The 115,343-nt window shown below is 43.5% G+C and carries 97 protein-coding genes and 2 other annotated features (2 of these 99 running past the window's edge); of the genes, 69 read left to right on the top strand and 28 right to left on the bottom strand.

The window, feature by feature from the left end; translation table 11 throughout:
- Positions 1-797: the 3' portion of an RNA-guided endonuclease TnpB family protein gene (locus tag IGJ26_RS14145; RefSeq protein ID WP_008379437.1), read on the top strand. 202 nt of this gene lie to the left of the window's left edge; 797 of the gene's 999 nt are visible here — the last part of the coding sequence; its start codon lies beyond the left edge, outside the window; the stop codon is at positions 795-797.
- A gap of 146 nt (positions 798-943) precedes the next feature.
- On the opposite strand, the gene IGJ26_RS14140 is transcribed toward IGJ26_RS14145, so the two are convergent.
- Both IGJ26_RS14140 and IGJ26_RS14135 read right to left on the bottom strand, forming a co-directional pair.
- Positions 944-1,774 (bottom strand): NUDIX domain-containing protein, encoded by an 831-nt coding sequence (locus IGJ26_RS14140; RefSeq protein WP_005233702.1) that lies wholly within the window; start codon positions 1,772-1,774, stop codon positions 944-946.
- A 50-nt stretch (positions 1,775-1,824) separates the two neighbouring features.
- A complete protein-coding gene (locus tag IGJ26_RS14135; RefSeq protein WP_034872151.1) occupies positions 1,825-2,100 on the bottom strand; it encodes a hypothetical protein in 276 nt (91 codons plus the stop codon).
- 356 nt (positions 2,101-2,456) lie between these two features.
- Here IGJ26_RS14135 and metG point away from each other — a divergent pair, with 356 nt between their 5' ends.
- The 10 genes from metG to IGJ26_RS14085 all read left to right on the top strand — a co-directional run bounded on the left by metG (position 2,457) and on the right by IGJ26_RS14085 (position 17,537).
- Positions 2,457-4,463: a methionine--tRNA ligase gene (metG, locus tag IGJ26_RS14130; RefSeq protein ID WP_429966541.1), complete on the top strand. Its 2,007-nt coding sequence runs from the start codon at positions 2,457-2,459 to the stop codon at positions 4,461-4,463.
- A gap of 262 nt (positions 4,464-4,725) precedes the next feature.
- Positions 4,726-7,404 carry a cation-translocating P-type ATPase gene (locus IGJ26_RS14125; RefSeq protein ID WP_196043794.1) on the top strand — a complete coding sequence of 893 codons (2,679 nt, stop codon included), beginning with the start codon at positions 4,726-4,728 and terminating at the stop codon, positions 7,402-7,404.
- Between the two features lie 171 nt (positions 7,405-7,575).
- A complete protein-coding gene (locus IGJ26_RS14120) occupies positions 7,576-8,004 on the top strand; it encodes a hypothetical protein (protein WP_005228008.1) in 429 nt (142 codons plus the stop codon).
- 484 nt (positions 8,005-8,488) lie between these two features.
- Positions 8,489-9,991: a ribosomal protection-like ABC-F family protein gene (gene abc-f / locus IGJ26_RS14115; RefSeq protein ID WP_429966542.1), complete on the top strand. Its 1,503-nt coding sequence runs from the start codon at positions 8,489-8,491 to the stop codon at positions 9,989-9,991.
- A 469-nt stretch (positions 9,992-10,460) separates the two neighbouring features.
- Positions 10,461-11,534: an ABC transporter ATP-binding protein gene (locus IGJ26_RS14110; RefSeq protein WP_005233711.1), complete on the top strand. Its 1,074-nt coding sequence runs from the start codon at positions 10,461-10,463 to the stop codon at positions 11,532-11,534.
- The gene (locus tag IGJ26_RS14105; RefSeq protein ID WP_008379450.1) at positions 11,534-12,415 is read left to right on the top strand and encodes a carbohydrate ABC transporter permease; all 882 of its coding nucleotides are present in this window, start codon (positions 11,534-11,536) and stop codon (positions 12,413-12,415) included. The genes IGJ26_RS14110 and IGJ26_RS14105 overlap by 1 nt, the downstream gene beginning before the upstream one ends.
- Before the next feature lie 4 nt (positions 12,416-12,419).
- A complete protein-coding gene (locus tag IGJ26_RS14100; protein WP_005228015.1) occupies positions 12,420-13,238 on the top strand; it encodes a carbohydrate ABC transporter permease in 819 nt (272 codons plus the stop codon).
- Entirely contained in the window at positions 13,222-14,514 is a 1,293-nt protein-coding gene (locus tag IGJ26_RS14095; RefSeq protein WP_008379452.1) for an MBL fold metallo-hydrolase, read from the top strand. Before IGJ26_RS14100 ends, IGJ26_RS14095 begins: the two co-directional genes overlap by 17 nt.
- 16 nt (positions 14,515-14,530) lie before the next feature.
- The gene (locus IGJ26_RS14090; RefSeq protein WP_008379453.1) at positions 14,531-15,814 is read left to right on the top strand and encodes an ABC transporter substrate-binding protein; all 1,284 of its coding nucleotides are present in this window, start codon (positions 14,531-14,533) and stop codon (positions 15,812-15,814) included.
- A gap of 175 nt (positions 15,815-15,989) precedes the next feature.
- Complete coding sequence (locus IGJ26_RS14085; RefSeq protein WP_005228018.1) at positions 15,990-17,537, top strand: bifunctional metallophosphatase/5'-nucleotidase; 1,548 nt, start codon at positions 15,990-15,992, stop codon at positions 17,535-17,537.
- A 43-nt stretch (positions 17,538-17,580) separates the two neighbouring features.
- Here IGJ26_RS14085 and IGJ26_RS14080 read toward each other — a convergent pair whose 3' ends face one another.
- Genes IGJ26_RS14080 through IGJ26_RS14070 form a run of 3 tightly spaced genes read right to left on the bottom strand, consistent with a single transcriptional unit; the run spans position 17,581 to position 19,168 of the window.
- Positions 17,581-17,742: a hypothetical protein gene (locus IGJ26_RS14080; RefSeq protein ID WP_005233739.1), complete on the bottom strand. Its 162-nt coding sequence runs from the start codon at positions 17,740-17,742 to the stop codon at positions 17,581-17,583.
- Positions 17,743-17,775: 33 nt separating this feature from the next.
- Positions 17,776-18,126, bottom strand: a complete 351-nt coding sequence (locus IGJ26_RS14075; protein ID WP_005233740.1) for a hypothetical protein — start codon at positions 18,124-18,126, stop codon at positions 17,776-17,778.
- A gap of 19 nt (positions 18,127-18,145) precedes the next feature.
- Positions 18,146-19,168, bottom strand: coding sequence for a lactonase family protein (locus IGJ26_RS14070; RefSeq protein ID WP_008379454.1), 1,023 nt, complete (start codon positions 19,166-19,168; stop codon positions 18,146-18,148).
- 118 nt (positions 19,169-19,286) lie between these two features.
- Here IGJ26_RS14070 and IGJ26_RS14065 point away from each other — a divergent pair, with 118 nt between their 5' ends.
- From IGJ26_RS14065 to IGJ26_RS14030, 8 genes are all read left to right on the top strand, one after another.
- Positions 19,287-19,640, top strand: a complete 354-nt coding sequence (locus tag IGJ26_RS14065) for a PTS glucitol/sorbitol transporter subunit IIA (RefSeq protein ID WP_008379455.1) — start codon at positions 19,287-19,289, stop codon at positions 19,638-19,640.
- A gap of 15 nt (positions 19,641-19,655) precedes the next feature.
- Complete coding sequence (locus IGJ26_RS14060) at positions 19,656-20,837, top strand: AI-2E family transporter (protein WP_005233743.1); 1,182 nt, start codon at positions 19,656-19,658, stop codon at positions 20,835-20,837.
- 282 nt (positions 20,838-21,119) lie between these two features.
- The gene (locus tag IGJ26_RS14055; protein WP_008379456.1) at positions 21,120-21,701 is read left to right on the top strand and encodes a TetR/AcrR family transcriptional regulator; all 582 of its coding nucleotides are present in this window, start codon (positions 21,120-21,122) and stop codon (positions 21,699-21,701) included.
- A gap of 19 nt (positions 21,702-21,720) precedes the next feature.
- Positions 21,721-22,257 carry a flavodoxin domain-containing protein gene (locus IGJ26_RS14050; protein WP_008379457.1) on the top strand — a complete coding sequence of 179 codons (537 nt, stop codon included), beginning with the start codon at positions 21,721-21,723 and terminating at the stop codon, positions 22,255-22,257.
- A gap of 529 nt (positions 22,258-22,786) precedes the next feature.
- Complete coding sequence (locus IGJ26_RS14045; protein WP_035006796.1) at positions 22,787-23,713, top strand: ROK family protein; 927 nt, start codon at positions 22,787-22,789, stop codon at positions 23,711-23,713.
- Between the two features lie 129 nt (positions 23,714-23,842).
- The gene (locus IGJ26_RS14040; protein ID WP_008379459.1) at positions 23,843-26,110 is read left to right on the top strand and encodes a helix-turn-helix domain-containing protein; all 2,268 of its coding nucleotides are present in this window, start codon (positions 23,843-23,845) and stop codon (positions 26,108-26,110) included.
- 19 nt (positions 26,111-26,129) lie between these two features.
- A complete protein-coding gene (locus IGJ26_RS14035; RefSeq protein WP_429966543.1) occupies positions 26,130-27,431 on the top strand; it encodes a family 20 glycosylhydrolase in 1,302 nt (433 codons plus the stop codon).
- A 150-nt stretch (positions 27,432-27,581) separates the two neighbouring features.
- Positions 27,582-28,082, top strand: coding sequence for a GNAT family N-acetyltransferase (locus IGJ26_RS14030; protein WP_005233764.1), 501 nt, complete (start codon positions 27,582-27,584; stop codon positions 28,080-28,082).
- Between the two features lie 238 nt (positions 28,083-28,320).
- Here the strand turns inward: IGJ26_RS14030 and IGJ26_RS14025 are convergent, their stop codons facing one another.
- The 4 genes from IGJ26_RS14025 to IGJ26_RS14010 are packed head-to-tail and all read right to left on the bottom strand — an operon-like array spanning position 28,321 to position 32,683.
- A complete protein-coding gene (locus tag IGJ26_RS14025) occupies positions 28,321-29,625 on the bottom strand; it encodes an alpha-L-fucosidase (protein ID WP_086372375.1) in 1,305 nt (434 codons plus the stop codon).
- Between the two features lie 25 nt (positions 29,626-29,650).
- Positions 29,651-30,148 (bottom strand): hypothetical protein, encoded by a 498-nt coding sequence (locus IGJ26_RS14020; RefSeq protein WP_008379463.1) that lies wholly within the window; start codon positions 30,146-30,148, stop codon positions 29,651-29,653.
- Between the two features lie 18 nt (positions 30,149-30,166).
- The gene (locus tag IGJ26_RS14015) at positions 30,167-32,038 is read right to left on the bottom strand and encodes a beta-N-acetylhexosaminidase (protein WP_430599699.1); all 1,872 of its coding nucleotides are present in this window, start codon (positions 32,036-32,038) and stop codon (positions 30,167-30,169) included.
- A 15-nt stretch (positions 32,039-32,053) separates the two neighbouring features.
- Positions 32,054-32,683 carry a DUF624 domain-containing protein gene (locus IGJ26_RS14010; RefSeq protein WP_008379469.1) on the bottom strand — a complete coding sequence of 210 codons (630 nt, stop codon included), beginning with the start codon at positions 32,681-32,683 and terminating at the stop codon, positions 32,054-32,056.
- 296 nt (positions 32,684-32,979) lie between these two features.
- On the opposite strand from IGJ26_RS14010, the gene IGJ26_RS14005 reads away from it, so the two are divergent.
- The 7 genes from IGJ26_RS14005 to IGJ26_RS13975 all read left to right on the top strand — a co-directional run bounded on the left by IGJ26_RS14005 (position 32,980) and on the right by IGJ26_RS13975 (position 44,727).
- Complete coding sequence (locus IGJ26_RS14005; RefSeq protein ID WP_008379471.1) at positions 32,980-34,338, top strand: alpha-L-fucosidase; 1,359 nt, start codon at positions 32,980-32,982, stop codon at positions 34,336-34,338.
- Between the two features lie 55 nt (positions 34,339-34,393).
- Positions 34,394-35,347, top strand: coding sequence for an ABC transporter permease (locus tag IGJ26_RS14000; RefSeq protein WP_008379472.1), 954 nt, complete (start codon positions 34,394-34,396; stop codon positions 35,345-35,347).
- A 15-nt stretch (positions 35,348-35,362) separates the two neighbouring features.
- Positions 35,363-36,277 carry a carbohydrate ABC transporter permease gene (locus tag IGJ26_RS13995; RefSeq protein WP_008379474.1) on the top strand — a complete coding sequence of 305 codons (915 nt, stop codon included), beginning with the start codon at positions 35,363-35,365 and terminating at the stop codon, positions 36,275-36,277.
- Between the two features lie 21 nt (positions 36,278-36,298).
- Positions 36,299-37,951, top strand: a complete 1,653-nt coding sequence (locus IGJ26_RS13990) for an extracellular solute-binding protein (protein ID WP_430599698.1) — start codon at positions 36,299-36,301, stop codon at positions 37,949-37,951.
- Positions 37,952-38,035: 84 nt separating this feature from the next.
- Positions 38,036-41,083: an alpha-mannosidase gene (locus IGJ26_RS13985; protein WP_008379479.1), complete on the top strand. Its 3,048-nt coding sequence runs from the start codon at positions 38,036-38,038 to the stop codon at positions 41,081-41,083.
- 6 nt (positions 41,084-41,089) lie between these two features.
- The gene (locus IGJ26_RS13980) at positions 41,090-43,345 is read left to right on the top strand and encodes a glycoside hydrolase family 3 N-terminal domain-containing protein (protein ID WP_035006799.1); all 2,256 of its coding nucleotides are present in this window, start codon (positions 41,090-41,092) and stop codon (positions 43,343-43,345) included.
- Positions 43,342-44,727, top strand: coding sequence for a glycoside hydrolase family 1 protein (locus IGJ26_RS13975; RefSeq protein WP_008379483.1), 1,386 nt, complete (start codon positions 43,342-43,344; stop codon positions 44,725-44,727). The genes IGJ26_RS13980 and IGJ26_RS13975 overlap by 4 nt, the downstream gene beginning before the upstream one ends.
- A gap of 69 nt (positions 44,728-44,796) precedes the next feature.
- Here IGJ26_RS13975 and IGJ26_RS13970 read toward each other — a convergent pair whose 3' ends face one another.
- The gene (locus tag IGJ26_RS13970; RefSeq protein WP_008379484.1) at positions 44,797-45,657 is read right to left on the bottom strand and encodes a MurR/RpiR family transcriptional regulator; all 861 of its coding nucleotides are present in this window, start codon (positions 45,655-45,657) and stop codon (positions 44,797-44,799) included.
- 216 nt (positions 45,658-45,873) lie between these two features.
- Here IGJ26_RS13970 and rpsO point away from each other — a divergent pair, with 216 nt between their 5' ends.
- The 4 genes from rpsO (at position 45,874) to celB (ending at position 51,773) form a co-directional block, all read left to right on the top strand.
- Positions 45,874-46,143 carry a 30S ribosomal protein S15 gene (rpsO, locus tag IGJ26_RS13965; RefSeq protein WP_005228072.1) on the top strand — a complete coding sequence of 90 codons (270 nt, stop codon included), beginning with the start codon at positions 45,874-45,876 and terminating at the stop codon, positions 46,141-46,143.
- Positions 46,144-46,701: 558 nt separating this feature from the next.
- Positions 46,702-48,819 (top strand): polyribonucleotide nucleotidyltransferase, encoded by a 2,118-nt coding sequence (gene pnp / locus IGJ26_RS13960; protein ID WP_142437383.1) that lies wholly within the window; start codon positions 46,702-46,704, stop codon positions 48,817-48,819.
- Between the two features lie 210 nt (positions 48,820-49,029).
- Positions 49,030-50,430 (top strand): glycoside hydrolase family 1 protein, encoded by a 1,401-nt coding sequence (locus tag IGJ26_RS13955; RefSeq protein ID WP_074536709.1) that lies wholly within the window; start codon positions 49,030-49,032, stop codon positions 50,428-50,430.
- A 2-nt stretch (positions 50,431-50,432) separates the two neighbouring features.
- A complete protein-coding gene (gene celB / locus IGJ26_RS13950) occupies positions 50,433-51,773 on the top strand; it encodes a PTS cellobiose transporter subunit IIC (protein ID WP_034872146.1) in 1,341 nt (446 codons plus the stop codon).
- 81 nt (positions 51,774-51,854) lie between these two features.
- Here the strand turns inward: celB and IGJ26_RS13945 are convergent, their stop codons facing one another.
- The 5 genes from IGJ26_RS13945 to mvk all read right to left on the bottom strand — a co-directional run bounded on the left by IGJ26_RS13945 (position 51,855) and on the right by mvk (position 58,151).
- Positions 51,855-53,777, bottom strand: coding sequence for a heavy metal translocating P-type ATPase (locus tag IGJ26_RS13945; RefSeq protein WP_430599696.1), 1,923 nt, complete (start codon positions 53,775-53,777; stop codon positions 51,855-51,857).
- A gap of 294 nt (positions 53,778-54,071) precedes the next feature.
- On the bottom strand, positions 54,072-55,112 hold the full coding sequence (gene fni / locus IGJ26_RS13940; RefSeq protein ID WP_074536710.1) for a type 2 isopentenyl-diphosphate Delta-isomerase: 1,041 nt from the start codon (positions 55,110-55,112) through the stop codon (positions 54,072-54,074).
- The gene (locus IGJ26_RS13935; protein WP_005233792.1) at positions 55,109-56,191 is read right to left on the bottom strand and encodes a phosphomevalonate kinase; all 1,083 of its coding nucleotides are present in this window, start codon (positions 56,189-56,191) and stop codon (positions 55,109-55,111) included. Before IGJ26_RS13935 ends, fni begins: the two co-directional genes overlap by 4 nt.
- A gap of 36 nt (positions 56,192-56,227) precedes the next feature.
- The gene (mvaD, locus tag IGJ26_RS13930) at positions 56,228-57,226 is read right to left on the bottom strand and encodes a diphosphomevalonate decarboxylase (RefSeq protein ID WP_034878304.1); all 999 of its coding nucleotides are present in this window, start codon (positions 57,224-57,226) and stop codon (positions 56,228-56,230) included.
- Positions 57,219-58,151, bottom strand: coding sequence for a mevalonate kinase (mvk, locus tag IGJ26_RS13925; protein ID WP_175445295.1), 933 nt, complete (start codon positions 58,149-58,151; stop codon positions 57,219-57,221). The genes mvaD and mvk overlap by 8 nt, the downstream gene beginning before the upstream one ends.
- 305 nt (positions 58,152-58,456) lie before the next feature.
- Between mvk and IGJ26_RS13920 the strand changes: the two genes are divergently transcribed.
- Positions 58,457-59,101, top strand: a complete 645-nt coding sequence (locus tag IGJ26_RS13920; RefSeq protein ID WP_008379503.1) for a deoxynucleoside kinase — start codon at positions 58,457-58,459, stop codon at positions 59,099-59,101.
- A 90-nt stretch (positions 59,102-59,191) separates the two neighbouring features.
- Entirely contained in the window at positions 59,192-60,097 is a 906-nt protein-coding gene (locus tag IGJ26_RS13915) for a magnesium transporter CorA family protein (protein WP_008379505.1), read from the top strand.
- Here IGJ26_RS13915 and IGJ26_RS13910 read toward each other — a convergent pair.
- Positions 60,094-60,729: a pentapeptide repeat-containing protein gene (locus tag IGJ26_RS13910; protein WP_074536712.1), complete on the bottom strand. Its 636-nt coding sequence runs from the start codon at positions 60,727-60,729 to the stop codon at positions 60,094-60,096. The two genes, IGJ26_RS13915 and IGJ26_RS13910, sit on opposite strands and share 4 nt — an antisense overlap.
- A gap of 332 nt (positions 60,730-61,061) precedes the next feature.
- Between IGJ26_RS13910 and nox the strand changes: the two genes are divergently transcribed.
- From nox to IGJ26_RS13885, 5 genes are all read left to right on the top strand, one after another.
- Positions 61,062-62,396, top strand: coding sequence for a H2O-forming NADH oxidase (gene nox, locus IGJ26_RS13905; RefSeq protein ID WP_061053308.1), 1,335 nt, complete (start codon positions 61,062-61,064; stop codon positions 62,394-62,396).
- A 101-nt stretch (positions 62,397-62,497) separates the two neighbouring features.
- Positions 62,498-62,621: a sequence feature (ribosomal protein L20 leader region), on the top strand.
- A gap of 47 nt (positions 62,622-62,668) precedes the next feature.
- Positions 62,669-63,190, top strand: a complete 522-nt coding sequence (gene infC, locus IGJ26_RS13900) for a translation initiation factor IF-3 (RefSeq protein WP_005228103.1) — start codon at positions 62,669-62,671, stop codon at positions 63,188-63,190.
- Positions 63,191-63,250: 60 nt separating this feature from the next.
- A complete protein-coding gene (gene rpmI, locus IGJ26_RS13895) occupies positions 63,251-63,451 on the top strand; it encodes a 50S ribosomal protein L35 (RefSeq protein ID WP_003128650.1) in 201 nt (66 codons plus the stop codon).
- A 63-nt stretch (positions 63,452-63,514) separates the two neighbouring features.
- Positions 63,515-63,874: a 50S ribosomal protein L20 gene (gene rplT, locus IGJ26_RS13890; protein ID WP_003128653.1), complete on the top strand. Its 360-nt coding sequence runs from the start codon at positions 63,515-63,517 to the stop codon at positions 63,872-63,874.
- Positions 63,875-64,068: 194 nt separating this feature from the next.
- Positions 64,069-65,688: an ABC transporter ATP-binding protein gene (locus IGJ26_RS13885; RefSeq protein ID WP_142968531.1), complete on the top strand. Its 1,620-nt coding sequence runs from the start codon at positions 64,069-64,071 to the stop codon at positions 65,686-65,688.
- Between the two features lie 24 nt (positions 65,689-65,712).
- Here IGJ26_RS13885 and IGJ26_RS13880 read toward each other — a convergent pair whose 3' ends face one another.
- Complete coding sequence (locus tag IGJ26_RS13880; RefSeq protein ID WP_034872143.1) at positions 65,713-66,288, bottom strand: helix-turn-helix transcriptional regulator; 576 nt, start codon at positions 66,286-66,288, stop codon at positions 65,713-65,715.
- 549 nt (positions 66,289-66,837) lie between these two features.
- On the opposite strand from IGJ26_RS13880, the gene IGJ26_RS13875 reads away from it, so the two are divergent.
- The 6 genes from IGJ26_RS13875 to IGJ26_RS13850 all read left to right on the top strand — a co-directional run bounded on the left by IGJ26_RS13875 (position 66,838) and on the right by IGJ26_RS13850 (position 72,511).
- The gene (locus IGJ26_RS13875; RefSeq protein WP_016612887.1) at positions 66,838-67,437 is read left to right on the top strand and encodes an MptD family putative ECF transporter S component; all 600 of its coding nucleotides are present in this window, start codon (positions 66,838-66,840) and stop codon (positions 67,435-67,437) included.
- Complete coding sequence (locus IGJ26_RS13870; protein WP_005233872.1) at positions 67,434-68,135, top strand: energy-coupling factor transporter transmembrane component T; 702 nt, start codon at positions 67,434-67,436, stop codon at positions 68,133-68,135. Before IGJ26_RS13875 ends, IGJ26_RS13870 begins: the two co-directional genes overlap by 4 nt.
- Complete coding sequence (locus tag IGJ26_RS13865) at positions 68,132-69,568, top strand: ABC transporter ATP-binding protein (RefSeq protein ID WP_074536796.1); 1,437 nt, start codon at positions 68,132-68,134, stop codon at positions 69,566-69,568. The genes IGJ26_RS13870 and IGJ26_RS13865 overlap by 4 nt, the downstream gene beginning before the upstream one ends.
- A 141-nt stretch (positions 69,569-69,709) precedes the next feature.
- Positions 69,710-70,417, top strand: a complete 708-nt coding sequence (locus IGJ26_RS13860) for a response regulator transcription factor (RefSeq protein ID WP_074536795.1) — start codon at positions 69,710-69,712, stop codon at positions 70,415-70,417.
- Positions 70,407-71,765: a sensor histidine kinase gene (locus IGJ26_RS13855; RefSeq protein ID WP_074536794.1), complete on the top strand. Its 1,359-nt coding sequence runs from the start codon at positions 70,407-70,409 to the stop codon at positions 71,763-71,765. Before IGJ26_RS13860 ends, IGJ26_RS13855 begins: the two co-directional genes overlap by 11 nt.
- Before the next feature lie 107 nt (positions 71,766-71,872).
- Positions 71,873-72,511 carry a PepSY domain-containing protein gene (locus tag IGJ26_RS13850; protein WP_074536793.1) on the top strand — a complete coding sequence of 213 codons (639 nt, stop codon included), beginning with the start codon at positions 71,873-71,875 and terminating at the stop codon, positions 72,509-72,511.
- Between the two features lie 68 nt (positions 72,512-72,579).
- Here IGJ26_RS13850 and IGJ26_RS13845 read toward each other — a convergent pair whose 3' ends face one another.
- Both IGJ26_RS13845 and IGJ26_RS13840 read right to left on the bottom strand, forming a co-directional pair.
- Positions 72,580-72,750, bottom strand: coding sequence for a hypothetical protein (locus tag IGJ26_RS13845; protein ID WP_008379536.1), 171 nt, complete (start codon positions 72,748-72,750; stop codon positions 72,580-72,582).
- 90 nt (positions 72,751-72,840) lie between these two features.
- Positions 72,841-73,275 carry an acyl-CoA thioesterase gene (locus IGJ26_RS13840; protein WP_008379539.1) on the bottom strand — a complete coding sequence of 145 codons (435 nt, stop codon included), beginning with the start codon at positions 73,273-73,275 and terminating at the stop codon, positions 72,841-72,843.
- Positions 73,276-73,464: 189 nt separating this feature from the next.
- Positions 73,465-73,669: a binding site (T-box leader), on the top strand.
- 574 nt (positions 73,670-74,243) lie between these two features.
- On the opposite strand from IGJ26_RS13840, the gene hisS reads away from it, so the two are divergent.
- From hisS to IGJ26_RS13820, 4 genes are all read left to right on the top strand, one after another.
- Positions 74,244-75,542 carry a histidine--tRNA ligase gene (gene hisS / locus IGJ26_RS13835; RefSeq protein ID WP_034872142.1) on the top strand — a complete coding sequence of 433 codons (1,299 nt, stop codon included), beginning with the start codon at positions 74,244-74,246 and terminating at the stop codon, positions 75,540-75,542.
- Between the two features lie 11 nt (positions 75,543-75,553).
- Complete coding sequence (aspS, locus tag IGJ26_RS13830) at positions 75,554-77,329, top strand: aspartate--tRNA ligase (RefSeq protein WP_008379543.1); 1,776 nt, start codon at positions 75,554-75,556, stop codon at positions 77,327-77,329.
- Between the two features lie 156 nt (positions 77,330-77,485).
- Positions 77,486-78,361, top strand: coding sequence for a YitT family protein (locus IGJ26_RS13825; RefSeq protein WP_005233887.1), 876 nt, complete (start codon positions 77,486-77,488; stop codon positions 78,359-78,361).
- Between the two features lie 198 nt (positions 78,362-78,559).
- Positions 78,560-80,428, top strand: coding sequence for an acyltransferase family protein (locus IGJ26_RS13820; RefSeq protein ID WP_008379546.1), 1,869 nt, complete (start codon positions 78,560-78,562; stop codon positions 80,426-80,428).
- Positions 80,429-80,506: 78 nt separating this feature from the next.
- Here the strand turns inward: IGJ26_RS13820 and dhaL are convergent, their stop codons facing one another.
- The 4 genes from dhaL to IGJ26_RS13800 all read right to left on the bottom strand — a co-directional run bounded on the left by dhaL (position 80,507) and on the right by IGJ26_RS13800 (position 85,035).
- Positions 80,507-81,112 carry a dihydroxyacetone kinase subunit DhaL gene (gene dhaL, locus IGJ26_RS13815; RefSeq protein WP_005233893.1) on the bottom strand — a complete coding sequence of 202 codons (606 nt, stop codon included), beginning with the start codon at positions 81,110-81,112 and terminating at the stop codon, positions 80,507-80,509.
- Between the two features lie 14 nt (positions 81,113-81,126).
- On the bottom strand, positions 81,127-82,110 hold the full coding sequence (gene dhaK / locus IGJ26_RS13810) for a dihydroxyacetone kinase subunit DhaK (RefSeq protein WP_061053301.1): 984 nt from the start codon (positions 82,108-82,110) through the stop codon (positions 81,127-81,129).
- Positions 82,107-82,511 (bottom strand): dihydroxyacetone kinase phosphoryl donor subunit DhaM, encoded by a 405-nt coding sequence (dhaM, locus tag IGJ26_RS13805; RefSeq protein WP_005228160.1) that lies wholly within the window; start codon positions 82,509-82,511, stop codon positions 82,107-82,109. The genes dhaK and dhaM overlap by 4 nt, the downstream gene beginning before the upstream one ends.
- A gap of 199 nt (positions 82,512-82,710) precedes the next feature.
- Positions 82,711-85,035: an HAD-IC family P-type ATPase gene (locus tag IGJ26_RS13800; RefSeq protein WP_074536790.1), complete on the bottom strand. Its 2,325-nt coding sequence runs from the start codon at positions 85,033-85,035 to the stop codon at positions 82,711-82,713.
- 259 nt (positions 85,036-85,294) lie between these two features.
- Between IGJ26_RS13800 and queG the strand changes: the two genes are divergently transcribed.
- A complete protein-coding gene (gene queG, locus IGJ26_RS13795; RefSeq protein WP_034872140.1) occupies positions 85,295-86,470 on the top strand; it encodes a tRNA epoxyqueuosine(34) reductase QueG in 1,176 nt (391 codons plus the stop codon).
- 39 nt (positions 86,471-86,509) lie between these two features.
- Here the strand turns inward: queG and IGJ26_RS13790 are convergent, their stop codons facing one another.
- Positions 86,510-86,866, bottom strand: a complete 357-nt coding sequence (locus IGJ26_RS13790; RefSeq protein WP_074536789.1) for a hypothetical protein — start codon at positions 86,864-86,866, stop codon at positions 86,510-86,512.
- 164 nt (positions 86,867-87,030) lie between these two features.
- On the opposite strand from IGJ26_RS13790, the gene IGJ26_RS13785 reads away from it, so the two are divergent.
- From IGJ26_RS13785 to IGJ26_RS13760, 6 genes are all read left to right on the top strand, one after another.
- Positions 87,031-87,906, top strand: coding sequence for an SPFH domain-containing protein (locus tag IGJ26_RS13785; protein WP_008379560.1), 876 nt, complete (start codon positions 87,031-87,033; stop codon positions 87,904-87,906).
- Positions 87,907-87,909: 3 nt separating this feature from the next.
- Complete coding sequence (locus tag IGJ26_RS13780) at positions 87,910-88,407, top strand: LURP-one-related/scramblase family protein (protein WP_005233908.1); 498 nt, start codon at positions 87,910-87,912, stop codon at positions 88,405-88,407.
- A gap of 19 nt (positions 88,408-88,426) precedes the next feature.
- The gene (gene scrK, locus IGJ26_RS13775; RefSeq protein WP_430599695.1) at positions 88,427-89,299 is read left to right on the top strand and encodes a fructokinase ScrK; all 873 of its coding nucleotides are present in this window, start codon (positions 88,427-88,429) and stop codon (positions 89,297-89,299) included.
- 100 nt (positions 89,300-89,399) lie between these two features.
- Entirely contained in the window at positions 89,400-90,149 is a 750-nt protein-coding gene (locus tag IGJ26_RS13770) for an alpha/beta fold hydrolase (RefSeq protein WP_430599694.1), read from the top strand.
- Positions 90,150-90,256: 107 nt separating this feature from the next.
- The gene (locus tag IGJ26_RS13765; RefSeq protein ID WP_074536787.1) at positions 90,257-91,219 is read left to right on the top strand and encodes a rhodanese-related sulfurtransferase; all 963 of its coding nucleotides are present in this window, start codon (positions 90,257-90,259) and stop codon (positions 91,217-91,219) included.
- Positions 91,220-91,484: 265 nt separating this feature from the next.
- Positions 91,485-92,423, top strand: a complete 939-nt coding sequence (locus tag IGJ26_RS13760) for a 2-dehydropantoate 2-reductase (protein WP_008379573.1) — start codon at positions 91,485-91,487, stop codon at positions 92,421-92,423.
- Positions 92,424-92,530: 107 nt separating this feature from the next.
- Here IGJ26_RS13760 and IGJ26_RS13755 read toward each other — a convergent pair whose 3' ends face one another.
- Positions 92,531-93,319: a PHP domain-containing protein gene (locus IGJ26_RS13755; RefSeq protein WP_074536786.1), complete on the bottom strand. Its 789-nt coding sequence runs from the start codon at positions 93,317-93,319 to the stop codon at positions 92,531-92,533.
- Positions 93,320-93,451: 132 nt separating this feature from the next.
- Here IGJ26_RS13755 and IGJ26_RS13750 point away from each other — a divergent pair, with 132 nt between their 5' ends.
- The 6 genes from IGJ26_RS13750 (at position 93,452) to IGJ26_RS13725 (ending at position 99,143) form a co-directional block, all read left to right on the top strand.
- Positions 93,452-94,318, top strand: a complete 867-nt coding sequence (locus IGJ26_RS13750; RefSeq protein WP_074536785.1) for an AraC family transcriptional regulator — start codon at positions 93,452-93,454, stop codon at positions 94,316-94,318.
- Between the two features lie 234 nt (positions 94,319-94,552).
- Complete coding sequence (locus IGJ26_RS13745) at positions 94,553-95,626, top strand: Gfo/Idh/MocA family protein (RefSeq protein ID WP_005228203.1); 1,074 nt, start codon at positions 94,553-94,555, stop codon at positions 95,624-95,626.
- 30 nt (positions 95,627-95,656) lie between these two features.
- The gene (locus tag IGJ26_RS13740; RefSeq protein ID WP_016612870.1) at positions 95,657-96,409 is read left to right on the top strand and encodes a sugar phosphate isomerase/epimerase family protein; all 753 of its coding nucleotides are present in this window, start codon (positions 95,657-95,659) and stop codon (positions 96,407-96,409) included.
- Positions 96,406-97,125, top strand: coding sequence for a ThuA domain-containing protein (locus tag IGJ26_RS13735; RefSeq protein ID WP_194199220.1), 720 nt, complete (start codon positions 96,406-96,408; stop codon positions 97,123-97,125). Before IGJ26_RS13740 ends, IGJ26_RS13735 begins: the two co-directional genes overlap by 4 nt.
- Positions 97,122-98,090, top strand: a complete 969-nt coding sequence (locus tag IGJ26_RS13730) for a sugar phosphate isomerase/epimerase family protein (RefSeq protein ID WP_008380360.1) — start codon at positions 97,122-97,124, stop codon at positions 98,088-98,090. Before IGJ26_RS13735 ends, IGJ26_RS13730 begins: the two co-directional genes overlap by 4 nt.
- 24 nt (positions 98,091-98,114) lie before the next feature.
- Positions 98,115-99,143 (top strand): Gfo/Idh/MocA family protein, encoded by a 1,029-nt coding sequence (locus IGJ26_RS13725; RefSeq protein WP_008380362.1) that lies wholly within the window; start codon positions 98,115-98,117, stop codon positions 99,141-99,143.
- Between the two features lie 78 nt (positions 99,144-99,221).
- On the opposite strand, the gene IGJ26_RS13720 is transcribed toward IGJ26_RS13725, so the two are convergent.
- Entirely contained in the window at positions 99,222-100,130 is a 909-nt protein-coding gene (locus IGJ26_RS13720) for an ArsR/SmtB family transcription factor (protein ID WP_008380365.1), read from the bottom strand.
- Positions 100,131-100,376: 246 nt separating this feature from the next.
- Between IGJ26_RS13720 and IGJ26_RS13715 the strand changes: the two genes are divergently transcribed.
- The 9 genes from IGJ26_RS13715 to IGJ26_RS13675 all read left to right on the top strand — a co-directional run bounded on the left by IGJ26_RS13715 (position 100,377) and on the right by IGJ26_RS13675 (position 111,487).
- Entirely contained in the window at positions 100,377-101,618 is a 1,242-nt protein-coding gene (locus tag IGJ26_RS13715; RefSeq protein ID WP_061053285.1) for an extracellular solute-binding protein, read from the top strand.
- A gap of 155 nt (positions 101,619-101,773) precedes the next feature.
- On the top strand, positions 101,774-102,649 hold the full coding sequence (locus IGJ26_RS13710) for a carbohydrate ABC transporter permease (RefSeq protein ID WP_016612866.1): 876 nt from the start codon (positions 101,774-101,776) through the stop codon (positions 102,647-102,649).
- A gap of 11 nt (positions 102,650-102,660) precedes the next feature.
- A complete protein-coding gene (locus tag IGJ26_RS13705; RefSeq protein ID WP_042890647.1) occupies positions 102,661-103,494 on the top strand; it encodes a carbohydrate ABC transporter permease in 834 nt (277 codons plus the stop codon).
- Positions 103,495-103,512: 18 nt separating this feature from the next.
- Positions 103,513-105,306, top strand: a complete 1,794-nt coding sequence (locus IGJ26_RS13700; protein ID WP_430599693.1) for a glycoside hydrolase family 2 protein — start codon at positions 103,513-103,515, stop codon at positions 105,304-105,306.
- A 30-nt stretch (positions 105,307-105,336) separates the two neighbouring features.
- Positions 105,337-106,743 carry a glycoside hydrolase family 43 protein gene (locus tag IGJ26_RS13695; protein WP_016612864.1) on the top strand — a complete coding sequence of 469 codons (1,407 nt, stop codon included), beginning with the start codon at positions 105,337-105,339 and terminating at the stop codon, positions 106,741-106,743.
- A gap of 204 nt (positions 106,744-106,947) precedes the next feature.
- Entirely contained in the window at positions 106,948-107,874 is a 927-nt protein-coding gene (locus tag IGJ26_RS13690; protein ID WP_194199221.1) for an alpha/beta hydrolase, read from the top strand.
- Between the two features lie 125 nt (positions 107,875-107,999).
- Complete coding sequence (serC, locus tag IGJ26_RS13685; RefSeq protein WP_005233933.1) at positions 108,000-109,079, top strand: 3-phosphoserine/phosphohydroxythreonine transaminase; 1,080 nt, start codon at positions 108,000-108,002, stop codon at positions 109,077-109,079.
- Positions 109,080-110,264 carry a phosphoglycerate dehydrogenase gene (locus IGJ26_RS13680; RefSeq protein WP_194199222.1) on the top strand — a complete coding sequence of 395 codons (1,185 nt, stop codon included), beginning with the start codon at positions 109,080-109,082 and terminating at the stop codon, positions 110,262-110,264.
- Complete coding sequence (locus IGJ26_RS13675; protein WP_194199223.1) at positions 110,264-111,487, top strand: DUF1015 family protein; 1,224 nt, start codon at positions 110,264-110,266, stop codon at positions 111,485-111,487. Before IGJ26_RS13680 ends, IGJ26_RS13675 begins: the two co-directional genes overlap by 1 nt.
- A 42-nt stretch (positions 111,488-111,529) precedes the next feature.
- Here the strand turns inward: IGJ26_RS13675 and IGJ26_RS13670 are convergent, their stop codons facing one another.
- Both IGJ26_RS13670 and IGJ26_RS13665 read right to left on the bottom strand, forming a co-directional pair.
- Positions 111,530-112,879, bottom strand: coding sequence for an Nramp family divalent metal transporter (locus IGJ26_RS13670; protein ID WP_008380385.1), 1,350 nt, complete (start codon positions 112,877-112,879; stop codon positions 111,530-111,532).
- 156 nt (positions 112,880-113,035) lie between these two features.
- Positions 113,036-115,343 carry the 3' portion of an ABC transporter ATP-binding protein/permease gene (locus IGJ26_RS13665; protein ID WP_008380388.1) on the bottom strand. It continues 35 nt past the right edge of the window, so only the last 2,308 of its 2,343 coding nucleotides appear in the window; the start codon falls outside the window, past its right edge; its stop codon occupies positions 113,036-113,038.

The raw sequence follows: 115,343 nt of genomic DNA, 5'->3' as shown, positions 1-115,343 counted from the left end.
AGACCGATAGTTTGGCATTGGCGAATGCACAAAGGAATCTGGACCGAGCGTTTCGAAATTACTTTCAAAAGCGGGCTGGCTTTCCAAAAATGAAAACCAAAAAAAGTATTTGGCAATCGTATACTACGAATAATCAGCAGCACACCATTTACTTTGAAGAGGATCAAATCAAGCTGCCAAAGCTCAAAACACTGGTTCCAGTAAAAAAGCATCGGGAGATCAAAGGGAAAATCAAATCGGCAACGATCTCAGCGAAAAACAATGAAGAGTTTTATATCTCGATTCTTTGTTTGGAAGAGATCACACCACTCCCGAAACAGCAAGCGTCTATCGCGGTTGTTTATGATCCGCAGCAGCTGATCAAAGCCAACCAATCGGTACCGGTCACTTGTGAGCATGCGATCCAAACAAAACAGAAGCTGACACGAGCAGAACGCAAACTTCAGGTGAAAGCTACGGCGGTCAAACGGAAAAAAATCCTTTTGACTCAGGCACGAAATTATCAGAAGCTAAAAGGAAAAGTCGCTCGCCTCTATCGTTTTCACTGCTGTCAAAAGCGGGAATTCATCGATCAAGTCAGTTATCATCTCGTAAAACAGTACGATACAATCTATTTGGAACAAATTGCTGAAGAAACGGTTCTAAAAGCCGGTCATTACAGCATCAGCGATTGGCATCAGTTTGTTCGCAAAATCCAGTACAAAGCGCAGTGGTACGGCAAAGAACTGCGTTTTGTCACGTTGGACACGCAGGACCAACAGAAGCTAGAGCGGCTCTCAGGCGAAATGAGCAGCTGATCTGCTTGAACTGGAAGGAACGCCAGGGATCGCCTAGGGTATAGAAAAAATCTTTATGATTTTTGTTTCTAGGAACCACGTTCACTAATTATGATTAACCAGCAACCCCCTGCCAAACTATGGTTTAGCAGGGGGTTGTATTTTTTTTACATTTTATCACCTAAAAATGCGTCATTTAAGCGATAGATCTTTGAGGGACGCCCGATGCCAACGGGCTTTTCGCCGACCTCCGTAAAATATTGAAGCATGGATTTTTTAAAGTTGGAATGATCGATCATTTTAAAATCGATCCCTAAAAACTTGGCGAATACTTTACGGGCTTCCGTGATCGTAAAGTCTTTGCCTAACACAAGAAGCACTTGCGGCTCGTGCTCCATCTTATTGGCAACCCGTTTGAAGGCTTTGAGAATGATCGCGCTGTGGTCAAAAGCCAGCGTATCTTTTCCAACAGAGGCACCAGTCACCAGGTCAAGAATGATCTCGATCTCACCGCTGGTCAAATAGATTTGATTGGCTTTTCTTTCCAGAGAAAACCAGCGTACCTGATTCGCATCGTCCCCAGCACTTAAGGGCTCTTCACCAATAAATGCCAAATAGCTGACGGTGATTACCCACCCACGTGGATCACGACCAGGGGTGCTGAAGGTGTGCAGCTGTTCGATGTTTTGTTTGGAGATAGTGACCCCGATCTCTTCTTGGGTCTCACGGATCACACTTTGACCTGTCGATTCATTCGGATTGACGAAGCCCCCCGGCAATGCCCAAGAATTGCGGAAGGGATGGCCTTTTCTTTGGATCAGCGCAATTTTGAGTTGTTCTTCTTCTTTGTTGTAACACATCAACACCATATCGACGGTTACGGAGGGTTTCTCGTATTTCGGCTGATCTTGTGCCTGATACCACGTAAGAAAGTCTGCTTCAGAAGCTTCTTTCTCATAGTAGTGTTTTTCAGCTGATTTTGAGGTAAATTCTTTCATTGGTTTCTCCTGCCTTAGATAAAGTAAGTAACTGAGCGCGATGGTTTTCCTTAACGGAAAAAATAAGGAACGATCAAATTAATGAAAAACAGTGCGAGATAAAGCCAAGAAGACCGAGGGTGTTCTTTGAGTGCTAAATAGCCCCAAAGAGCGATCCATAGCAGAAAAGCTACCCGTAGGATTGCCAGCGCTGTCGCAAAAAGCGCCGCGTAATCATGGCTGTTGAAGTAAGCAAACAAAAAGGGGTAACCTGTGGTTGAAAAGAGCAAGTGCCCCACAGAAAGCGCGGTTAAAAGCAAAAAATGCTGTTTGTTTTTTCGAGTCATAGCGTTCCTTTCTATAAGAGAAGTCTTCCTCATTATAGCAAAAGAAGTACCTGTTAATCAAAGAGAGATAAAACACCTTTATTTCTTATGAGATTCGTTGTCAGGATCAGATTCTTCCCCTAGAACATTGAAGTGAACGGCTATCTGCGCTATGATAACTAGTAGAAAAGAAATACTCAAATCTGCTGGTTTATTTGCTGCGTTTTAAGGACGAAAACGATTCCTTTGCTTCTTTTAGAGCATGAAGAAAGGTCTTATTATGTCCGCTTTTTTGATTAAATTTATAGCATTTTTGGGTTGCGAACTGTATACTACCTAAGTATACACTTTACTAGTGAAAAGGAGGACTTGCGTCCATGGCTGAAAAAGAAACATTCTATATTACGACGCCAATTTATTATCCAAGCGGCAAGCTGCATATCGGGAATTCTTACACGACGATCGCTTGTGATGCGGTAGCACGATACAAACGATTGATGGGCTTTGATGTCTTTTATTTAACGGGTGTCGATGAGCACGGTCAAAAAATCGAGAAAAAAGCAGAAGAACTTGGCGTAGATCCGCAAGAATACGTCGACAAAATGGCAGCTGACGTCAAGAAATTATGGAACACACTAGACATCAGTTATGACAAATTTATCCGTACAACGGATGACTACCATAAAACAGCCGTTCAAAAAATCTTCCAGCAATTGCTTGATCAAGGAGATATCTATCTTGGTGAATATGAAGGCTGGTATTCTGTTTCTGATGAAGAATACTTTACTGAAACGCAATTAGCAGAAGTTTACCGAGATGAAGAGGGCAAAGTCATCGGCGGCAAAGCGCCAAGCGGTCATGAGGTAGAATTGGTGAAGGAATCTTCTTATTTCTTCCGCATGAGCAAATACGCCGATCGTTTGGTTCAATACTATGATGAACATCCAGAGTTCATTCAACCAGAATCACGCAAAAATGAAATGCTGAATAACTTCATCAAACCAGGTTTAGAAGACCTGGCTGTTTCCAGAACGACCTTTAAATGGGGCATTCCTGTCACGGCTAGTCCTGAACACGTGGTGTATGTTTGGATCGATGCGTTATCTAACTATATTACGGCATTAGGCTATGGCTCAGAGGACGATTCCTTGTTCCAAAAATACTGGCCAGCTGACGTGCATATGGTTGGGAAAGAAATCGTGCGTTTCCATACGATCTATTGGCCAATCATGCTGATGGCCTTAGACTTGCCCTTACCGAAAAAAATCTTTGGTCATGGCTGGTTGATGATGAAAGACGGCAAGATGTCGAAATCAAAAGGCAATGTCGTTTATCCAGAAATGTTAGTGGAGCGCTACAGCTTAGATGCGTTGCGTTACTATCTATTACGGGCGGTTCCTTTTGGTAGCGATGGTGTGTTTACACCAGAAGATTTCGTTTCTCGTTTGAACTACGATCTAGCCAACGACTTAGGCAACCTGCTGAATCGGACGATCGCCATGATCAATAAATATTGTGATGGCTTAGTGCCCGATTATGCCTCAAAAGTAACGCCTTTTGATAGCGAGCTGTCAACGACTGCGGCCAATGTGGTTGGTCGTTACCATGAAGCCATGGATAAAATGGAATTCAGTACGGCATTGTCAGAAGTTTGGACATTGATTTCCCGTGCCAACAAATACATTGACGAAACCCAACCATGGGTGTTAGCCAAAGAAGAAGAAAAGCGCGCGGAATTAAACAGTGTGATGGTTCATTTGGCGGAAAGCTTACGCATCGTTGCGATCTTATTGCAACCGGTGATGACAGAAACACCAGCCAACATTTTCCAACAATTAGGACTGGCTTCTGTTGCCATGGATCTGAAAGATTTACGCTTTGGTGAATTTCCAAGTGGCACGAAAGTCGTTGCCAAAGGCACACCGATTTTCCCTCGGTTGGAACTTGAAACAGAAGTAGCCTACATCCAAAAGAAAATGGCTGAAGGGACACAAAGTCCAGAAGAAACAGTCAAATGGAATCCAGAAGAAACCACATTGCAATCAGGCAAAGCCGAGATCAAATACGAAGACTTCGACAAGATCGAATTAAAAGTGGCAGAAGTCGTTGATTGTCAAAAAGTCAAAGGGGCCGACAAGCTGCTACAATTCCGCTTAGCTGCGGGAGATGATCAAGATCGTCAAATTTTATCGGGGATTGCTGAATTTTATCCAGAACCACAAGATTTGATCGGCAAAAAAGTCGTGATCGTTGCCAACTTGAAACCACGGAAAATGCGGGGGCAAGTCAGCCAAGGAATGATCCTTTCTGCAGAAGACAATGATGGTCGTCTGCAAATCGTGGAAGCGCCAAAAGGCATGCCAAACGGCTCGGTCATCGCTTGATTTTTAAGAGAAATTCTTTGTTGAATTTCAGCGAAAATAAAATTGCCAGACCCGAAAAGTTTTTGTATAATGTAGGTTATTGATATGAACATGAGGGAGTAATTGGCGGATTTTATCTGCGGCAGTATCACCATCCTGAAAGAAATTTCTGGTGCTGTCTTAAACAGTGAGACTTATGTATGCTTAGACAGTGCATACATAAGTCTATTTTTTTTCATATCATGTACAATAAAGGAAGAGTAAGTATAAAAGGAGGAGAAACATGTCAGAAGAAAACAAAAAGGAGCAGCTATCGCAGGCGTTTTATGCGCAAGAAGCGCAGCATGTTCTGGAAGAAATGCAAACAGATGCCAATGGATTAACGAACGATGAAGCGCAAAAACGCTTATCTGAGTATGGTCCCAACGAATTAGAAGAAGGCAAAAAGAAATCGATGGCACAAAAATTCTTTGAGCAATTTAAAGATTTGATGATCATCGTTTTGCTAGCGGCGGCAATTATCTCAGCAGTCGTTTCCCATGAAGTCGTGGACTCAATTATTATTTTAGCAGTTGTCATTATCAACGCGATCATGGGTGTTGTTCAAGAGGCAAAGGCAGAGCAGGCCATCGAAGCACTAAGAGAAATGTCCACACCAAATGCCAATGTCCTGCGTAATGGTCATACCGTTACCATCAAGAGCGATGAATTGGTTCCGGGGGATATTGTCCTATTAGAAGCTGGCGATGTCGTACCGGCAGATTTACGCCTCTTAGAAGCAAGTTCGTTAAAAATTGAAGAAGCCGCTTTGACCGGTGAATCCGTACCAGTCGAAAAAGAATTGACTGTCATCGAAGGGACGGATGTCGGGATCGGCGATCGCGTCAATATGGCCTATTCAAACAGTAATGTGACCTATGGCCGCGGAAAAGGGGTCGTGGTCAATACAGGAATGGGAACCGAAGTTGGGAAAATCGCTGGCATGCTAGCTAGCGCCCAAGAAACCGAAACACCATTGAAACGTAACTTAAATGAACTAGGAAAATTCCTGACGATCGCCATCATTATCATTGCAGTGATCATGTTCTTTGTTGGAACGATCTTTAACAATACGTCATGGGTCGACATGCTATTGACTTCGATCTCATTAGCAGTAGCGGCGATCCCAGAAGGGCTGCCAGCGATCGTAACGATCATCTTAGCCTTAGGTACGCAAGTAATGGCGAAACGAAATGCAGTGATCCGTAAATTACCAGCGGTTGAAACCCTTGGGGCAACCGATATTATCGCTTCTGATAAAACTGGTACTTTGACGTTGAATCAAATGACCGTGGAAAAATTGTATGTCAATAGCAAACAACATTCTGCTTCAGAAGATATTCCGTTAGACAACATGGCATTAAAAGTCATGAACTTTGCCAATGATACAAAATTTGGTGAAGAAGGCAACTTGATCGGTGATCCGACCGAGACCGCATTGGTGCAATTCGGGATGGATCAAGGATTCCATGTGCGGGATCTCGTCAATCAAGAACCACGGGTAGCGGATCTGCCCTTTGATTCTGACCGAAAACTTATGAGTACGATCCACCAACAAGAAGACGGCCGCTATTTAGTTGCTGTCAAAGGTGCACCGGATGTCTTACTAGGCAGAACCTCAAAAGTACTATTGGATGGCCAAGAGCTACCAATGACGAATGAAGAAAAAGAAAAAATCTTATTCAACAATACCGATATGGCAAAACAAGCGCTGCGGGTATTGGGAATGGCCTACAAATACGTAGATCAAGTGCCAGAAAACTTAGAATCAGAAATCGTCGAAAATGATTTGGTCTTTGCTGGCTTAGTCGGAATGATTGACCCAGAACGAGCAGAAGCAGCCGATGCGGTACGTTTAGCCAAAGAAGCTGGGATTCGTCCAATCATGATCACCGGAGACCACCGGGATACAGCTGAAGCCATTGCGGGACGTTTAGGGATCATCAAACCGGGCGATGATGATGCTGTCTTGACCGGCGCTGAACTCAATAAAATGAGCGAAGAAGAGTTTGCCCAAAAGGTAGCCCACTATTCAGTCTATGCGCGGGTATCGCCGGAACATAAAGTCCGCATCGTCAAAGCTTGGCAGCAAGAAGGCAAAGTCGTTGCCATGACTGGTGACGGGGTCAATGATGCACCATCCTTGAAACAAGCAGATATTGGGGTAGGTATGGGGATTACGGGTACCGAAGTTTCTAAAGGTGCTTCCGATATGGTCCTAGCAGATGACAACTTTGCTACGATCGTCGTAGCAGTGGAAGAAGGACGTAAAGTCTTCTCCAATATTCAAAAAGCGATTCAATACTTGCTAGCCGCTAACCTAGGGGAAGTTTTGACCTTGTTCTTAGCAACCTTGTGGGGTTGGGACTCGCTATTGCCGATCCACTTGCTTTGGATCAACCTAGTAACCGATACCTTCCCAGCAATTGCCTTAGGAATGGAGCCTGCTGAAAAAGATCTAATGAAACATGCACCGCGGGGACGCAGTTCCAACTTCTTCTCCGGTGGTGTGATGAGCAGTATCATCTACCAAGGGATCTTAGAAGCAGCAACCGTGCTGTTCGTTTATTGGTCAGCGATCCAATGGCCCGTTCACAATACGTACGATGCGATCCATGCCGATGCCTTAACGATGGCCTTTGCCACGTTAGGATTGATGCAATTGTTCCATGCATTCAACGTCAAATCGATCCATCAGTCGCTCTTTAAAGTAGGAGCATTTAGAAACAAAGCCTTCAACTGGGCGATCCTACTTTCCTTTGCATTGATGCTAGTGATCTTCATTGTGCCAGGATTGAATGATATCTTCCGTGTCGCACACCTTGACTTGTATCAATGGGGCATCGTTTTAGGCGCCTCCTTTGCGATCATTCCAGTCGTTGAGATCGTCAAAGCGATCCAACGAGCAATGGGACGCAAATAAGCCAAAAATAAACAGAAAAACAACGAATGGTCTGCTGTCCTTCTCCATGGGCAGCAGGCCTTTTTTTGCTGGCTTATTTTCGATAAACCCTATGGCTGTTTCTTGACCTTTTCATTTGCAGCAAGAAACGGTAAAATAGAAGATAATAACAAAGAAAGTAGGGGACCCACTGTGCGACCAAACTTAGGTTTTTATGTACAAACAATCAACGATCTTGTCAAAGAAACAGAAGCAATCGGGGAGAAAATGAATCCCAATTATGAAGAGATCCGCAAAGCGATCGACGAGAAGAAAGAAGCAGAGGTAACACCTGAGCGGCTAGCTGAGATTACCAGAATTTTTAAAGAAGGCACGGACAAATACCGCTTGATGCTTGAAAAAATCAGCAAATTGCGTCCACCAGCGAATGTGATGGGGATCCATAAAAAATTCGAGCGAGCGTATATGAAATATGTTGCCGGCTGTGATGAGATGATTTTGAGTCTGGATAACAAAATCGACCAAGAAGCCTTTGATGCAGCTGAAGCTAAGCAAGATGAAGCAACGGACGAAATTTCTTTTGCTATCCAACGGATGACCGCTTTATTGTTAAAAAAATGATAAACATTCAAGTTAAACAAGAGTTATTCAATTTAACTGTTATGTTTTTCACATGTAAAGTTTTTTTATCGGAGGTATAATGAATTCACAACCAACAACCTTTTTATTTTTCATTTTACTCCTTTTGCCATCAGGACTAACCAACCTGATGGTTTTTTTTGTTTTTTAATGAAGTGTTTCCATCAAAAGCGGGGATAGTTTGTGAACAAAATATAAAGTTGAAATAGCAAGGAATAGCAAGCTTGCGCTTTTTTGTCGATCAATGCTATACTTAGGGCACTATTAAACGAAATGAGGGATCCTCCATTGAAAAATTAACCAATTTGTTGAAAGCTGCATGAAACTGTTCCTCCAAGGGGATAGTCTGCAGATTTTCAGGATTGGTTGACTTTTTCAATGGGGGATCTTTTTGTGTACCTCTAAAAACTGATTCTGAAAATAGCTTTAGTCTACTCTATTCCGTGAATAGAGACGAGGTATATTTATGTCGAATATCAGTATTAATCATTTAACTTTTGGCTTTGATAGCCAGGAACGGTTGCTTTTTGAGGATGCCAACTTGAACCTTGATACTCAATGGAAATTAGGGTTGATTGGCAGAAATGGTCGCGGCAAAACGACCTTGCTGCGTTTGCTGCTCAATGAATTGCCGTATAGCGGCTCGATTACCCATGAGCAGCAATTCGTTTATTTTCCCTTAACCGTCGCTGACGATCAGCAACTGACGCTTTTTGTTTTACAAGAATCAGGTGAATTTGAGCAGTGGCGTTTGGAACGAGAATTGAACCTGCTGCAACTTGATCCAGAAGTTCTTTGGCGGCCCTTTGCCACTTTATCTGGCGGCGAGCAAACGAAAGTTCTATTGGCGCGTTTGTTCGTTGATGAAGAGAATTTTGCTTTGATCGATGAGCCAACCAACCATTTGGATGTGACCGCTCGCCAACATGTTGCCCGCTATTTGCAGCAAAAAACCGGGTTTATCGTTGTGAGCCATGATCGACAGTTTGTCGATGAAGTCGTCGATCATGTATTGGCGATCGAAAAAAGCCGCTTGGTGTTGTACAAAGGGAATTATTCAGTTTATGAACTGCAAAAGCAGCAAAAAGATGCCTATGAGCAAGAACAAAACAGCAAGTTGAAAAAAGAAATCGGTCGTTTGAAGCAGACGGCAGCCGAGAAAGCGGAGTGGTCCCGAGGACGCGAACGGGACAAATTAGGGTCGCCGACCAAAAAAGGCAGTGGGGCAATCTATGATACGGGGGCGATCGGTGCCCGAGCGGCACGGACCATGAAGCGCTCGAAAGCGATCGTTAAACGGATGGAAGATCAAATTCAAGACAAGTCTGCGTTGTTAAAAGACATTGAGTGGATCGATCCTCTGAAAATGACCCCGCTTGTTAGCCATCATGACGTGTTGCTGGAAGCAGAGCATTTTCAGCTCGGCTATGAGCAGCCTTTGTTTAAACCGCTGACGTTTGCGATCCGTCAAAAAGAGCGCTTGGGGATTCAAGGGGCCAACGGATCTGGCAAGTCCAGTTTGATTGCGAGTATTTTAGGTACTTTCGATGGACAGCAGACAGGGACAATCAAAACAGCCCACGGGATCACTATTAGTTACGTCCGGCAAAATTATGAGGACAACCGTGGGATGCTGACAGAGTTTGCCCAAGAACATGGCTTGAATTATCAAGATCTGCTAAATAATTTGAAAAAACTTGGCTTGGAAAGAGCTGTTTTTCAAACGCCGATCCAGCAAATGAGCATGGGGCAGCGTAAACGCGTGGAACTAGCCAAATCATTAGCAACACCAGCAGAATTGTTTATCTGGGATGAACCGCTGAATTATTTGGATGTCTTCAATCAGAAGCAATTAGAGGAAGTAATCCATTTGGTGGAGCCTTCTATGCTGATCATTGAACACGACCGTTATTTTCTTGAGCAAGTCTCAACGAAATTGCTGACGTTGACGATCGATGAAGTCGAATAACTGAAGGGGAAAAAGGACGATTGTTTTCTTTGGGAAAACCGTCCTTTTTTGTTATTTTAATCGGAGAGATACTGACGATTTTAGTAAGTATTTAATAAGGGTGCTTTTGATAAAAAAACTGTGTAAAAATAGTGTTATTATACACAGGTATGTATATTTGATAAAATTCATTCATTTTTTCATGAAAATTTTCGAAAAATGACGAAATGTTCGGGATTAGCGGGTAGAATTCCCTTTGAATCACTCATCGTTTTCTCATTGTTTGGTAAATTAATTAAAAATTCTTTCATAATTCCCATTGGTTTTTACAAAACATTTACAATAATAGTATCGAATAAAAACATTCGTTTGTTATGATTAAAATCGAATTTCTTTGAGCGTTTGACCGAAACATCAAGAGTTCGTTTTTTTTGTGACTTGAAATGCCAGTCAACTATTCGGAGGAAAAAGAGAAAATGGAGGGGCAGTTTTGATAGAAGTAGTCGGGTTGAAGAAGGTTTTTGATAATAAGTTCGAAGCCTTGAAAGCAGTAGATTTTACAATAGAAAAAGGCGATTTGGTTTGTTTGTTGGGACCTAGTGGTTGCGGGAAATCGACGATATTGAATTTGATCGCGGGGTTGTTAAGTCCCACCGATGGTGATATCCGCTTTAATGGTACTTCCGTTGTTAAGACGGAGCCGAAAGACCGCAATATCGGGTTTGTTTTTCAGAACTATGCCCTTTATCCCCATATGACTGTGTTAGAAAATGTCATGTTTCCCTTGACAGTCGGAGAGAAAAAAATCAAGAAAAACGAAGCACAGAAAATTGCTGAAAAGTTCATGAAGCTGACCAATATTGAAGAATTAAGTCAGAAAAAACCAGGAACCCTTTCCGGTGGACAACAGCAACGGGTCGCCATTACTCGTGCTTTGGTGCAAAGTCCAGAAGTGTTACTGCTGGATGAACCATTGAGTAACTTAGATGCCCGTTTGCGCTTGAAGATCCGTGAAGAAATTCGTCGGTTAGTCAAAGAAGTAGGAATCACTACGATCTTCGTGACTCATGACCAAGAAGAAGCTCTTTCTATCAGTGATAAGATTATTTTGATGAATGAAGGGATCATTCAACAAAATGATGATCCGCAAAACCTTTACTTAGAACCAAACAATCTTTTCGTAGCGAAATTCATTGGTAATCCAATCATCAACATCTTGCCAGTAGAAGTCAAAGAGGGACAAATGATCCATCCAGCATTCACGATCCCAGTTGACCGCTTTACCGACATTCGCTTCAAGAAACCATTGACAGACGGCCAATATACGTTAGGTATTCGTCCAGAAGATGTGCTGACCACCTTACAAACGGGGTTGTTCCAAACAGAAATCAAGAGTGTGGAGCTGATCGGACGAGAACGAATCTTGAACTTTGATCTGGCTGCTAAACATATGAAATCGATCGTTAGTATTGAAGAGATCATTGAAGAAGGCGCGCAAGTGTCATTTGATTTTCATTACAAAAAAGCCTTTATCTTTGATGAAAAAGGAGAGCGGGTCTACTAATGTTCAAAAAAAATTATAACCCTGAGAATCAACCAAAGGCGTGGCTGTTTTTACTGCCTTCATTGGTCATTATTTTCTTATTCAGTGTGTATCCGCTGTTTCGTTCTTTCATCATGAGTTTCCAAAAAGGAACCTTGATTAACCAACAGTATGCTGGGCTTGAGAACTATCAAAGGGTTTTAACGGACCCCGTATTCTTTCGAGCACTGCAAAACACAGCACTGTTTGCTTTTGCGGTCGTGCCGATCTCGCTGATTCTCTCATTAGCGATTGCTTGGATCATTTTTGAAAAAGTCAAATACAAAAGTTTTTTTGAAACGATCTTCTTTATGCCCTATGTCACAAGTACGATTGCGATCGGGATCGTGTTTCGTTACTTTTTCAATGGCTCTTACGGGATCATTAATTATCTGCTAGGTCTTGTCGGCATTGCGCCAGTCAACTGGCTAGATAACGTCAACATGAGTATGACGACCTTGATCATCTTCGGCGTTTGGACGAGCCTCGCCTTCAACATTATTATCTTGTTGGCAGGAATGCGCAACATCGACAAAGAACATTATAAAATCGCAAAAATGTTTGGCGCTACCGATGGCGAAATTTTTCGGAAAATCACCTTTCCGCAGTTGATCCCGACCTTTGCTTTCTTGTTGACGGTCAATCTGATCAGTGCCTTTAAAGTTTATACCCAAGTATATGCTTTGTTTGGCGGCCAGCCAGGGATCGCTCGTAGTGCCACGACAGCAGTCTTTTATATCTACGACAAATTCCATATCGCCGGACGTCCGGGGATTGCAATGGCGGCAACCGTGATCTTGTTTATCATTATTTTGCTCGTCACCTTTATCCAAAATAAACTTTTGAAGAAAGTGGGCGAATAAACGAATGAAAAAAATTGTCACGATTGTTTCGATGCTGTTTTTAGCAATTTTAGCAGTGATCACGCTGTTTCCCTTTGTCTATATGATTTTAGCTGGGCTAATGACCTACAGTGAAGCAACCAGTATTCCACCGACGATCATGCCAGAGTCCTTCCAATGGAGCAACTACGGGGAAGTCTTTACCCGAGCACCGTTTTTACGCTACTTCTTCAATACGGTCTTTGTTTCAGCGGTCACTACCATAGCGACGCTGATCACGGCAATTTTAGCTGCTTTTGCATTAACGAGTCTTGAATTCAAATACAAGCGTCTCGTGATTGGTTTGATGATCTCCTTACTGATGGTTCCTTATGAATCCATCATCTTTACCAATTACAATACGATTGCTCGAATGGGCTTATTGAATACGTATAGTGCCTTGATCATTCCGTTTCTGACCAGTATTTTTTACATCTATTATTTAAACGGTTATTTACAAAGTATTTCTAATACCTTTTATAAGGCAGCCAAAATTGACGGTGCCAGCGACCTAGCTTATATCCGCCGAATTTTGATCCCCATGTCTAAACCAGCCTTGGTGACAGTCGGGATTCTGACGTTCATCTCTAGCTGGAATTCTTTCTTATGGCCGTTGTTAGTGACGAATGAGAAAAAATACCGTCTCTTAAATAATGGATTGGCTGCCTTTACCACAGAAAGCGGCAGTGACGTTCATTTACAAATGGCGGCAGCGACCTTGACCGTCATTCCAATTCTGATCATTTACTTGATCTTTAGAAAAGAAATTATCAAAGGAGTGGCTAAAGATGGCATCAAAGGATAAAACAACGATCACCTTCCATAGCGGAATTTTAACGATTGGAGGAACCGTCATCGAAGTTGCGTACAAAGATGCCCATATCTTTTTTGATTTCGGTTCGGAGTATCATCCAGAAACACCCTTACCAGATGAAGAATTACAAACGTTAGTTGCGCATCGCTGGATACCAGAACTGAAAAATGTCTACGATCCACGCTTAGACTACACGTACCAAGGAAGCGAAACGAAAGAATACCAAGAAACAGCAGTTTTTCTTTCCCACGCCCATCTGGATCATTCCAAGATGATCAACTTTTTAGACCCAAATATTCCTATGTACACCTTGAAGGAAACCAAAGCGATCCTCGAAGTGTTGAATCAAAAAGGGGACTTCTTGCTGCCCGTTCCTCATGAGGAAAAAAGCTTTGTCCGAGAATTGATCGGCTTAGAACCCCATGATGTGATTCGGATCGGGGAAATCGAAGTCGAGATCATTCCAGTCGATCATGATGCGTACGGTGCGGCGGCCTTGTTAATTCGCACGCCGGATCATTTTATCGCTTATACCGGTGATTTGCGTTTGCATGGCTATCATCCAGAGCGTACCAAAGAATTCTGTCAATTAGCCAAACACACGGATCTATTGATGATGGAAGGGGTCAGCATCAGCTTCCCAGAAAGAGAACCGGACCCCAAAGCGATCACGGTGGAAAGTGAAACAGAATTGATTGAGACCTTCGTGCGTTTGGTCAAAGAAAATCCCCAACGACAAATTACCTTCAATGGCTATCCAGCCAATGTTGAGCGCTTTATGGCGCTTGTTGAAGCCGCGCCGCGGACGGTTGTTTTAGAGGCGACGCAAGCTGCTTTGTTGAAAGAAATTTTCAATAAAGATGTACCGTTCTATACGATCGATGATCAAGTACCAGCGACTCTCGATCCAGCCTTCGCCATTTCTTATCAGGCATTATGTGCCGACACGAGCCAGTACCTTTGGCAAGTAGTCGCGCATTTTGAAAACTTGCAAACAGGTGGATTGTATATTCACAGTGATGCGCAGCCGTTAGGCGATTTTGATCCAGCTTATCAAGTCTTTTTGGATCAACTGGCAGCACTGGAGATCGAATTTGTCCGTTTGCCAAACTCGGGACATGCGAAACCAGCTGATTTAGATCAGATCATTGCATGGATCGAGCCCCAACGATTGGTTCCAATCCATACGCTGAAACCAGAAAATCTGGTGAATCCGTATGGTGAAAGAATATTGCCGCAACGCGGTGAAAAAATTATTTTAGAGTGATAGAGGAGAGGAAAAAATGAAAACAAAGAAACTTGCATTTGCAGCAGCTGCAGCCGCGACATTGGTATTAGGGGCTTGTGGAAACAACAACGATTCATCTGGTTCTACCGAAAGTGATGAAATCGTTACAGAACTAAGCGATGATACGACTGTCACCTTTTGGCATGCAATGAATGGCGCGCAAGAAGAATCATTGACGAAATTGACGGAGCAATTCATGGACGAAAATCCAAACATCAAGATCGAATTGCAAAACCAATCCAGCTACTCTGATCTACAAGCAAAGGTGAATTCAACCTTGCCTTCACCAAAAGATCTACCAACTATCACCCAAGCATATCCTGGTTGGTTATGGAATGCTGCCCAAGATGACATGTTGGTTGATCTTGGCGAATACATCAACGATGATACTATCGGTTGGGGTGACCAAGAAGAGATCCGCAGTGCCCTTTTAGAAGGCGCGCAGATCGACGGCGTGCAATACGGGATTCCTTTCAACAAATCAACAGAAATGCTGTTCTACAATGCAGACATGTTAGACGAGTATGGTATTGACGTACCGACAAACCTTGAAGAATTAAAAGAAGCTTCTCAAGAAATCTATGAAAAATCAAACGGTGAAGTAGTAGGTGCTGGTTTTGACTCATTAAACAACTACTACGCCATCGCAATGAAAAACCAAGGTGTTGATTTTGACAAAGACTTGCAACTAGACAGCGATGAATCAAAAGAAGTCATCAACTACTACCTGGATGGTGTCAAAGAGGGCTACTTCCGAATCGCTGGTTCTGATCAATACTTGTCTGGACCATTTGCCAACGAGCAAGTCGCAATGTATGTCGGCTCAATCGCAGGGGAAGGTTTTGTTAAAAAAGATACCGAAGGCAAATTTGAATATGACGTAGCAGCTCGTCCAGAACCAATCAACTTGCAACAAGGAACTGACTTGTACATGTTCAACAGCGCAACACCAGAGCAACGCACCGCTGCTTTTGAATACATGAAATACTTAACTTCTCCAGAAGCGCAAAAAACATGGGCGATCGATACCGGCTACATGCCAGTTGTTGAATCTGTTTTGGAAAGCGATGAATACAAAAACAATCCTGAAACAAAAGTAGCTGCCAAATTAGAAGATGCAACCAAAGAATTGTTCTCGATCCCAGTGATTGAAAATGCTGATCCTGCTTACAATGAAATGCGCTCAATCATGGAAAACATTTTGTCTAATACAGATCAAGATGTCGATCAATTGATTGAAAACGCAAAACCACAATTAGAAGATGCTTGGAACCAATAATTCTGAATTTCTTCGTCAAAATAGGGTATAATCAGGGAAACACCTGAGATGAAACACCAAAGGGTTTGTATCATAAGGTTTGAAGACGCAAGGAAGCAGAATTTGCTGGCTTTCGAGGGTTTTCGACTTATGCGCATGCCCTTTTGGTGTATTGAGGGGAAAAGGAGTCTTTTGAATGAAAATCACGTTTTTAGAAACGAGCGATATGCATGGCTATGTCTATCCAACCAATTTTGCCGATGACACGGAACAAGGATTCGGCGTGGCAAAAGTTGCCACCAAAATGAAAGAACTGCGCCAAGCAGCCACCGGACCGGTCGTAACGATCGAAAATGGCGACTTTATCCAAGGCTCGCCCTTAAGCTATTACATTGCCAAAAGCCAGCACTCCGTTGCCGCATTGACCGCTGTCGTCAACCACCTAGACGTTGATGTTCATGTCTTAGGCAATCATGAGTTCAACTACGGTCTGCCTTATTTGCAAGAAGCGATCGCCAGCTACCAAACACCAGTACTGGCAGCGAATATTTTAAATGAAGCGGGAGAACCATTTTTTGGACAAGCCTACACCATCATTGAAAAAGAAGGGGTCAAGATCGCGATCTTAGGAATGGTGACGCCCTATATTCCTCACTGGGAACAGCCTGCGACGATTCGCGGGATGCAGTTTGTCAGCATCGTTGAGACAGCGAAAAACTATGTACCTTACTTACGAGAACAAGCCGATATTGTTGTTGTCAGTTATCATGGCGGCTTCGAGCGTGATTTAGTCACTGGGGAACCGACTGAATTATTGACCGGCGAAAATGAGGGCTATCAATTATTGCAGGAAGTCTCAGGAATCGATGCCTTCTTCACAGGACACCAACATCGTGAGATCGCCACAAAAATCAATGGTGTCCCTGTTGTGCAGCCCGGTTATCGTGGAAGCTTTATCGGCGCCATCGAATTGACGGTTGAAAAAAATCAGACAGGGGTTCATGTCACAAACAGTACGGCTGCGTTGATCCCTGTTGCGGATGCTGTCCCAGATCAAGAGACGTTGGCTTTGTTAGCACCCATCGAAGAAGAGTTACAAACATGGCTAGATCAGCCGTTAGGCAAAGTCAGTGGGGATATGCGAATCACCGATCCGATGGGGGCACGCTTGAAAGAGCATCCTTATATTGAATTCATCAATCGTGTTCAGATGGCTGCCAGTGGCGCCAAAATTTCTGGCACTGCTCTTTTCAACAATGAAGGCAAAGGCTTTGGCGCAACCATCACGATGCGGGATGTGATTACCAATTATATTTACCCAAATACGTTAGCTGTAGTCAAAATAACAGGTGCCGAATTAAAAGCTGCTTTAGAACAAACGGCGGATTATTTAGCCGTTGTTGACGGTCAGATCGTTTTCAATCCTGCTTTTATTGAACCAAAACCGCAATATTATAACTACGATATGTATGAAGGCATCGAGTATACGATCGATCTTAGTCAACCCGTTGGTCAACGAATCACCCGTTTGGACTTTGAAGAAAAAGCCATTGCGATGGACCAAGAATTAGAGATCGTCATCAACCAATACCGTGCCGTGGGCGGTGGCAACTACGCCATGTTTTCTGCCGAAAAAATCGTTCGTGAGATTCAAGTCGATATGACGGAACTGATTGCTGACTATTTGAAACAGCATCCTCAGATCGAAGCCACGACGAATCAAAACTTTCTAGTGACGTTATAATAGCAAAACAGCCTGCGATGAATGAATCATCGCAGGCTGTTTCTTAATTTTCTACATTACGTACATAGTCATCAAAGTATTTTACCAAATCCGCTTTGACTTGTTGATAGTCTTCTTCGGAATAGTCTTTGTCTTCTAGTTTTGCTTCGAAAAATGGCATGGCCAATTCTTCTCGTAAACGATCCAACACTTGTTCTTGGTTCATAACGTCACCTTTTTCACTTTTGATTTGATTTCATCATAACAAATGAAATGAGGCTGTCAATGCTTCGTAAGTGTCTTTCATTTTTTCTAAACGATTTTTTAAAGAAACAAAATCATCGTCATCATGAAAAAGGACTTGTTTTAATTCAAAATAATAGATCTCAAAAGCATCAAAGAAAGCAATGACTTCCGCTGTTTGCAGCTCTTTGGCAGTATCGCAGCGAATATAGGCTTTTTCAGCGATCGCATACGTTTCCGCAGTCGTTAATAGGACCAATGATTCATTGTATTTGCGGCTCGTCACTAGTTCAAAGGTTGATTGACATTTATTGTAGATATTAGAAAAATCTTTGAGCACGAGTTCCTTCGGTGTTTTATCAAACATGGGGGAATCCTCCAAAACTTTATTTTTTGAATAAGACGCAGACACATTCTGGTGCGTAGATGTCTTTTTCTAAGACAGTCAATTTGCCAGTGGCTTCATCGCGTTTGTATAACGTTAGGTTATCAGAATTTTGGTTGGCACAAACCAGATAATCGTTTGTCGGGTCCAAATCGAAATCGCGAGGGAAGTCGCCTTCTGTTGAGATTGATTGAACAAAAGCCAGGCCAGCGCCTTCATCGGTTACTTCAAAAACAGCGATTGAATTATGGCCGCGATTTGAGCTGTAAACAAAACGTCCATCGTTCGAGATACGTACCGCAGCGCCACTGTTGAAATCCGTAAAGTCCGCAGGGATCGTTGGCACCTTTTGGATTTTCTCAAAACTGCCATCTGCTTGATTGTAGCGTAAAACAGTCAATGAGCTGTCTAATTCGCCCACTAAGTAAGCGTATTGGTTATTTGGATGGAAGACTAAGTGACGAGGACCAGTTCCGTCTTCTGCCACATAGACAGCTACTTCTGTCAGTTTGCCATCTTCTGAAATATCATAAGTATAGACCCGGTCTGTTCCAAGGTCACAAACTGCTAAACGTTGGTCTGGTGTTAAGTCAGTATAGTGGACATGAGGTTTGTCTTGGTTTTCATGAGAGCCGACGGGTTCATCATGGTAGATGCTGTCCGTTGCTTCGATGCTGCCATCCTCTAGAATTTTATAAACATTCACTTCACCTTTATGGTAGTTGGCACCATATAAAAGCTGACGGGTTTCATCAACTGCTACATAGCAAAGGGGTGCGCCTTCTTCCGTTGCGGTATTCAGCAAGGTAAAGTCTGGGGTATAAGCAGCGGCGCCGCCGTTGCCAGCTACTTCTGTGACGCTGTAAACTGCTTCTTTTTTACTGCGGGCAAGATAAGTCGGACTTTTTTCTTCCGCGCATAAGGTCAAATCGGTCAGTGTTCCTTTTTCCGTATCTAAAGCGATCGAATAGATCCCTTTACTTTCGCGACGAGTGTACGTACCTAAATAAATCGTTTGCAACATAAAAAAACCTCCTAATAGTTTCATTCCTATTTAATTCTACCATAGAATGCGGTTTTGGGCGGGTAGAAAAACTCTTTATGTTATAATAAACGAGAAGATAGAAAGGGGAGTTTGTCATATGAAAAAAGGGACGATCAAAGAAATTGGTCCACAGGCGATCGATTCGCAAGAAAGAATGATCATCTTCTTTGGGGAAGAAGCGACCGATACATTGCGAGAATATTCAGTCATCCAAACGATTCCTGATTCGCAAGAGTTAGTCGTAAAGAAAGAGGATCAGATTACTTTTGGTGATCAGACCTATCAAGTCCAATATGTAGGAACGGTGGCTAACCAAATCCTGCAAACGATCCAGCATGTGACCTTTGTCTTTGACGAAGTGCCGGCTGAAGAACCGCTTTCAAGTGCGATTTATTTAACGCCAACTGTTTTGCCGAACCTAGAAGTCGGCATGCAAGTGACGTACAACTAGGAGGCAAAGAATGTCATGAAAGAAACGCAGAAAAAGCCGCATTCCTGGTTTTGGAAATGGTTTTTAAACAATCAAGCAGTGACCAGCTTGCTGGTCATTTTATTGATTCTCTTAATTTTGCTGCTCTTCACGAAAGTTTCATATTTGTTTGAGCCTGTCTGGCAATTTTTAGCCATCGTCGGATTGCCAATCATTTTGGCGGGGATCTTGTATTACTTGATGAATCCCACTGTTGACTATTTGGAGCGCAAAGGAATCAAACGAATTTACAGTATTTTTGGTCTTTTTGTTTTGGTGGTTGGTCTGATTGTCTGGGGGGTGGTGGTCATCATTCCTAAGATCCAAGAGCAATCCATGAGTTTTGCGGATAATCTGCCGGGGTATTTGACGATTATTGAGAATAAGGTGAATGAAATCTTGTCTGATCCAATCTTCTCGCAAGTCCAAGATCAGATCGAAGCTTCCAATGAGAAGTTGATTTCTTCTCTGACGGATATCGTCCAAAATCTTTCCCGCAGTACGATTCAAAATCTAGGTAGTTTCTTCGGGGCCGTTGCGACGATCGTTTTAGCGGTCATTACCATGCCGTTTATTTTGTTCTACCTACTGAAAGATGGCCGCAAACTAGCCCCTTATTTTGTCAAATTTTTACCAACCAAAATGCGCCAGCCGTCACTGATCGTTTTAAAAGAAATGAATGACCAGGTATCCTCCTATATTCGGGGACAGCTGACAGTGGCGTTTGCGGTCGCAGTGATGTTTATGATCGGCTTTAGTATTATTGGCTTAGATTATGCCATCACACTGGGGATTGCAGCTGGCTTTTTAAATTTGATCCCTTATTTAGGATCTTTTTTGGCCATGATTCCAGCGGTCTTTTTAGGAATTGTTGGTGGGCCGGTATTGCTGATCCAAGTCCTGATCGTCTTTGTCATTGAGCAGACCATTGAAGGACGCTTGATCTCACCGTTAGTTTTAGGAAACGAATTGTCGATCCATCCTGTCACGATTCTTTTAGTCCTCTTGACTTCAGGAAAACTATTTGGTCTTGTTGGGGTCATTTTAGGGATTCCTGTCTATGCGGCTGCCAAGGTGATCATTACCCATGTGTTTGAATGGTATACGCGGGTTTCCTCCTTGTATGAAGAGGAAGAACCAATCCTCGAAGCACCACCAGAGGACACCCCAGAAGTTTAGCAGCTTCGAGTGCAAAAGAGTCCATACGTATTATCAACGGTACAGCCTTTTTCTGTGGGCTGTACCTTTTTTGTGCGGATAAAAGAGCCAGCAATCACTGGGAAGTAATGCAAGATTTACAACCTATGAACGATGATTTGGGAGAAACCGACAGCTCTTTATTCAATAGAAAGAGTGAGGGAGTAGTGTCTTGGATCCGATTGACTTCGCAGGAACAAAAGAATATAATCGAGTTATATAAATCGTTTATATAATGTGACTTGTGCTTAAGGAGGGTCTTGGATGCCAAAACAACGAATAACAAAGGAAATGGTGGTTGATGCCGCTTTTGAGATTGCTCGAAAAGGCGGTATGGAGCAAGTGATTGTCAAAAATATTGCGGAAAGGTTAGGCTGTTCAGTCCAGCCCATTTATAGTTATTGCACCAATATGGAAGGACTGCGGACAGAAGTAGAGCAGAGAGCACGGCAATTTTTACAAGAGTTTTTAGAAGCCCATAGTGACTCCCAGGATCTGTTTCGCAGCACCGGACACGCATATTTGCAATTGGCGAAAGAAGAACCCCAAATTTTGAGAATTTTTGTCTTACAAAAAAGAGCGAATGTTTCGTCATTAGAAGAGCTGTATCAGTTGGAGACGAATCCTCAAGTAGCCCAAAGGATTGCCGCCGATTTGAATATTAGCATAGAAACCGCCAAACAGCTGCACTTGCATATGCTCATTTACACGATCGGAATCGGTACGATTTTCGCAGTAACGACACCTGGTATTCCACTAGATGAAATCTATGCACAACAGGAAAAAGCTTACGAGATGTTTTTGAAACAGGCAATAGATGGCGCAAAAAGTAGGTCGCAGTCCTAACTGCAGGGAGGAATTCCTCATGAAAAATGGCATTATTGTTTATCAATCGAAATACGGCGCTGTCAAAAAGTATGTCCACTGGCTTCAAGAAGCAACAGGTTTTCCCTGCCTAGAAACCCCAAAAGCCAAAATAGCTGAAGTAATGGATTATGACACAATTATCTTCTGTGGGGGAATCTATGCTTCGGGTATTGCTGGACTGTCCTTTTTAAAAAAGAATAGCAATCAGCTAAAAGGCAAAGAGATACTCATCTTTTGTGCGGGAGCTTCTGTTCCTGAAAAAGTGGTAGTGAAAAAACTCAGAGAACAGAATCTCACGGGTCCGCTAAAGGACATCCCCTTTTTTTACGGAAGAGGACAATGGCAGGAAAGCAAAATGAACTTTTTCGATCGAACCTTAGTGAAAATGTTAAGAAAAGCGGCCGCTAAAAAAGAGCCACACACCTATGACCCACAGACGAAGGTACTCATGGAAGCCAATGGACAAGATTGCGATTGGACGGATAAAAAATACTTGGTTCCGTTGGTGGATTATTTGGAGCAGGAATTGTATTGAACGAGCACAAGCGCTTTATTGAGGTTTTATGAATCAAATGAGCAATAAGTGACCAGAGTGTAAGAACAGAACAAAATTAGTTTACTGCGAATAGATTTTTTGTTGTGACACCAAGAGTCTGCAACTAAGTTCTTAAAATTGTTTGATCTATTCCTAAAATTCAATGAGTAAGTAGAATGCCGATCACGCATGAGAGGATGTCTTATGCGTGACGGTTTTTTAGTTTATAGCTTATCTTAATAGAAAAAACGGGAGTAGCTGATTCCTTTGTTTATAAAATTCTCAGACATTGTATCTAATAGTTCTATTTTTTAGCTTTGCATGATGAACATTTTTGTGAAGCTGAACGTTAAACCAGGTCTTTCAAGTGCTAAAAAAAAGGCAGAGAAGCTATCTCTGTATGTACAATGTATATTCTTTCTAAATGCAAGATATCTTTCGTTGCGGGCTTTTTTATGGCTTGGACGGATTTGACATATTGTTGCAAGAAATACATATGGTCGCTGAAAACATTGGTTGCGTATACTGAATGCAAGACAAAAGAAAACCTTGCGAGGTCAAGAAAATGTGGATTTTAGCAATTGATATTGGCGGTACTGCTATTAAATGTGGGTTAGTGAATAGTCAAGGGGAACGCAGACAATTGACTCAATTTCCTATGAACAAGGAATATTCCACAGTCACGCAACGTATATGTCGACAGATCGATGCATTCTATGCAGCAGCATTTGATGGCATCGCTATTAGCTCAACGGGACTGGTTGATCCACAAAGCCAAGAAATCGGGATGACATCACCTTTATATGAAGGATTTGGTAAAAGACTGGTTAAACATTTGCGCAGTACATACCAATGTCCAGTTGCTGCCGAAAATGATGGCAACTGTGCGCTATTGGCAGAAAAATGGTTGGGTCACGCTCAAAATTGTGCGTCCTTTGCGACAATTGTCCTAGGTACATCCGTTGGCGGTGGCTTGATGATCGATCATCAATTGATTCGCGGCAAACACTTACTAGCAGGAGAGTTTGGTTATCTGCTTTTTCCGACCGAAAGGAAGGATTGGGAACTTTGGAGCATCGCAGGGTCAACCAGAACATTAGTAGAGAAAACAGCAAAACGTATCGGAGACCCAACAATCAATGGCCAGCGTATTGATACACTGGTTCAAGAACAAGATCCGCGATGTCTGCCAGTAGTAGCTGATTTTGTCGATAAACTGGCGGCGGCTTGCTATAGCCTGCAATATATGATTGATCCGGAAATCATCTTGATTGGCGGTGGAATCAGTGCGAGCCGTTTCTTGGTCCCACATGTAAACGCACGATTAGCTATGATTGCTGAGCAGATTCCTAGTACTGTTATCGTGCCAAACATTTGTGCCTGTCGTTTCGGCAATGAATCTAATTTATTGGGCGCTTGTTATAACTGGTTAAGAAAATACAAGCCTGATAGCTGACTTGTAAAAAAGCATTGTTTTTTATTAAAATAAAGCGTATTTTATTAGAGTATCATACATTCTTTTCTCCTAAATAAGTACCGATAAATGAAAGCGTTTTTGAGCTTTCGAAATAACAGAGAATAGGTGATGCAAATGGGAAAGTACACGGAACTGAATCGTCAAAAACTATTTAGGGGAATCATTCGTGCCATCAGCTCTTATTTAATCGTGTTTTTAGTGCCTTTTTTAGCCGTGTCATGGATTTGGTATGATACATCTGTCAAAAGTATCAATGAACAAGTGATGCTGACCGCTAGAAATCAATTGATTCAGTTGAAATATTCTTTAGAAAATACGTTTATTCAATTGAATTATCTGACGCAAAAAATGACCAATGATCATGTTGTCTCATTGAAATATTTGCAGCATCCTTACTTGACCAAAGAAGCAAGAGAGGCCATGCAAACGTACAAAATCACCAACGACTTAGTCGAAGAAGTCTATTTATATTATAAAGAGTCCCCAGCAACCTTGTATTCAACCGTAGGATCATTCTCTTTTGACACATTTTTGAAAAAAGTACTGCCGAAAAATGAAATGGGCCAGGAACAGTTAGCCGCACAATTGGATTCCTCAGCGCCTACATTGTTGACATTAGAAGGCGCCGGTGAGGAGCAGCGATATTCCCGTTTCTTTTATATCGTTCCCATTCAAAGTGAAGAGATGACTGTCTATGGCTCAGCGATCTATGAAATCAAAGAGAACAATTTGAAGAGAATTCTTGATCTCAGCAATAACGATGGGATCAGTAACACCTATATTATCAATGATGAGTACCAGTTATTAGCCAGTACCACCAATGATGAGTTAGCGCGCTTTTTAAATCATCCCGAACGCATGAAAAAAGGCATTCAAACAGGACGAATGCGGTTTGAACAATCAACGTATTTTGTTCAAGCGATTGCCAATAATGAATTGAATATTTCAGTGGTAGCCGTTGCTAATCCGAATCAAGCGCTGGCATCGGTCAACCGTGTACAAGAGCAGTTCGTCCTAGTATTTATCGCCATATTATTTACGGGTATCACTGCAGTCGTGATGCTTGGGTTACGTAGTTATCGCCCAATTCGCAAAATCGAAAATCTGGTTCAGGAGTTTCATCGGGACCCCAAAATGACCCTTCATTCGATGGATGATGTCCATAATACCTTGGCGGCATTTTTGGTTGAGCACCAAGAACTGCATCAGGAAGTCCGCCTGCAAACACCTCATGCCAGAGAGCAAGTGCTGCGCAAATTAATGAGCGGACGTTTTCGGTCCGAGCAAGAACTGGCTTTGCTTTTAGAAGCGGTTCATGTCTGCTTTCCTAAGTCAAATTACTTTGTGATCGCCATCGATACGAAAACTGTGGATTCCAAAGCCAAGCAAGGAGATAAAAAATTTCTGATCGATTATATCGAGGAAATCAAAGAGGCGGATTATACGGCATATGCGACGGAAATTTTATCCAAAGAAATGTTAGCCTTGACCGTAGGGTTTGTTGATGGCAAAGAACAACAAGAAATTGTGGATGCCATTGCGGAAAAAATTACCCATGCGATCTCCCTAACACCCACAATGGGTGTCGGTATGACGGTCGATCAACTAACCGCCATCAATGAATCCTATATCGAAGGGTTGGCAGCACTGGAAAATCAAGGGAGTCAAGGCAAGCAAATCAGCTACTATGCGGAGCTTTCCAAAGAGACCAATCATTTGCCAATCAATTACCCAGATAATCAAAAATTAAAATTGATCCAAGCCTTGAATCAAGGAAATATTGAGATTGCCAGTGAAACGATCCAGCGGTTGATCGAAGAAGGCGAGAGTAAACAGACTTCGCCTCGTGTCCAAAAAATGTATGGCTACTACTTGTTGAATACGATCGCGCAAGTCGGCGGTGAATTGGTGGGGGCAGAAGTACTGCATACCGCTTCTGAAAGTGCTGATTTCAACAGCTTGAATCAATTGCAGTCTGCCTTGTTAACGATTGCCCAGCAGATTTGCACGAAGGTGCAGAAACAGCCGCTGGATGACGAGTCGGAAATGAATGAGAAAATCTTCAGTTTTATCCAAGAAAATTACCATTCCTCACAGCTCTCCTTGGAATCGGTGGCAGAGGAGGTTGGTGTTTCTGTCTCTTATGTCAGCCGTTTTGTAAAAAAAGAAAGCGGCAAAACCTTCTCCAAATATATTCAAGAACTAAGACTGAAAAAAATCAAAGAGGAACTGATTGAAACAGATTTGCCAATCAAAGAAATTATTCGCAACAATGGGTATTATGATGTTTCCAATTATACGAGAAAGTTCCGAAAAATAGTGGGTGTGACACCAGGGCAATACCGTGAAATGAACCAAAAAATGAGAAATTATTGAAAGTATGGGGGAAAATGAGATGAACAAACAAGTTGATTTGACAAAAGTTCAGCAACGAGCAGCCGTCTTTTTTGAGGAAATAGGTTGGCAGTCGGCGAAAGATCCGTTACCGAAAATAGTGATCGATCCGCAGCTGGATGCTGATTTTCGATTTGAAAACCAAACAATCAGTGTGTCCTCGCCAGAACATGCCTTTTACGCGTTAACCAAATATGGCCGAGATCAGGCGACGGGTCAATTAGCACAGAAAAGCTATATAGCAGCGCTTAAAGAACGCTGTCTGATGATCGATATCGGGCGCAAATTTTATTCGCTTGCTGATTTGAAAGCAATCGTCCGCAGCATGGCTTGCTTCCAATTCACGCATCTGCAACTTCATTTTTCGGAAAACGAAGGCTTTCGGATTGAATCCCAGCAATTTCCAGAAATTGTTTCGGAAGAATGTTTGACCAAGCAAGAAATTCGTGAATTGATTGCGTATGCTCAAAACCATGAAATTGCCATTATCCCTGATTTTGATTCTCCTGGTCATTTGCGTCAAGTCCTAGCACAAAAACCTCAATGGCAATTGCCGACAGCAGATGGCACTCGTGATGATCGAGCACTGAACATTTTGGATTCAGAAGCGATAGCCTTTATTCAGGAAGTTTATCGAGAATATGCGCAACTGTTTGAAGACAGCACCTATTTTCACATCGGGGCCGATGAGTTTATTGATTTTGACCAGTTAGAAAACTTTCCACAAATGATCGAAGCTGCCCGCGAGCGCTATGGGGAAAAAGCCAGCGGAATCGAAGTCTTTATTGATTATGTCAATGAGCTGGCGGCCTTTGTTGAAAGTCTCGGCTTTGTTGTGCGGGTCTGGAATGATGGTTTTTACCGCTTGAATCGCCAAGAGCAGACAACGTTGACGGAGAATTGTCAAATCTCCTATTGGACCCGTTGGAACCAGAATATGGCGCCGGCGGATGTCTTTTTTGAAAAGGGCTATACCATGATCAATCACAATGATAATTTTTTCTATTATGTCTTAGGAGAAGCGGCAGGGTATACCTACCCAACTTACGAAAAAATCAGCAATGAATTCCAGTTGACGACGTTTGCCAATGGACAACAAGTTGCACAGGAACAGCTTGCCCAAACACAGGCGATCGCTTTATCCGTCTGGGCGGATGTACCTGAGGCTCAGACTAGTCGTGAAGTGATCCAAGCGATTTTTTGGCTCCAAGCGGCCATTAGCCAAAAAGTTTATAATGAGCCAAATCGACCAAAAGAGACATTTCGAAAGCTTTATGATGGGTGGGAAGCGACACTCAGCTGATTGTTAGAGGAATTGGGTGAAAGGGCACATCGCTGACAATCCCTGTTGTTTTCTTTATGATGAATAAGTTTAGCGACAAGTGAAACAAAAGCCAATAGTATTTTGATAAAATGAACGTAACTCCGAGTGAGGGGAGAAATGGAGCAATAAGTGATCATAGACATTCAACCGTTGAAGAAAAAAGATATCCTTGAAATGGATCAAATGTTTTTAAAGCAAGGGTGGCCTTCTCGCCAGCAGCTCTTGATGGAGTATTTAAACGAGCAAGAAGCGGGGGAGAGATACATTTTGCTTGCCAAAATAAACAACAAAACTGCCGGGTATTTGACATTGGTCCCTCTAGCAAAGCACGGACCATTTAAAGGCTTGTACCCAGAAATTGTGGATTTTAATGTTTTTGAATCTTATCAAAAACAAGGGGTAGGCAGTCAGCTTTTAAAAGCAGCCGAAGAAAAGGCACGAGAAATAGCTGCCGTGGTGACATTAGGGGTAGGTTTACACAATGGTTATGGATCGGCCCAGAGACTGTATGTAAAACAAGGCTATATTCCAGATGGATCTGGTGTTTGGTTCAATAATCAGAATTGTGCGATGAATGTGCCTTGTTGTAACAATGACGATCTTGTTCTTTATTTGTCTAAGGAACTTTGACCTTCCCGTGGTAAGTACCTTTAAAAAAGGATTAATCCCGCAGCTTGTTTGCATGTTCTCATCACCTGTTCAACAAGCTAGCTCGCTACTTTCGTATAAGCGAATTTGGGGAGTTTTTGAAAAAATAGCCATAAAAAATGACTAGAAACGATCAGTTTCTAGTCATTTTTTTGTAAAGAAAGTAAGGACAATGTTTTTGTATCAATAAAATATTCATTTAGTACAGTGCAATAGGCGCTTATATTTCTTTTAAAGTGATTTCGACCACTGGTACCAACACATCTGGGGAGCAGACGGGTAAGCTGAGAACAAGGTCCTCTTTGTTGATGATGGCTTCCGTTGACGTGAGAACTTCCTCGGGATCAAATCCTCGATAAAACAACTCGGAGCCATCATGTAAGAAACGGATATGCTTCACGCATCCTGCAAGTCCCGGAAGATGCAAGGATTTGTAGGGGTAGGAGAAGAGGTGCAAGTAAAGTTTATTCCCGTTTTGGGTGTAACGACTGTCAATAGGCGGTTGAAAAGTGCTGGCACCACAGCCGATAATCGCTTGCTGATGATAATGCATCCATGAACCGATGGCTTCTAAATGGCCGCGAGTTGGTAAGTTGATTTCTCCACGAGCATTCGGGCCGATATTTAAGAGAAAGTTCCCATCTTTTGCTACTGTGTCAATCAGCATTTTGGTCATCATTTCACTGGATTTCCAGTGCTGAGCATCACGATCATAGCCCCACGTTTCGTACATCGTTTGGCACGCTTCCCATATTAAAGGCAATCCATTCGCTTCTAATGGTTTGTCTGGTTGGAATTGCTCAGGGGTGGTAATCCCGCGGCCCAAATCCAAACGATCATTCAGTAACATCTCCGGCTGTAGACTTCGGCAAATTTCTTCGATTCGCTTACTATCCCAATCGGCTGCACCCTTGCCTTTTGACCAGCCCCAATCTCGATGGCTATAAGGAAAATCAAACCACATATAATCGATGGTTCCATAATTGGTCAATAGTTCGGTGACTTGACCAGCCAAAAAATCTTGATAACGGCGCATGTCCCGCTGGTCATTGGCTTGACGGGCTTGAATAGTCTCTCGTTGCGGATGCAGGCCGTCGAGCGTGAAATCTGGATGATACCAATCGATCAGCGAATGATACAGTCCGACCTTAATGCCGACCTTGCGAAATGCCGGCAGCAGTTCTGCTAAGAGGTCTCGCTTGAATGGGGTGTTGGTTACTTTGTAGTCGCTGAGCGCGGTGTCCCAAAGGGCAAAGCCTTCATGATGTTTCGTCGTGAAGACCATGTATTGAAAACCGGCCTTCTTTGCGGTTTGAGCCCATTCCTCCGCGTTGAAAAGATCAGGATCAAACTGAGAAAAATAGTTCTCGCGATAGGTGGTGGGTTCAATTTTTTCTGTCGTCATAAACCATTCGTGTCGAGCGCCAATACTGAATAGGCCGAAATGGATGAATAAGCCAAACCGATCATGGAGGAACCAGTTTGGATCAGGGTAGTTGGCAGGCCAATTCTTATACGTTCTCATTAAAAATCACTCCTTTTTCACTCACTTAAAGAAATTCTGTATTCGTCATGACTGTTTCTTGAATTTTCCAGCCATCTGCTTCCTTAACGAAAGTATGGTAAGCCTCTGTGATGTGATCACGGTAGGAAGAATCTTTTGGGCTGATCGTTTTCTGCTGCGCCGCGACCAGCATGGATCCTGTCTCTTGTTTAACGACTTCAAAAGAAAGCAGCGTGTGCTGCAGCTGTTCTTCTGCAAAAAAAGCAGCCAATTCTTGGCTCGTCTCTGCTCGCGCCGCTGCCACGAGCGTGGCGGCATAAGCTGTCGCATCTTGGTCAGAGGCTGCTTGTAAATTTTCTTTCAGCACTGCCAAACAAGCCTCCGCCGCTGCTTGATTTGTAATATTACCTGTCATCTCCAGTTTTTCTGAAGGTTGGGCATGAACTGGAGCAGAAGAATCGGTTGTTAGAAAATAGAGAAAGAATAGGCTAACAACAGCCAGCAAACTCACGATGATGGTTCGGCGCAGCAAGGATGTTTTCATAATTTCTCACTCCTTCTTTTAAACATCAGAAATTTTCCCCGCACTATAGATTCCATGAAATAAATTGCGACCCACAGAAGTGTTGCCGCTGAAAGGGGTCACCATTGGTAAGGACGGTTGAGCCAATTCTTCCAAAGTATCGAGCTCCCCGTCCAAGAAGGCAGTAAGCCGCCAGAGTGTCGTGTCGCAGCGCATCAGCAAGGCGCCGTAGCGCAGATCGATACTCTCAAAACCGAAAGGTCGATTCCAGTCAAACCAGACTTTACGATGGGCTTCATAAAGGGATTGCAAGGCGGATTTATAGACACTGAGCTCATCGACTGCTTGGCGCAATTCCGTGAAGTCCTTGCTTTTATAGGCACTGGTGATTTGGTCGGTAATACAAGCTTTTTGTGCCAAAACATCAGCCAGCTGCTGATAAAAGGCAAACATCGTTTGTGTGTCCCGTGTTGATTTCACAGCTGCCAACTCTTGAGCCAATGTTTGATAGTGGGATGCTAAAGAAAGATCGGTTAAGTTTTCCTGATACAAACCATACAGCAAGTCTTGGTAGAGCAGTAGCTTGCTGGGGTTTTCTCCGTGAGGATTGTTTTCTGGTACACCTGCAGTTTGATCAAAACGATCAAGCAGCAAGAAATCGCTACTAACTGACTCGTGAAAGAGCTGGAATTTTTCATTTAATTTCTCTAACGAAAGGTCGTTTCCAAACTGCGCTTCACTGAAATATTGCAAACCTAATAGCGCAGCAATCAGCGGTGTTTCGGCTCCGTCGTCGCCCCAAAGTGTGGCATAAACTTCCTGAACATCGTTTTCTTTGGCGGCTTGCAAGGCATGACGCATGGTGGCGAAACTCTTGCCATAGTTCGGCGCCAAACCGTTCCAAGTCCAGATACCTCCAGCAAAGGCGATCGGCTGTTTTAATTCCCGATGTTTCGCAAACATTCGCTGATAAGAGGCATGATCATGGTGGTAATAATCCCAGTAAACCATTTTGACAGCAGGAAGGTCAGCAAACAATTCTGTGGGAAAACACACGTCTGGATCGTAATAATCACCAGTAGGTGCACCGATCCTAAAAAACATATCGCTCCACATCATCGGCTTAAAACCCACTTTTTGACAAAGCGCAGCTACCCGCTGCAGATGTTCGGCCATAATCGAGAAACGGTCTTTTAAACCGTGCAATACCAAATATCTTCCTTTCCCCAATTGGTGTGCTTCATCCATGCCAATGTGTAGCTGATCCGTCGAAAAACACGAACGGATCGAACAGATCGCTGCTTCCAAAAAGGTATATGTTTCTTCTTCTCCCACCAGTAAAATATCTTCCGTGTCCCGAATGTTTTTAGCAAATCCCCATTTTAAGGGATTCGTTAAGTGTGCCAATGTTTGAATCGCCGGAATCAAAGTTACACCTATAGCTTGCGCGTAGCTATCAAGCTTCTTTAACTCACCTTGTGTATAACGGCCTCGTAAATGACCAAAATAAGGATACTCTGGAATTTCATAAGTGTCTTCCATATAAAGCGTGAGACGATTAAGCCCCATCTTGCTTGTCAATAGAATAAAGCGTTGCAGTTTTTCAACGGTCATTACTGCATTGCGGGACAGATCGATCATTGGTCCAATTGCTTCAAAATGCGGCTGTTCTTCTAAGACATAGACTGGGCGGTCTTCATGCACCCATAAAGTTAATGCCCGAAATAAATGGGCCTTTTCTTGATAGTAAATGATTGTTGCTAGCGGACCGTGGCAAATTTTCAGAGAACCGGGCCGTTGAATCAGCTGTAATGGATGCCCTTGCGGTGATTCTCGCAACGCTAGTTCCGGTAGTATGTTACTAAAAAAATCATCAAGATTTTCATTACTTTGGATAAAAATGTCTTTCATTACGAACGTCCCTTCTTAAGTTTCTTTTATCAGCAATGATTCTGAACGTTGGATCGCTTGAAAAGAGAACCAACTATTTGGAAAAAGGAAAAAAGGAACAAAGCCGATGACTAATAAAATCGGTAAAAAAGTCAAAATGATTGTAGTTACTAAGATTCCCAAAATCATCGCAATCGTTTGGGGAATACTGATAACCATCAATAATACCGCTTGTTTAAAATAGTGAAGAAGGGTCAAGTCATAACGCAAATACACTGGCAGCAGATACAAGCTGATCAAAAGGGCACTGATAAACAACAGCAGCAAAAAAAAGTGAATCAAGCTATTTTGGATAAAGGTACTAGAGATGCGCAATTCTAGCCATAAGAAAAGCAGCAAACTCGCTTGCATGGCTCCTAATTGATTGGCGCGACGGAAATTTTTTTTCACGACAGTTCTGAACCAAGGCTTCAAAGCCGCTGGGCGTTCCTTTTTTTGGAAACTGTTGAAAAAAGCTTGGATAATCGTAGCGGTGGCAGGGAAAATGCCTAAAAATATCCCATATCGAAATACCCAATAAAACCAAAGAAACTGCAATTTTAGGCAATGGAGGAGCCATTCACCGACTTGATAGGAAACATGATAAAGACCATTGGATTGTTTCATAAAATCCTCACTTTCTTACGGATAACCATTTTGTATCCGCTTTAATTGTTGTCCTTATCGTACCATTGATCCATGGATAATGGGCATGGATGAAAAAATCACACATCCCATACAGGAAAAACACAGCAAATATGTTTGACCCGCTTTATTTCTCCTCACGTTTTTATGGAAGGAAGCTTTCTTCATTACAAATTTTGCAAACGCTCTTGCTTGGTTTAACACAGTGAAAAAAGTTACATATTGTTAGATGGACTTTTTTTCGCTTACATTTAGAGCAAAGAAAGGAGTGCAAATGTATGACAAAAATTCGCGGCGATATTGAAGAAGCCAAGGAGAGAGAGCAAGCAGCGTGGGTCCCGGAAACAGAAATGCTCAAGCAGCGTCTGGAATGGTTTCAAGACTTGAAATTCGGAGTAATCTTCCATTATGGGCTGTATGCTGAAGCGGGGATCGTTGAATCATGGCAATTATCTGAAAAAGATGAATGGGCTAGAGAAAACCAGCCCTATCGAGAAACTATCGAAGCACTGCGTTTGGATTATTGGCAGTTGATTAATCAATTTGAGCCGAAGAAGCTGGATACCCGTAAATGGGCCAAGATCTGTAAGAAGGCGGGATTTAAGTACTGTTTATTCACAACAAAGCATCATGATGGGTTTTCGATGTTTAACACAATGGAGTCAGAGTTTAAAATCGGCGGGAAATTAAGTCCCTTTAAACGCGACATTTTACAAGAAGTGTTTACGGCGTTTCAAGAAGCAGGGATTGCAACAGGAGCCTACTATTCTAAAGCTGACTGGTATTCTCCTTTTTACTGGTTGGATGATGATACCGTCAAAGGCCGTCATGCCAGCTATGACACCCACCTTCACCCAGAAATCTGGGCGCGCTATGTGTCATTTGTGCATCGTCAGATTGTAGAGATTACTTCCAATTACGGAAAAGTCGATTTTCTTTGGCTAGATGCCGGTTGGTGCGGGCAAGGAAAAGAAGACCTACAAATGGATCGTTTAGCTGAGATTGCACGTGAGAAACAGCCGGAATTGATCATCGTTGATCGAATGATGGGTGGCCGTCATGAAAACTATGTGACACCAGAACGCAAAATTCCTGCATTAGCAGAAATTCCTAAAAAAGTTTGGGAAAGCAATATCCCGATTGGGAATGATTGGGGATATGTGCCGAATGATACCTTCAAGAGCAGCCAAGAACTGCTGGAAACCTTGATTGAGGTAGTCAGCAAAGGGGGAAATTTGATTTTAGGTGTCGGCCCAACACCTGATGGCGAATTTACATTCGAAGAGACCCAACGCTTAGAAGAAATCGGCAATTGGTTGGCGCTATATGGTGAAGGTATCTATGAAACGCGGGCGAACCCAATAGCTTGGCCAAATGAATGGCATTTGACCTATCAAAAAGAGGGCAAGGCTCATTTTGCATTTCGCAGTATCGCTGCAGGCGCTTGCGAACAGATTCCTTTAACAGAGATTGGCGCAACTGAAGAAGACGAGCTAATTGATCTAGCCACTAAAAAAGCGTTACCATTCTATAAAAACGCTACCGAACCGTACCTCTTATGGTCGGATATCAGTCAGCCGAACGTTGGGGCAGTTGGGATTCGCGTTTCGACACATAGGGAAAAAAATACACATTGATTTGAAAGCGAATACAATTCATGATAAGGCTAACACCAAGCAAGGAGGAGGAAGAATGGAAACAGCGCCAATCAGACAAACCGTTTCAGTACCTAAAACAAAGAAACAAGATATAAAAATGAAGATCAAGAAAAATCGGCAATTGTACTTGTTTGTGTTGCCAGCATTTTTGATTATTTTGATTTTCTCTTATGGACCGATGTATGGAATCATTATTGCATTCAAGGATTATATGCCTTCATTAGGGATTTTGGGAAGTCCTTGGGTTGGATTTAAACATTTTCAACGTTTCTTCGATTCCTATTATTTTTGGGAACTCATCAAAAATACTTTAGGAATCAGTATCTATTCATTGGTTGTCGGTTTTCCGCTGCCGATCATCCTGGCATTGGCTTTGAATGAGATCAAAGACGGCCCGTTTAAAAAGATTACCCAAACAGTCACCTATGCCCCAAACTTTATTGCTGTGGTGGTCATGGTTGGTATGGTCATTGCTTTCTTATCTCCCTCAACAGGGATCATCAATCACCTATTAGAATTTTTGGGTTTCGAGCGGATCAGCTTTATGACCAATCCTCGTTGGTTTAAAACGATTTATGTCCTGTCCGGAGTTTGGCAAGGAACGGGATGGGGGTCTGTGATTTATCTGGCAGCTCTATCTGGAGTCGATACGCAACTGCACGAAGCGGCAACGATCGATGGCGCTTCTCGTCTGCAACGCGTTTGGTATATCAATATTCCAACGATCATGCCCACGATGGTGATCTTATTGATCATGAGCTTCGGCAGCTTGATGTCAGTTGGGTTTGAAAAAATCATCTTGATGCAGAATCCTTTGAACATGCAATCCTCGAATGTGATTGCGACCTTTGTTTACCAGCAAGGGCTGTTAGATGCGCAGTACAGTTTTGCTGCGGCAGTCGGCCTATTTAACTCATTGATCAATTCAGTTTTGTTGATCGTAGTCAATCATATTGCCAAACGTTTAAGCAATTCTAGTCTATTGTAGGAGGGAGGACCAAAAGTGAAAACAACTTCTTTAATAAAAGATACCCGTGCTGATAAAATCTTTTTGATCTTTGTTTATGTGTTTTTAGCAATTTCATTGCTGATCGTTTTATATCCGCTGATCTATATCGTCAGCGCTTCGATCTCAAATCCGCATCTGGTAAACTCAGGTGAAATGTGGCTTTTACCAAAAGGAATCACCTTCGAAGGCTATCGAACATTATTGGGCAACAGCAGTATCTGGCGTGGCTATTTGAACACGATCTACTATACAGTGTTAGGAACATCGATCAATCTCTTGGTAACCTTGCCTTGTGCCTATGCGTTATCGCGAGAAGATTTTTATGGGCGACGGGCCTTCACCAATTTTATGCTGGTTACCATGTTCCTGTCTGGTGGCTTGATTCCCAGCTATTTGCTGATTCGCAGCTTAGGTATGCTGAATACCGTTTGGGCACTGGTGATTCCAGGGGCCGTCTCGGTTTACAATGTGGTTGTCACACGAACGTTTTTTCAATCCACAATTCCGCGAGAGATGGAAGAAGCAGCGATTGTGGATGGTTGTTCCGATTTTCGTCTATTCATGCAGATCGTTTTACCATTATCAACGCCGATCATTGCGGTAATGGCTTTGTTCTATGGCGTCGGACATTGGAACAGCTTCTTTAACGCATTGATCTATCTTTCTGATCGATCGATGTACCCGCTGCAGATGATTTTAAGAGAAATTTTGATTCTTCAAGATATGTCTTCAAATACCGTCAGCAATGTGACTTCAGAAATGGCGAACATGCTATATAGCAAACAGCAACTCGCTCAAGTCATCAAGTACGGTGTCATGATCGTTTCTTCGTTACCGGTAATCATCGTCTATCCGTTCTTACAAAAGTATTTTGTCAAGGGCATGATGGTCGGTTCAATTAAAGGATAAAAAAATCAAAGGAGGAAGAAAATGGGATTAAAAAAGAAACTTTTAGGAATGGCGGGTGTCGCTTTATGCAGTACCCTCGTCTTGGGTGCCTGCGGCAATTCTTCAGATGAGGGAACTGGAGAAAAGAAAGAGGTTGCTATCAATCATGACAGCCAATTTCCAATCATCAAAGAAGGCGAAGAGCTGACCTTGAATATCATGGCACCAGGTGTGGGAATGGCCGAGTGGGAAGACATGCCGACGCTACAGGATTACCAAGAAAAAACCGGTATCAAACTGACTTATACGACACCGCCATCGGCTGACTTTAGTACGAAACTGAACTTAGCCTTTGCTTCCGGCGACTTGCCGGATATCGTTTACGGTGCTGGTTCGCAAGCACTGACTGCTTCGATGGAGATCGATTACGGTTCACAAGGGATTTTACTTCCCTTAGAGGAGTATATCACGCCAGAAATCATGCCAAATCTTTATGCACTGACGCAAGAAGATCCTTCTATTTTAAAATCGATCACCACGCCAGATGGGCACATTTACTCCTTACCAATGATCTCTCGGAATGCGACTTCAATCTGGTGGCAAGGCCCGATGTGGTACAACGGCACGTGGCTAGATAATTTAGGTGTATCAGAACTGCCGAAAACCACAGAGGAACTGCAAGAATTGTTGACGCGTTTCAAAGACGAAGATCCTAACGGAAATGGTCAAGCAGACGAGATTCCATTGACGGATGTCGATATGAACTCGACACGTGTTTGGTTGATGGCCGCCTTTGGCTTACGGACTCGCGGGATTCAAGTGGACGATGATGTGGTCTCCTACACACCGACATCAGAAAACTACAAAGCATTCTTGGAATACATGAATACACTTTACGATGAAGGCTTGCTGGATAAAGAAGTTTATGGACAGTCAGATGAGCAGAAAAAAGCGAAGGGTGAAAACAATCAACTAGGGCTTTTTGCCTACTATTTCAGCTTCTTTACTACTGGTCGCAGTGAGGCAGAGGCGATGAACGATCCGATGTTCCAACCGTTGACCTCTGAATGGGCACCAGAAGCCAAGATTCCTGGCAGTCCACGAATCTCTCGGGGAACTTTTGCATTGACCAATGTCAATCCTTCCCCAGAAGCTTCCATGCGTTGGGTGGATTACTTCTATTCGGAAGAAGGCACAAAATATATTGAACAAGGGCCAGAAGGTGTTCTTTGGGAGTACCAAGAAAATGCGGATGGCGAAAAAGTCCGGGTTTATGTGGATGGCATTGATACAGACAACACGGAAGACGAACGCGGCAAAATCACGCCGGCATATGGATTGACTACACCAAACATTGTCATTGATACAACAGGTGAATACCATATCCGCAAAACGGCTGATGAAGAACCAGATACTCGTTTTAGTGATTGGGTTGCACAAGAAACGGCAGAAAAGATGGAAGACATCGCTGAAGTACCATTCCCGCTACTGTATTTAACGATTGAAGAAAATGACAAAGTAGCAGCCACTGCCACTGATTTGACAACTTATGTAGAACAAATGGAAGCGAAGTTTATCACAGGTGTCGAGCCATTAGACAAGTGGGACGATTATGTGAAAACGATCGAAGCAATGGGCATTGACGAATATGTCGAAGTCTATCAAACGGCCTATGACCGCTGGAAAGCAAACTAATATCATACGATAAGAGAAACGGGTCGAGACAATCAATCTCCACCCGTTTTTTTTCAAAAAATAGATAGAGGAGTCAAAAGAAAAATGAGAGTTATGCAGCCTTACGAGTTTGAACGCATCCGAAAAATTTTCTACAAATTAAAACAGTACCGTGTACGCTATCAACAGCCAATAGACCCGCTTTTTTTAAAACAAGAGGATTGGGTACCGTATGAGCAAGGGAGTTATTTCGGAGAAAAAAACACCTATTATCAGCTGAAAGGCAGCTTTCAAGTTCCCAATGATTGGGTAGGGAATCCTTGTGTCTTACAAGTCTATTCAAGCCTCTCAGAGTGGGACAACACCACCAATCCCCAAATCAAAATTTATTTGGACGATACCTATGTCCAAGCTATCGATGTCAATCATCGAGAGGTCACTTTGGCTGAAGGATATCAACAAAAAGCAGTCAAACTGAAGATTGATCTGTTCTCGGGCCGTTCCGATAAACCATTCCCACTGCATATCAACTTATTGGCATTGGATCCTGTCGTCAATGAACTCTGGTTTGATTTTTATACGCTGTTTGATAGTTGGCGTGCCATTCGTGCCTTTGGCGGTGACGAAGCATTTTATCAACAAGTCCTTGGTCAAGTCGCCAATGTCTTGGATTTTCGTACGCCCTACTCAGCGGCATTCTATGAAAGTCTCGCAAAAGCAAAGCAGCTGCTTGCGTCATGTTACTTACCAGCGCATACACCAAAACAAAAAGTGACGGCTGTCGGCCATACCCACATCGATCTGGCGTGGCTTTGGACGGCACAGCAAGCAATTGAAAAAGGTGAGCGCAGTTTCCAGACGGTCTTGAAATTGATGGAGGAGTATCCAGATTACACGTTTTTTCAAAGCCAACCACAACTGTATCTCTCCATGAAAACACATTATCCTGAACTTTACGCTGCAATCAAAGAAAAAGTTCGAGAAGGAAGATGGGAAGTTGACGGGGCGATGTGGGTGGAAGCAGATTGCAATTTGACTTCAGGGGAATCGCTGGTTCGTCAGATCCTTTATGGCAAACGGTTTATGAAAGAGGAATTTCAAGTCGATAGCCGCATCTTATGGCTACCGGATGTCTTTGGTTATTCAGCCGCCTTGCCGCAAATTTTACGCAAAACAAATACGCCCTACTTTATGACGACGAAGCTGTCATGGAACCAGTTCAATCAAATTCCTTATGATTCCTTCTATTGGCAAGGAATTGATGGCAGCCGCGTTTTGACGCATTTTATTACCACCATCAGTGAAGGATACAGTCCAAGAGATTATTATACGACGTATAATGGATTGCTAGATCCGTATACGATTAAGGGGAGTTTTGAACGTTATCAGCAAAAAGATCAGCACGACGAAATTTTGATTGCCTATGGGTACGGTGACGGTGGCGGAGGCCCGACGAAAGAGATGCTAGAAGTCCAGAAACGGCTGCAAAAGACACTGCCAGATATGCCGACGATTACTGGCAATCATGTGGGGGGCTTTTTTGATCGACTGGCAGATTCTTTTAAGGAAAAACCTGGCCCGGTCTGGTACGGCGAATTGTACTTTGAATACCATCGTGGAACACTGACTTCGATTGGCAAAAACAAGAAGGCCAATCGCCAAGGAGAATTTTTCTTACAGACGATTGAAAAACTTTATAGTATTTGTGCAATCAATCGTTATCCGCAAGCTGAATTAGAACAACTTTGGAAACAGCTGCTATTTAATCAATTCCATGACATTCTGCCGGGAAGCTCGATCAAAGAAGTTTATGATCAGACGGATCAAGAGTATCAACAGCTCTTTGATAAAGGCTGCAAGCTGATCGAAACTTTGTTTCCAGCGGTGCAAGCAGCCGAAGCTACGTCATGGCATGTCTTTAATCCGCTGGGACAAGAGCGGACGGGTCTGGTCTATTTAGACGATCAGACAGGGATCAAAGAAGCTTACCTGACTCAGCGGACCTATGATGACCGGCTCTTAGTCAAAATTCCCGCCATGGCTGGATTGAGCTGCAAAACACTGACCCCTGTCTCAGCTGTGCCTCAATCAAAGCAAGTGGCAATGCGGCTGGAGGAATCGTTTGAAACGGTTGATTTTAAAGTGATTTTTGACGAACACTTTGACATCATCTCTTTATTTGACAAACGGCAGCAGCGAGAAATCGTGCCAAAAGGCGAGCGGTTGAATCAGTTAGTGGCTTACGAAGATCTGCCAATGGATTATGATGCGTGGGACATTGATATTTATTACCAGAAGAAGCCTTATCCTGTGAAGCAAGTTCTCTCAGCTGAGGTTGTTGAGCAAGGGGAGATTCGCGATACCTTGAAGATCAAACGTCAGTTTGAAGATTCTTTTATTACGCAATGGCTGCATTTTTACCATGGCACGGGAAGAATCGATTTTGAAACAGCGGTTGATTGGCACCAGCATCAACTGCTGTTAAAGGCATTGATGCCGATTGATGTTAACACATTGGAAGCAACGTTTGATATTCAATTCGGGCAGGTAAAACGACCTGTGCATCAAAACACGACATGGGACCAAGCACGTTTTGAGAGCTGTGGTCAAAAATGGGTTGATCTCTCAGAAGGAAATTATGGGGTTAGTATTTTGACAGATTCGAAATATGGGTTCAATACGGATTATCAAAAGATCGGGCTTTCTTTGATCAAATCGCCGATCGATCCGTATCCAGAAGCGGATCAAGGCTTTCATGAGTTTACCTACTCCTTGTACGCCCACGAAGGGACTTGGCAAGACGCGCAAACGATGGAAGAAGCTTTGGCATTGAATGTTCCCGTTCTAACCGTTCCAAGTGTGCCACAACTATCAGCAGAAGCTTTTCTAGCAGTCGATCAAAAGAATGTCTTGCTGGATACGGTGAAAAAAGCCGAAGATGAAGAGGCACTGATCGTGCGGTTGTATGAATATCACAATCAAACCACCGCCTGTCAATTGCGTTGCCAAAAAAGAATCAAAAAAGCGGTTTTAACGAATCTTTTGGAAGAAACCGTCGCTGAACTGCCGGTCGAGCCGCTGGATGCCCAAAGCATCACAATCCATTTCCAGCCTTTTGAGATCCAGACCATCATGCTTTATTTAGAAGACTAAATAGAAATGGAGAAGCATATGATTGAGACACTTTTACGGCAAATGACGTTGAAAGAAAAAATCGGCCAGCTGAATCAGCGTCTGTATGGTTGGGAAGTTTATGAAAAAACTAACGGAAAAATTATGTTGACTGAAACCTTTAAAAAAGAAGTAGCTCGTTTTGGCAGTCTTGGCTGGATTTACGGCGTGTTTCGAGCTGATCCTTGGTCAGGTAGAAATCAGCAAACAGGCCTGACGACCACGGAGTCCTATGAGCTGTCCCTTATGATTCAAACTTATTTGCAGGAGCACACTCGGCTGGGGATTCCGGCCCTTCTCAGTGAAGAGTGTCCTCACGGGCACCAAGGTTTAGAAGCGACGACGTTTCCGGTCAATTTTAGTGTTGGTTCTAGTTGGAATCCAGAGCTGTATCAAGCGGCCCAAACTATCACTGCTCAAGAGATTCGGGCAAAAGGAGCCCATGTTGGCTTGGTTTCCGCATTGGACATTGCTAGAGATCCGCGTTGGGGGCGAACTGAAGAATGTTTCAGTGAAGATCCGTTTTTAACCAGCAGCTTTACCAAAGCGGCCGTCAGAGGATTACAAGGATCAAAAACAACGATAGAAAAGCAGAACGTTTTAGCGGTATTGAAGCACTTTGCTGCCCAAGGTGCAGGAATGGGGGGACACAATGCAGGGCCAGTGGCAATCGGTGATCGGGAATTCCGCGAGATCCATCTGCCACCAATGAAAGCAGGGATTGCTGCTGGGGCCTTGGGGTGTATGGCTGCATACAATGATCTAGATGGTGTTCCTTGCCATGCTAATGCTTATTTGTTACAAGAGGTTTTACGAGAAGAAAGTGGCTTTACGGGAATTGTGATGGCCGATGGGTGCGGGCTGGATCGGATTGCTGACTGGCTGGGGAGCCGCCCGCAAGCGGCCGCCAAATCCTTGACCAGCGGTGTGGATGTTAGTTTATGGGATGAAGTTTTCCCAGTGTTAGAAGAAGCTGTCCTTGAGGGGCTGATTGCGGAAACGGCGATCGATGATGCAGTCCGCCGTGTGCTTCTTTTGAAAGAAAAACTTGGCTTGTTTAAAGAAGCAACGCCCCATGTTTCATTGCCCCGTAAAGAAAAGGCGCAACAAGTTGCCTTGAAATTGGCGGAAGAATCGATTGTTTTACTAGAGAACAATGGCATTTTGCCTTTGAAGAAAACGCGACAAAAGATTGCCGTCATCGGTCCTCACGTTAAACAGCTCTATCATCAGCTGGGGGATTATACGCCATTCAAGGAAGAAACAACATGTACGACCCTTTGGGAAGGTTTGACCAGTTTAAGTACGCATCAAGCTGACTTCTTCTACGAGAAAGGCTGCGAAATCTCTAGTGGCACACTGGCTCAACGAAGGCAAGCCTGTCAGATTGCAGAAACAGCGGATGTCATCTTAGTGACGATCGGCGGCTCCAGTGCCCGTGATTTCACAACGGATTTTGACAAAAACGGTGCCGCCTTAAGGGGATCTCAGGAAATGACCAGTGGAGAAAATATCGACTTGGCTACCCTCGATTTGCCGCAATGCCAGTTGGATTTACTGTTTGCGTTGAAGAAGAGTAAAAAGCCGCTGATTGGGATCGTGATTTCCGGTCGACCGCATTGCTTAGCTCCTTTGCAAGACTTGTTCGATGGGGTGCTTTACGCTGGCTATCCCGGCCAATATGGAGGGGAAGCGATTGCTCGGATTCTTTTTGGTGAAGCGGTACCTAGTGGGAAATTAGCAGTTTCTATTCCTGATACAGTTGGACAACTGCCTGTCTGTTATAATTATCGAAACACAGCGTTTCAAAAAGACTACCTCGATCAAAAAGGCGCACCAGTATATTCTTTTGGTTATGGTCTTAGTTATGCCTCTTTTATTTGCAGCTCGGTTTCGGCTGAATATGCAGGGGAAGGCATTATCGTCAGTGGCACACTTGAAAATCATTCTACTGTGTCTGGTAAAGAAGTGGTCCAATGCTATCTAAAAGAGTATACAAAAGCATATGTGCCGAGGAAAAAAGTCTTATGCGGCTTTCAAAAAGTATGGGTGCCTAGTCAAGGACAAGCAACTTTTCAACTCGTGATCGGTGAAGCATCATTGCAGCAGCTGGCAATTTCCTTGGAAGAAACAACATCGTTTTGTCTGGAAGTCGAAACAGCAGGTCAGCAGTATCGATTTGTATTTCAACGGTCCAACCCTGACCGCACGTGGCAGGTAATTCAGAAAGGAGCAAAAGAATGATTCACTTTCCAAAAAACTTTTTATGGGGAGCGGCCGCGTCAGCACCGCAAACCGAGGGGGCCGCAGTGGTTGACGGCAAAAGTCCCTCTACATGGGACAAATGGTTTGAGTTGGAGCCGTCACGCTTTTACGATGGTGTCGGACCAAGCGACACCTCAAATACCTACTATCAATACCGGGAAGACGTAGCAAACATGAAGGCCATGAACTTGAATTCCTATCGGACATCGATTGCATGGACCCGCTTATTACCAGATGGAAAAACATTGAATCAGACGGCAGTCCGGTTTTATCGGGCATATTTTCAGGAAATGCTGGATCAAGGCATCGAACCGATCATTAATTTGTTTCATTTTGACATGCCTTGGTGGCTGATGGAAAAAGGAGGCTGGGAGGCGCGGGAATCCGTGGACCATTTTGCATTTTATGCAAAAACTGCTTTTGAACAATTTGGCGATTTAGTGAAAAAATGGGCGACCTTTAATGAACCATTGGTGCATATTGAATGTGGGTATTACGGAGATGCTCATTGGCCGCAAGCGCGTGATTTCAAGCGGGCAATTCAAGTAGGTTATCATACCTTGTTAGCCCATGCGAAGGCAGTTGCCGAGTTTCGTAAAATCGCACTTCCTGATGGAGAAATCTGTATCATCTTGAATTTGTCACCTGTTTATCCAAAAAGTCAAGAAGCGGCTGATCGAGAAGCCGCTGAATGGGCAGATCTCTTGTATATTCGCAGTTTTTTGGACAGTGTCGTTTATGGACAATTTCCTGAAAAGCTAACGAGCTTATTCAAGGAGCATCAATTGTCCCCTGAATATGAAGCAACAGATGAGGAAATTTTTCGCGAAAATACCGTAGATTTTATTGGTTGCAATTATTATCAACCGTTGCGGATCCAAGCACCACTTCCGCAGAAGGCAGCATCCGGTCCCTTTGAGCCACGTCAGTTATTTCGTGGGTACGATTGGCCAGAGAAAAAAATCAATCCTCATCGCGGCTGGGAAATCTATCCAGAAGGGATTTACGATATCGCGATGCGTCTAAAGAATGACTATCAAAACATGCCATGGTTTGTTTCCGAAAATGGCATGGGGGTATCTGAGGAAGAACGGTTCATGGACGCCACGGGGCAGGTCAATGATACGTATCGGATCGCCTTTGTTGAAGACCATTTGCGTCAGCTGCATCATGCAATCGAAGACGGGTCTCCTTGTTTCGGTTACCATATGTGGACCTTTATGGATTGCTGGAGCTGGTTGAATGCATATAAAAACCGTTATGGGTTTTATCGAGTGGATTTGAAAAATGGCTTCAAGCGTTATCCCAAAGCGTCCAGTTTTTGGTTGGCAGAAGTAGCTGCCAAGAATGCCCTTGATTGATCAAAGTGTCCTTAGAAGAAAAAATACCGCAGGAAAACTTTCCTGCGGACTTCTTTGGCTATGAATATTTTATAAATACTTCTCACGAAAATCGGCAATGGCTTGGCGTGAGGCATAGATATTGCGTGCCAGCTTTTCATTCTTGCTTAAAAAGACATAGAAAAGGACATCGACCGCCAATAGGTGGGCGATAATCGAATTCGTAGCAGCACTACGTTGGTTGGCTTCTTTGGAACGGGACACTTGCAGGGGAACATCCGCCAACTTTGTTAACGGATTACTGCCAAATCGGGTGAGTGACAGAATCGGGACGCCAAGATTTTTAACGATTTCTGCTAAGTGAACCATCTCAGGCGTGTGTCCACTGTTGGAAATGACCCAGAGGAGACTTTTTTTCTCGTTTTTGACGAGTTGCGGCAACAAGAGATTGTAGTCATTTTCAAACACGACGATTTTGCCTAAACGGGTCCATTTTTGTTGGATATCTTGTGCGATCAATGAAGAAGCACCGATCCCGCAGACAAAGATTCGCTCACGAGTCGCGATCAGTTCAGCGGCAGCCAACATCAGCTGTTCTTCTAACAATTGGGCCGTCTCATTCATAGTCACCTGTGCATTGTGGCTTAATTTAGATGTGATGGCATGAAAGGGCTCATTTAATTCAACATCGGCATAGCCCAAGTTTTCATTGGCATTTTGGCGCAAGCCGGATTCCGCAGATAATTGTATTTTTAAATCTGTCAAACTAGCAAAGCCGGTTTTTTTCGCAAAGCGTACGACAGTCGGTGCACTGATCCCAGTGGCTTCTGCTAATTGACTCGCAGTCATCGACGGCACTTTTTCAGGATTGGCCTCCATGAATGCGAAGAGTTTCTTCTCAGAAAGCGATAATTCATTTTTCATGCTCTCGATTCGGGAAAGAACGCTCATCCTTACACTTCCTTTAGATAGAGTAGTATCCTAAGTATAACATAAGTTTTGGAGGAGCTTTCAAAAGAAACGAAAAGAATAGGTAGATAAACTTGCTTTTTTCCTTAGAATCAAGTAAAGTAATTACGTGTGAAAAGCACAGTACCTGTTACTTGGTTTAACGAATCACCAACGTTTTACTCAGTCGCAGGGGAAAAAGAAAAAGAGGTGAAAAACATGGCAATTTCAAAAGAACGCAAAAACGAAATCATCAACAAATTTGCACGTCATGAAGGAGATACTGGTTCTCCAGAAGTTCAAATCGCTGTTTTAACAGAAGAAATCAACCATTTGAACGAACATGCACGTATGCACAAAAAAGACCACCATTCATACCGTGGGTTGATGAAAAAAGTTGGACATCGTCGTAACTTATTAGCTTACCTACGTCAAAAAGACGTACAACGTTACCGCGAATTAATCCAAGCTTTAGGATTACGTCGTTAATCAAACAAAGAAAAGTGAGGTTCAACCCGAATCTCACTTTTTTGCTATGAATCACTGCGACTGAGCGGCGCAAGCCGCACAGAGCAGATGATGAATAGTACTAGGCGAGGGAAACGAGCGTAGTGACCAAGCAGCGGAATCACTGCGACTGAGCGGCGCAAGCCGCACAGAGCAGATGATGAATAGTACTAGGCGAGGGAAACGAGCGTAGTGACCAAGCAGCGGAATCACTGCGACTGGGCGGCGCAAGCCGCACAGAGCAGATGATGAAACCTACTAGGCGAGGAAAACGAGCGTAGTGACCAAGCAGCGGAATCACTGCGACTGCAGTGTCGGCTAAAACAGCTGATGCAGTCTGACAGGTAAGCTCGAGCCATCTAAAAAGTGAAACACCGAAAGAGCGGCCTTTTGACTGGTGAATCAAAAAGCGCAGCCAAAAAGAATTTTGGGTCCTTGTAAGCAGCATCCTACTAACCAAATGAAAGCAGCGGAACGACATTCCGACTTTTTCATTTGTTTAGTAGTGACTTGCTGGGATCCGATGAAAAGGAGCAGAACATGACAGAAAAACAAGTATTCAAAACAACTTGGGGCGGCCGCCCATTAGAAGTAGAAGTTGGCCAATTAGCCAAACAAGCAAACGGAGCTGTATTGGTTCGTTATGGCGATACGGTTGTCCTAAGTGCAGCGGTTGCATCTAAGGAAGCAAAAGATACCGACTTTTTCCCATTAACAATCAATTACGAAGAAAAAATGTATGCCGTAGGGAAAGTACCTGGTGGCTTTATCAAACGGGAAGGACGTCCAAGTACGGAAGCAACCTTGACTGCCCGCTTGATTGACCGTCCGATCCGTCCAATGTTTGCGGAAGGTTTCCGTAACGAAGTACAAGTAACAAACATCGTAATGAGTGTTGAACAAGATTGTACGCCAGCAATGGCGGCAATGTTAGGTTCTTCTTTAGCATTGTCTATTTCAGATATCCCGTTTGACGGACCGATCGCTGGTGTTGATGTTGGTCGGGTCAATGGTGAGTACGTCTTGAATCCAACAGTAGAACAAGCAGAACAAACTGATATCGAATTGACAGTAGCTGGAACGAAAAAAGCTATCAACATGGTTGAATCAGGCGCGAAGGAAGTTTCTGAAGAAGACATGTTAGGTGCGTTATTATTCGGTTTTGATGCTATCAAAGAATTGGTTGCCTTCCAAGAAGAAGTTGTCGCAGCTGTGGGCAAACCAAAAATGGAAGTCAAATTGTTACAAGTAGATGCTGACTTGAAAAAAGAAATCTTCGACGGCTACTACCAAACAATGAAAACTGCTGTTATGACTGAAGAAAAATTGGCTCGTGAAGACGAGATCGATAAAGTCAAAGACACAGTGAAAGAAGTGTATGCAGAAAAATTTGCTGGACATGAAGAGGAAGCACAATTCTTGAAAGAAGTGAAACAAATCGCGGAAGATCTTGAAAAAGATGTGGTTCGCGAATTGATCACCATCGACAAGATTCGTCCGGATGGCCGTCAATTAGACGAAATCCGTCCATTGGCATCAGAAGTTGGCTTATTGCCACGTGTTCATGGTTCTGGTCTATTTACTCGGGGACAAACCCAAGCATTGTCTGCTTGTACATTAGCACCTTTAGGCGAACACCAAATCATTGATGGATTAGGGGTTGAAGAATCAAAACGATTCATCCACCATTACAACTTCCCTCAATTTTCTGTTGGTTCGACTGGTCGTGCCGGCTCACCAGGACGTCGTGAAATCGGTCATGGTGCATTAGGCGAACGTGCCTTAGCACAAGTGATTCCTGATGAAACAGACTTCCCTTACACAATCCGTCTCGTTGCAGAAGTATTAGAATCAAATGGTTCTTCTTCTCAAGCAAGTATCTGTGCAGGAACCTTAGCATTGATGGATGCAGGGGTGCCAATCAAAGCACCAGTTGCAGGTATCGCAATGGGACTTGTATCTGATGGTGAAAACTACACGATCTTAACTGATATTCAAGGCTTAGAAGATCACCTTGGCGATATGGACTTTAAAGTTGCTGGAACCAAAGATGGGATCACTGCGTTACAAATGGATATCAAGATCCAAGGAATCACTGAACAAATCTTGACAGAAGCATTAAGTCAAGCGAAAAAAGCACGGATGGAAATCTTAAATGAATTGACATCAACATTGGCTGCTCCTCGTGAAGAGTTAAGCCAATACGCACCGAAGATCGAAATGATCCAAATCGATCCTGCGAAGATCAAAGATGTAATCGGTAAAGGCGGCGACACCATCAATGGCATCATTGATGAAACTGGCGTGAAAATCGATATTGATCAAGACGGAAAAGTTTCGATTGCTTCTGCTGATGCAGAAATGATCCAAAAAGCTATCAAGATCATTGAAGAATTGACGAAAGAAGTAAAAGTTGGCGAAGTGTACCTTGGGAAAGTTGTCCGTGTTGAAAAATTCGGTGCGTTTGTCAACTTGATCAAAGGCAAAGACGGCTTAGTTCACATTTCACAACTTGCGAACGAACGGGTCAACAAAGTAGAAGACGTTGTCAAAGAAGGCGACGAAATCTTAGTGAAGGTCACAGAAATCGACAAACAAGGCCGTGTGAACCTTTCAAGAAAAGCACTATTGAACGAAGATAAAGCAGAGCAAAAATAAGCTGCTACTTCTAAATCATAAGCAAAGTCTAGGAAACTGGACTTTGCTTTTTTTGTGTCTAAGTAGCACATCTTCAAAAGGGTCTTACTTGACAGGAGTTATTTTTTGCGTTACCGCGAAAAATAAGAGATAATTCAGAATATTGTCTTTGCCATGCAAGCAATAATTCTAAGATGTTAAACGCATCTTATTTAGGATAAGGAGTACGATATGAAACAAACATTTCCAACTGATTTTTTATGGGGAGCATCGATTTCCGCTCACCAAACCGAAGGAGCGTATCAAACCGATGGCAAGGGACTGAGTGTCCAAGATACTCGTCCAAGAGACAACCACAAGATCGCGGATTTTACTGTGGCTGTCGACCATTACCACCAGTACAAAGAGGATATCGCCTTGTTAGCAGAAATGGGGATCAAAATTTTCCGCTTTTCGATCGCTTGGTCGCGAATTTTTCCAGAAGGGCGCGGTACTATTAATCAAAAAGGCTTGGATCATTACAGCGATGTCATTGATGAATTGCTGAAACACGGCATTCAGCCCTTTGTAACGTTGAACCATTTTGACTTGCCGCAAGCATTGGAAGACGAAGGCGGCTGGACAAAACGCAGCACCGTTGAGGCATTTGCCGCATACGCCAAAACGCTGTTTACAGCCTATGGGGATCGAGTGACGCACTGGCTGACGATCAATGAACCAAATATCATGCTGTTGGTGGATCAAAAAATATTAGGGAAAAAGATTCCATTATCAGAAAAATACCAGCAATTTCATCACCTGATGATCGCTGAAAAATATGCTTTCGAAGCGTGTCATGAAATCGTACCGAATGGCAAAATCGGACCGGTGCCGAATATTTCGTTGGTCTATGCGGCGACTAGTCGACCAGAAGACAACCAAGCGGCGCTGTATTTCAACAGTGTCCGGAACTGGGCGTACCTTGATTTCGCCTGCTTCGGTCGTTACAATACGGTCTTTCAAGATTATTTGAACCAAAATGGGCTCACGATTGACTTTGGTCCGGAGGATAAGGCGTTGATGGAACGGGCTAAGCCTGACTTTGTCGCGATGAACTTCTACACCACAGTGACAGTGGAGCAGCCGACGGAAGCTGGGGACATGAAGAACGGTATCAGCGATCAGCAAAGTGAAGACATTATGGAGCGTGGTTTTTACAAAGGGTTCACCAATACGTTCTTGAAGAAAAATGCCTTCAATTGGACCATCGATCCCTTGGGGCTGAAAACGACGTTGCAAACACTTTATGATCGTTACCACTTACCGATCATCATTACCGAAAACGGCTTAGGGGCCGAAGACCATCTAGAAGCAGATGGCACGGTTCATGATCCGTACCGCATCGACTATTTATCGCAGCATATCAGCCAATGCTTAGCCGCGATCAATGCTGGGGTGGATCTGATCGGATACAGTCCGTGGTCTGCCATTGATTTGATCAGTGTACATGAGGGGATTCGAAAACGGTATGGCTTCATTTACGTGGATCGCAATGATGCACAGGAAAAAGAACAAAAACGAGTGAGAAAAGACAGCTTTTATTGGTATCAAAAGCTGATTGAAGAAGGGGCGATCCCTTCGTTGGAGGAGTAACGATGACAAGTGTTTTTACCTTTTTAGAAACGCGTTTGATGCCGCCTTTGAATAAGTTGGCGAATTTACGCTTTATTCGCGCAATCATGCAAGCAGGGATCATTACGGTCCCTTTTACGATCGTCGGATCGATTTTTTTAATCATCAATAATTTACCACAAATCATTCCACCACTGGCTGGCTTTTTTGAACAAACGATTTTACGATTTTCACCACTTTATAGTGTCGTAACTACCATGTCTGTTGGCTCGATTGCTGTTTTTTATTGTTTAGCAACAGGGTATTATTTAACTGAGATTTATCATAAAGAAGAGCATTTGACTATGAGCAGTTTTGTAGGGGCGTTATTAAGTTTGTTTGCCTTTTTAATGACGATCGTCCAAGTCGATATCACAGATGGTGCGGCACAATTGCTGCAGTCAGAAAGCGAAACCGCCATTGTTTATAATGGGGTCGCTTTAGGCGGTTGGATCACTCGCTTCAGTGGAGTAGGGATCTTCATCGGGATTATCACTGCAGTACTTGCTACGTCAGTCTATCGTTTTTGTGTAAAAAGAAAGATCACCATCCAGATGCCTGAAGGAGTTCCCGATGGAGTCAGCAAAGCATTTGCGTCATTGATCCCAGCGATTTTGATTGCCTTTTTGATGGTGGCGATCAATGGAGTACTGGCGGTTTTCCACACGGATCTTCACGGATTGCTATCCAAACCATTTGAATTCGTGAAGGAGTTGACGGGTTCTTGGTTAGGAATCATCGTGATTATGCTCCTTATCCACCTCTTATGGGCAGTGGGGGTTCATGGGACGGCAGTTATTAAAAATAGTTTCATCAATCCCATCCTATTGGTGGCTCTAACTGAAAATATCGATGGTGCCAATAATATTTTTGCTGGGGATTTTGTGAACATGTATATTTTTATGGGCGGCGCAGGAAGTACGCTTGGATTGGTTTTATTGATGCTGTTTGTGGCAAAATCACAACAGCTCAAAGTCTTAGGAAAAGCAGCGATCTTACCGGGGCTTTTTAACATCAATGAACCAGTGATCTTCGGGGCACCGATCGTCTACAATCCGTATTTGATCATCCCCTTTATCGTAACACCTTTGATCAACGTGACGATTGCTTACTTTGCTAGCTCGTTTGGCTTTGTCGATAAAGTCATTACGGGAATTCCCTGGATTTCACCGGTGGGCATAGGGGCGTTTTTAGGAACCGGCGGTGATTTCCGAGCCATCCTGATCGCTTTGATCAACTTAGGGGTTTCCATTCTCTGCTATTATCCATTCTTTAAGATGTACGATGGCAAACTCTACACGGAACAACTTGCCAATCAAGCATAAGTAGAAAAAACAGCAAAACGCCCGTTGATGGACTTCTAGTGAAGTGCCAACAATGAGCGTTTTTGCTAGTGCAAATAGTGGTCACGTATGCAAAGACTGTTGATACAAGACACAATCATCGCAATCTTTGCGGGTTGGTTTGGCTTGCTGGGGTGTTTCTTTGTGTAATGGCAAAAGCATACGCAATCCGTTTAAGATAACTAAGATCGTGCTTCCTTCATGACCCACGACCCCTAGAGGTAGCGTGAGAAATTCAAGGAAGTTTGAAGCGATCAGCAACAAGATGACACTGATAGAAAAGACGATGTTTTGTTTGATGATCCGCTGTAATTTCTTAGCCAAACGGTGACTGTCGACCAAGCGCAGCAAATCATTTTTCATCAAGACGATGTCCGCCACATCCATTGCGACGTCGGTTCCTTCGCCCATAGCGATCCCTACACTTGCGGTCGCTAAGGCGGGGGCATCATTGATCCCATCACCGACCATCGCATTGATTTGGTAGGTTTCTTTCATTTCTTTGATCCGAGTGGTTTTCTCATCAGGCAGGCAATCACTTTCGTAGTCAGACAAGCCGATTTCTGCTGCGATCACTTTAGCAGTACCTAAATGATCACCCGTCAGCATCGTCGTGTGAATTCCTTGCTTATTGAAGTAGGCAAGACTCTCACGAGCTTCAGGACGGGGCTGATCCAATAGTGCTAAATACCCTGCTAATACACGGTCTCGATTGATATAAATCAAGGTTTTTCCGGCTGCTTTCAATTCTTGGATGCGGGTTTGTTCACTGACAGCAACAGAGGTTAGATCGACTTCTTTTCCAATCGTCCAATGGGCAGCTTGGTAAGTGGTGGCTAGACCGACCCCCGCTTGTTCTTCCACTGCTAATTCCAATGGTCTTTCATCGTGGAAATACGCCAAGATCGCTTCAGCCAATGGGTGATTTGATTGTTTTTCTATCCCAACAATCAGTTGGGGAATAAACGGTTCATCCAACAACAGATGAACATCAGTGACAGCAGGTTTGCCTCGAGTCAGCGTTCCGGTTTTGTCAAAAGCGATCGCTTTGACATTGGCAAAGGCATCCAAGGCTTGTCCGCCTTTGCATAAAACGCCCAAACGAGCAGCGTGAGAAATGGCTGCTAACGTCGCAGGAGTAGCAGAGGCGACTAAGGCACAAGGGGAGGCCACTACTAGTAAGACCATGCCACGATAAAAACTTTCTTGGAACCCCCAATTCGTGAAAAACGTACACAAAACGATCATTAGTGGGACGGCGATCAGGACGATCGGCACATAGATCCGTTCGATTTTTTCGATCAGGGTCGCCGTTTGACTTGGCATTTGCTGCGCTTCTTCCACCAATTGAATGATTTTTGCAAAGCGGGTGTTTTCACTCGTTTGAGTAACTTCAATGTACAATGGCTGCCCAAGGTTGATGGTTCCCCCAAAGACTTCACTGCCTAAACGTTTCTCGACAGGAATGGATTCGCCACTGATGGCCGCCTCATCGACACTGCTGGTTCCTTGGATCACGATACCGTCGATCGGGATCGCACTGCCTTTTGCCACCATAATCGTATCTTTTAACTGAAGGGCTTCGACTGGTACTTCGACGAGCTCCCCAGATTCAATCATTTTTAAGGCAGTCGTTGGTTGCAGTGCCATTAATGAACTAATTTCTCGCGTACTTTTGTTGGTCGTATATTCCTCAAGGGCACCGCTCAAACAAAAGATAAAGGTCAGCATCGCCCCTTCAAACCAATGCCCAATGATACAGGCACCAATGGCGGCTAACGCCATCAGTAGATCGACGTTCAACCGTTTGTCGTGCACCAATTCTTGCGTGCCTTCCCAGGTTTGTTTCCAACCCCCGGCAAGAATCGCTAACAGATAAGGGACAAAGCTATAAGGAATGGAAAAAGATGCCATAAGAAAGCCAGTTGCCATCAATAGCAAACAAGCAATCGTTGAAAAAACAGCCGACGATTCGGATTTACTCATAAGAAACGCCTCCTTTTGAATGTAGTCTAGGAATGAAAAAACCGATCCTTTTCTCAAGAAACAATCGATTGTTCCTCCCTCAACTTGAGCATAGCACATTCGAAAACAAGATGGTAAAAAAACAACGTACCTGATAATGAAAGTGATTATCAAGTAGCGATTAAATAACGCTACTATCCAAATGATAAATGGAAACTCACTATTATAGAAAAAAGAACACAAAAAAAGCAGCACAATAAAAAACGAATTGTACTGCTTTTACTTATTTGATGTAGTAGTCAGCGATTGGATCTCTCAACGCAAACTATACTTTGCTAAGGGAATTTGACGTGCTTCACACCACTCTTTGACAGCGCCAGAAAAAATCAGCTGAACCTTGGTGAGGTCTTTAGTGCTTGTCTGTCCTGCCATTGTGTAGAGCAGCTGCAGCTGTTCCTTCCATGATTGTAAGGTGGCGATGGTTTCTTCTTTGCCTTTTGACAAAAGCAGCACGAGGATCGTGGCGGATAGTCCTACGCTATCCGCACCAAGGCAAAGTGCTTTGAAGATATCGTAAGCATCCCGAACGCCGCCTGAAGCGATGCGGGTAAAGGGCTGTTGGATCTCATTTGCTTCCAGCAAGGAAATCACGGTGGATTGACCAAAGGTGTCTAAATACGCCAATTCACGTTTTTTTCGACGAGCATTTTCGATTTGAGTAAAACTTGTGCCGCCGCTGCCAGCAACATCAATCGTTTGTACGCCGATCGCCAGTAACTGCTGAATCGTTTCACGGGACATCCCAAAGCCGACTTCTTTGACGACAACCGGAACGGCAACGGAAGCAATCGTTTTTTCCAATAAGGACAGCCATTGGCTAAATTGACGATCGCCTTCGGGCATCACTAATTCTTGTGGTGCATTAAGATGGATCTGCAAGGCGTCGGCGCCAAACAGTTCTACGGCCCGTTGTGCATTTTCAACGGGACTGCCCGCACCAATATTGGCTAATAAGAAGCCGTCAGGATTGGCTTTGCGGACGATGCGGAAAGAATCGGCGACACTTGGGTCTTTTAAGGCAGCCGAAACGGAGCCGGTTGCCATCATCAAATCACAGGCTTGCGCGATCTCTGCTAACTCTTGATTGATTTTTAAGGTTTTTTCACTGCCGCCTGTCATGGCATTGATGAAAAAAGGGCTGGAAAATGAGCGGTCAAAGACAGTCGTCGTAATTGCCACATCAGCCACGTCAATTTGCGGAAAGGACTGGTGGACCAAGCGAACTGCATCAAAATCGTTGCTGTGTTCTTTATGAAACGCTTTTGCTAAGGAAACATGTTCATCTTTTCGATTCATGATAGGTCCTCCCGGTAATGGTAAACATGCAGCGGCAATGGGGTGATCTCGGCTTTTTCCCACGCACTCATCAATGGTAAAATACCGGTTTTCTGGTCAACGATCACGATGCCGCAATCGCCACCGCCGGCACCAGAAGATTTGGCTGCGCCACAATAATTTTCTGCTAGATCACAAAGCTTTTTAAGTGCGGGGGTTTCAATCGGTACACCAGTTAGTGCAGACAACTCTCGCAGGAGCTTTCGATTTTCCGTGATCATTTTTTTGATCGTGCGACTGTCTTCATTTAAGAAGCCGTCGATCAATCGATTGACGCAGTCTTTGCTGGCTGCTAAAAAGGCGGCATAGGCGTTTTCTTTTTCTTCTTTGGATTGATAGACTTGATCCACTAAATCAGAAGTAGAGGCAGGAGAGCCTGTCCAACCAATCAATAGTCGAAGCGATTTCGGAACCGTCAAGGGACGGATCGATAATCCTGGCCAATCGAAAGCAATCAATTCTGTTAAGGTATGGTCCTTTTGTTTGGCTAAGACCCAGTCGTGATCGAAGGTTGAAAAAGCGATCCAGCCGCCATAACAAGAGGCCGCAATATCACCGCACGACCCATTGCCTTGAACAGCGAGATGGGCAAGAGCCGCAATTTTGAATTGGGTCAACCGATCCATTTCCATTTGATAGTACAGATTCAATGCTTTGACCGTGGCAACAGTCACGGCACCGCTGGAACCGAGGCCATATTTGCGACCATTCGAGTTATCCAGTTCACTGGTCACTTTTAAATCGTAAAAGGAAAGGGGGATGCCTTTTTCTTGGGCATATTTTTCCGTCAGACGAATGGCTGCCAAAATATAGTGGAAAGGATTATCCCGGTGGTCTAAGACTAATTCGCCTTTGCGACGCGTCCAGCGAATCGGCAGGTCGCTGTATTGGGCAGACTGGATGCTGCCGTTTTTACGGGCCTCTTCCACATTGACTGTAATAAATTGGTCAACGGCAACGATGATTGCAGGATGACCAGGTTCGACAACGGCGTATTCACCAGCAATAAATAGTTTTCCGGGAACGGATAGTTCAATCATTTCGACACTCCTAATCGATGGCTTCTTAATGGCTTCTTAGTTGATGGCAGAAGATTCTTCCACCGGTAAAAAGGCTAATCCTTTGCCCGCGTGAGCAGTTACTAATTGTTCTGAGGCAAAGTGAGCACTTAATTCACGTAAAATCGTTTGTTCTTCTTGTTTTTGGCATAAAACTTTGACATTGGGACCAGCATCCATCGTGAAATAGCAAGCCAATCCTTTTTTTCGCAGCATTCGGACACATTCCATAGCTCGTAAAGATTCAGAAGACCAATAAGTAAAAGGTGGTTCGGCGGCTAAGGTCGTTCCATGCATTTTCAAGGCGTTGGCCTCGGTCGTTTCACCTAAAGCAGTAAAGTCTTTCTCGGCAATCGCTTGTTTCATTTTCACGAGATCAGTTGCGGTGGCAGTAAGCCAACCCGGATAAAAGCTCGAGGTTTCAACGGTTCGGCGCATCCCCTCACGACTGGAAACTTCTTTGGCTTGTGCGTTGATCAAAATAAAGATCATACTCAATTCTTCTTCCCAGCCATTCGACGGCACTTGCGTGGCAAAAGAAGTCTCATCGGTGCCTTGATGCCATTCAGCAAAGCCGCCGTAGATACTCCGACACGCCGAACCAGAACCGCGACGGGCCAAACGGGATAATTCTTGCTCCGACAAGTTTAAGTCCAGTGCTTCACTACAGGCACCCGCCAATGCCGCTAATCCACTGGCAGAAGAGGCAAGTCCGGCAGCGGTTGGAACAAAATTTTGACTTTCCACCGTGGCATACCACGGGCAGTCCGCTTTTTTTCGTACCAGATCCAAAAAGTCCGCAACTTTTTTGGTAGCAACGTCTGTTTGCACCACACCATCCAGCGTAAAGCAATCCTGTGGAAAATCAGGTGAAAAAGCCACCGTTGTTTCTGTGTAAAAAGCATCGAGGGTCAGGGACAAACTATTGTTCATCGGTAAAATGAAAGTTTCATCTTGTTTTCCCCAATACTTGATCAATGCGATATTCGTGTAGGCGCGAGCCTTTCCCTTATACATGTTCATAAACTCCTAATCCTTGTATCCATGCCGCACGAGCGCCATCGGACAATAAAATACGGCTGATATTCTCAGCCTGTTCCTTCGTTTTGGTTAGTGCGATCATACAGCCGCCCCGGCCCCCGCCGGTCAGCTTCGCCCCGTAAGCCCCGTGTGCCAATGCTAAGGAAACCAACTGATCCAGTTGCTGATTGCTGACCCCTAACTGCTGCAGTGCCTGATGGGCATTGTTCATGCTTTCGCCTAATACTTCTAATTGATTGGCTATGATGGCCTCTTTGGCTCTTTTGGTTTCGATCCCTAAACGCTGGATCGCTTGACTAGCCAGCTGCTTGCTGGTTTCAAAAAGATGGGCGACACTTTTGACTGCTTCTCTCGTTTGCCCTTTGATTCCAGTATCAGCGACGAGCAAATAACCGTCGATCGTGAGGGGAAACGAAGTGATGGGATGCCCTTTGATAAAGTAAATGGCATCCGTCCCGCTAGCTGCTGCAGCATCGATCCCGCTAGGATTGCCGTGAGCGATTTTTTCAGAAAAGTTGACATAGGTCATCAATTCTTCTTTTGTAAAGTCTTTTTTGATCCAATCAAAAAAAGCGCGAGTCAGTGCAACAGCGACCGCCGCGCTAGAACCCATTCCCCGTTCAGAAGGGATAGTGCTGACGATGGAGGTTGCAAAAGGACCCGTGTGGAAGTCTTGTTGCAGACGATACAGCAAGTCTTTGACATTTTTTAAGTGGCTGGGGACTTCTTCAAGCAGACCGTGATAGTAACTTGAAATCAAGGTGTTTGTTTCATTTGCTGTAATCTCGACTTGTACTTTTGCTCCCGCAAAAGGGAAAGCAATTGCTGGTTCACCGTAAACAACTGAATGTTCACCCATTAAGATGATTTTTCCTGTAGCTATGCCAGTACCAATTGACATTATTTTCCTCATTTCTCTAGGGAGCTTACCCCACATGATTCATTTATCGTTTGTCAGTCAATTGTAACTATCTCCTGACAAAAACACAATTTAATTAAAGATCCTTTCCTATTTTACTAGAAGAAGGCTCTTTCGTTAAGCATTCCGTATGAGATTTCAAAAAAAAGCAAAAATCTTTAAACTTTTATTGAAAAAATTCTTGATCTGTGCTTCAAAAGTTTCAGTTGACGGCACAAGATATAGTGTTGTATAGTTGATATCGCAAATGCAACATACAATATTTAGTGATGAGTGAGTTGGGGGATATGAGCGTGATCGTATTAGCAGGAACGATTGGTGCCGGTAAATCAAGTTTGACCGCATTGATCGCCAATCATTTTGGCAGTCAAGCCTTTTATGAATCGATCGATGACAATGAAGTGTTACCATTATTTTATGCAGATCCAAATAAATATGCGTTTTTACTGCAAATCTATTTCTTAAATAAACGATTTGAAAGTATCAAGCAAGCCATGAAAGACGACAATAACGTCCTGGACCGTTCCATTTATGAGGATTCACTGTTGTTCCATTTAAATGCGGACCTTGGGCGAGCGACCGATACCGAGGTCAAAGTCTATGATGAATTGTTAGCCAATATGTTAGAAGAGCTGCCGTATGCAGCTCACAAAAAGCATCCAGATCTTTTGGTGCATATTCGCGTTTCTTTTGAAACGATGCTCGAGCGTATTGAAAAACGTGGGCGGGAATATGAGCAGTTGACCTTTGATCCTTCGTTATACGACTACTACAAAGAGTTGAACAAACGCTACGATCAATGGTACGAAGAGTACAATGAGAGTCCAAAGATCCAGATCGATGGCGATCAATTCAATTTTGTCGAAGACCCGCAAGCGGCACAGGCCGTTTTAACGATGGTGGAAGAGGCCTTGAAAGACGCCCGTAAATAAGTAATAGCCGATACAGCCAGGAAAGTCCTTTGATTGGGCTTCTGGCTGTTTTCTTTTATAATAGAAGAAAGCAAGAGTGGAGGATGGATTGTGGAAAACAAACATGTCTTTTATGACGGAAACTATGAATGGATTCAAGTCGACCAACAAGACGCAAAAAGCGTGATGGCACTGCAAAAACAATATCATTTGTCTGACGAGATGCTTACGTACTCTTTAGATAAAAACGAACGCGCGCGGGTCGAATATGATGCCGAAGAGGAAGCATTGCTGCTGGTTTTCAATGTACCTCAGCAAGAAAAGCGTGAAAATCATTTTGAGACCAGCCCGATGACGTTTATTTTAAAAAGGAAGCAACTCTTTACTTTTGCATCCCACAATACCCGTTATGTGATTCCAATGATGGAGCGCTTGATCCTGCAAAACCCGCTGCAAACGCCCATTCATTTTTTGTTTCAAAGCTTGTTCTTGATTTCTGGCACGTTTTTTCCGTTAGTCGAAGAAGTCAATAGTGAGCGGATTCGCTTGAATCAGCGACTACGGGAAAAAACAACCAATAAAAACTTACTGCAAATGTCTGATTTGGAAGTTGGACTGGTTTTTTTAGTGTCTGCCACGAAACAAAATGCGGTCCTCTTGGAGCAAATCAAAGCATTATCCATTTATCGTTTGATGGATGATGATGAGCGGGAACAACTGGATGATGCCTTGATCGAAGCCAAACAGGCAGTGGAAATGACCCAACTGGCATTCCAAATTTTGGAACAATTGTCTGGTACCTACAATAATCTATTAAACAATAACTTGAATGATACCATGAAGTTTTTGACCGTTTGGTCCCTCTTATTGACTGTGCCTTCCATCGTCACCAGTTTCTTTGGCATGAATGTTCCGCTGCCTTTTACCAATAGTATTTTCGGTTGGGGTATTGCCTTGTTGATCAGTTTAGTGTTATCCGTCTGGATGTTGATTGCTTTATGGCGCAGAATTCGTTAGTCGATCACCAAACCTAGACCGGCGGCGATGACCAAGGCTTGTTCTTGATCGACTGTTAGTCCTCGCAAGTGTTCAAAGGACAACGCGATCTTTTGAAATTGATTGGTCCGAAAATCTAAAGTTGCTAATTTTGTGTGAAACCAGTTGCTATTGTTCAACTGGTTTTCTTGTAGCGTCAAGTGTTTCCAATCCATCTCATAAAACTCACTGTCGTTTAGTTGGCACTGACGAAACAGCATCGTCCGTAAATTGGTATTGCTAAAAGAAGCAAAGTTTGCCACGCAATCTTCAAAGGTACAGTCACGGAAATAGCTTTCCGCAAAATTCGTACCAGTCAATTTACACTGTTTAAAGTGAACGCGATGAAAGCTGGCACCAAAACATTCCAGATTAGAAAAATCGCAGTTCTCAAAGAGGACATTTTGACATTCCCATTGACTCAAGCGTGTTTTTTGCATCGTCACTTTCTTGAAATGACATTGCTTCAAGATAAGGTTTTTGCAAGTATCATAGCTATAATCACCGCCTTCGAACAACCCACCTTCGAAAAGCAGTTCTTCTTCTAAATAAAAATCCTGTGGCTCTAATGCCGACAATACGGGCGGTAGTGGCAATACGATTTTTTTCTTCATCAAGATCCCATCCTGTATGTTTTTCTCTCAGTATAACACGGCGAATCGATGCCGCGATAGTTACGAAAAAGCGGTGGGGTATTGTGAAATTTATTCAATCGGTTTGCAGAATGCTTTTATAACAAGGGAAACCTTTGATTTTGAATACATATTTTTTCACAATCTTTTTACTTGCAAGACGAAAATAATTTTGATATAGAAACTTAATCCGCTGAAAGTGACGTATATCAACGAAAAACTGTCACAAATTTTTAAAATCGCGAAAAAGTTGATAGTTTTCAAATTCACAAGCGAGCTATAATGACAATGTAAACAAAAGGAGGAAATTTTCCATGACAAAAACAGTTATTATCGGTGCAAACCACGCGGGGATTGCTGCTGCCAATACACTATTAGATAACTACAAAGACCAAGAGGTCGTAATGATCGACCGTAATACAAACTTAAGCTACCTAGGTTGTGGGACTGCTTTATGGGTTGGACGTCAAATCGATTCATACGAAGGCTTGTTCTATACAAAACGTGAAGATTTTGAAGCAAAAGGTGCAAAAATTCATATGGAAACAGTGGTTGACCATATCGATTTTGAGAAAAAAGAAGTGCATGCTGTAACCAATGACGGTGAAACGATCGTTGAATCTTATGACAAAGTTGTCATCGCAACTGGTTCTGTGCCAATTTCACCAAAAGTACCTGGACGTGATTTGAAAAACATCCATTTCTTGAAAAAATTCCAAGATGGACAAACGGTTGATAAAGAGTTAGCCTCAGAAGACGTGAAAAACGTTGCCGTTATCGGTGCTGGTTACATCGGTGTTGAAATTGCTGAAGCAGCAAAACGCCGTGGTAAAAATGTGTTGCTTTTTGATGCAGCGACACGGGCATTGCCAAACTACTACGACAAATGGTTCACAGAAGATATGGACAAAAACTTAGCTGACAATGGTATTGAATTGCATTTCGGTGAATTAGCACGTGAATACAAAGGAACAGAGAAAGTAGAAGCAGTTGTAACAGACAACGGCGAATACCCAGTTGATCTAGTGATCAATGCGATCGGTTTCTTACCAAACAATGAGCTAGGCAAAGATCATTTGGAATTGTTTGCTAACGGCGCGTACTTAGTGGACCGCCATCAACGGACAAGCGATGCAGATGTTTACGCAGTCGGTGACTGTGCAACTGTGTACTCAAATGCTTTGCAACAAACCACTTATATCGCATTAGCAACGAATGCCGTACGTTCAGGGATCGTCGCTGCCCATAATATCGGCGGAACTTCTTTAGAATCAACAGGTGTTCAAGGATCAAACGGGATTTCGATCTTCGGCTACAACATGGTTTCAACTGGCTTGTCAGTCGAAGCTGCCGAACGTAATGGCATGAAAGTGAAATACTCTGATTACGAAGATACCCAAAAACCAGGCTTCATGAAAGAAAATGCGACGGTTAAAATCCGCATCGTCTATGAAGAAGAATCACGCCGCATCGTTGGTGCACAAATGGCATCACGAACATCTGAAATCGCAATGGGCATCCACATGTTCTCACTAGCGATCGAAGAAGGCGTAACGATCGACAAGATGAAGCTATTAGATATCTTCTTCTTGCCTCACTTCAATCAACCATACAACTACATCACGATGGCTGCGTTGAAAGCAGAATAAGAAACACGAAAGTCGGAGCGTATGCTCCGGCTTTTTTTTTTGAAACAATCATGAAAACTGTTGACAATAAGAGGAAAAAGCAGTATACTATAAAAGTTGAGAAATAAAAGCAGAAGCACCCGCTTCTCGCCTGAGTGAAGATATCGCTGGGCAGAATAGGATTCCTACTATTTATTTGTGTGGAGTACGTGCGGGTTCGTGAAGAACTCGTTTTTTTATTGTCTGATTTCGAATCGACAAGCTTTTCTTTCTCTCAAAAAACTCGGAGGTGAATGACCATAGCAAAGGATATGATGGTAAACGACGGCATTCGTGCACGTGAATTGCGTTTGATTGATCAAAACGGCGAACAACTTGGTGTAAAGAGTAAAGCTGAAGCATTGCAAATTGCAGAACGAGCAAACCTTGATGTGGTATTGGTGGCACCAAATGCTAAGCCGCCAGTAGCAAGAATTATGGATTACGGGAAATTCCGCTTTGAGCAACAGAAAAAAGACCGTGAAGCTCGTAAGAAACAAAAAGTAATCAACATTAAAGAGGTTCGTTTAAGTCCAACGATCGACGTCAATGATTTCAATACAAAATTGCGTAATGCACGTAAATTCCTTGAAAAAGGGGACAAAGTGAAAGCTTCGATCCGTTTCAAAGGCCGTGCCATTACCCATAAAGAAATTGGTCAGAAAGTGTTAGATCGTTTGGCGGAAGAAACTGCTGATTTGGCAACTGTTGAGCAAAAGCCAAAAATGGATGGCCGCAGTATGTTCTTAGTATTAGCACCAAAAAACGATAAATAATGACTCACTGAGTTTCAGTTTAAAGTCAGATAACGAAAGATTTTGAGGAGGAAATTAGTTATGCCAAAACAAAAAACACACCGCGGATTAGCAAAACGCGTAAAACGCACTGGCGGCGGCGGATTGAAACGCTTCCGTGCCTTTACCAGTCACCGTTTCCACGGCAAAACAAAAAAACAACGTCGTCAATTGCGTAAAGCTTCAATGGTTTCAGCTGGCGATTACAAACGTATCCGTCAACAACTAGCACGCATGAAATAATTGCGTAACCCAAGCTTCACGTATACAAACAATTATCGATTTTCATATTAGGAGGAATTATACATGGCACGTGTTAAAGGTGGAACAGTAACTCGTAAACGTCGTAAAAAAGTGCTTAAATTAGCAAAAGGTTACTACGGTTCTAAACACACTCTATTTAAAACAGCAAAAGAACAAGTAATGAATTCATACAACTACGCATACCGCGATCGTCGTCAAAAGAAACGCGACTTCCGCAAATTGTGGATCGCTCGTATCAACGCAGCGGCTCGTATGAATGGCTTAAGCTACTCAAAATTGATGCACGGCTTGAAATTAGCTGAAATCGACATCAACCGCAAAATGTTAGCTGACTTGGCTGTAAACGATGCAACAGCATTTACTGCATTAGCTGACCAAGCAAAAGACGCTTTAAACAAATAATCAATCGTTGGCAACAACGTTAGCCCCGCTCTTTGAGCGGGGTTTTTTTGTTTTTCTCGATGACCGAGGAATGGTTTCTCACTATCTTTCATACGTTTCTTTCCATTAAGCGAAAAATAGATTATACTTTTGAAAGCGGTTATTTTATTTATCTCACGACTTTTCCACGAACACTGCAGCAAAAGGAGCTTACGATGGCGATTGATTTATGGCGGCATTTTAAAAAAGGATTGACGGTATATATTGGGATTGGAATTGCGGTCTCATTTTTGAGTGCCGCGAATGTCTTTTATTTTCAAAAATTACTCGATTCATTTGGCAAGACATTTGATTGGTCAGTTATTTTTATCTATGGGTTAACGCTTGTACTGGTACCGCTTTTGTCCTATCTCGAGCAGAAACCCAAAACGAAATTGCACAACAGCATGTATTTCTATCTCAAAGAACAAGCTTTAGTGAAAATCAGCAAGATTACCTATTCTGAATACTTGCAGATTGGCTCTGGAGCACTCTTACAGAAAACTGAAGCGGGAGCAGCGGCGGGTAGAAATATCCATTTGAATTTTTATGGACGCTTGTTTAAAGAATTGCTTCCCGAAACACTGTTTAACTTAGCTTTTATTGCTATGATCGATAAAAGGTTGATTCCAGCGATCCTTGTGGGCTATCTAATGGTGTTTATCGTGACCAATTTGCTTTTGAAAGTTTTACGCTCTCTCAAAGAACATGTGCTAGTTTCAGAAGAAGCCATGAACAGCACCTTTATCCGCGGATTAACGGAAATGGTCACGTTTCGGATCAATAAACGGTTTGAAAAAGAGATCGCACAATATAAAAATATGTCTGCTGATACAACAGAACGTTTGACGAAAATGACGATGATCCATGAGTTTTTCTTTGGTTTTTTTGCAGTTTTAGTCGCATTGATCAAAGTCGCAATTGTGGTATTGGCATTTACAAATCAGATTACGGTCAGCTTGGGTGGTTTAGCAGCATTGATTATTTATGTGGATCGAATCTACACGCCTGTTGCAATATTTAACGTGATTTTTGTTCAATACAGCTTAGATAAAGTTGCCTTTGCACGGTTAAATGAATTTTTCTATCTGCCAGAGGACAAAGCATTAACACAAGGAGATGCATTGTCTGAAACCATCAACTACATCACAGTTAAGGATCTATCCGTCATACTTCAAGAAAAGAAAATCTTAACCGATAGCACACTGGAGCTGAAGCGGGGAGTGATTTATGGGTTAGTAGGAGAAAGCGGCGCAGGAAAATCAACGCTGGTCAAAACGATTTTAGGCTTGTATCAGCCGACGACCGGTGCAGTTCTGATCAATCACAAAAATTTGGCTGCTTACAACTTAAATGATTACTATCAGCATGTCTTTTATCTATCGCAAGATGCGCCAATATTCCAAGGAACGCTGAAAGAAAATATCATTTTTGATAAGGAAATCGCAGACGAGGAAATCATAGCGGTATTAGAAAAATGTCAATTAGGCGCATTCTATCAGGCACTCAAGGGAGGACTGTCTGCTGAAATTGGAGAAAAAGGAGCCAACCTTTCTGGTGGGGAAAAACAGCGGATCGCTTTTGCCCGATTGTTTTTCACAAACGCAGAAGTCATTGTCCTTGATGAAGCCACCTCTGCTTTAGACGAAACAACAGAAGAAAAGCTTTTTGCAGCGATCAAAGACCAATTGAAAAATAAACTAGTCATTATGATCACCCATCGCCCGAAAAATTTGATTTATGCGGATGAGATCATTGAATTGAAAAAAACACAGGTTGAAGCGGCTTCATCATAAAAGCAGCTTCAACCTGTGTTTTGATCAGCGCATCAGTAAATGCGGCAGTGTACTAAGCCATGCAAGCATGCCGACAATCAAGGCAAAGACCAAGACGATGACTGTTTTTGAGAGGAAATCTTTTTTGATGTCCCGCTTTTTCCTAATGGCATCGAGGTCTTGATTTTCCATGAAGGCAACGATCTCTTTATACGTTTTGATATTTTGGGTTTTCTTGATTTTTTCGATCTTCAATGCGGCATACATGGAGACGAGCCAAAAACATAGAGGCGGGGCAATCCACCAGTGTCCTGGTAAAAAGAGAGCAGGCCCAACAGATAATGCGGCCAACAATGTAAAGACCAACATTATTTTCGTGTAGTGATCCATTGCTGTTTTCTCAATCGTTTCTTTCATTTGTTCAACATCCCCTTTGACTAATTCATCTAAAGAAACATCAAATAGAACACTGAGCAATAATAAGTTGTGAACATCAGGATAACTTTTTTCATTCTCCCAATTTGAGATCGTTTGTCGGGAGACATAGAGTTTTTCTGCCAGCCCTTCCTGAGAGAGACTTAATCGTTCCCGATGTTTTTTTATTTGTTTGCTTAAGTTCATTTTATCCGCTCCTTCTACCATTAGTGTAGGACAATGTCTGCGTTCTAACGATCAAATGTCTTTGACAATGCCTTGAAATCAAGTGTCAAAATGTTTTTACAGTTGGGTTTATGCTTTTTACACAGCAGTACAGCGTCGATTTTCTTCAACGAATAAGCGACAGTCAGCTTTCTTATTGTTTTTTTTAGAAGCACCTGCTGGTTTCTTAATAAAGAAAATGATGAAGAGTCTGTGCTGATTTTTAATGTTTGTCTTTATCTATTATTCATTAATTTCGCAAAGATGGGAAGAGGAGAAAACAACTAAGCGTGTGAAAGATTCATTTTTCCATTAGTGGATCTTTAAAGGTACCTGTGTGTTGAAATGGAGCCATTCAGAAGACACCTCTGTTTGTTGGTTTTGTTTTAGAAGAAAATCGACTGTTGGTAAGCATATCTCCCCATAAAAACGTCTGCTTTGTGCTATACTGAGGCTTTGTAAAAATAAGTTTGTACAAGCAAGCAGCAACGGTTTTTTCATTGATTGCTTGCAAGAAGGAGCGTATACGCAGTGAAAAAACTAAAGGTTCAAGATTTAATTGCAGTAGGGATCTATACAGCGATCTATTTTCTTTTAATGAGCGTCTGTCTATTGATTTTGCGTTTTGTGATCCCAGGTTTTCATAATTTATTTATTCCAGCAGTCACCGCTTTGTTTTCTGGCATTATCTATCTGATTTTATTGAATAAAGTACCGAAATTTGGCGCAATCACCATTATGGGTACCGTGGTAGGGCTCTTTTTTTTGATTTCAGGACATTTTCCATTGGCCTTTTTACCCAATATGCTTTGTGCCTTAGTAGCTGATTTGATTCAATACAAAACAAAGCTCAAAGAGAACGTTCGCGTAATGGCGAGTTATATCGTCTTTAGTTTTGGCTTGATGGGCCCGATCTTGCCCCTGTGGTTTATGAAAAATGCCTATATCGATTCATTAGTGGCTCGCGGAAAAGATGAAACCTACATTGCCGGAGTGTTTGCTCATACCTCCAATGTGATGTTAGGGCTTTGTGCATTGGCCGTTTTGATTGGTGCGGTGGTTGGTTTAGGCATTGGCAGCCGCTTGATGGAAAAACATTTTCAACCAACGATCCAATCGCATAAAGGGTGAGGAATGTGTCGAAAACAAGGTTTGATCCCCGCAGCAAATTGGCGGTGATTCTCTTTGCTAGTTTTACTATGATGGTGTCCATTAGCTGGATCGATGAGTTTGTCTTTGTCACGTTCTTGCTGCTGCTATTTTTAGTCAGCGGCTTTTGGAAAAAAGGCCTGATGTTCTATGGCGTGTTTGTCTTGCTGACACTGGCAGATAGTTTTTTGTTTCGCCAAGGAAACCACCTACTGATCGTGTTGCTGGATTTCTTTTCCGTCGGTTATCGCCGCTTATTGCCAACGATCATGGCGGCGGCTTTTGCCATTAGTGGGACGAAGAACAGTGAGTGGATGGCGGCGTTGCAAAAAATGCACGTGCCCAATGTATTATTAGTCCCGTTGGCAGTCTTATTTCGTTTTTTTCCCACATTGGTACAAGATTTCAAAAGTATTCGCCAAGCGATGCGCTTTCGCGGCATCTCGCTGTCCGCAGGATCGATCTTGCTTCATCCGCTGCAAAGTGCGGAGTATTTTTTGATCCCATTACTGATGTCGGCTGAAAAGACCGCAACCGAACTGTCGGCTACGGCCCTCGTTCGCGGGCTAGCATCAGAAAATCCCCATACCACCGTCCACGAACTGAAGCTGCGCTGGTGGGATGGCTTGGTCTTTTTAGCATTAGGCGGCTTTATCGTGAAAAGGATGTGGCTTGGATGATCAGATTAGAACAAGTGTCAGTGAAGCGAGAAAATCGAACCGTATTATCTGAGCTCTCTTTGACGGTCGCAGCTGGGGAAGTCATCGTTTTGTGTGGCGCTAGTGGCAGCGGCAAATCGACCCTGCTCAATGTTTTGAATGGCTTGATCCCTGAGCTGTATCCTGCCGAAGTGCAAGGGAAGATCCGTGTCGGAGAAACAGACTTGCCAGTTGCCGATTTCTCCCATTATGCCCAGACGATCGGTGTTGTCTTTCAAAACCCCAAGACCCAATTTTTCACCACGGATGTCTATTCGGAGTTGGCTTTTTCAATGGAAAATGCGGGCGTCGCGCCAGAAAACATTCGACAGCGAATCACCGAAGTAGCGCAGCAGTTTTCCTTGACCCCGTTGCTTGATGCTAGTGTCTTTGACCTTTCTGGTGGGGAGAAACAGCTGATTGCTCTCGCTGCAGCCACGATGTTGCCCCATGATGTGTTCCTATTGGATGAGCCTTCCAGCAATTTGGATCAAGAAGCGATCCAAAAGTTGACTCAAGGATTGGCTTCTTTAAAACAACAAGGGAAAACCATTGTGATCGCCGAACACCGCTTGGCGTATTTGGCGCCACTGGCAGACCGCTTTTGCTTATTAGAAGCAGGGCGGTTGCGGGCGTCCTATCCAGCAGATCAGCTGTTGTCACTGCCGGAGGAGGCAATTCACGAGTTAGGATTGCGAAAAGTAGGTGAGGTGACATTGGCAGCCCAGCACTGCCGAGAATCTTTGCCAGAAAAATCTGGATTAACGGCAACGCATCTGCAGATCAAGCAATCAAAACGCTCGGCAAACAGCAGAAATTGGGCGCTCAACTTGCCTGAACTACAACTGCCGATGAAGCAAGCTGTGGGGATCGTTGGACCAAATGGTGCTGGCAAAAGTACGTTGGTGCAAGTCCTGTCAGGATTGAAAAAATGCCCAGAAGCAGTATTTGCCATCAATGGACAAAAGCGAACCCAAAAGCAGCTGCTGCAGGAAAGTTTTCTTGTGATGCAGGATGTCAACTTGCAACTGTTTTTTGAAACGGTGGAAAAAGAGTTGCTGATCAAAGCCCAAAACCCAGCTCGCTTTGAAGAAATTGTCTCATTGTTGCACTTAACACCACTCCTTGCCCGTCATCCACAAAGCTTGTCGGGTGGGGAAAAACAACGAGTTGCGATTGGCAGTGCCTTGCTTTCTGGCAAACGTTTGTTGTTTTTCGATGAACCAACGAGTGGATTAGATTTGCAGCAAATGGAGGAAGTCGCAAAACTACTGCGAATAGTTGCCAAAGAAGTTGATTTATTAGCCGTGATCAGTCATGATCGTGAGTTTTTAGCTGAAACATGTCCTTACATGATTCAACTCGAAAAAGGAGAACTTGTTGGCACGTATCAGTTGGCAAAAAATATGGAATAACTGAAAGACGGAGTGAACCTTGGTTCATGCCGTCTTTTTTTGGTCGAACATGAAAAAATCTTCATGTTTTTTTCTTTCAATCAGTTAGGAAGTTTTGAAAAAATCCGTTATGATAGAAGCAAAACCAGAGGAGGAGCGCATATGACTTTGAAGATCTTGCTAGTAGAAGACGAAGAAAGTTTAGCCAGTTTTATCCAGTCCGAATTGACTTTTGAGGGATATGGCACGGTCTGGGCCAAAGATGGGCAAGAGGCATTGACCTTGTTCAATCAGCAAGCAAATGCTTTTGATCTGATTTTATTGGATTGGATGCTGCCAATCTATGATGGCATCACAGTGGCGCGGCGGATACGCAAAGAAAGCGACATCCCGATTTTGATGATGACCGCCAGAAATCAAACCGCCGATGTGGTGACGGGGCTTGATGTTGGGTTAGATGATTATTTAACGAAACCTTTTGAAATCGAAGAACTGTTTGCCAGAATTCGCGTGATCGAGCGGCGGCTGCAAAGAGAAGCCCAACAACAAAAGAACCAGCAAAACCAATTAGTGGCGGGGGAGTTGATGATGGACATCGCCAAGCACTTGGTTCAAATTGCTGGAGAGACCATCGAATTGACGCCCAAAGAGTTTGGGATTTTATATGAATTGATGAAAGAACCCGAGGTCGTCAAAACCAGAGATGACCTATTGAATGAGATTTGGGGTTATGAATACGACGGTCAAACAAATGTTGTAGATGTCTATATCCGTACACTGCGGAACAAGCTGGATGTTTGCGGCAAAGGCAAAATGATCGCAACCGTTCGAGGATTAGGCTATGTCTTGAGGACCGACCATGAAGAATAAGTCAGTCAACCAACGTAGAAAAACAGCCCAGTTTCAATTGACGAGCCGCTTTTCCTTGATACTCTTTGGTCTGCTGATTCTCTTCAATCTGCTGTTTATTTTATTATCCGTAGGTTATTTGTTTGAGCATATCGAAAATCGTGCCAGCAACATTCTTGAAGCCATCGAAAAAGGCGAGGCATCAGGGGATACCTGGGACACTCTCGTCAATGCCTATGTTTCGGCAGATGAAGAAGACGCCCTGCAAGTGATCTTAGCCGATGGCAGTGTCGTTTCATCAGAAGATGCGGAAGAGATTTTTGCCGATATCAATCAAGGACGAGTGATGCCATTTCTCGAAGACATCGTTTTTACAGAGGATGGCATCTATTACACGAAAACCCAAGAAGTCGATGGGGATCAGGTGACGATCGCTATCAATGGGGAGGATAGTGTGGAATTAGCCTATGGTCTCTTTATGATCAGCAGTTTCTTGAATCTGATCGCTGTTGTGATTGGCAGCCTGCTGATTTATTGGAGTGTCGGGAAATGGAGTCAGAAACTTACCGGCATGGCGCAAGAAATTGCTGCCATTGAACAAAGCCGACAAGGAGAATTGTCAGTGTCTGAAGAACCCATCGAGATTCGTTCGGTGGCCTTGGCTTTCAATAAATTGTTGAAAGAACAGCGTGAGACGATCGAACGGGAAAAACGATTCGTTGCCGATGCTTCCCATGAGCTGCGAACACCTTTAGCTGCGATTCGCGGACATGTCCAATTGATCCAGCGGCGTGGAACCAAACATCCCGAAGTCATTCCTTCCTCAATGGCGTTTATCGACAAAGAGTCGAAGCGTTTGGAAACATTGAGCAATCAATTGTTGGACCTAGAAAAAAATCAATCCCCAGATGAAATGACCCTTGTTGATGTTTCCCAGATCGTCCGAGAAGAGTGTGAAAAACAAGCGACGATCGTTCCGCAATCGATTGAATATTTTGTGGAGAACCAATGTATGAAACGTGGGCATAAGCGTGACTTCCAGCAAATCATCCAAAACCTGTTAGAAAATGCCGCGAAGTATTCGCCTGCTGATCAGCCGATTCATGTGACCTTGACACAAGAGCAGAGACAGATGTCTTTGACCGTCGCCGATTTTGGCATTGGGATTCCCGATGACAAGAAAGCCTTGATTTTCGAACGGTTCTATCGAGTAGAAGATTCTCGTTCCAGCCAGATTGCTGGTTCAGGCATCGGGCTTTCATTGGTAAAACAGCTGGCAGACAAGTATCATGCCAAAATTACCGTGACAGACAATCAACCGCAAGGCAGTATCTTTAAACTTGCCTTTCCAAATGAAAGAGAAAGATGAAGATTTTTTTAGATTTTCTTCAAGCATTTTTGATTCTTTTTCATGAGGAACTTGTTATTCTAAATATATAGAAAAAAGGAATACACAAACAATTGGAGGAATGAAACATGAAAAAAACAACTATTTTATTCGGAATTGCCGCATTAGGATTACTGGCAGGATGTACACAAAACAACACTGGAAATTCAGAACCTGCGCAAAACAGCAGCTCAAGCACAGCAGTTGCCTCATCAAGTGAAACAACGTCGTCACAAGCAACAGACAGCTCTTCAAGCAGTGCAGCGATCGCCAACGGCGGCTTACCTACGGTGACCGTAAAAGAAGCGATCCAAATATTCCAAGACAAATACCCAGATGCAGCGATCACTTCGATTGATTTGGATACTTCTTTTGGCAATTACTTCTACCAAGTAGAAGGCGTGGATGACACGAATGAGTTTGAATTAAAGATCGATTCAGAAACCAAAGAAACTTCTGAAGAAAGAACGGAAAAATTGGATGCCGATGAACAAAACGGTGTCAAAAAAGATGCCGATCAATTGGACCTAACCAACTTGCTTTCATTGGAAGAAATTTCTGATATCGCCGTGAAAGAAGCTGGCGGTGGTCAAGCAACAGATTGGTCATTAGACAAAGAAATGAATGTAACCTATTGGGAAGTAAAAGTAGAAGATGGCAACAAACAAACAGATGTGAAAATCAATGCCCAAACAGGTGAAGTACTAGAAACCGAATTAGATGACTAATCCTGTTTCGCAGTAAAAAAGATAAGCCGCTATCGTCTATGCGCAAAAGACGATAACGGCTTATTTCTTTACGTATGCTGTTTGACTTCAGTTAACGGTTTGACGCGACCACCAATTTTATCTGCAAATGCTTCGGACTGCTTCCGATCTTCAAAGACCCATAACTTGTCTGGAATTTTTTCACGAGTGCGACGACCATCTTTGCCAATGTAACCATGCAAAACTTTAATCACGTACATCGCCATCATCCTTCCCTGAAATTACTTTTGATTATACGAAAGCCGTTTCAAAAAGCAAGGATTTTGACTTAAATGAGTGATCAGAATTGATTATTCCCCTGACAGGGCAGCATAATCAGCAAATCGTTGATGGATTTCAGGAAAACTACGCTTCAGCTGCACGATGCGATTGGTCTCTTTTGCTAAAAAACAATGCTTTGAAGTCCCCGTCGTTGCCAACTGACCATCACTAGTTTTGTAGATCTCATAGCGAAAATCCAAACGCGTGCCAGTATATTTGTCGACCAAAACATCGATTCGCACCTCATCTTCGTAACGAATCATCGTTTTGTATTGCGCACTGACTTCCAGCACGGGAACGATCAAGCCCGCTTCTTCGATGGTATGATACGGTAAATCCAAAAACGCGAGTAATTCCACGCGGGCCTCTTCAAACCAGCGGATATAATTGGCGTGATGGATGATCGCCATTTGATCGGTCTCATAGTAGTGTGGTTGACGGATATAGCCTGAATATAAAGACATAAAAACAGCTCCTTTCATAGAAACAAAACCTTCGTTATTCAGCATAACGCAAAAAGAAAGAAAAGCAAACAGAAGGAGAACTTCTTTGCGTTGATCACTAGAGAAAACGCTACTGGAAAGCAGCGGAGTGAAAAAGACAGTGAAACACCTTGACTTTTTCATAACTTTCTTGTAGTTTATAGATAATATCAAAAATCAGTGAAGGATCGAGTACTTTATTCTATTCCTTAAAAGAGAAAACTGCCCCGGCTGAAAGCAGTTTAGGACGTGTAAAGGAAAGACAATCTGGAGATGAACAGAAGAAAAGCTGTTCCGTGACCGAGCGTTAATCGAGAGGAGAAGAACATTTCTCGAATTTAGGTGGTACCGCGTGTAATCAAAACTCGCCCTTGTATAAAAAAACAAGGGCGAGTTTTTTGCTGTGAATCACTATGATTGGCTTGCGGAGCAAGACAGAATAGATGATGAACAGTACTAGGCGACCACAGGGAGCGTAGTAACCATACTAGGAATCACTGGGATTGGCTTGCGGAGCAAGACAGAATAGATGATGAACAGTACTAGGCGACCACAGGGAGCGTAGTAACCATACTAGGAATCACTGGGGTTGGCTTGCGGAGCAAGACAGAATAGATGATGAACAGTACTAGGCGACCTAGGGAGCGTAGTAACCATACTAGGAATCACTGGGGTTGGCTTGCGGAGCAAGACAGAATAGATGATGAACAGTACTAGGCGACCCTAGGGAGCGTAATAACCGTACTAGGAATCACTGGGATTGTCTTTTGGAGCAAGACAGAATAGATGATGACCAGCAGCAACCAACCACTAAAAGCGCAATAACCCAAAAGCCAAACACGAGAACAACCCACCCACATCAATGAGCAACAAGCAATAGGTGAATAAGCAAACAAGCAATGAAAGCAAAGAACATGGGCAACCATGAAACAAATAGGAGGATGCATACGATGAGTTACCAACGTCCAAAAGGAACCAACGATATTTTGCCAGGAGAATCCGAAAAATGGCAATTTGTGGAAGAAACAGCACGTTTAGTGTTTCGCGATTACCAATTCAACGAAATTCGGACACCGATTTTTGAGCACTTTGAAGTGATCGCCCGCAGTGTCGGGGACACAACGGATATCGTTTCAAAAGAAATGTATGATTTCTACGATAAAGGAGAGCGTCATGTGACGTTGCGTCCAGAAGGCACCGCACCGATCGCTCGTTCTTATGTCGAAAACAAACTATTCGGACCAGAACATACGAAGCCTTATAAAGTGTTTTACATGGGACCAATGTTCCGTTATGAACGTCCGCAAAAAGGCCGTTTGCGTCAATTCCACCAAATCGGTGTCGAAGTTTTCGGTTCAGCAAATCCAGCGACCGATGTTGAGACAATGGCGATGGCAATGGATTTTTATCGTCAATTAGGACTGAGTCAATTGCGCTTGGTCATCAATTCATTAGGTGACAAAGAGACACGCCAAAACTATCGTCAAGCGTTGATCGATTATCTAGCGCCCCATGAAGCGGAGCTTAGTGAGGATTCAAAACGCCGCTTGCATGAGAATCCTTTGCGGGTCCTTGACAGCAAAGACAAGCGAGACCAAAAATTTGTGGCAGATGCGCCATCGATCTTAGACTACTTAACGCCAGATGCCAAGGCACATTTTGAAACCGTAACGAGTATGCTGGATGCGTTGGAGATCCCTTATGAGGTCGATTCGAATATGGTGCGTGGTCTGGATTATTATACCCACACGATTTTTGAGATCATGAGTGATGCACCAAAAATGGGGGCGCAAGCCACCATCTGTGCCGGCGGTCGTTACAATCATTTAGTGGAAGAGCTAGGTGGACCAGAAACACCTGGTTTTGGTTTTGCTTTGGGGATCGAACGTTTATTGATCACTATGGAAGCCGAAGAAGTTGTGATTCCTGCTTTGAATGAGTTAGATGCGTATGTGGTTGGTCTGGGACAAGAAACCAATTTAGAAGCGCTGAAAGTCGTGCAAGCGATCCGTAATTTCGGCTTTTCTGCCGATCGTGATTTCATGGATCGTAAAGCCAAAGCCCAGTTCAAATCTGCTGATAAACAAGGGGCACGGTTGGTTCTGACTCTAGGCGAAACAGAATTAGCAGAACAAGTGATCAATATCAAATCCATGGCAAGCCGTGAAGAAAAACAATTTCCGTTAGCGGATCTTTATGCCCGCTTCGATGAGATCTACGATGAAATGACAACCAAAATGTTTGAGTGAGGAGAAAAAGAATGACAAAACGTACAGTATATTGCGGGTTAGTAAATGAGACCCATTTAAACCAGACAGTGACACTAAAAGGCTGGGTGCAAAAGCGCCGTGACTTAGGTGGCGTGATTTTTATTGACTTGCGCGACCGGGAAGGGATCGTGCAAATCGTCTTCAATCCTGAGGTTTCGAAAGAAGCCTGGGAAATCGCGGACAAATGCCGCAGCGAATATGTATTAGAAGTAACAGGTCAAGTAATCAATCGTGCACCAGAAGCCATCAATCCGAAAATGGTGACAGGTGCCTATGAAGTGATGATCAGCGAAATCACGATTTTAAACACTGCAAAAACACCAGCCTTTTTGATTGAAGATGATCAAACCGTTGGCGACGAGATTCGCATGAAATACCGTTATTTAGACTTGCGTCGTCCAAAAATGACGAACAACATCGTGATGCGGGCGAAAACGACGCAAGTGATCCGCAATTTCTTAGACACGAACGAGTTCTTGGATATCGAAACACCTTATCTAGGAAAATCAACACCAGAGGGCGCGCGGGATTATTTGGTTCCTTCACGGATCTATCCAGGTCATTTCTATGCGTTGCCGCAATCACCACAAATTTTTAAACAGTTATTGATGGGCGCCGGCTTCGATCGCTACTATCAAATCGTACGTTGCTTCCGTGACGAAGATTTGCGGGGCGACCGTCAACCAGAATTTACCCAAGTCGATATCGAAACCTCTTTCTTGACGGCAGAAGAAATCCAAACCTATACGGAAGAGCTATTGGCAAAAGTGATGCGAGAAGTCAAAGGCATCGAAGTTACCTTGCCATTCCCACGGATGACCTATGATGAGGCAATGGGACGCTACGGCAGTGACAAACCAGATACACGGTTTGACATGGAGCTTATCGACTTATCAGAAGTTGTGAAAGACGTTGATTTTAAAGTCTTCCAAATGGCTCTTGAAAAAGGCGGCGTTGTGAAAGTCTTGAATGCCAAAGGGGCTGCAGACAAATACTCAAGAAAAGACATGGACAATCTAGGCCATTACGCTGGCCAATTTGGTGCCAAAGGATTGGCATGGGTCAAAGTTGAAGAAGATGGATTGAAAGGACCGATCGCTAAATTCTTGACGGAAGCAACCGACGCGATTATTGCAGCAGCCAATGCGGAAGTTGGCGATATTCTGATGTTTGGTGCCGATTCCTTTGAGATCGTTTCAGCGACGTTAGGTGCGATCCGTAATAAATTAGGAAAAGAATTAGGCTTGATCGACGAGAGCAAATTCAACTTCCTATGGGTTACTGACTGGCCGCAATTTGAATACGATGAAGAAGCAGGTCGCTATGTTTCTGCTCACCATCCGTTCACATTGCCAAAAGAAAGCGATCTGCCGTTGTTAACGACAGACCCTTCAAAAGTCTATGCGCAAGCCTACGATATCGTGCTAAACGGTTACGAGCTAGGTGGCGGATCATTGCGTATCCATACACGGGAAGTGCAAGAGCAAATGTTTGAAGCGCTAGGCTTCTCACGTCGCGAGATGCAAAATCAATTTGGCTTCTTATTGGATGCTTTGGATTATGGTTTCCCACCACATGGCGGCATCGCCCTTGGGTTAGACCGATTAGTCATGCTCTTGGCTGGTGAAGAAAACATTCGCGAAGTCATTGCCTTCCCTAAAAATGGGAAAGCGGCTGATCCAATGTCACAAGCGCCAAGTACCGTTTCGCCAATGCAACTGTTTGACTTGAGCATTGATGTAACAACGGTTGAAGAAAACGAATAAGCGTTAAACCCATGATGAAATGAGTGATGAAATAGAAATTGGTGAATGAATGAAAAAAGTTCATGAGAATTCACCCATTTCTTTCATTGCTCGTTTCTTTTTTTATGAGCTGAAGTATAATAAAGGCAAATCAAAAAAGTGAGGCTATGAAATGCAATGACTCCTCTGTTTAAATGGCTCCCTCATCCGGAATATGCCAACAAACTTTCATTCTCGATCGTGTACGCACTGCTGGCATCGATTGCGGTCAATTTTTTCTATCAGCCGGGCAACATTTATTCCAGCGGCATTACCGGTGTCGCTCAGATCATTACTACGATCTCAAGAGAATGGATCGGATTTTATATCCCCTTATCCCTTGCGCTATTATTGTTGAATGTGCCATTATTTTTTCTTGGCTGGTTTAAGATCGGCCACAAATTTACGATCTTTACTGGAATCACTGTTTTATTGACATCCTTATTCGTGCAAATTTTGCCAGAAGAAACCGTCACGACGGACCCGATGATCTGTGCGATTTTCGGTGGTGCCATCAATGGAGTGGGGATCGGCTATGCCTTGAAGAATGGTCTTTCTTCCGGAGGGCTGGATTTTGTCAGCATTGCCATCCGCAAACGGACAGGGAAGACGATCGGCTCGATATCGATTTTCTTTAACATTGTTATTTTGTTCGCCGCCGGAATCTTGTTTGGCTGGCAATATGCGTTGTATAGTGCAATCGCGATTTTTGTCAGTGGAAAAGTGACGGATGCGGTCTTTACGAAGCAAAAGAAAATGCAGGTGACGATCATCACTCGCAACCCAGAAGAAGTCATTCAAACGATCCAAAAACATATGCGGCGAGGCATTACCATCATCAATGAAGCCGAAGGAGCCTACAAGCATGACAAACAAACGGTTTTGCTGACGGTAGTCACACGCTTTGAACTGCCGATGCTGCGCAGTGCTATGAAAGAAGCCGATCCAAAAGCCTTTGTTAGTATTGCGGAAAATGTCCAGATTTTGGGTCGGTTTTATGAAGAAGAACTGTAAAAAAGGAGTTGAAAAAAGTATTTCTTTATAGAAGTACTTTTTTTTCGCCAAAAATTAATTTTTTTGAAATATAGCAGATGTTGCTAGCTTTATATGGGGGATTTCTGGTAAATTATGAGAGTATGGAATCAATAGCGTTCATGCTGAAATTGTTTTTTTATGAAACAATTGGATCAATTAGAGAAAAGTGGTTGAAAAATGAATAAACGTTTAAGCACAAGCCGCTATATTACCGGGTTTGACGGCATTCGAACCTTGGCAGTCATCGGCGTTATTTTATATCATTTACTACCTACTCATATGCGAGGCGGGTATTTAGGAGTTCCAGTATTCTTTGTCGTATCAGGTTATTTAATCACTGACTTGCTGAGGCAAGAGTGGGATCAAAACGGCAAAATCAAAGTCAAAGATTTTTATGTTCGGCGGATGAAACGGCTCTATCCAGGAATGGTGGTGATGCTGCTTATCTCAGCAGCGTATATCACTTTGTTCCAGCGAAACCTGCTGAATAATTTGCGCGGGGTTTTTGTTAGCTCGCTGCTGTATTACAACAACTGGTGGCAGATCAATCATGGGTTATCCTATTTTGATCGGTTCGGCAATGAATCCCCCTTTACCCATCTGTGGTCACTGGCTGTGGAGGGACAGAACTATCTGATTTGGCCTTTAGTGTTTATTTTGTTGATGAAAATCGGCAAGCAGAGGCATCGCGCCTTTAAATTTACTGCCGCAGTCACGATTTTATCGGCAATTCTGTTAGCGGTCCTTTACACACCAGGCGCTGATCCGACACGGGTCTATTATGGAACAGATACGCGGCTCTTTTCGATCTGGATGGGGAGTGCCTTAGCATTCATTTGGCCAAGTACCCACTTGAAGAAAGAGATACCGCAAAAAGCCAAACGGGTCTTAAATATCTCTGGTTTTGCTTCCTTGGCTGGTCTGATCGCAGCGTTCTTTTTCTTAGATGATCATTTGACCTTTGTCTATTATGGCGGCATGTTCTTGATCAGTATCCTATGTACGATTCTTGTGGCAGTCACCGCTCATCCCGGAGCCAGTTTGAATCGTGTATTGAGTAATCCGATTTTCAGTTATATCGGCAAGCGCAGTTATGGGATCTATTTGTATCAATTTCCAGTGATGATATTTTACGAAGCAAAAGTGGGAAATATCGGTGAGAACGTGCTGATGCACACGTTAGTGGAACTATTCTTGATCTTGTTTATCAGTGAATTGTCCTATCGGTTTATCGAAAACCCAATGCGTAAATTCCAGTACAAAGATACATTCAGAACGGTCCGCGGTTGGTTCAGTAAACCAATTTTTAGTTGGAAAAAACCGTGGTTAGTGCCCAGCTTACTCATTACCCTCGTTGCTTTGTTTGGTGTCGTGACCGCACCGACAAATTATGTCGATGCCCAGCAGCAGCAGTTGAAAGACAACATTGCGGCCAATAAAAAAGCGGCAGAGCAATCGCAAAAGAATGCGAACGCTGAAGGCAATGAAGCAGACGATGAGGCGAACACGAGTGAAGATGAAAAAAATATCATGGAAAAGTATGATTTAACAGCAGCCCAAGTGAAAAAAGCGGAATCTCTTGAAATCACGGCTTTTGGTGATTCTGTGATGCTGGATGCAACGGCTGACTTGAAAGAAGTCTTTACCCAAGCGGTAGTTGATGGGGATGTTGGGCGCCAGCTGTATGCGAGCCCTGAATTGATCAAAGACTTGAAAGAAAAAAATCTTTTGCGGGATACCGTCCTTGTGGGGCTAGGGACGAATGGTTCCTTTACAGAAGCCCAATTTGACAGTTTTATGAACGAGATCGGTGATCGCAAAGTCTACTGGATCAATGTACGGGTACCGACACAGCGTTGGCAAAATGAAGTCAATCGGATGTTGGAGCGCATGGCGGAAAAATACGACAATATGACCTTGATCGATTGGTATGATTTGAGTAATGATCAAGAGTCCTGGTTCTATGAAGATCGGGTCCATCCAAATCCAGACGGCATGGATCAATACGTGAAGCTAGTTGCCCAAACGATTTTACAAGAGGAATAAACAAGAAAAAGACAAACCTTATGCAATCATAAGGTTTGTCTTTTGTCTTAAACGGTATTTTGTAAGAGCATCGTTTTTTTAATCCTTTTCTATCACCGTTAACAAAGACTCAAATAAAATCGCACTAGAAGCCGATCCGGGATCGATATGACCGATGGCACGTTCACCAACATAAGAGGCACGGCCTTTTTTAGCCACTAGTTCTTTGGTATGCTCTTTCGCTGCTTCGATCGTGTCTTTGGTCAATTCACCTTTTTTCAAGGCTTCTGCGACAGGTTGCCACACATCGACCATCGTTTTGTCTTCAAACTCAGCTTTTCCCCGCATTTTGATGCCGGTCAAGCCTTCTTCAACGATCGTACCTAATTGTTCAAAGGAGTCGATCGTTTCTAGTTCCTTCGTTGCTTTGGTCATATTCATAAACGCTGAACCATAAAGGGGACCCGAAGCACCGCCGACTTTTGAGATCATTGCCATCGAGAAGACTTTAAAGGTATCACTGATCGTCGTTGGCTGTTGCTTGGCATAAGCTTCTTGATAAGCGGCTACGCCGCGTGCCATATTGTTGCCATGGTCACCGTCGCCGATCGGTGTATCTAGATCGCTCAAATAGGCCTTGTTTGCTTCGATTTCTTTCGTGAAGGTATCTAACCATGCTTGCACCGTTTCTGTTGTCAATTGCATCTCTATTCGCTCCTTTACCAGGCTATTGTTGTGACGGCTTCATTTAACGCATCGGTGTGATCCGTTTCGCTGAAGTCGATCAAGGTCAGTGAAAGTCCCTGCATATCGATGGAAGTCATGAAATTGCCGACTTTATGGAAGGAGACAGGGATGTCTTTTTCTGCGAGTAATTTCGCGACATCATTGGCAAAAACGAATAACTCCATTTGCGGCGTACCACCCATACCGTTGATCAAGACACCGACTTTTTCTGGGGTCTTTTCATAATCCGCCAAGATTTTTTCCACCAACTCTTTTGCTAGTTCACGTGAGGGTTTCAGTTTTTCTCGACGGTAACCAGGTTCGCCGTGGATACCCACGCCATACTCGATCTCATCATCGGCTAAGTCAAAACCTGGTTTCCCAACTTCAGGAACTGTTGCCGCTTTTAATGCGACCCCAATGGTTTTGATCGATGCAACCAAGGCATCGCCCAGTGTTTTTAATTCACTTAAGCTGGCACCACTACGTGCAGCTGCGCCTAAAATCTTGTGGACTAAAACCGTACCGGCAACTCCTCGTTTCCCAGCAGTATAGGTGCTATTTTCAACAGCGATATCATCATCAACGACCACGATCTCCGTTGTGATCTCTTCCATTTCTGCCATATCTTTGGCCATCTCAAAGTTCAAGATATCGCCAGTATAGTTTTTGACGATCAACAAGACGCCTTGTCCTTGATCAGAATCTTGGATAGCCGTCAAAATCTGGTCGGGGGTCGGGGAGGTGAAGACATCGCCTAAAACGGCGGCGCTAAGCATCCCATCACCGACAAAGCCAGCATGGGCCGGCTCATGTCCGCTCCCACCGCCAGAAACAAGACCGACTTGTTCTTTTTGATTATTCTTAGCGATCACCCGTGAGTCGGCGACTTGATGGACCAGTTCAGGATAACTGCCTACGATACCAGCCAACATTTCTTCTACGATCATTGAGGGATCATTAATGATTTTTTTCATGCTTCATGCCATCCTTTCTCGGCTGCTTTTTTTGCTTCTGCAACGATTTGCGCCAAATCATCACTAAAACCAGCGGTGATTGCTGCAGCAAAGGCACCTTCCACCAGCGGCGCGTCGATCAGGTGATAGCGTTCTTGTTGCTGAGGTTCCAGCATGTCGTAAGCAAGTTCGGCATTCAAAACGGCACTGCCTAGATCGGCAAAGACTAAGATCAGTTCAGCATCTGCGGATTCGTTGACGGCATCCACGATTTTCGTGGCGTCAGAACCCAGCTCTCCTTCTGCTGTCCCGCCTAAAGAATAGATCGTGACTGACTCGCCATCAGCCATTTCTTCGATCATCTGTTTTAATCCTTCGGTGAGTTGCTGACTGTGAGAAACGAGTAAAATACTTTTTTTCATCCAATTTCACCAACACTTTCTGATTAAATTTGGCTGTTTGACAAGGGGGTTGCCTTTTCCAAAGAAACACCGTCCTTGTTGAAACCGCCTACAGGTTCAGTATACCAAATTTCTTTCTTCTTGTATGGTTGCACCTATGGAGAGGACAAAAAAACCGCATCGTCTTTCTGGATAAAGAAAGACGATGCGGCAGAATTGGTTAGGATTGTTTAACAAGCATTTTGGCTGAAAAGCGCTTCGTTAGGAAAGAAAGCCCCACGTACAGGCAGATGTTCAATGCCATCATGCCAAGGAAGTAAGGCAATGTTACGGAGGTCAAGAAACCGACTTCCAGCAATCCGTGGAAAAGCATTGCTGCGACATAGATCCCCACGGTAGTGGTAATCGCTAAGAACAATCGCAATGGATTTAATGGCAAGCAAGCGCGAATCACAGCGATACAGCTGATCCCGATCAACAAATAGTACAACAAGGTCGTCGTATCAAATTGCGACCAACCGTAGTCGGTTTGTAAAAAGCGGATCGCAAAGTAATTGACTAACACCAACAAGGCATTTGGCAACGCATTGAGCAAGACTGTCGGCAAGTAACGACCTTTGATCGGTGCTTTGTTTTCTTCAAAGGAAAGGAAGAAAGATGGATAACCTTCAATTGCTAAGTCGATCAATGTGATTTGGATCGGCAAGAACGGAAAGGCGCTGGATGTCAGGATACAAACCAAAGAGAGCAAGAAGCTGTAAATCGTCTTGATAAAGAAGATTCCCGACGCTTTGGTCACGTTATTGACGACGCGGCGTCCTTCAAATAAAACATCTGGCAACGTAGTAAAGTCAGAATCCAATAAGACAAAGTTAGCGATTTGACGAGCCGCACTGTCGCCAGCAGCCATTGCAATGCTGACGTCGGCTTCCCGTAGTGCCAACACATCGTTGACGCCATCACCCGTCATGGCAACGGTCCGTTGATTGGCTTTTAATTCTTGAACGAGTAGTTTCTTTTGTTCAGGAGTCACACGACCAAAGACCGTATAGCGTGTCGCAGCTTCTCGGACTTCTGCTTCGGTCGTTAAGGTAGAAAGATCGATGGCTTGATCGGCATTCGCTAGGCCTGCACGATGGGCGATCGCTGCGACAGCTATTGGATTATCGCCAGAGATCACTTTTAGATCGATGCCTTGATCCGCTAAGTAAGCCAAGGTTTCTTCTGCGTTTTGGCGGATGATATCGGATAAAATCAAGACAGCCACCGCTTGTGCGTTGGTTGGGTCAAAGGATGTTGGCGTTTTTGGATCAGTTTCTACGGCTAAAATCAACACCCGTAGACCAGCTTCTTGCGCTTCTATGACTTGCGGCAAGGCAGCAGAGCCGGCGACTTTTTCAGGTGCACCAAGATAGACATTTCCTAGATGTTCAAAAGCCACAGCACCCCATTTGCGCTGTGAAGAAAAGGCAGCGACGTCGATCGGCTGATGATCCGTTAGCTCAGGACAGCCTTGACGCAATGCTTGCATCGTCAAATTGTTATCCGTACTGGCTGCCAAATAATTCCCTAAGAGCATGTTAGGGTCGCTGTCGGCTTGGAGAGGAACGATCGATTCGAGAACCATATGGCCTTCCGTCAACGTCCCCGTCTTATCCAGACAAAGGGTATCGACATGCGCTAAGGTTTCAACGGCATACATGTCTTGGACCAAAATCCGTTTTTTTGCCAATTTAATGACACCTGTCGTCAAGGCGATACTGATCAGCAGGACAAGTCCTTTTGGTAACATTCCTAATAAGGCAGCGGCAGAAACGACGACGGATTCCTTGATCCCAGCATCTCGCATCATAAAGGCTTGGAAGAACAAAATCACCCCTAAAGGAACGATTACATAGCTGGTGAATTTGGATACACTACGGATCGAAGCAAGCAGCTCAGAGCGGATCGGTTTGTGGACCTTTGCCTCATTGCTTAGTTTCGCTGCGTAGTTTTCTGCACCGACATGAAGGACTGTTCCTGTCATTTCACCGCTGACGATGAAACTCCCTGAGAGTAAGGAAGCACCTGCTTCTTTGACAACCAGATCGGCTTCACCAGTCAGCATCGCTTCATTGACTTCGACTAGTCCAGAAAGCACCGTCATATCAGCGGGGATTTGGTCCCCAGCACCAAGAATAACTACGTCCTCTAAGACCAATTCTTTGGCTGAAATCTCATGGATTTGGGCATCTCGAATCACTCGTACCGTTTGCGGTGAAACAAGTGAGAGTTTTTTTACTAAATTACGCGCGTGCAATTCTTGGCTGATCCCAATGGTGATATTCACAAAAATAATCGCTAAGTAGAACATGTTGGAATAGGCGCCTACGGCAAATAAAAAAACGCCAATCAATAGATTGAGAAAATTGAATAATGTCAGTAAATTGTCTTTGATGATCGCAGCAGTTGATTTACTGGTTTTTGTTTCATAATCATTGTGCAACCCCTCTTGGGTTTTCTTGGCGACTTCTGCTGCAGTCAAGCCGGTGGGTAATTGAGTCATAAGCATCTCCATTTCATTTGTTCATTTCTTTCTAATTCCTTTATCTAGTCTAGCATTCGAAAAAGGCAATGCAATCGTTGCGAGGAAAATAACGATAAAATTAATTAAAATCTTAAACAATCAACACGTGTTCTTTTAAAGAAAGAAAAAAACGGGGGGAACAAACCGCACCATCGACTTTTTTCAGGTGCTTACGTATAATAGGGGAAGAGAAAAAGCCGAGAAGCAGATGCTTAGCGGACAAAAGAGGGTAGCGTGCATGTCTTTAAAAGAAAAAATTATTGCAGAAAGCAAGCGGCTTGGCATCGACAAGATCGGGTTTGCTTCAGCGGAGCCGTTTTTGGCATTGGAGCCTTCCTTGCGGGAACAAAAAGCCAAAGGCCATACGTCTGGTTTTGAGCATCCTGTGATCGAAGAGCGTATCTATCCTGAACGGACATTTGAAAATCCGCAAACGATCATTGCGATCGCTTTAGCTTATCCGACAAAAATCAAAGAGAAAGTCCCGCGGGATGAAAAACGCGGCATGTTTGCCCGTGCCTCGTGGGGCATCGATTACCATGATATTTTGCGAGAACGGTTGGATCGCTTAATCGCCTTTATCAAAGAACAAGCGCAAACGATGGAAGAACAAGTCGAATGGCGTTTCGCACCACAAGTCGATACAGGGGAATTGGTGGATGTGGCGGCAGCGCAGCGGGCGGGTCTTGGCTTTATCGGTCGTAATGGCTTGCTGATTACGGAAGAATTTGGTTCGTTTGTTTATCTAGGGGAGATCGTCACCAATATCTCTCTCGAACCAGATGAAGAAGTCCCGTTTGGTTGTGGTGATTGCATGCGTTGTGTGACGGCTTGCCCCACCAAAGCGTTATTGGGCGATGGTCGAATGAATGCCCAGCGCTGTTTGTCCTATCAAACCCAGACGAAGGGTATGATGCCAGAAGAGTACCGCAAAAAGATGCATAACGTGATTTACGGCTGCGATATTTGTCAGCTGGTCTGCCCTTATAATCGGGGGAAAGACTTCCATTTTCATCAAGAGATGGAGCCTGAAGTCGATACCGTTTATCCAAAACTGCAACCGATGCTGTCTTTATCAAACAAAGCCTTCAAAGCACAATTTGGCCATCTATCTGGCTCTTGGCGGGGGAAAAAACCGTTGCAGCGTAATGCCATCATCGCCTTAGCCAATGTGGGAGACCGCAGTGCCTTGCCAGCGATTTGGCGCTGTGCGACAGAAGACGTGCGCCCAGTGATTCGAGGAACGGCTTATTGGGCCATTGGCCAGTTGGGCGTCAAAGAACCAGAAATGTGGTTAGAGCGACTGCAACGGTGTGCAGAGTTAGAACCCGAAGAAGAGGCGCTACAAGAATTGCAGCCTGCCATCGAACGATTGCAAGCAGTCATTACCAAAAAGCAGGAAAAAGAGCTATAAAAAAAGCAAAACGAGCCCGGGGCCGTTTTGCTTTTTTATTTAATCTAGTACGTCATCACTTTCAACGATTTCTTCTGAATCCAGTTCAAAATCAGGTGCTGGATGCACACGTTCAGGCAGTTCCATTTCTAACTCGCCGTCTTCTGTATACTGATTGTCGGTATCGGCAACGTCAATTAAAATTTCTTCAGGAAGCTCTTGTTCTAACCGATAGCCTTCTGCATGACGCGCATCGAGTAATTCCAAAAGATATTGCCACTCGTCTTTCGAGATCACTACAACGTCAATGCCGTCTTTGTTTTGTACCTCCACAACAGAGGAAAGATCGGTGCCGACCGTTTTAATGATCGATTCCAACGACCATTTACTCGTTTCTAAGTCAATTTTTTGTGCCATAAGAATTACTCCTTTTTGTGAAAAATTTTGTCCTACCTTAATTGTAACGGGAAAGTTGTAGAAAACAAAATAGCTTGATTGGGAATCGTCGCTGATATGCGCAAGAACATTTGCACAGCGGCTTTAACCAAGGTAAGATAAGAGCAAGAAGGGAAGGAATAAAAATGACAGAAAAACAGACATTTCATGTGAATGGGTATTTAGCACTGGTTGTGCTAATCGGGTTATTAGTTGGCGGCGGTTATTTGTTTTATCATGGGTTCGTAAATGAGAGCGTTCTCGAAATCGTTCTCAGTATTCTTTTATGGATCGTTTCGTTTCTTTTCCTTAGTTCGTTAACGATCGTACAACCCAACCAAGCCAAAGCGATCCTCTTTTTTGGGCAATATTTAGGAACCATTAAAGACAACGGCTTGTTTGTGACAACCCCATTAACCCAAAAAATCAATGTTTCATTGAAAGTCCGCAACTTTAACAGTTCGCTGTTGAAGGTCAATGATTCAGACGGAAACCCGATCGAGATCTCGGCAGTGGTGGTATTTAAAGTTGTAGATACCGCTAAAGCATTGTTTGATGTCGATTATTACCAAGACTTCATTGAGATCCAAAGTGAAACAGCGATTCGTCATATTGCGACGCAATACCCTTATGACACGTTCAATGACGATGATCTGACGTTGCGAGGCAATACAAGTGAAGTCTCGGAGGAGCTGGCAAAAGAATTGCAGGAACGATTAGCTGTTGCTGGGGTCGAAGTCATAGAGACCCGCTTAAATCACCTCGCGTATGCGACTGAGATCGCTAGTGCGATGCTGCAGCGCCAACAAGCTAAAGCAATTTTATCAGCACGGCAAATCATTGTTGAAGGAGCCGTCTCCATGACACAAATGGCGTTAGAACAAATCGAAGACGGACAGGACATCAATTTCACAGATGACCGCAAAGTCCAACTGATCAATAATTTATTGGTGTCGATCATTACCGATAAAGGCACTCAGCCGGTGATCAATACGGGCGATGTCAAAGAGAAAGGAGTGTAGCATTTGAAGAAACTTTACATCAAACAGAAGGTTTTCAGCATCGGCGAAAAATTTACCGTGACCGATGACTTACAAAACCCTCGCTATTATGTCGAAGGCAGTTTTTTTAAGATCCCGAAAAGTTTTACGATCTTCAATGAGCAGCAGCGACCGATCGCGGAGATCACCAAAAAAGTGTTCAGTTTATTACCGAAATTTTTTGTGGAAGTCCACGGCCAAGAAGCGATCGTTTTAGAAAAACATTTCACATTTTTTAAAGCCCGCTATTCCATCAGTGCAGAAGGCATCGATGTGGACGGCAATTGGTGGGATATGGATTTTGTGGTCAACCGCAATGGCAAGCGAATCGCAGAGATTCACAAAAAATGGATCTCTTGGGGCGATACCTATGAAGTTGTGATCTATGAAGAAGATCTAGATGACCTGATCATTGCATTAGTGGTAGCCATCGATCGCGTCAAAGCAGATGATGCCGCAGCGTCAAGTTCAGCAAGTAGTTAGAAAAAAAGGAGCGATGTGCATGTTATACGGTTCGATTGAAGCAGGCGGCACAAAATTTGTGTGCGCCATTGGCGATGAAGAAATGACGATCAAGGAAAGAGTGAGCTTTCCGACAACGACACCTGAGGAAACAATGCCTTTAGTCATTGGTTTCTTCAAACAATACCAAGCAGATTTAGCAGGGATTGGGATTGGCTCATTTGGGCCTATCGATATCCATCGTGATTCTGCCACTTATGGGTACATTACCTCGACCCCGAAATTGGCATGGCAAAATTTTGATTTCATCGGTACCATGAAAAAAGAATTTCCGATCCCGATTTCTTGGACAACAGATGTCAATGCGGCTGCCTATGGTGAGTATGTCTTCGGCAGTGGCAAAGGATTAAGCAGTGTCGTTTACTATACGATCGGTACAGGTGTTGGCGGCGGTGCCTTACAAGAAGGGCGCTTTATCGAAGGGTTTAGTCATCCAGAAATGGGGCATATGCTGGTCGTCCCTCATCCAAAAGATGACTTTTCTGGCAGCTGTCCATTTCATGGCAACTGTTTAGAAGGGATGGCCGCTGGACCCGCCATCGAAAAACGCTTAGGGAAAAAAGGACAAGAGGTTGCAGAAGATGATCCTTATTGGGAAATCGAAGCCTCCTATATTGCTCAATGTGCCTACAATACAACTTTGATGTTTTCTCCAGATGTGATCATTTTTGGCGGTGGTGTGATGAAACAACGCCATATGCTGCAAAACGTCCATGACGCATTTGCAAAATTGGTCAATGGGTATGTCGAAACACCTGAGTTAAGCAAATATATCGTGACCCCAGCATTGGAAGACAACGCTGGAACGCTCGGTTGTTTGGCATTGGCTCGAGAAGCGGTCTTACATTCATAAACGAAAAAACGGATCATACTCTTCGGGTATGATCTTTTTTTACAGCGTATCAGTGGCGCTTTTGGCGACTTTTTGTATACTTAAGCTGAGGTGGAAAAGAATGAAATTAGCTGTTCGAAAAAGAAAAATCGGGAATATTCCGGTCTTAGAAGTCGTACCAGAAGAAATGATTTATGAACCGCTGCCATTGATTACTTACTATCATGGTTGGCAGACGAGCAAAGAATTAGTGTTGACACAAGGCAGAAAGTTGGCTAGAGAAGGTTTTCGGGTGGTCTTGCCAGATGCAGCCAATCATGGGGAGCGCAAGACCCAGCTATCGGAGATTCCTTCTTTAACTTTTTGGCAAAGTATCCAAACCAATCTATTTGAGTTTTCTTACTTAGTCGATTTTTTTGAAAATCTTGGTTTGGTCAACGGTCAGATCGCAGTTGGCGGTGTCTCCATGGGAGGGATGACCACGTGTGGTTTATTGTGCCAGCATCCAGAAATCACAGCGGCAGCTTGTATCATGGGTTCTCCTTCCATGTTGAAATACCGTGACCGCATCCAAATGCACGCCGGCGCTGCTGGGTTCTTTGTACCCGAGGATTATGGTCAGCTTTTAAGCTGGATGGATGCTTACGATCTGTCTTCTCAACCAGAGAAATTAGGACAGCGTCCCCTTTTATTTTGGCATGGTACCCAAGACGAGAAAATTCCTTATGCTGATGTGGAAGCCTTTGTGGCAGAAAATCCAGAAGCAAATCTGCAGTTTATCTCGCGAGAAGAACGCCATCTGGTGCGTGGAGAAACGATGGATCAAGTCACAGCTTTTTTCGTGGCAGAGCTCAATAAAACCAATCCATGACACTGTTTGCTCAAAGAAAAAGATTGTGTGAAAAGGTACAAGCATAAAACTCGTTTTTTGTCACGTGATAACCTATACTGTAGGGTGCAAAAAAAGGAGGAATTGGTTTGACATACCGCGTTTTATTATTTTATAAATATACAACAATTGAAGATCCGGAAAGCTTCGCCAAGGAGCATTTAGCATTTGGAAAAGAAATTGGCATCAAGGGCCGTATTTTAGTAGCCAATGAAGGGATCAATGGCACGCTTTCTGGAACGGTTGAAGCAACAAATCGCTATATGGAAAAAATGGAAGCTGATCCCCGTTTTAAAGGGATTTTTTATAAAATCGATGAAGTAGAAGAACATGCGTTTAAAAAGCTATTCGTTCGTCCGCGCAAAGAATTGGTTTCATTGAACCTGGAAGATGACATCGATCCATTAGAAATGACTGGAAAATATTTAGATCCTAAAGGGTTCAAAGAAGCTTTGTTAGATGAAGATACCGTGGTGATCGATGCCCGTAACGATTATGAATATGACTTAGGCCATTTCCGGGGAGCCGTTCGTCCCGATATCCGCAGCTTCCGTGAGTTGCCGCAATGGATCATCGATAATAAAGAAAAATTTATGGATAAAAAAGTCGTTACTTATTGTACTGGTGGTATCCGTTGTGAAAAATTCTCAGGCTGGTTGCTGCGAGAAGGCTTTGATGATGTGGCCCAACTTCATGGTGGTATCTTTGCTTATGGGAATGACCCAGAAGTTCAAGGCGAGCTTTGGGATGGCAAAATGTACGTCTTTGATGAACGCATTAGTGTGGAAATCAATCATGTGGATAAAAAAGTTATCGGTCGCGACTGGTTTGATGGCACACCTTGCGAGCGCTATGTAAACTGTGCCAACCCAGAATGCAATCGCCAATTTTTGACTTCTGAAGAAAATCAAGCTGCCCATTTAGGTGCCTGTAGCTATGATTGTGCCATCCACGAACACAACCGTTACGTGGAACAACATGGGATCACAGAAGCGGAAAAAGCTGAACGGCTAAAAAACTTTGCAACAAACAATGAAACAGTCACTGCCTAAAACGACAACTGTTTCACAGGAAATAATTGAATAGAAGGGTCGCACGTGAGTCCGAAAACTGGTTTCGCTCAGTCAAGTTTTCAATCTTCCGTGCGACTTTTTGAATGGACAAAATTGGAAACGACCGTTTTTTAATTATCTGAAAAATCTAACTATTCCAATTGTTCTTTTTTCTTTCCTATCGAGAAAAAACGCAAGGCTCTCGCATATTTCACGATTTTAGAGTAAACTATACCTAATTGTGGAAGAGGAAAGAGGAATTCAGATGAAAATTGTTATTGCTGGTGCAGGTGCTATGGGCAGCCGTTTTGCTATTATGCTAAAAAGAGGCGGAAATGACGTCACGTTGATCGACGGCTGGCCGGCGCATATCGAAGCGATCCGTGAACACGGATTACGAGCGAACTTAAACGGTGAAGAGATCGCAGTCCCTTTTTCGATCTATTCGCAAAATGAGATCCCAACGACTGTACAAGCAGACTTGATCCTGGTCTTTACTAAAGCGATGCAACTGGATCAAATGATGCAAACGATCAAACCGATGATCGGAGAGCAAACGAAAGTCTTATGCTTATTAAACGGGATCGGTCATGAGGACACGATTGAAAAATATGTCAGCACGGATAAAATCTTTTTAGGAAATACCATTTGGACGGCGGACTTGATTGGTCCTGGTAATGTTCGCTTGTTTGGGGATGGTTCTGTAGAACTGCAAAATATCGAACCGGGCAAAGAAGAAGATGCCCGTCAATTAGCGGCAGTCTTGGCTGATGCTGGGTTAAATGCGTCTTATTCTGAGAACATTCGCTACTCCATCTATCGCAAAGCCTGTGTCAACGGCACACTAAATGGTTTGTGTTCGATTTTAAATGTGAATATTGCTCAATTCGGACAAACCTCAACGGCGCGTGCGATGGTCCAAACGATTGTGGAAGAATTTGCGGCAGTTGCTACCCATGAATCTGTTGAACTGGATGTATCCGAAGTAGTCCACCATATTGAGGAAACCTATGATCCAGAAGGCATCGGAATGCACTATCCATCCATGTATCAAGATTTGATCAATAATCATCGCAAAACCGAGATCGATTATATCAATGGCGCAATCTCACGAAAAGGCCGCAAGTACCAAGTGCCAACGCCTTATTGTGACTTTTTGACTCAAATGATCCATGCCAAGGAAGATATTTTAGCAGCAGAATAACCTAAGTAAATATGGTCTTAAAATGAAAAAACGGCGTATCCTTTTAGGGTTCGCCGTTTTTGGTTCATTTATTGAAAATGTGTTGTAGAGTGTATTCAAAGGTGACGCTATTTAGCAGGCAGATCCGCCATAAACCGTTCACTACCTTGAAATACCGCTAATTGATTGACACCAAAGGAACGCAGCAGATCGCTCATCGCTGCAAAATCTAACCGATAATCACTGGCTTTATGGGCATCAGAGCCGAGGGTGAACAATTTACCCCCGACACTTTGATACAGCGGGATAGCATATTGATAAAGGTGGGCATTTTGATAGGGGCCAAAACTCTTCGCGTTGATTTCCATCGCTAAGTCACGGGCAACGATTTTTTTGAAGATCGTCGTTAACTCTGTTTCAAAATGGGCGGCCAATTCCTCAGCTGTAAATTGGAAACGACGCAAGCCATAATCAAAGTGGGTCACGATATGCCCGTCAGAAAACGAGTCCAACACGTGGGCCATTTGGTCAAAGTATTGTTTGGCGACTGCAAATTTGTCCTTCGTCAACACGGCATCGTCCATATAATCAAAGGTACCGTTTTGATGGATACTGATCAATTTCAAGTCATAAGGATGGCTTTCAAGATAGCGCAAGATTTCTTGTTCTTGACCAGGCACGACACCAATCTCGATGCCTTTTAAGAGTTTCGTCGCTGTGGTCTCTTGCAGCTTCTGGTGGGTATTTACTAGTAATTCATAGTCAGGAATATCATCACGGAATCCCGAATAGGGGTTCTTCAAATCGAAATGATCTGTCGCAACGAAGTAGGCAGGATGGTAAGCTAGATAATTCTCAAACTGTTCATCTGAATCAAAAGACAAAAATGTATGCAGATGTTGATCATAATAATTCATAAACAAGACTCCTTTTCTTGAATACGATACCACAAAAAAGCAGAAGAAACTATGATTGGCTGAGAAAAGGTTTTCTCTTGGGCAATTTTTCGCTTATAATAAATAAGAATAGAGCGAAGGAGTCGGTCAGCCATGAGTATGTATCTTGAAATTCCTGAATTTGAAAGTGAATTTCGTTTTCGAACGTTTCTAAATGATGGTTTGACCATCGTTTATCCCCATGTCCATAAAGAAATCGAGATCATTTACGCTAAGCGCGGCACGGTGAATATTGGTGTTGACGATACGATCATTGAGTTGAAAGAAGGGGATCTATATCTTTTTTCCAGCGGGCAGCCCCACTACTTTCTTGCATCACCTGAGAGTGAACGCTATGTCTATCAATTTGATATGCAGCTTTTTGAAGAGCCGCTGCTGCGAGAAAATGAAGTATCCTTGATGACACTCTTTGAAGAAGGGGAGCCCCACAGCAAAAATTGGCCAGCGAGTTTTACGAAAAAAATAACAGGTCTCTTGATCGAGTTGTATCAGTTGGAAGAGGAAAATGTTGTTGGGAAGCGTTATTTGACTCTCGGGCTGCTTTACCAGTTGATCGGGGAGTGCTATCAAAGCTTGCCAAAGCGAAAACGAGCCGTCAATCCACTAAAACGAACGGCCGCACAATACAAAGAAACCTTGCAGCGTCTGAATGATGTCTTTGAGTACATCGAATCCCATTACCAAGAAGTCTTGACGATGGAGGACACCGCAAGACATGTAGGGTTTAGTCCTCATTATTTCACGCGTTTCTTTAAAACCAATACTGGCAAGACCTTCATGCAGTTTTTGACGGAATACCGTATCAATCAAGCCAAATTTATCTTGGCAAATGAAAAGATCCCGATGGCAGAAGTCGCTGAAAAAGCTGGCTTTGCCAGTGTCAAAACATTTCATCATGTCTTTAAGGAAGCCGTTGGTCAATCACCGTTGCAGTACCAGAAACAATTGAATCAAAATTGATAGAAACAGCCGATGAGCCTGTGCTTGTCGACTGTTTTTTTGTTGATCTGGCACTATTTTTTTCTCGATAGTGTTTTTTTAAGCGCTTTGCATAAATTGTGGAGTGGTTCTTTTTGTTAAAGTTTCATAAGATAATTTTCGGGAATTTTTTCAATGGAAACTGGGAAGAACTGCTTTCGATGTTTCGCTATAATGAGGGGGTAGAAAATAATAAGCGTTTTCAGGAGGAAAGATATGACAGTTAAAGTTGGAATCATTGGGTGCGGTGGGATCGCAAACGGCAAGCACATGCCTGCCTTGTCTCAAGTAGAAGAAGTAGAAATGGTTGCCTTTTGTGATCTGCTGGTTGAACGTGCAGTTGAAGCGAAATCAGCATTTGGGACCGAAGATGCTCAAGTATTCAGCGATTATCAAGAAATGTTGGCACAAGCTGATCTAGATGTGATCCATGTGTGTACACCAAACGCCTCACATGCTGAGTTGACGATTGCTGCACTAGAAGCGGATTGTCATGTCATGTGTGAAAAACCAATGGCAAAAACAGCGGCAGAAGCCAAAGCAATGATCGAAGCAGCCAACCGAACAGGAAAAAAACTCACGATCGGCTACCAAAACCGTTTTAGAAAAGATTCTCGTTATCTTCATGAAGTGTGCGCCGAAGGACAATTAGGAAACATTTATTTTGGGAAAGCTCATGCGATCCGTCGTCGGGCTGTGCCAACTTGGGGTGTTTTCCTTGATGAAGAAGCGCAAGGCGGCGGTCCGTTGATCGATATCGGTACCCACGCATTGGATCTGACCTTATGGATGATGAACAATTACAAACCAAAATTTGTTGTCGGAAAAGCGTATCATGAGTTGTCGCAAACCAAAAATGCCGCAAATGCTTGGGGCCCTTGGGACCCAGAGAAATTCTCAGTAGAAGATTCGGCCTTTGGTTTTGTGGTCATGGAAGATGGCGCAACGATTTTCTTAGAAGCCAGCTGGGCGCTCAACAGCTTGGATGTGAAAGAAGCCAAAACGACACTGATGGGTAGCAAAGCCGGTGCGGATATGAACAACGGTTTGACCATCAATGGGGAAGACCACAGCTTGCTGTATGAAAAAAATATCGAACTTGAAACAGGCGGCGTTGATTTTTATGAAGGAAACGGGGAGACGCCAGAAATTTTAGAAGCACAATCGTGGATCCATGCGATCATCAACGATACCGAACCAGTGGTCAAACCTGAAGAAGCAATGGTCGTGACGGAGATTCTAGAAGCGATCTACAAATCATCGCAAACCGGTGAGCCAGTCTACCTATAAGAACTGCTGGAAGAAAAGGAGCGAGCACAAATGACAAAACCGAAAATCGCTTTACAGCTTTGGAGTATTCAAGAGGACTGCAAGACAGAGCTTTTTGAAGCGTTGAAAACAGTTAAACAAAACGGCTATGACGGTGTTGAATTTGCCGGTTATCATGGACACAGTGCTGCTCAGATCAAAGAAATGCTGGAGCAGTTGGATTTGGCGGTCGCGGCTTCCCATATCCCGTTTGAAGCATTGCGAGATCGTTTTGAAGAAACCGTCGCTTTTGAAAAAACGATTGGCAATCAACGGATCGTCATTCCGTATGCCAGTTTTGATTCTTTGGAAAAATGGCAAGCCTTTGCTGCGGAGTTGACCCAGATCACCCAAAAGTTGCAAGCAGAAGGGCTGACTTGCTACTACCACAACCATGCCCATGAATTTACTGAAGTTGCTGGAGAATCTATGATCGATGAACTGATCAAAGACAATCCGCAACTGCGTTTGGAAGCCGACCTTTACTGGTTAGCCTTTGCAAACGTGGCTGTTTTACCTTGGCTAAAGGAACGCGAAACGAAGGTCGGCTTGGTTCATATCAAAGATATGCAAGAGCAGCCGCAGGAAAGCACCGAGATCGGCAATGGGATTTTACCAATCAAGTCGTATGTAGAAGCAGCTAAAGCATTAGAACTACCATGGTTGATCGTCGAGCAGGAAGCGTTTCAAAAATTCGCTCCTTTAGAAGCCAGCGGGATTGATTATCTGCAATTAAAAAACATCGTAGAGGAGGTCTACCAATGATCCACGTTACGGTATGGAACGAGTTTCGTCATGAAAAAACGAATGAGACCGTCCAAAAAATGTATCCAGAAGGAATCCATGGTCAAATTGCCAAGTTTTTAGAAGAGGATGATTTCCAAGTGCGAACGGCGACCCTTGATGAACCAGAACATGGGTTGACGGAGCAAGTATTGGCTGACACGGATGTGTTGGCTTGGTGGGGCCATATGGCGCATGAAGAAGTCGATGATGCTATCGTTGCTCGTGTGCAGCAGCGTGTATGGGAAGGAATGGGACTGATCGTCTTGCATTCTGGCCACTTTTCGAAAATCTTTAAAACCTTGATGGGAACGTCGTGCGATTTGAAATGGCGGGTAGACGATCAGCATGCGCGGATCTGGAATGTTAATCCAAGCCACCCAATCGCTGAAGGAGTCGGCGAATGGATCGAACTAGAGCAAGAGGAAATGTATGGCGAGCACTTTGATATTCCAGCGCCGGATGAATTGATCTTTGTCAGCTGGTTCCCTGGTGGTGAAGTTTTCCGCAGCGGCTGTACATTCCGCCGTGGGAATGGCAAAATCTTCTATTTCCAGCCTGGTCATGAGACATTCCCAAGCTATTACAATCCCAAAGTGCAAAAAGTGATCCAAAATGCGGCTCGCTGGTGTGCACCAACAGAAAATCGTTACCCAACATATGGGCATTTTCAAGCAATTGAGGAGGAAAGAAAATGAAATTAGGTGTTTTTACCCCGTTATTCAATCAACTTAGCTTTGAAGAAATGATCGATGAAGTAGCGAAAAAAGGGCTCCAAACCGTCGAGATCGGTACCGGTGGTTCTCCCGGCAATGCCCACTTAGACATTGACCGTTTACTAGCAAGTGAAGCAGAGCGAAAAGAATACTTAGCGAAATTAGCTGATAAAGGATTGGAAATCTCAGCTTTGAGCTGTCACAACAACCCAATCTCTCCATTAAAAGCAGAAGCGCAAGAAGCCGATGAACTTTTGCGCAAAACCATCAAATTAGCCAGCTTAATGAATGTACCTGTTGTGAACGGATTTTCAGGCGTTTCAGGCGGAAATGCAACAGATACACAAGTCAACTGGCCAGTATTGCCATGGCCGACGGAATACGATGACAATTATAATTATCAATGGGAACAAAAATTGATTCCTTATTGGAAAGGCATCAACACGGAAGCGGAAGCGGCTGGTGTTAAAATTGGAATCGAACTTCATGGTGGCTTTTTGGCACATACCCCTTATACGATGTTGAAACTGCGGGATGCTGCGGGTAAAGCCATCGGCTGCAACTTGGATCCAAGTCATTTATGGTGGCAAGGGATCGACCCAGTGGCAGCGGTCAAAATCTTAGGGGAAGCCGATGCGATCCATCACTTCCATGCCAAAGATACGTATTTGGATCAAGATAATATCAACATGCATGGCTTGACGGACATGCAGCCATATAGCAATGTCAAAACCCGAGCTTGGACCTTCCGTTCAGTCGGTTGCGGCCACAGCTTACAAGTCTGGTCAGATATTATTTCTGCGCTTAGAATTTATGGGTATGATTATGTCTTGAGTATTGAACATGAAGATCCAATCATGTCCATTGATGAAGGACTGACTCGTGCCATCGGCAACTTGAAGACGATTATGATCCGTGAAGAAGCTTCATCCATGTGGTGGGCATAAGAAGAAAACCGAGGAGTGTCAGACATGAGTGCAATCAATTTTGCAGTAATCGGATATGGCGGCATGGGTGCGTACCATGTCCACAATATCTTACCAAATGAAAACGAACGAATCCACATCGTAGGAACTTACGATATCAATGAAGAACGTCAAGCGATCTCCCAAGAAAAAGGCCATAAGGTCTTTAAAAGCTATGATGAAGTCTTAGCCGATGAGACGATCGAAGCAGTATTGATCGCCACACCTAATGACTTGCACAAAGAGTTATCGATCGCTGCGTTGAAAGCCGGCAAACATGTTGTTTGCGAGAAGCCTGTTGCGCTGAATACTGTGGAACTAGATGAGATCGTGGCGGTTGCCCAAGAAACTGGCAATACCTTTATGGTTCACCAAAACCGCCGTTGGGATCCTGATTTTCTACTTGTACGCGAACTGTACCGTAATGGACAGATCGGTGATTTGTTCCAATTAGAGTCACGGGTCCAAGGGGCAAACGGCATCCCAGGAGACTGGCGCCATGTGAAAAAACAAGGTGGGGGAATGCTTTTAGACTGGGGCGTTCACTTGTTGGATCAAATGCTATGGCTGATCGACAGCCCAGTGAAAGACGTCAAAGCGGATCTTAGCTTTGTGTTGGGGGAAGAAGTCGATGATGGGTTCTTCGCTTTGATTACTTTTGAAAATGGGGTTAAAGCAATCGTGGAAGTTGGAACCTCCAATTACACGCAATTGCCTCGCTGGTACATCAAAGGAACAGAAGGAACAGCCACCATCACCGATTGGGATCTAAATGGGGAAATGGTGCAAGCAACAGGTCGCGAAGATGTGGCTGCACCAAAACCAGTCCAAGCAGGCGTTGGCTTGACGAAAACGATGGCACCGCCATCGGAATTGGCAGCCAAAGAGATTCCTTTCCCGAAAGCCGAAGCGGATTTTGAACCTTTCTACAAGAATTTTTACAACGTTGTACGCAACGGTGCCGAACCTATCGTTAAAAACGAAGAAGTCCGAGCAGTGATGCAGTTGATCGAACGCATTTTTGCCACAGCGTAAGAGAATAGAAAAAAGCACTAGCTGAGGGAGTGGTCTCTCTTCGCTACGTGCTTTTTTTGTGTAATGGAACGACAACAGTCATTCCGATACGTAAAAATTGAACAATAAATCTTGAGGATAATTTCCCCATCGATCGCCGAAAATGGTCAAACCACCAGCGTTTTCGGCAGTTGCAGGTGCAGCAATTTTAAAGGTGAAAAAGTCACTGTGGTCTAAGTCGATTTCATTCAGGTTGTGATCTGTTAATTTTTCTCCATCGAGGGAAGTATCATAGCGATTGATGCGTAAATGCTTAAGCAATCCATATTGACTGAACTCATCGATCCACCATTGCGGAGTCAGAGAACCTCTGACATCCGAAAAGTTTCCTGGTACGGTGTAACTACCGATGCAGTGATTGTTTAAGTAAAAGGAAAGATCACTGGGCCAATAGTTATTCGAAATTGGGAACTCTGAAGCGATCTCCATACTGATTTCCAGTAATTCGATTTTTTCACCATTTTTCAAAGGATTTGGGATTTTGTATTCTAAAAAACCGTTATTTAGCCAGATGATACTTGCATCAACACGTTCTTGATCCAGAAAAGATTTTGGATCATCTAAGGCGCCAATCAAGCGGTCTTTGGTCGCCATTCCACAAGAAGGCTCAGCTTTAAAATCGGTGAAGTGGCCGATTTTCACAGATTGGGAGGTTAGATTCATTTCTGGAAACACTTTTGCTGGGAAATTGATATTGATGAAATCAGTTTTTAGAGACAAATATTTTTTCTTCCAGTCTTGCCCCGATCCTTTTTCGGTTTTGATCAACTGAGCTTCTTCGAGTTTACGGATATGTTTGGTCATTAAAGCATTGCTGATTGCTAATTTTTGTCCAATTTCACTGATGCTTTTCTTCTTATCGCCTAATTCTCTTAAAATCGCTAAGCGAGTTTCATTTGCCAGTGCTTCGTAGATCGGTAAAGATGCGTTTGTTAAATCCAATTCCATAGCGATCACCTCGTTATACTAAAATGTTTAATGAAAAGATGGTTTAATTATAACACAACCTTGTGGATTTACAAAATAGTAAAATGATATAATTTTTGGTTATACCTTGTTAAAATAATGTTGACAGCGCTTTATATTTATAGTAACTTTACGGTGTAAACATTATTTGACGATAGTCTAACGATTATGTTTATTGATAATTGGATGTCATTTTACTTTTTAGTTAAATTAAAAGGAGTGTAAAAAATGAAAGTAAGTAAATCTATTGTTTTAGTAGGGACAAGCTTATTATGTACAGTGTTGTTAGCTGCTTGTGGCGGGAGTGGTAGCTCAAGTAATAATTCAGAAATTTTGCTTTGGTCTTCGACGACAGGACCAGACGGTGAAAAAATCAAAAAAACGATTGATCAATACAATGAAACAGACCCAGACTTTAAAGTGAAGTTAGTAAGCATGCAAGGTGATACCTTTACTTCAAAGTTGACGACTGCGGGGAAATCGGGGAAAGGTGTTCCTGATTTGGCTTTGATTGCCTCAGAAGCTTTGCCTACGTACAAACACCAAGACATGCTTGAAACCTGGGATGACATGATCGATGGGACAGAATTGGCACGGGAAAACTACGTTGAAGCTGCTTGGGACACTGGTGTAGTGGATGATAGTCAATATGGGATTCCGGCAACCATGGGTTCGTGGGTGATGTATTACAACCAAGATTTGGTGGATAAATATGTTCCAGGAGCGTTGGATGATGGCGTAGTGACGTATGAAGAAATCAGACAAGCTGGGGAAAAAGCAAAAGCAGATGGTATCTATAGTTTTGGCTATACATGGGGCATGCAGAATTATTCGAATCTCTACCAACAAATGGGTGGGGAATGGCAAGATGCACAAGGAAACATCAATATCGATAATGAGTATTCTTACAATGCCGTTCAAGAGTTTAAGGATCTGTACGATGCCGGCTACATGGTCCCAGATGGTGAAGATGCAAATAAACTTTTTGCAAACCAGCAACTGATTTTTCTTCCAGAAGGAACATGGATGCTAAGTAATATGGAAGAAATCAGTGACTTCACTTGGGGCCAAACATTTACTCCTCAATGGGATGCGGAACATATCATTCAAGGTTCAGGCGTCGATCAGTTTGCAATGTTCAAAACGAACGAGGAACGTTCCGATGAAAAGAAAAGTGGCATGGTCGACTTTCTGACTTGGTTACAAGCAAACCAATTAGAGTGGGTCAAATCAGGTGCAAATCCTACTTCCTTAGCTATGCTAGACAATGAAGAATATGTTGAGATGCCACAATCCTTCTTATTGAAGACAGAAAAAGGACAAGCGGCAATTTCTGTTAACGCAGTTGATGGCTTATCGTATATCTTTGGTGAATATGATAATCGCTCATGGGACATGATCACAGGAAAAGCAGATATTCAAACGACTTTTGGTGAGATCCAAAAAGTTGTAGAAGAAAAGATGAAATAATCTTCTCACATAGAGGCTGTGGCAGAAGGAAGAGCGACCATAAAAAGAATTCAGTCCATTTTTTGATAGGGGAGGAATTCTGATAGGCTTAAAGGGCTGTCACAGTTGTTTCTTGTTGAGAGCTGCACTAGAAATACAAGGAAGGATGGGTATTGATGAAAAAAAGGTTAAATGGCTGGCCAATCGTTTTTATTGGTCCGCATATGCTCCTTTTTCTTTTATTCTTTTTAGTTCCTGCAGTGATTGGGATCTATGTTTCTTTTACTGAATGGGATCTGTTCAGTACACCGATTTTTGTCGGGTTTGATAATTTTCAAACGATTTTGTTTGATCAAGACTCGTTGTATCATACGCAATTTTTTAATGGAATGAAAAATACGCTGTTTTTTGCGGCAATCTCCGTTCCGTTATGTATTGTAATTCCCTTGTTACTAGCGGTTGCATTATCTGCTAAACCAAAAATGATGCGTTTTTTTCAATCGATTCTCTACCTGCCAACATTATTTGCAATCTCTGCCGTCATGATTATTTGGGGGTTCCTTTTGAGCAAATCTTTTGGGCCAATCAAAGAAGTATTCGGTATCGACATCAATTTTGTAGGCACGCAACCATGGGCATGGATCGCTATTTTGATCGTGACGATTTGGTGGACATTAGGTGGGAATCTAATTATTTATGTTGCTGCATTAAATGGCGTCTCTAAAGAGCAGTTAGAAGCAGCAGAATTAGATGGTGCAAATAGTATAACGAAATTTTTCCGTATTTCTTTGCCGAGTATTCGCAACCAGCTTGTTTTTACCACGGTCATGACGACCATCGCTCAGTTTAATATTTATGGTCAGCCACTAATGTTGACGGGTGGCGGACCCAACAATTCTACTCGCGTGTTGATGATGTACATCCAAGAAAATGCTTTTGGTAGTAGTACCTCGGTTGCAGGGATTTCTTCAGCGATGGCTATTTTACTAGGTTTTGTAATCATGGCAGTTTCGATTGTGCAATTTATGGTCATCAAAAAAATGGAAAGATAGGAGGGAAGAAGATGCGAGAAAACAAGCTAGGGAAAAGAATTGCCTTTATTTTGCTAGCAATCGTCTGTGTGATTTGGCTCTTTCCTTTGATATGGGCAATTTTTACCTCGTTTAAATCGGAGGCAGAGATTCAAAAGGTTGGGTTCAGTTTGATTCCACAAGATTGGACGCTGGCTAACTTTTTGGGCTTGTTACAAGGCAATGATTCTTCTCCTGTGTTCCGCTGGTTTGTGAATTCAATGATTATTTCAACTTCACATACGCTGTTGGTTATGGTGATCGTCTCGTTTGCAGCCTATGGCTATACACGACTCACCTTTAAGGGGAGAGATTTGATTTTTGCCCTATTGTTAGGAACGATGATGTTTCCCGGGGTGGTCAATTTGATCCCGAATTTTAAAATCGTTGATACGTTAGGTTGGACCAATACATTTCTGGCAGTCATCGTTCCTGGGGCTGCAGGTGTTTATAACATTTTCCTCGTTCGGCAGTTCATTTTAGGGATTCCTAAAGAATTGGATGAATCGGCTGTGATCGATGGGGCCAACGAGTTTCAAATCTTTTATCATATTATCTTACCACTGATCAAACCTGTATTGACGGTGGTTGCGTTATTTAGTTTTACTGGCTCATGGAATGACTTCTTGTGGCCATCGATCGTGATAAACGATATTGATAAATTACCGATTACACCGGGGCTGCAGTTGCTACAAGGGCAATACATGACCTATCCGGGAATTGGAACTGCCGGAGCAATCTTGGCTTTGATCCCTACCTTTTTATTGTATTTGGTGGCGCAAAAAAGCTTTATGGCGTCAATGTCGTTGCAAAGTGGCATAAAATAATTTGTTTTTGGAGGAAATATGAGTAGAGAAGAATACCCGAGACCGCAATTTGAGAGAGAGAATTGGTTAAGCTTAAATGGTGAATGGCAATTTGTCTTTGATGACCAAAATCTTGGTTTAAAAGAAAAGTGGTACACAAATGAAGCAAACTATCCGTACAAGATCAATGTTCCCTTTGTCTATCAAAGTGCATTGAGCGGCATTGATCTTCGAGAAGTGCACGACGTTGTATGGTATTATCGGACCTTCAATGTGCAAGTCCCTGAAAAAAGTCGTGTCCTTTTGCATTTTGGGGCGGTGGACTATGAAGCAGATGTGTTTGTCAATGGCAATCATGTGAAAAATCATTGCGGAGGGCATACCTCTTTTGATATAGACATCACGGATGCCTTAGTATCTGGACAAGAGCAAATACTAAGTGTGCGAGCATTTGATCCACATTTTGATGAAAGCATTCCACGGGGGAAACAATTTTGGGAAGAAGAATCAGCAGGAATCTGGTACACAAACTCAACAGGGATCTGGCAGCCAGTCTGGCTTGAAGTAGTTGCCGAAACCCATCTGCAACAGGTGAAATTTACGAGTGATTTTGATGCTGGCGCCGTTAAGATCGATGTAGAACTGAATCAGTTACAGCCACAAGTAGTCTTAGAATATCAAATCTATTTTAAAGGTGCTTTAGTTACTAGCGGAAAGGCAGACTTTATCACTTCTAAGTTGAGTTTTGCGGTTGATATTTTCCAGCAAGAAATTTTTCGGACGAATTTTCACCACGAAGGCTGGTCTTGGACACCTGAAAAACCGCAATTATTTGATGTTGAATTGACTCTTAGGGAAGCGGGGAAGGCCATCGATCAGCTAAAAAGTTATTTTGGTATGCGTAAAATACATACAGAAAACGGTATGATCTACTTAAATAACAAGCCTTACTATCAGAAGCTGGTGCTCGATCAAGGCTATTGGCCGAACGGCTTGTTAACTGCACCAACAGATGAGGACTTTAAACAAGACATCTTATTGGCCAAAGAAATGGGATTTAATGGTTGCCGAAAACACCAAAAAACAGAAGACCCACGCTTTTTATACTGGGCAGATAAATTAGGATTTCTTGTTTGGGGAGAGTGTGCGGCGCCGGCAATCTATACCGATCTTTCGGTAACGCGCTTGATGCAAGAGTGGACAGAAATCATTACTCGGGATTATAGTCATCCTTCGATCGTTACTTGGGTCCCAATCAACGAGAGCTGGGGTGTGCCAAAAATCTCATTTGATCGTCAGCAACAGCATTTTTCTCAAGCGATGTATCACTTTATCCATTCGTTAGACCAGCAACGGTTGGTTATTTCAAATGATGGTTGGGCGATGACGGAGACCGATATTTGTGCGATTCATAATTATGCGCATGGGCAAGAATCTGAGCGGCAAAAATATCTATACTTTAAAGACAGTCTCAGCACGAGAGAAAAATTGGTGAGTCGAGTATCGACCCCCTGGCCGATTTTCGCTGGAGGATTTTCTTATCAGGATCAGCCTATTTTATTGACCGAGTTTGGTGGTATTGGCTTCGATGTTTCGGGGCAACCCGGTTGGGGCTATACCTCAGTGGAAAATCAACAAGATTTCTTGAAGGATTATCAGCGAATCATGGTGGCTGTTTATGACTCTGTCGGACTCTGGGGCTATTGCTACACTCAGTTGACAGATGTCGAACAAGAAATCAATGGGTTACTGACCTATGATCGCCAACCAAAAGTTGATTTGGCAGCAATTAAAGAGATCAATGAGCAGTTTCATCCACCGCAGGTAGAATAAAATGATTGGTAAGGAAAGGGGCGATGTCCGATGGGGAAATCAGCAGCTTGGCTCAGTGGAGTAAGTATCTTGATTGCTGCGCTTATGATAACCGGTTGTAGCGCTGGAACTGATCCAGGGGAAGAAGTGACCGATTTTACTTCAATTATCGATAATGATGGGGCAGATCCTTGGATCTTGCAAACGGAAGCGTTCTTTTATTATACCAAAACGACTGGGAATAATTTAACGCTTTGGCGTGCTGAAAACCTCTCTCACGTTGCTGCTGGTGAAAAAAAGATCATCTGGGAAATGCCAGCAGAATTTGAAAGTATCTGGGCACCTGAACTTCATTACTTAGATGATCGCTGGGTGATGTATTTCGCGGCTAATCGTCCTTCAGAAACGCATCGTATGTACGCATTAGTCAATCATCAAAAAGATCCATACATGGGTGAGTGGCAATTGGAAGAGATCAAAGGGATGGATGATAAATTTGCGATTGATGGAACAGTCTTAGAGATCAATGACAAACGCTATTTCCTTTGGTCGGGCTGGAAAGGGTATGAAAATGTTGCGCAAAATCTTTATTTAGCGGAAATGGCCTCCCCTACGGAAGTGATTGGGGAGAAACGACTTATCTCAGAACCAGAATATGAATGGGAAATGCGGCAAACACCATTGATCAATGAAGCCCCTCAAGTGATGATCAAAGACGTAACAGTCAATTTGGTATACTCTGCCAGTGGAAGCTGGGACAATGATTACGCTCTTGGTCTTATGACCCTAGATGTGGCTGATGATCCGCTAGAAAGAGCGAACTGGCAAAAGGAACCAGCGCCGATTTTCCAACAGACAAACACTGTCTATGGACCTGGTCATAATGGATTTGCTAAATCAAAAGATGGTTCTGAAGACTGGCTGATTTATCATGCTGCTCGGTGGGATCATTCGGGCTGGAACCGTTCGATCCGCTTACAAAAGTTTGGTTGGGATCAAGAGGATAAAATTCTAATGGAAGCTCCTTTGGATGAATGGCATGTTCAAGCGTTGCCAAAAGCTGAGCCCAATCGACTGCGATTAACTGCTAGCCGTGCTTTGCTGGAGGGCGATTTAGTGCTTGTCGAAGATGAGGCAGCACTCTCTAAGAAAGTCGTCCAAGGCTTTGAATCAACGACTGACAAAATTATCTTTGCCCCGCAGATTGAAGAAGCAGACGAATTTCTGGTGATTGCCTATGTCAAAACCACTGATTATCTCTCCTTGAATGACCCAATTCAGGTCAGGATTGAAACGAAACAAGCAAACCACGTGGTGGATGTCTATCCTTCCGAATATTATCAACCGCTACAAGTCCGCATGAAGTTACCGAAAGGGGCGCAGGAAATCACCCTTTCGTCTGAGATTGGGGTGGATACGCTAAGTATTGATCGTTTAGAAATCGTCAAATTCAAATAAAAAATAGTGAGGAAGTTTTCCAATCCAAGCGATGGGTAATGATCGTTTGACTCCTGCTACTTTGTCTCTAGACAATGTGGCAGGAGTTTTTTATCCTCGCAAATTCCCAACTCCTACCGCCATAGCCTAAAATTCCATGTATAATAAAGAAAACGACCGTTTTATTTGGCGGAGGGAAAAGAAAAAGCAAAAGAGGTGCAAACTATGAGGATGAATCAAGAAAAGCTGACTTCATCAAATGGGAAGGATCAGCTTTTTGTCAAAACGTGGCTGCCAGAAGAACAGCCAAAAGCAGTCGTGCAAATCGTCCACGGAATGATTGAGCACATTGAACGTTACCATGAGTTTGCGGAATGTTTAACTGCACAAGGCTATGCGGTGGTCGGTCATGATCACTTAGGGCATGGGCAATCCGTGAAGGACACACAGGCTTATGGGCATTTTGGTGAAAAAGAGGGCGCCAAACATTTAGTGGCAGATGTGGCAATAGTCCATCAGTACGCCGCTGCTTGCTATCCAGACCGACCATACTTTATCTTAGGTCACAGTATGGGATCGCTGGTTTTGCGGAATTATTTGTTTAGTCAGCCACATCCATTGACAGGAGCGATCATCATGGGCACCACGATGGAAAAAGCCGTGCTGATGCAAGGAGGTAAACTCGTTACGAACTTGTTGCGGCCGTTTGCCGCTCAGCAATGGCCTTATCACGTAATGGAACAGCTAGTTTTTGGCCGGCACAACCGGCGTTTTCGTCCCAATCGGACCGCCAAAGATTGGTTGACCAGTGATCCGCAGCAAGTGGATCGCTATTTGAAGGACCCTTACACCCAATTTCATTTTTCTTTAGCAGCTTACAAGGATCTCTTTACATTGACACAAGCTGCCAGTGATCCGGATCAACTGCGCAAGATTGATTCAGAATTGCCGCTGCTGCTGATTTCAGGTGGAGACGATCCTGTTGGGCACTATGGCAAAAGCGTCCGCCAATTGGCTCAGCAACTGAAGCAAAATGCTGACGTGACGATGTATTTGCTCGAACATGGCCGTCATGAGATTTTGAATGAGCGCAACCGCGAGATCGTTTACAATGAAATTTCTCGCTGGCTATTTGAAAAAATGCCGAAATGACGAACGTTAAGAAATTGGTAGTCTTTTCTGAAAATTCAAAATTATTTTCTCTTTTAAGGCTTTTTTCATTTTCGGCTATCTGTTATAATGATTTTCACATCTAACATAAAGGAGAGATTTTTTGTATGACAGTTTATAACTTTTCAGCTGGTCCTGCCGTATTGCCCCGTCCCGTATTGGAGAAAGCACAATCCGAACTTTTGAATTACCGCGGAAGTGGGATGTCCGTTATGGAGCTGAGTCATCGGTCCTCCTTGTTTGAAGCAATCATTAAAGATGCAGAAGCACTTTTACGAAAATTAATGGGAATTCCTGAAAACTATCAGGTACTGTTTTTACAAGGCGGCGCGAGTCTCCAATTCAGTATGATCCCTTTGAATCTTGCACAAAACAAAAAAGCCTTATACGTAAATACCGGTTCTTGGTCGAAGAAAGCTATTGAAGCAGCAAAAGCGCTTGGAAACGTGACGGTGGAAGTCATTGCCTCTAGTGAGGATCAAAACTTTACTTATATTCCAGAAATTTCAGAAGATGCGATCGACCAAGAAGCGGCTTATTTGCATATCACCACGAACAATACCATTGAAGGGACGGCCTTTCAAACGATTCCGCAGGCTGGCAATGTGCCGATCGTAGCAGACATGTCCTCAAATATTTTAGCCAATGACTATCGCGTAGAAGACTTCGGTGTGATTTATGCTGGGGCCCAAAAGAATATTGGTCCTGCAGGGTTGACGGTAGTGATCATCCGAGAAGATTTACTCAATGATGATGCTGTTTTCGCTCCAATGCTGGATTATCGTCTACAGGCTAAAAATGACTCATTGTACAATACACCACCAACGTATGCTATCTATATTGCTAAATTGGTGTTTGAATGGTTGGAAGAATTAGGCGGAATTCCTGCAATTTTAGAACAAGACCGCCAAAAAGCGGCGCTTTTATACGAAACGATCGAAGCCTCTGCTCTTTACAGTAGTCCTGTAGCTGTTGATAGCCGTTCACTAACGAATATTCCTTTTGTGACAGGGGATAAAGCATTAGATCAGCGCTTCAATGAAGAAGCTGTCAAAGCTGGCTTTGAGAACTTGAAAGGGCATCGTTCCGTTGGAGGAATGCGAGCAAGCTTGTACAATGCCTTTCCATTAGCTGGCGTTCAAGCGTTAGTCGACTTTATGAAATCATTTGAAGCGGAGGTCAAATAAATGTTCCAAATCAAAACATTCAATGCGATCGCACCAGAAGGATTACAGCGTTTAGAAAAAGAAAAGTATGCCATCAACGAGAGCGACCAACCGCAAGGGATTTTGCTGCGCAGCCAGAAATTGCACGATTACGCTTTTCCTGAAAGTGTCTTAGGTATTGCTCGTGCAGGGGCTGGGACCAACAACATTCCCGTCAAAGCATGTACTGAAAAAGGGATCGTCGTCTTTAATACACCCGGTGCCAATGCCAATGCGGTCAAAGAATTAGTGATTGCTAGTCTGCTCTTAAGTGTCCGCCCGATTTTACGAGGTGCCCAATGGGTCCAAACCTTGCACGGTGATAATGTGGAAGAACAAGCAGAAGCACAAAAAAGTCAATTTGCTGGAACAGAGTTAGAAGGTAAAAAGTTAGGAATCATCGGCCTTGGTTCTATTGGAGCGATGGTTGCCAACGATGCTTATCGTCTAGGGATGGAAGTAGTCGGTTATGATCCTTACGTGTCAGTGGATACTGCTTGGACGATCTCTCGTCGGGTCAAGCGTGCCAATGATATTGCGGAAGTCTTTTCAACCTGTGATTTTATTACGGTTCATGTGCCGCTAATGGAAAACACGCATCATCTCGTCGGGGAAGCCGAACTTGCGAAAATGAAACCAACAACGAAGCTATTCAACTTTTCTCGTAAAGAAATCGTCGATACAGATGCCGTTTTACGTGCGTTAAAAGCCGACCGTTTAGCGGGCTATACGACTGATTTTGCGGATGAACAATTGCTGCACAATGAAAAAGTCCTCGTCTTGCCGCATTTAGGTGCATCAACAGAAGAAGCTGAAGTCAACTGTGCCAAGATGGCAGCCCGAACATTGAAAAAATTCTTGGAATTCGGAACCATCAAGCGCTCGGTGAATTTTCCAACCGTTGAGATGGCCTTTCATTCGCCTTATCGTCTGACGATCATCAATCGCAATGTACCGAATATGTTAGGTCAGATTTCATCGATCATTGCGGAATCTGGGATCAATATCGACAATATGCTGAATCGTGGCCGGGAAGACTTTGCTTACACCCTAGCCGATGTCGCTTCTGAAGATGAAGCCTTATTGAATCAATTAGCCGATAAACTGCGGGAGAACGAAAATATCGTTCGTGTACGGGTCATCAAGAATCAGGAGGTTGGGTATTAATGGTTCAAGTATTTCCGTTTAAAGCCATTCGTCCAGAAGCCTCATTGGCAGAAAAAGTGGCCGAGCTGCCTTATGACGTGGTCAATTCACAAGAAGCCGCAGCGTTTGCGCAAGGCAATCCTTACAGCTATTTCCACATCGACCGTTCGGAGATCGACTTGCCAGGAATCGATCCTTATGATCCACAGGTGTATCAAAAAGCGGCAGAAAATCTTGCATCTTTTCAAGAAGCAGGCTGGTTGATTCAAGAAACGGCGCCCGCATATTATTTGTATGAATTGACGATGGCTGGCAGAAGTCAAACTGGGCTTGTCGCCTGTACCTCGATCGATGATTATGTCGCTGGGAAAATCAAGAAACACGAGTTTACCCGACCAGAAAAAGAAATCGATCGGATCAATCACATTCTGGCATGTGATGCCAATACAAGTCCGATTTTCTTGAGCTATCGCCAACCAGCAGCAGTCAAAGAAGCGATCGATGCGTGGCAAGCAGAGCATGCGCCGATCTATGATTTTGTCAGCTATCATGAGGTGCAGCATCGTGTTTGGCTGATCGATGATCCAGCGCTAGTCGCCTCTTTTGCCCAGCAGTTTCAGGCTGTAAATGCCCTCTATATTGCGGATGGACATCACCGTACAGAGTCAGCAGTTAAAGTTGGCTTGCAAAAGCGAGCCGATGGCCAAAGCAGCCAAGAAAGCGACCGCTTTTTAGCAATCTTATTCCCAGAAAATGAATTAGCGATTTGGGAATACAATCGGGTCTTGCGGGTACCGGTGCCAGAAACCTTTTTTGAGCAGGCAGCCCAGCATTTTACGATTCAAGAAACTACAACGAAGAAACCAGCGCAACGTGGTTCGATTCATCTGTACCTAAACCATGCGTGGTGGGAGTTGACCATCAAACCGGCATCTGTGCCGCAAGATGCGGTAGGACAGCTGGATGTGTCGCTTTTACAACAATACGTGCTGGCTGATATTTTCGCGATCCAAGATGTGCGGACAGACAAACGCATTGATTTTGTCGGCGGGATTCGTGGTCCAGAAGAATTGGAACGTTTGGTGGATAGCGGAGAATGGACATTGGCTTTTTCCATGTATCCAACGCAAATGGCCGATCTTTTGGCAGTCGCCGATGCGGGAGAAATCATGCCGCCAAAATCAACTTGGTTTGAACCAAAACTGTTAAGCGGTCTGTTTTTACATGATTTAGAAACGAATTAACCAAAAAAGCTTACGAGGCTACCTCGTAAGCTTTTTTCGATATTAGAAGTTGCCGAGTGTTTCGATGATCAAGCGGACATTTAAGACCGTCAGTGCAATGGCACAAATCCAGCCTAAGGTAGAGACCCATAGCGGATTCTTGAAGCGTTCCCCCATGATTTTTTTTGAGCTGGTAAAAAGAACCAGCGGAATCATCGAAACGGGTAAGGCGATGCTTAAAAAGACTTGCGAATAGATCAGCAGATCGTCCAGAGCTTGTTCGTTGCCGCCAAAGTAAATTGTACAAAGCAAGACGGGGATCACCGATAAGCCACGGGTGATCAGACGTCGCGCCCAAGTAGGGATCTTCATATGGATAAATCCTTCCATCACGACTTGGCCTGTCAGTGTCCCAGTGATCGTTGAATTTTGACCGGATGCCAAGAGCGCTACGGCAAACAGAACGCTCAAGACTGGACTGGCGACAGCACCAGCAATGGAGGAATCTTGCAATGCATTGAACAGCGCGGAGAAGGTGCCGACTTCTTCGCTATGACCAAAGAACAAGGCGCTTCCTAAGATCAAAAGCAGGCAATTGACCAAAAACGCAGCGGATAATTGGATATTGGAATCCCAAGTAGCGAACCGCACGGCCGTTGCCACTTCTTGAGTATCGCTGCGATCGATTTTTCGTGACTGGGAGATCGAAGAATGCAGATAGAGATTATGGGGCATCACAGTCGCACCAACGATCCCCAATGCCATTGTCAGCTGCCCATGGTTCAAGACTTGTTTTTGCGGAATAAAGCCTTGCAAGACAGCCGGTAGATCCGGTTGAGCAATAATGACTTCGTAACAAAAGACCAGCATAATGACCAAAATCAGTGTCATGACGATCGCTTCGATTTTACGGAAACCTAGTTTCATTAAAAAGAGCAGAAGCAATACATCGAAAATCGTTAAGATGACCCCAACTAATAACGGTAAGCCGAATAGTAGATTGAGAGCGATCGCTCCTCCGATCACTTCCGCGATATCCGTTGCCATGATAGCCAATTCGGTGACGATCCACAAGACAAAGCCTAAACCTTTGCTGGTGTGTTTACGAGTTGCTTGCGCAAGGTCCATCTGGGTCACGATCCCTAGCTTGGCTGCCATGTATTGCAGTAGCATAGCGATCAAACTGGAAATCAAGATCACAGAAAGTAAGAGATAGCCATATTCAGCACCGCCTCCGATCGAGGTGATCCAGTTTCCTGGGTCCATATAGCCCACGGCTACCAATGCCCCAGGACCAGAGAACGCTAAGAGATTGCGCCAAAAGCTGCCGTTTTTTGGGATGGCAACTGTATTATTTATTTCTTCCAAGCTAGGACCGTTGGCCGCTTGGATCAATTTTTTTTCTTCATTCATCGTTTCACACCCTATCTTTTTAGGTATACCTAAAAACAAATCTATTGTATTCCTCATTTATGGATTTTTCAAGAGAAACCTTTTGGAAGTCAGAAGGAAGGACAAAAAAACAGCAGCCAAGGGGATGGCTGCTGCCTGTTAGGTTTTCTTATAAAATTAGTCGGCGCGTAAAGCGATCGCTGCATCTTTTTTCGCTGCCATTCGAGCTGGAATGTGGCCGCCAATCATGGTTAGAACGGTGCTGACGGCAATCAAGATCAGGCCGTGGACCGGATTTAATTGAGCAACATTTTCGAGATCAGTCATACTATATAAGATCGCGTTGATCGGGAATGTAGCTAACCAAGCAATGAGGACACCTAAAGCCCCTGAAGCGATCCCTAAAATACAGGTTTCGGCATCGAAGACGCGGGTGATGTCTTTTTTACGAGCACCTAATGCTTTTAAGACCCCAATTTCTTTCGTGCGTTCTAGTACAGAGGTATAAGTGATGATACCGATCATGATCATGCTGGTTACCAAAGAGATTCCTGCAAAAGCGATCAAGACATAGGTGATCGCATCCATCAAGCCACCAGTCAATTGAGTCATCGTACCGGCTAAATCGGAATAAACGATTTGGTCTTCTTTGTCTTTGCCTTTGTTGAAGTCATCCAAGTAATCAAGGATTTTTTCTTTGGCACTGAAATCATTTGGATAGATCATAATGCTGTTTGGTAAATCACTGCCGCCGAGATAAGCGATCAATGAATCTTTGGCACTTTCGTCAACGGGTTCATTCGTCATCACGTTGGTGTCGCTATCTTTTTGTGCTTGGACGATCGCTGAGTCTTGGTTTTCTTTGATCACTTCTTGCGCGAGGGCATCACTGTAGGCAATGCCGGTTGACAGCAAGTTCATCGTAGAGTTTTGCTTGATACGTAAGATTCCGCTGATCGTTAATTCTTTGTTGTTGCTGTTATCGAAAACTTCATTTAAATCTTGGTTTGGAATGAAGTTTCCAGTCGGCAATTCGGTGTAAAAGGCATCATTAGACGCCAATGTGATTTTTGTTCCCACGATATCGTCGAAGGAAACCGTGTCACCATCTTCAATATCAAAACCGAGATTGATCAATGCATTGACATTCGTTACGTTATTTTCATCGACGATCAAAACGACATCTGTGCTGGCACTTGGGTAGCTGCCTTCTAAAAGGTCATAGTTGTCTTTCAAGAAATTGCCGTTATCTTCTGATAACTGCTCAGGGAAAGTCGAAACCCCAATACCGGTTGAGGCACTCATGGCAGACATCATGGCATTGGTCTGTTCATTGTCAGGCGACGCGTTGGAGAAGCTGACTTGTTCCACATTGTCATCGATCTTGCGGAAAAGATTCAATGAAGTTGAACGAGTGTAGCCGATATTGTTACTTAACTCAGGATCAATGTCGTTGATGTAATCGAGAAACTCTTGATCGATTTTGTTAATATGAGTTGCACGATCCGTATCACTTAATTTGGCAGTGACCTCTTTATCTGAAGGGAAATCTTCAGATTTATCCCGCGTACCCATCGCTGATGGATCTTGTTCAGTGGCCACTTGTGAGATCGTGATCGGAAAACGAGCTAATGTTTCTGACTGGGTATTGTCGATTTGTTTTTGGAATCCCGTTGATAGTGACAAAACAATGGCGATTCCGATGATTCCGATACTAGAAGCAAAGGCTGTCAAGAAGGTGCGCCCTTTTTTGGTTCGGATATTGTTAAACGACAAACGTAAGGCCGTCATAAAACTCATTTTTGTGTGCTTTAATTCGAATTGGTCTTTCTTTTGGCCTTCGACATGGGGGTTCGAATCTTTAATGATTCGTCCGTCTTTGAATTCAATGATCCGTCCAGCGTATTTGTGGGCCAATTCAGGATTATGAGTAACCATGATGACCAATTTTTCTTTTGATAGTTCTTGGATCAGTTCCATGATTTGGACACTTGTCTCTGAATCTAAGGCACCTGTAGGTTCATCACAAAGGAGGATATCAGGATCATTTGCTAAGGCACGAGCGATCGCTACCCGCTGCATTTGACCACCAGAAAGCTGATTTGGTTTTTTGTGCATATGCTCAGCTAAGCCCACACGCGTCAAAGCATCGGTTGCTTTGGCGCGTTTTTCTTCTTTTGACACACCGCTCAAGGTCATTCCAAGCTCGACGTTGTCGATGATGCCTAAATGACTGATCAAATTGTAGCTTTGGAAGACAAAGCCGATCGAATTGTTCCGATAGGCATCCCAGTCGCGGTCTTTAAAGGACTTGGTTGATTTGCCATTGATGATCATATCACCAGAGTCGTAATTATCTAAGCCGCCGATCACGTTCAACATGGTTGTTTTCCCAGAGCCGCTTGGCCCTAAAATGGCAACAAACTCTTGTTTACGAAAGGCGACGGTGACGCCGTCGAGGGCTTTCGTAGTACTGGCGCCAACT

The sequence above is a fragment of the Enterococcus sp. AZ095a genome (assembly GCF_050546735.1).
In the GTDB taxonomy this organism is placed as follows: Bacteria; Bacillota; Bacilli; order Lactobacillales; family Enterococcaceae; genus Enterococcus_D; species Enterococcus_D entomosocium.
The sequence above is the reverse complement of the archived record's forward strand: the minus strand, read 5'-3'. Positions and strand labels throughout refer to the sequence as shown.

Excerpts from the sequence above, each read along its gene's own strand:
- infC (WP_005228103.1), top strand. The coding sequence starts at position 62,669 with ATGACCATAGCAAAGGATATGATGGTAAACGACGGCATTCGTGCACGT.
- IGJ26_RS14060 (WP_005233743.1), top strand. The coding sequence starts at position 19,656 with ATGAAAGAAACGCAGAAAAAGCCGCATTCCTGGTTTTGGAAATGGTTT.
- IGJ26_RS13935 (WP_005233792.1), bottom strand. The coding sequence starts at position 56,191 with ATGATTGAACTATCCGTTCCCGGAAAACTATTTATTGCTGGTGAATAC.
- nox (WP_061053308.1), top strand. The coding sequence starts at position 61,062 with ATGACAAAAACAGTTATTATCGGTGCAAACCACGCGGGGATTGCTGCT.
- IGJ26_RS13820 (WP_008379546.1), top strand. The coding sequence starts at position 78,560 with ATGAATAAACGTTTAAGCACAAGCCGCTATATTACCGGGTTTGACGGC.
- IGJ26_RS14020 (WP_008379463.1), bottom strand. The coding sequence starts at position 30,148 with ATGAAAACATCCTTGCTGCGCCGAACCATCATCGTGAGTTTGCTGGCT.
- IGJ26_RS14000 (WP_008379472.1), top strand. The coding sequence starts at position 34,394 with ATGGAAACAGCGCCAATCAGACAAACCGTTTCAGTACCTAAAACAAAG.
- IGJ26_RS13670 (WP_008380385.1), bottom strand. The coding sequence starts at position 112,879 with ATGAATGAAGAAAAAAAATTGATCCAAGCGGCCAACGGTCCTAGCTTG.
- IGJ26_RS13860 (WP_074536795.1), top strand. The coding sequence starts at position 69,710 with ATGACTTTGAAGATCTTGCTAGTAGAAGACGAAGAAAGTTTAGCCAGT.
- IGJ26_RS14080 (WP_005233739.1), bottom strand. The coding sequence starts at position 17,742 with ATGAACCAAGAACAAGTGTTGGATCGTTTACGAGAAGAATTGGCCATG.
- IGJ26_RS13885 (WP_142968531.1), top strand. The coding sequence starts at position 64,069 with ATGGCGATTGATTTATGGCGGCATTTTAAAAAAGGATTGACGGTATAT.
- IGJ26_RS13720 (WP_008380365.1), bottom strand. The coding sequence starts at position 100,130 with ATGGAATTGGATTTAACAAACGCATCTTTACCGATCTACGAAGCACTG.
- IGJ26_RS13760 (WP_008379573.1), top strand. The coding sequence starts at position 91,485 with ATGAAAATTGTTATTGCTGGTGCAGGTGCTATGGGCAGCCGTTTTGCT.
- IGJ26_RS13880 (WP_034872143.1), bottom strand. The coding sequence starts at position 66,288 with ATGAACTTAAGCAAACAAATAAAAAAACATCGGGAACGATTAAGTCTC.
- IGJ26_RS13745 (WP_005228203.1), top strand. The coding sequence starts at position 94,553 with ATGACAGTTAAAGTTGGAATCATTGGGTGCGGTGGGATCGCAAACGGC.
- IGJ26_RS13845 (WP_008379536.1), bottom strand. The coding sequence starts at position 72,750 with ATGTACGTGATTAAAGTTTTGCATGGTTACATTGGCAAAGATGGTCGT.
- IGJ26_RS13985 (WP_008379479.1), top strand. The coding sequence starts at position 38,036 with ATGAGAGTTATGCAGCCTTACGAGTTTGAACGCATCCGAAAAATTTTC.
- IGJ26_RS14135 (WP_034872151.1), bottom strand. The coding sequence starts at position 2,100 with ATGACTCGAAAAAACAAACAGCATTTTTTGCTTTTAACCGCGCTTTCT.
- fni (WP_074536710.1), bottom strand. The coding sequence starts at position 55,112 with ATGAATCGAAAAGATGAACATGTTTCCTTAGCAAAAGCGTTTCATAAA.
- IGJ26_RS14035 (WP_429966543.1), top strand. The coding sequence starts at position 26,130 with ATGAACAAACAAGTTGATTTGACAAAAGTTCAGCAACGAGCAGCCGTC.
- rplT (WP_003128653.1), top strand. The coding sequence starts at position 63,515 with ATGGCACGTGTTAAAGGTGGAACAGTAACTCGTAAACGTCGTAAAAAA.
- IGJ26_RS13680 (WP_194199222.1), top strand. The coding sequence starts at position 109,080 with ATGTTCCAAATCAAAACATTCAATGCGATCGCACCAGAAGGATTACAG.
- IGJ26_RS13740 (WP_016612870.1), top strand. The coding sequence starts at position 95,657 with ATGACAAAACCGAAAATCGCTTTACAGCTTTGGAGTATTCAAGAGGAC.
- IGJ26_RS13865 (WP_074536796.1), top strand. The coding sequence starts at position 68,132 with ATGATCAGATTAGAACAAGTGTCAGTGAAGCGAGAAAATCGAACCGTA.
- IGJ26_RS14075 (WP_005233740.1), bottom strand. The coding sequence starts at position 18,126 with ATGTTTGATAAAACACCGAAGGAACTCGTGCTCAAAGATTTTTCTAAT.
- dhaK (WP_061053301.1), bottom strand. The coding sequence starts at position 82,110 with ATGAAAAAAATCATTAATGATCCCTCAATGATCGTAGAAGAAATGTTG.
- IGJ26_RS14140 (WP_005233702.1), bottom strand. The coding sequence starts at position 1,774 with ATGAAAGAATTTACCTCAAAATCAGCTGAAAAACACTACTATGAGAAA.
- IGJ26_RS13850 (WP_074536793.1), top strand. The coding sequence starts at position 71,873 with ATGAAAAAAACAACTATTTTATTCGGAATTGCCGCATTAGGATTACTG.
- metG (WP_429966541.1), top strand. The coding sequence starts at position 2,457 with ATGGCTGAAAAAGAAACATTCTATATTACGACGCCAATTTATTATCCA.
- IGJ26_RS14015 (WP_430599699.1), bottom strand. The coding sequence starts at position 32,038 with ATGAAAGACATTTTTATCCAAAGTAATGAAAATCTTGATGATTTTTTT.
- dhaL (WP_005233893.1), bottom strand. The coding sequence starts at position 81,112 with ATGCAATTGACAACAGAAACGGTGCAAGCATGGTTAGATACCTTCACG.
- scrK (WP_430599695.1), top strand. The coding sequence starts at position 88,427 with ATGTTATACGGTTCGATTGAAGCAGGCGGCACAAAATTTGTGTGCGCC.
- IGJ26_RS13800 (WP_074536790.1), bottom strand. The coding sequence starts at position 85,035 with ATGACTCAATTACCCACCGGCTTGACTGCAGCAGAAGTCGCCAAGAAA.
- IGJ26_RS13770 (WP_430599694.1), top strand. The coding sequence starts at position 89,400 with ATGAAATTAGCTGTTCGAAAAAGAAAAATCGGGAATATTCCGGTCTTA.
- IGJ26_RS14010 (WP_008379469.1), bottom strand. The coding sequence starts at position 32,683 with ATGAAACAATCCAATGGTCTTTATCATGTTTCCTATCAAGTCGGTGAA.
- mvk (WP_175445295.1), bottom strand. The coding sequence starts at position 58,151 with ATGTCAATTGGTACTGGCATAGCTACAGGAAAAATCATCTTAATGGGT.
- IGJ26_RS14045 (WP_035006796.1), top strand. The coding sequence starts at position 22,787 with ATGCAAGACAAAAGAAAACCTTGCGAGGTCAAGAAAATGTGGATTTTA.
- IGJ26_RS13825 (WP_005233887.1), top strand. The coding sequence starts at position 77,486 with ATGACTCCTCTGTTTAAATGGCTCCCTCATCCGGAATATGCCAACAAA.
- rpmI (WP_003128650.1), top strand. The coding sequence starts at position 63,251 with ATGCCAAAACAAAAAACACACCGCGGATTAGCAAAACGCGTAAAACGC.
- IGJ26_RS13980 (WP_035006799.1), top strand. The coding sequence starts at position 41,090 with ATGGAGAAGCATATGATTGAGACACTTTTACGGCAAATGACGTTGAAA.
- IGJ26_RS14105 (WP_008379450.1), top strand. The coding sequence starts at position 11,534 with ATGTTCAAAAAAAATTATAACCCTGAGAATCAACCAAAGGCGTGGCTG.
- serC (WP_005233933.1), top strand. The coding sequence starts at position 108,000 with ATGACAGTTTATAACTTTTCAGCTGGTCCTGCCGTATTGCCCCGTCCC.
- pnp (WP_142437383.1), top strand. The coding sequence starts at position 46,702 with ATGACAGAAAAACAAGTATTCAAAACAACTTGGGGCGGCCGCCCATTA.
- IGJ26_RS14070 (WP_008379454.1), bottom strand. The coding sequence starts at position 19,168 with ATGTTGCAAACGATTTATTTAGGTACGTACACTCGTCGCGAAAGTAAA.
- IGJ26_RS13700 (WP_430599693.1), top strand. The coding sequence starts at position 103,513 with ATGAGTAGAGAAGAATACCCGAGACCGCAATTTGAGAGAGAGAATTGG.
- IGJ26_RS13945 (WP_430599696.1), bottom strand. The coding sequence starts at position 53,777 with ATGAGTAAATCCGAATCGTCGGCTGTTTTTTCAACGATTGCTTGTTTG.
- IGJ26_RS14055 (WP_008379456.1), top strand. The coding sequence starts at position 21,120 with ATGCCAAAACAACGAATAACAAAGGAAATGGTGGTTGATGCCGCTTTT.
- IGJ26_RS13750 (WP_074536785.1), top strand. The coding sequence starts at position 93,452 with ATGAGTATGTATCTTGAAATTCCTGAATTTGAAAGTGAATTTCGTTTT.
- IGJ26_RS14100 (WP_005228015.1), top strand. The coding sequence starts at position 12,420 with ATGAAAAAAATTGTCACGATTGTTTCGATGCTGTTTTTAGCAATTTTA.
- IGJ26_RS14040 (WP_008379459.1), top strand. The coding sequence starts at position 23,843 with ATGCAAATGGGAAAGTACACGGAACTGAATCGTCAAAAACTATTTAGG.
- IGJ26_RS13690 (WP_194199221.1), top strand. The coding sequence starts at position 106,948 with ATGAGGATGAATCAAGAAAAGCTGACTTCATCAAATGGGAAGGATCAG.
- abc-f (WP_429966542.1), top strand. The coding sequence starts at position 8,489 with ATGTCGAATATCAGTATTAATCATTTAACTTTTGGCTTTGATAGCCAG.
- IGJ26_RS13975 (WP_008379483.1), top strand. The coding sequence starts at position 43,342 with ATGATTCACTTTCCAAAAAACTTTTTATGGGGAGCGGCCGCGTCAGCA.
- IGJ26_RS14065 (WP_008379455.1), top strand. The coding sequence starts at position 19,287 with ATGAAAAAAGGGACGATCAAAGAAATTGGTCCACAGGCGATCGATTCG.
- IGJ26_RS14095 (WP_008379452.1), top strand. The coding sequence starts at position 13,222 with ATGGCATCAAAGGATAAAACAACGATCACCTTCCATAGCGGAATTTTA.
- queG (WP_034872140.1), top strand. The coding sequence starts at position 85,295 with ATGTCTTTAAAAGAAAAAATTATTGCAGAAAGCAAGCGGCTTGGCATC.
- IGJ26_RS13785 (WP_008379560.1), top strand. The coding sequence starts at position 87,031 with ATGACAGAAAAACAGACATTTCATGTGAATGGGTATTTAGCACTGGTT.
- IGJ26_RS13735 (WP_194199220.1), top strand. The coding sequence starts at position 96,406 with ATGATCCACGTTACGGTATGGAACGAGTTTCGTCATGAAAAAACGAAT.
- IGJ26_RS13970 (WP_008379484.1), bottom strand. The coding sequence starts at position 45,657 with ATGAGCGTTCTTTCCCGAATCGAGAGCATGAAAAATGAATTATCGCTT.
- IGJ26_RS13705 (WP_042890647.1), top strand. The coding sequence starts at position 102,661 with ATGCGAGAAAACAAGCTAGGGAAAAGAATTGCCTTTATTTTGCTAGCA.
- celB (WP_034872146.1), top strand. The coding sequence starts at position 50,433 with ATGACAAGTGTTTTTACCTTTTTAGAAACGCGTTTGATGCCGCCTTTG.
- IGJ26_RS13695 (WP_016612864.1), top strand. The coding sequence starts at position 105,337 with ATGGGGAAATCAGCAGCTTGGCTCAGTGGAGTAAGTATCTTGATTGCT.
- dhaM (WP_005228160.1), bottom strand. The coding sequence starts at position 82,511 with ATGAAAAAAAGTATTTTACTCGTTTCTCACAGTCAGCAACTCACCGAA.
- IGJ26_RS14005 (WP_008379471.1), top strand. The coding sequence starts at position 32,980 with ATGACAAAAATTCGCGGCGATATTGAAGAAGCCAAGGAGAGAGAGCAA.
- rpsO (WP_005228072.1), top strand. The coding sequence starts at position 45,874 with ATGGCAATTTCAAAAGAACGCAAAAACGAAATCATCAACAAATTTGCA.
- IGJ26_RS13675 (WP_194199223.1), top strand. The coding sequence starts at position 110,264 with ATGGTTCAAGTATTTCCGTTTAAAGCCATTCGTCCAGAAGCCTCATTG.
- IGJ26_RS13920 (WP_008379503.1), top strand. The coding sequence starts at position 58,457 with ATGAGCGTGATCGTATTAGCAGGAACGATTGGTGCCGGTAAATCAAGT.
- IGJ26_RS14050 (WP_008379457.1), top strand. The coding sequence starts at position 21,721 with ATGAAAAATGGCATTATTGTTTATCAATCGAAATACGGCGCTGTCAAA.
- IGJ26_RS13990 (WP_430599698.1), top strand. The coding sequence starts at position 36,299 with ATGGGATTAAAAAAGAAACTTTTAGGAATGGCGGGTGTCGCTTTATGC.
- mvaD (WP_034878304.1), bottom strand. The coding sequence starts at position 57,226 with ATGTATAAGGGAAAGGCTCGCGCCTACACGAATATCGCATTGATCAAG.
- IGJ26_RS14085 (WP_005228018.1), top strand. The coding sequence starts at position 15,990 with ATGAAAATCACGTTTTTAGAAACGAGCGATATGCATGGCTATGTCTAT.
- IGJ26_RS13715 (WP_061053285.1), top strand. The coding sequence starts at position 100,377 with ATGAAAGTAAGTAAATCTATTGTTTTAGTAGGGACAAGCTTATTATGT.
- IGJ26_RS13790 (WP_074536789.1), bottom strand. The coding sequence starts at position 86,866 with ATGGCACAAAAAATTGACTTAGAAACGAGTAAATGGTCGTTGGAATCG.
- IGJ26_RS13855 (WP_074536794.1), top strand. The coding sequence starts at position 70,407 with ATGAAGAATAAGTCAGTCAACCAACGTAGAAAAACAGCCCAGTTTCAA.
- IGJ26_RS14090 (WP_008379453.1), top strand. The coding sequence starts at position 14,531 with ATGAAAACAAAGAAACTTGCATTTGCAGCAGCTGCAGCCGCGACATTG.
- IGJ26_RS13730 (WP_008380360.1), top strand. The coding sequence starts at position 97,122 with ATGAAATTAGGTGTTTTTACCCCGTTATTCAATCAACTTAGCTTTGAA.
- IGJ26_RS13910 (WP_074536712.1), bottom strand. The coding sequence starts at position 60,729 with ATGAAGAAAAAAATCGTATTGCCACTACCGCCCGTATTGTCGGCATTA.
- IGJ26_RS13755 (WP_074536786.1), bottom strand. The coding sequence starts at position 93,319 with ATGAATTATTATGATCAACATCTGCATACATTTTTGTCTTTTGATTCA.
- IGJ26_RS13710 (WP_016612866.1), top strand. The coding sequence starts at position 101,774 with ATGAAAAAAAGGTTAAATGGCTGGCCAATCGTTTTTATTGGTCCGCAT.
- hisS (WP_034872142.1), top strand. The coding sequence starts at position 74,244 with ATGAGTTACCAACGTCCAAAAGGAACCAACGATATTTTGCCAGGAGAA.
- IGJ26_RS14125 (WP_196043794.1), top strand. The coding sequence starts at position 4,726 with ATGTCAGAAGAAAACAAAAAGGAGCAGCTATCGCAGGCGTTTTATGCG.
- IGJ26_RS13725 (WP_008380362.1), top strand. The coding sequence starts at position 98,115 with ATGAGTGCAATCAATTTTGCAGTAATCGGATATGGCGGCATGGGTGCG.
- IGJ26_RS13840 (WP_008379539.1), bottom strand. The coding sequence starts at position 73,275 with ATGTCTTTATATTCAGGCTATATCCGTCAACCACACTACTATGAGACC.
- aspS (WP_008379543.1), top strand. The coding sequence starts at position 75,554 with ATGACAAAACGTACAGTATATTGCGGGTTAGTAAATGAGACCCATTTA.
- IGJ26_RS13955 (WP_074536709.1), top strand. The coding sequence starts at position 49,030 with ATGAAACAAACATTTCCAACTGATTTTTTATGGGGAGCATCGATTTCC.
- IGJ26_RS14025 (WP_086372375.1), bottom strand. The coding sequence starts at position 29,625 with ATGAGAACGTATAAGAATTGGCCTGCCAACTACCCTGATCCAAACTGG.